The sequence below is a fragment of the Streptomyces sp. NPDC006512 genome (genome assembly GCF_040611935.1).
Taxonomy (GTDB): Bacteria; Actinomycetota; Actinomycetes; order Streptomycetales; family Streptomycetaceae; genus Streptomyces.
Map to the genome: position 1 here is coordinate 1 of NZ_JBEXPG010000014.1, position 109,428 is coordinate 109,428.

Consider the following 109,428-nt stretch of genomic DNA (forward strand, 5'->3'; position numbering starts at 1 on the left):
CGCGGACAACGCTTCCCACTCCAGATCCGACAGTTCATGACGACGCACCATGCGGCACATGATCCCCCATCAGAACCCTTTGAAGACAGTGCCTAGACCGCGGCGCCCCCAGGGCCTCAGACGGGTTCCGTACCCTCACCCGGCGGCGGAGCGGTGCGGATCGTCTCCAGCGCGGTCAGCAGGCGCAGGTAGGCGAGCCTTTCCGCCGCCATCGCCCGCACCAGGGGCAGGTCGTGCGGATCACCGGGCGGTAGCGCCCGGGCGGCGGCGAGGCGGAGCTCCCTCGCCCGGTACGCCTCGCTCCGGGCGTCGACGCAGGCCGCGTCGAGGAGCTCGTGGTCGAGGACCTCGGCGAAGGCGCGCTCCGTCAGTGCCGCGAGCCGGTCGAGGTCGGCGGCGCACTGCTCGGAGGCCGGTCCCGCACAGGACGCCTCCAGGGCCCGCGACAGCGACCCGAGGGCCGCCCCGAGCCGCGGGTACCCCCAGGCGGGCTCGGTGTCGTCCCGGCATCCGGTGGCGAGGGCCAGCAGCACGGCGGCGCAGGCCACGGCGCGGACCGCACCCGTCGCCCGTCCCGGTCCCGCGCCCCCGCGCGCGGTGGAGCAAGCGGTCATGGGAGCCCCGAACGCCGGTGGTCAGGGGACGGCCTCGTCCCGACCGCCATCCTCGCCCGCACCGGTCAGCGCTGCCACCCGGAGCCCGCGCGGCCGGCCTGCGCGTACGTCGAGGGCTGGACCGCCCGGTGCCACGGCGCGGAGGGCGGACCGCTGCCGACCGGGACGGAGCCCGCGGGGGGAGCCGTCGTGACGTGCAGTCCGGCGTCCAGCCCGAGGGCCGCGGCGACGGCCGTGCCGTCCGGCTCCGCGACGGCCGCCGGCGCGCCCGTGTAGAGCATCTGGGACTCGTACCAGGACGGCGTCGCGCCGGGGCCCGACACACCGATCGTGCCCGCGCCCGCGCGGCCCGCGAGCAGGCCGCCCGCGACGCCGACGGCGCCGTAGCCGCCCTCGCCGCCCGCCTCGGTCACCGGGGAGAACACCGGTGCGGGCCCGCCCGCCGTGGCCAGGCTCGTACCGACGGTGCCCGTACCGGGGCGGCGGAAGTAGAGGCGGACGCCGTCGCCCGAGGGGCTCGCCGAGAGCGGACCGGTGGTCGCCGGCAGCCCGGTCGGGAACGGGCCGTCGAGCGGGGCGTCCGGAGCCGGCCGGACCCAGGCCAGCACGGTCCGGGCCGTGGCCGCGTACACGTGGCGGCGTCCCGCCGCGTCGGTCGCGGTGACCGGCTGGCCCTGGAGCGCGGCGCCGCCCAGGGACTGCCACGCGCCGAAGGCGCCGTCGGGGGTCTCCTGTGCGCGGGCGCGCAGGGTGCGCGCGGAGTCGCGTACGTACACCGTCATCCGGCCCGCGCGGTCCACGTCGACGGCCGGCGCACTGATCGCCGAAGTGCCGGATATGTCCCCCGTGTCCGGGGTGCCCAGGGACTGCCACGGGCCGAACGCCCCGTCCGGCGCCGCCTGGACCGCGTACACGACGTCGCGCGCGTACTCCTGGGGCGCGGCGCCCAGGGTGGTGCGGGTACCGAACACCGCGAGCCTGCCGTCGGGCAGCCGGACCGCCGTCGCGCCGGTGTCGATCCCGGCGCCGGCGAGGAACCCGGGACCCTCCCAGGGGGCCTTGGGGCCGCTGCGCGACCAGTACGCCATCCGGCCGTCCAGGACGGCGAACGCCCACAGCCGGCCGGACGCGCCCTCGGTCATCCAGGACGTGCCGTCGCCCCGGCTGTAGCGGATGGTCTGGTTCCATCCGGCGCCGGTGGGCCGGGTCGCGGTCTTGCGGTCGCCGCAGCCGGCGGGACTGCCGCACCAGTCCTGGTGGTCCGTCCAGGCGTAGGTCTTGAGGTAGCCGAGCTTCTCCTCGGCCGCCTGCGGGTCGAGCGTCGGAGGCAGGCCGCTGTTGGGATAGCTCACGTAGTTCTGCACCGAGAAGTGCGGCCGGTCCGCGGACTTCGCGTAGCGCTCGGCCGCGGCCTGCACGAAGCGGGCCCCGTACATGTGGTCCTGGTGGTCGAGGAAGGCGCCGCCGCCCTGGGAGCGGCCGGGCGTCGGGTCCTGCGTCCGTATCGTCGTGGGCCGGTACCGCGCGAAGACGCCGACGATGGCCTCGACGGCCTGCTCCTTGGTGTAGGAGAAGGGGCCCTTGACCGGGGTCCCGGAGGTCAGCTGGGAGCCCAGGGCGGAGACCTTGCCGTCCCACAGTCCGCGGAGGCTGTCCGGATTGTCGTCGGAGATGCTGCGGGCCTCGCGCAGCTGCATCCAGACCAGGCTGACCTCGGGCCGGGCGACGAGGACGTCCACCTCGGCGCTGCCCCCACCGACGGTGGGTATGGACTCCCGCTGCCAGGCGGCGGCGCGGTCTCCGGTGGCCATCTGCGCGTAGGCGGCCCGTATGCCGTTCTGCCGGGCCTCCGCGTAGGCGGCGTGGTCGGCGGGGCCGGCCGGATCCTCCAGGTGCGGGCTGTGGGCCTCGTTCCTGCCGTCGGACTCGCCGGAGGTCAGGTAGACGGTGGCGACCTTGACGCCGGTGGACAGGGAGCGGCTCAGGTCGGGGTTCATGAAGAAGAGGTCGTCGTCGGGATGCGCGACGACCTGGAGGACCGTGCCCTCGGTCACACTCGGGCGGAACGGTGCCTCGGGAGCGGTCGCGTCCTGGGCGTTCCCGTATCCGTGGGCCCAGGTCGTCACCCCGGCGGCGCCGACGGTGAGCACGGCGAACAGGGCCGCGAGACGGGTGCGGCTGGCCAGGGACATCTAGAACGCCTTGAGGATCGGTCCGGTGCGGAACTCTGCCGAGGAGAGGGTGGGTCGGCGCCCCGATGACTCCACGACTTCCGGAGACGACCGGGCCAGATTATGCCTCGCGCGTTTGCGACTGACACACCCTCAAGAGGCATATGACGGGAAACCGAGTCGAATGCCGCTTATCGCCGACTTAGGCGATTTGCACTTATGTGTCATGGGGTGTCGTCGCCTGTCGGGCGACCGGAGACCCCCGCAAAGTGATCCGCCTCACACGTTGTCACGCTGGCCGCCCGCACGGTGCCTTGAGGCCGGACCCACGGACGACGCCGGCCACCCGCGGCTCGGACACCTCCCGGCAACCCGGCGCGTCACGGCCGCGCACGGAGTCGCGCCCTGGCCGCCGTCAGTACCCGCGCGCTGACGGCGGCCGTTCCCGTGGCGGGGCCGGCGCTACGGCAGGTAGGCCTGCTTCGTGGCGCAGGTCCAGATCACGGGCTTCAGCTTGCCCTTCGCGTTGACGGCGGCTCCGCCGACCCGGCCGTCGTCGGACACCGACCCGGCCGCGCTCGCCTGGTTCGCGGCGAGCCGCGGCAGCGCGAGCACCGGCCCCGTGCCCGGCCAGAGCTGGGCCTGGTCCGGCACGAGCTGCTCGTCGGGGTGGAACTTCGCGGTGCCGACCGACACGTTGGTCGTCGGGCTGATCGCCTCGAAGGTTCCGTACGGGTGTGTGTTCAGCACGCCGGGGGAGCTGCCGGAGCCGGTGTACGGGGGAGTCCAGGTCCACGGGGTGAACTGGTAGCCGGGCCCGTACCAGTCGTAGCCGACGACGCGGCCGCTCTCGTCGAGGTCCTGGACGTAGCTGTCCTGGGTGCTGGGGGCGAGGGACCGGGCCGGCCCGCCGTCGCCCGGCCAGATCACGGGGTAGGTCCGCTCGATGTGCTGGCCGGTCTCGGGGACCTCGTGGTCCTGCTTGGCCACGCCGAGGACGTCGCCCTTGTTGTTGACGGCGGTGACCAGTTCGAGGCTGGTGCCCGGCCCGGCGTCCGCGGGCAGGGGCAGCTCGCGCACCTTCTGGCCGTCCTTCCAGACGAGGCCCGCGCCCGCCTGGTTGCGCGAGACGACGTACCCGGCGTCGTTGACGTCGGCCTCGCCGTACGCGTAGTCGCTGCCCGGCAGCGGCGTGACCGCGGGGGCGCCCGCCCGGTAGGTGAACACGTAGCCGCCGGCGCCGAGCACGCGGCCGACCATCAGGCCGCCCTTGTTCACGGCGATGAGCTCGCCCTGAAGGTCGGCCGCGGGCAGCGGGACCTTGTGGAGCGTGGTGCCGGTCCAGTACACGGGCCGCGCGCCGGAAACGCCGACGGACAGCTTGCCCGTACCGAAGGCGAGGACCCCCTCGGTCTGCCGGTTGCCCGGGTTGTAGCCGCCGGACGTGCCCAGCGAGCCCAGCACCTGGAGCTTGGGCGTGCAGGTGGTGGCGGCCGATGCCGGACCGGCGGCGGTGACGATGCCGGCCAGGACGATGGCGGCAGCGGCGGCGCAAGCGCCTCGTCTCATGGGTGTGCGGTTCATGGTTCGAATCCCCCCTGGATTGTCATATGCCCGGTGACTGCGGCGTGTTGATGTTATCCGCCGGTATTCCCGTTCGCCCGTGGTGGGTACGCCGGATTTTCCGGTAGCCGCCCTCCGTCCGCCCCGGGCGGGCGGCTGAGTACAGTGATCAGCTGCCGTCGGCCCGGCGGCCCGTCCTTTCTCCAGGGGGAACCCGTGCCAGCGCCGCTTCCGCACCACCGAGCGCACCGATCCGTCGTCCGGGCGAGGCGGCGGACCGCCACCGCGGTGTGCGCCGCACTCCTGCCCGCGGCCGTACTCGTCCTGCACCTCGGGCTCGGCCCCGCGGCCCAGGCGTACGGTCCCGTCGGCGCGGGGTCGCCGGGGGCGAGCGGCCCGACGGCGGCCGGCCGGGTGACGGTGACGGAGGGGCAGGTCCGCGAGGCCGCACCCGGGGGCGCGATCCTCTACCCGAGCGTGACCAGCTGCCTCACCGTCACCGTGCGGCTGCGGGACGGCGGTCTCGTCGGCGCTCACGCCAGCCTGTTCCAAGTGCCGGGCGAACTGCGGTCCGACGAGATCCTGGCCGCGCTCGGGGACCGCGTCGGCGGGCGCCCCGTGAGCGCGGTCCAGGTCCGCGGGGCCGTCGGCGCCTGGCATCCGGGCTACTTCGTGAAGGCGATCGAGGGGTACGGGGAGGGGGAAGAGGTACCGGTCGCCGCCGGCCAGGACTTCGAAGGCCTGGCCCGGGCGGTATCGCGGGGCCTCGGCCTGCCCCGCGGGCTCGTCACCGTCGAGGACGTGCCCGACGGGGACCAACTCGTCGGCTGACGGCGCTTGTCCATGACCGCCCCGGCACGGTGTGGCCCCCGCACCCCTCCACCCTGCGGACAGCCACAGGGTGGAGGTGCGGTCCTACGGGGCCGGCCGGTCCTACCGGTCCTGGGCGAGTTCGTAAAGCTCGCGGAAGCGGCCCCCCTCCAGGGCCACGAGCTGCTCGAAGGGGCCCTGTTCCACGATCCGGCCGCCGTCGAGGACGACGATGCGGTCGGCCAGGCGGCAGTTCTCCATCCGGTGCGTGACGATCACCGTGATGCGGCCCTCCCGCATGTCCCGCAGGCCGGAGAAGACCATGTGCTCACCGCGGGGGTCCATCGCGCTCGTCGGCTCGTCCATGACCAGCAGGCCGGGCTTGCGGTGGAAGGCGCGCCCGCAGGCCAGGCGTTGCCACTGACCGCCGGACGGCTCGTGACCGCCCCAGAACGAGCGTGCCAGGAGGGTGTCCAGGCCGTCGGGGAACTCCTCGACGGCCGTCCGCATGCCGACCGCGTCCAGCGCCTCCCACACGGCCTCCTCGCCGCGCGGGTCCGGCTGGCCGAGGGTGATGTTCTCCCGTGCGGAGAACGGCCAGTACCCGTACGACTGGGTGACCAGGCCGACGTGCCGCCAGGCGGTGCGCTGGTCGGCGTCGGAGGTCGGGACGCCGTCCCAGGAGACGGTGCCGGACGTCGGGGCGGTCAGTGAGGTCAGCAGCCGGATCAGCGTGGACTTCCCGGCGCCGTTCTCCCCGACGACGGCGACGACCTCACCCCGGGCCAGGGTCAGGGAGACCGGACCGAGGGCGGGCGCGTCCTTGCCGGGGTAGGTGTAGGCCGCTTCCTCCAGCCGGATCTTCTCCGGCGCGTTCTCCATCACCTGAGGGCCGCGCGGGCCGGAGTTCTCGGCGGCCTCCTTGACGAAGGTGGCGTAGTCGCCGAGGTACAGGGCGTGCTGGAACATGGCGGCTCCGTACACGACGAGCTGTGACAGCGCCGCCGTGGAGGTCCGCATGGCGACGATCGCCGTGCCGGCGGCGGCGAGGGCCATGTACCCGCCGACGACGAGAGCCGCGAGCGCCCCGTACGTCGCGACGACGAAGACGCCCGAAGCGGTGGCGGCGATCAGGTACACGGTCAGGTAGCGGGGCGCCGAGGACACCATCTTGGCGTCGATGCGCTCGCAGACGGCCGCGTACCAGTGGTGGGCGTAGGGGCGCATGCTGTTGCCGCGCAGCTCGTCGGCGAGCTTCGGGGTCGTCAGGTGCCAGCGCATCATGTGCTTGATGTTGCGCGAGGCGATCGTCTCGTTGTGGAGGCGGTAGTCGAGGCGGGCCGCGTACACCGAGCCGAGGCCGCGGGGTACCACCGACAGGAGGAGCAGCGGCAGCAGGACGGGGTGGACCACGGCCAGGACCGAGGCGACCGCCACCATGTCGATCATTCCGCCGGTGAACCCCAGGGCGTCCTGGAGGAGCATGGCGGAGCGGGCGGAGCCGGTCTCGGCGGCCTCCGAGCGCTCGGTGAAGTCGGGGGCGTCGTAGGCGGCGAGTTCCACGTCCATGTGGGCGTCGACCATCGCGAGGTCGGCGAGGGTGGCCATGCCGGGATTGAGCCGCCGGGCGGCGCTGCCGGCGGCGATGGAGGCCAGTGCGCCGAGGGCGGTCATCGCGGCGGCGACGACCAGGGGCCAGGCGGCCGCGGACACGCGTTCCTGTACGCCGTCGCTGGCCAGCAGGGGGACCATCGCCCGGGAGACCGCCGCGAGCGCGGACGCCGTGCAGATCCCGCCGAGGAGCTGGGCGGCGACGAGTACGTGGAACGCGGTGCGGTTGACGGCGAGGGCCAGCCGGGCGGTCTGCTTGAGGGCGGCGGGAACACGGCGGGCCATCTGTCCCAGCGACAGCGCCTGCATGGTGTCGTTGTGCCGGCCCCACGTGTACCTGAACTCCGGCGGGGCGGGTGGTGCGACGGCGGATCCCTGTTTCGCGCTCTGCTGCTCGGACACGCTGCGTCTCCTTCAACTGGGTTGTGGCGGAGCCCGGTTCGTCGCTTCCGCGCACGGCGAGGACGCCCCTGCCGGTGGTGGGCGGCGGGGCGGGTGCGGGGTCGCTGGAACTGGAGGGAGTGAGTACAGCGCAGGCCCGCGGCCGGAGCAGCGGGATCTGGCCGACCTCGCGGCGGCCGGCCCCCTGGCGTGGCCGCTGATCGTGTCGGGGGGCCGCCGGGTCTCCGGGCGGGCCGCCGGGAGAGGTTGGCCGGAACCGGCCGGTACGGGGGTCGGGCCGCCGGAAACCGCTTGCGCGCACCGCCGGGGCCGATGCCGGACCGGGGGTCACCTGCTCCGGCGGCCGGGACCCGGCCGGGCCGCGGTCCGTCGCCGCGCATGGGACGCGCGGCCGGGGGCAAACGGGCCCCACGGACGGTTCGTTGCTGAAGAGGAGGTGGCGGCGGTGCGCGCTGACAGGGTGCTGGAGTCCTTTCCCGCCAGTGATCCGTACGGCAGTTGGCCGGCGGAGGAGTACGCGGCCCGGTGCCGTGCGCGGGGCGTGCGGGTCAGTGTCGTGATGGACCTGAAGCGCGACGCCTTCCTCGTCGTGGCCCCCGACACGGACGCGGCGGAGGCGGCGGCCGCGTAGCGGCAGGGCCCCGCCCGGGTCACCCCGGCCAGTGCACGCGCCCGAGGTGGATCAGGCGCAGCTGGCCGCGGGCCGTGGCGGTGACGGCCGACCAGTCCTCGCCGCGCAGCGAGGCGGCCAGGCAGGCCGAAGCCGTCATGAACATGTGGTCCACCAGGAGCCGGGACAGCATCGTCACCTCGTCGGCGCCCCACCCCGCGCTGACCGGATCGGCCACGAGCGCGGCGCCGATCTCCCCGGCGAACGCGTCGAGTTGCCCGGCGATCGCCTCGCGCACCGCCGGGACGCCGCCGTGCCGCTCGCGGACGAGGAAGCGTACGTGCGCCGGCCGGCCGCGGACCAGCTCGGTGATGAGGCGCACCGCGGCGTCACCGCGCCGCTCGGCGTCACCGGTGGCGGCGAGGATGCCGCGTACGGTCTCGTGCAGGCTGGCCAGGGCCTCCTCGACGAGCGCGGTCCCCAGCTCGTCCATCCCGTCGAAGTGCCGGTAGAAGGCGGTGGGGGTCACCCCGGCGGCCCTGGCCACCTCCCGGAGCCCGAGGCTGCCGAGACTGCGCTCCTCCAGCTGCGACAGGGCCGCGTCGAGGAGCGCGCGTCGGGTGCGACGGCGCTGGGCTTCGCGGACACCGGTGTTCGGACTCATGCCGGCAGTCAACCGCGTCACAGTTGCCGGCCGCCAGCATGAGTACAACTAGACCGGGTAGTCAGTGAACAACTGTTACCTATAAGTAGGAGGAACTCTCGTGCTCTTCCTCGTAGCCGCGCTTCTCGTCCTGGGCGTCGTCCTCGGCGCCGTGGCCCACGTGCCGGTGCCGGTGAGCGTGGTCGCCGGTACCGCGATCGCCGTCTGGCTCGCGCTCTTCGCCGCGCGCGAACGGCTGTCGGGCCGGCGCGCCGGGCGCTCCGGCCACCACGGCGGAGGCCTGCGGTGAACGCCCGGACCACCGCCGTGAAGACCCCGGCGCGCACCCGTGACGCCGACGCGATGGCCGTCACCGCGTTCGTCCTCGGCCTGGCCGGGCTCCTCGTGATGAACCTGGTCCTCGGCCCGGCCGCCGTCGTGCTGGGCTCCCTCGCCCTGTGGCGGCACACGTCCAGGCCGGGCCGCGCCCGTCTCGGCATCGCCCTGGGCGTGGCCGACCTCGTGGTCCTCGCCTGCCTCGTCACCGCCGACGACACGTGGTCGTGGAGCCTGGCCTGACCCACACCGTGACCCGCCCGCCGGACCCGCCCCGCGCGGCCCGGCGGCGCGGCGGACTGGAGGCCTGGGAGCCCGGCGGGCGTGGGGGCTACAGGCGGGCCGTGCGGCGTACCTCGCCCCAGTCCACGAACTTGAAGTCGGTGTCGGTCCGGGCCTGCCCGTCGGGCCCCGCCGTCGCCGGGGTGTTGGCGCCGTCCTGGACGACGAGCAGTCCGTTCGGGAAGCGCCTGCCGAGGGGGGCGCCGGTGACGGCGGCGCCGTCGCACTCCTGCGATCCGTCGGGCGCACCGGGCCCGCTGCCCGCCGCGATCCGGAAGCCGCGGACGTACGCGTTGCCGGGGCCGCGCCGGAACACGGAGAAGGTGTCGTCGCCCTGACCGGAGGCGAGCAGGTAGCCCTCGTCACGGGGGTCGTCGGGGTCGCGCCAGATGGTCAGGCCCTCGACGTCGGCACTGATGTGACGGCCGCCGAAGCCCGGGTCCGCGCCCGCCGCGCACTCCTCGGTCCCCGGGTCCCAGGTGCCGGGGACCCCGTACGAGCGGACCTTCTCGATCAGCCGGGCCGGGGAGCGCAGGTCGGCGTCGAGCTTCCAGATGCCGACGTCCTCCTGGCCGGCGTACAGGTCACCGGTGTCGGGGTCGACGACCATGCCCTCGACCTGGGGGAGTTCGCCGGGCTCTGCGCACGGGGTCCAGCGCGTGCCGTTCGGGAGGCCGAAGGAGGAGGGCAGCGAGGCGGTGCGGACCGTGCGGTAGCCGACCTTGCCCTGTGCGTTCGGCGTGAGTTCGGCGAGCGCCAGGTCGGTGGCGTGGCGCCGGCTCGTGACCGCGAAGGAACGGCCGCTGCGGCGGTCGGTGTAGGTGGCCAGGCCGTAGACGGTCCGCTGGTCCGCGACCTCGTCCTGATCGGCCGAGAACACGAGCGGGGCCGCCGTCTCGTCGGTCACGTCGACCAGGGGGGCCGTGCGCCGCGCGGGGTCGATCCGGTAGACGCGCAGCTGGTCGCGGCCGCGGTCGGAGACGACGGCGACGTCGTGGCGTCCTTCGGGGAAACGTAGCCCGGTGACGAGGTCGACGTTGTTGAAGCGGCCGGCGTCGTCGCCCTCCCTCGGCGGGGGCGGTGCCGGGATCGACTGGACCTGACGTCCGTCGAGGTCGTAGACCCGCAGGCCCCCCTCCTTGGCGGTGGCGACCACGAGACTGCGGTCGGGGTCCTGCGCGTTGCGCCAGATCACCGGGTCGTCGGCGTTGGCGTTGCCGCCCGCCTCGTCGTCGAAGAGGGAGGGCGTCTCGACGGACGCGGTCACGGCGGGCAGCGGGGGAGGGCCGGCGGGGCCGGTGTGCGCGTGCACCGGTGTGGTGATCACTGCCAGGACGGCGAGCGTCGCCACGGCGACGAGGGGCGGCCTCCTGCGCGGGGTCGCGGTCATTCTGCCTCCAGCTCACGGGTTCGGGGTGGCCGCGGCGTCGCGGGCGCGGGGGCGGCGACGCCGTGTACGTCCGGCCGCCCGTCACCCTGGCCTGCCCGCGGGTGGCCGTCATGGAACCCTGATGACATGCGCATGACTTCGCTGTGACCTTCCGGTGCTGCCGGTTCCCACGATCCCCTCGGCGAAGCCGCCCCGCTCGGCGGCCCCGCCCGCCCGGCCGCCCTTTTCGCGGGCCGCGCCGTGGGTAGCCGACCGGTGACAGCGAACGCACGGCCAGGAGGCGGAATGATCACTCAGGAGCAGTTGACGGTGCTGGCCCGGTCCGGGGCGTACACGCAGCGGGGCCTGCACATCGGGGCGGTGGAGTACGTGCTGGTGGACGACACCACGGGGAGGCCGGAATGGGCACGGGTCGTCGACCGGGCCTCGGGGCTGGCCGGGGTGTTCGTCCCGCTGCGCCAGGCGGAACTGATCGGCGAACGCCTGGTGGTGCCGTACCCCGTGGCCCTGATCGAGGAGGCTCCCTGCGCCGCGCTGGACTGCGGGAGCGTGCTGTCCGTCGCGGAGGAGCAGCGGCTGTTCGGGCACTACGGCATCAGGGACCCCCGCGACGAGGTCAACGCCGAGCAGGGCGCGGGCTGGAGCGGCATGGACCGGGCACAGGCCATCCGTGAGGGTACGGCGGGCAGGGAGGGCGGCGTCTCGCGTCTGAGGCGGGCGCAGCCGGGCCGGTAGCGCGCCCCGGCGGCCGGCGTGCGCCCGGCCCGGCTTACGCCCCCGCCACGGCGAGCCGGTGCTCGTGCACGCGCAGCTGGAGCGCGGCGAGGTCCAGCAGGGGAGTGACGACGCCCAGCGCCCGGGCGCGGCGGGTGAGGTCGGTCAGGACGTGGTCGGCCTCGGTGGGCGCCCCGGCGACGAGGTCGCGGTAGAGGGACGGTGTGAGCGGGGAGCCGGAGGCCGTGACGGTGGCCTTGGTGAAGGCCAGTTCCGCTTCCGGCAGCGGGTGGCCGGCGGCCGCCGCGACCGCCGCCGCTTCGGCGAGGATGGCCGGCCCCAGCGCCGCCCCGCCCTCGACGGCGGTCACGTCGCCGACCGTGCCCCGCATCAGGCAGGTCAGCGAGACGAGGGTCGAGATGAAGACCCACTTGTGCCACATGGCGGCGACGATGTCCTCGGTGGCGGGCGAATCGATGCCCGCCCCGGCCAGGACCGTGCGGACGGCGTCCACGCGGGGTGAGGGCCGCGCGTCGGTCTCGCCGGTCAGGATCACCGAGGGCGGGGCCATGCGCACGATGTCCCCGTGCTCGTTCAGGGTGGTGACCACCTTCGCGACCCCGCCGAGCACTGATCCGGCGCCGAAGCGCGACACGAGGGTGTCGAGGTGGGCCATTCCGTTGAGCAGCGGCAGGACGGCGGTGTCCGGACCGACGGCGGCCTCGACGTCGGCCAGCGTCGCGTGCAGGGCGGTCGACTTCACCGACAGCAGGACCAGGTCGTACGGGCCGCCCGGCGCCTCCGCCGTCACCAGCCGCGGCGCCAGCCGGATGCTTTCGCCCTGGCCGTCGACCCGCAGGCCGCGGGCCCGCAGGGCTTCCGCGCGTGCGGGCCGGACCAGGAACGAGACGTCCGAGCCCGCCTGGGCGAGACGGGCGCCGAAGTAGCCGCCGACGGCGCCGGCGCCGACCGTGAGGATCCGCATGGAGGAGTGCCTTTCGTGGGACGGGGAGCGGGTGGGGCGAGCGGGGTCTGAGCACGGGTGCGGGTCAGGTCACGGCGCGGGAACCGTCGGCGGTACGCGCCGGCCGGCCGGGTTCGGGCCGCACCGGGTCGGACGCCGCTGCCGGGGAGCCGGCCGGGCGCGGCCGGTATCGGGAGACCGCGACGCCGGCCAGGCAGAGCGCCCCGCCGAACAGCGTCAGCCAGCCGGGTACCTCGCCCAGGAAGGCCCAGCTCAGCAGGACGACGATCGCGGGGACGGCGTAGGTCGTCGCGCCCAGCCTGCCCGCGGGGGTGCGGGCCAGGGCGTAGGTCCAGGCGATGAACGCGAGGGCGGTCGGCACCACGCCCAGGTAGACCATGTTCAGCGTCGCGGAGAGGGGCGCCCCGGGCAGTTCCCTGACGAGCTGCCCGGCGAAGGGCAGGCAGGCCACCGTCCCCGTCATGCAGCTGTAGGCGGTGATCTGGAGGGGCGTGCCGAAGGACAGCGCGGGCTTCTGCGCGACGACGCCGGTCGCGTAGGCCACGGCCGCGAGCAGGCACAGGACCACTCCGAGCACCGAGGTCGACGCGCCGCTGCCGCCCGAGGACATGGACAGGCCCACGACGACCGCTCCGACGAAGGAGACGGCCATGCCCGACAGCAGGCGCGGCGGCAGCGCCTCCCCGAGGAGGCGGGCCGCGAGCAGCGCCATCAGGATCGGCCCGGTGTTCACGAGCAGGGCCGCCGTACCCGCGTCGACGAGCCGTTCGCCCCAGTTCAGGGCGACCGTGTAGCCGCAGAACCACACCACCCCGGAGACCAGGATCCCCCGCCAGGCGCCGCGGGGCGGCAGGCCCTGGCGGCGGACCAGCAGCAGGGCGCCGAGCACCAGGGAACCGGCCAGCAGCCGGCCGAGGGCCAGGGCGCCGGGGGAGTAGGCGGCGCCCGCGCTGCGGATGGAGACGAAGGCGGAAGCCCAGGCGAACACCGTGAAGGTGACGGCCCCGGCCGTGAGGACGCCGGGGGATGCCTGACTGGGGCGGAAGGACGTCATGGCCCCACCCTACGTCAGAACGCTTCGGTGAGCACCGAAATAAATCGCCCCGCGACGCCGTGAGGGTGGCGCACGGTCAACGCCACATGTCAGGGGTGATCCCCAGCAGGTCCCGGAAGGCGCGATCCCCGGCCGCGGTCACCTCCAGAGCCCGCCCGCCGTCCGCCGGTCGCACCAGCCATTCCCGCTCCAGTGCCCGCGCGCGCAGCCGCGCCCCGACGACCCCGCCCAGGTGGCGGCGGCGCTCCGTCCAGTCCAGGCAGGCGCTCGCCTGCCGCCTGCGCCCTTCGTGCGCGAGGCTGACGCCCGCCTCGGCGCACCACTGGCGGCCGGCCTCCGTCAGCTCGAAGGCGCCCTCCGTGCGGAGCAGCCCGCGCCGCTCCATCGCGTCCGTCACCGCCATCCCCAGGCGCCCCGCCACGTGGTCGTAACAGGTGCGGGCGAGGGCCAGCGGGTCCGGCGCCGCCACCACGGGCACGGAGTACGCCGGGTCCCGGTCCGGAACCGCGTAGGAGGCGAGCTCGTCGAGGAGGCGGGCGGTCTCGGCGTCGGCGATCCGCACGTAGCTGTGCCGGCCCTGGCGTTCGGTCACGCAGAGCCCCGCCTCCGTCAGCCGGGCCAGGTGCCCGCTGATGGTCGACGGCGCGACGGAGGTGATCCGCGCCAGCTCGCCCGCCGTCCAGGCCCGCCCCTCCAGCAGCGTCATGCAGATCGCGGCCCGCGTCTCGTCGGCCAGGGCCGCGGCGAAGGCCGCCAGGAGCGCGGCCGGGGCGGCGCCGACCCCCGGCGCTCCGGCCCCGGCTGTTCCGGTGTGGGACTCGTTCATGCCCCCAGCATGCCGCATCACTTCGGTCAATGACGAAAGATTCGCTTCCGCGGTACGTGTCACCGCGAGCGCATCATCGGGCCGCCACGGGCAACAAGGCTGCCATGACGACGGAAAGCGGCACGGCCGCGAGACGCTCACGGCTCCTGTGGCTCGTACCGGCCCAGGCCGCCGCGATGGTGGCGCTGGGCCTCTTCGTGACCCGGGCACCGGCCGGCCACCGGCTGCTGTCACCGGAGGACGGGGTCACGGACGGCTTCGCCGAGCGCCGGACGCCGTGGGCGGACTCCGTATCGGAGTGGCTGTCCGTCGTCGCCTCCACGGAAGTCATCGTCGGCGTGACGCTGATCTGCGTCCTCGCCCTGCTCGTGCTGCCCGGTACCCCGCGGTGGGCCGACGCGGTCTTCCTGGGCGCGTCCGTCGCCGTGCAGTCGGCCGTCTTCCTCGTCGTGACGATGTGCGTGGAACGTCCGCGCCCCGACGTGCCCCGCCTGGACGGCGCGCCGCCCACCTCCAGCTTCCCCTCCGGTCACGTCGGCGCCTCCGTCGCCCTGTACGGCGCGCTGGCCACGCTCGTCTGGACCCGCCTCCGCGGTCCGTGGCGGTACGTCGCGGCAGCGGCCCTGGTCCTCGTCGTGCCGGCGGTCGGGCTGTCCCGGATGTACCGGGGCATGCACCATCCCTCCGACGTCGCGGGCGGTCTGGTCAACGGCGTCGCCACGCTGCTCGTCGTGGGCTCGGTGTTCCTGTCCGGCCGCACCACCCGGGACGCCGACGGCGGCCCGGACGCGCTCCTCCCCGCCGCTCCCGGCTCCGCCGCACCCACCGTCCCGGCACCCGCCTCCGCCCCCGCCGCCCGGGACGCGGGCCGTACCGGCCGGCGGGCCGTCGTGGTACGCCACCCGCACGGCTGCGACGACGACCTGGCCGAGCGGGTGCGCCTCAGCCTCGACCGCCACGGCTACACTGACCAACGCTGGACCCCCACCTCGGTCGAAGAGCCCTGCGGGGCCCTGCCGGAGGAGTGCGCGGAACCCGGCGTGGGGCTGGTCGTCGCCTGCGGCGGGGACGGCACGGTACGCGCCTGCGCCGACGTGGCGGCCGGCACCGGCACACCGCTGGCGCTCGTGCCCTGCGGGACCGGCAACCTCCTCGCCCGCAACCTGGACCTCCCCCACGATCCACTGGCCGCCCTCGAAGAGGCCCTCGCCGGCGGCGACTTCCCGATCGACGTGGGACGGGTGTGGGGCGACGGCCTCCCGGCCACCCGCTTCACGGTGATGACCGGCGCCGGCTTCGACGCCGCCACGGTCCGCGACGCCTCGCCCTCGCTCAAGGCCCGACTGGGATGGCCGGCGTACGTCCTGTCGGCCGCCCGCCACCTGGGAGATCCCGGCATGCGCCTGTCCGTGCGGCTGGACGGGGGCCGGATCCGCCGTCGCCGGGCCCGGATGGTCGTCGTCGGCAACGTGGGCGCGCTCCAGGGCGGACTCGAACTCCTGCCCAGGGCAAGGCCGGACAGCGGACGGCTGGAGGTCGTGCTCTTCGACCCCCGGGGCGCGACGGGCTGGCTCGCCGCCGCCGCACACCTGGCGTCCCGGATCGTCCGTACGGCCCCCCGCGTGCCGGAGGCGTCCGTCCAGCCGCCGTCCGGCGGCCGGACGGTGGCCGGGGGGTCCCTGGAGTACTTCAGCGCCCGGCGGATCGAGATCCGCTTCGCCGGCGCGCAGCCCCGGGAGGTCGACGGGGACACGCTGACGGAAGGCTCCCGCCTGTTCGCCGAGGTGGAACCGGGCGCCCTGCGGATCCGGCTCCCCCGAGCACCGGGAACCCCTCCGGACGCCCCCGGGGAACACCACGTCCCCGGAGAACACCACGCCCCCGGGGAACATCACGGCCGACGGGACCCGGATGCCCGCCCCGCCGCCCGTCCGTCCCGTACCGCACACCACTGAACCCGCGCCGGCACGCCGCGCCGGGACCACACACAGTCAGGAAGCCGATGGGAACCGCGACCCGGGTACCACAGAGACGCGACGTAGTGGGCGAGGAACTGTCCGCGGACGAGGCCTGGGCCGCCCTGCGCCGGTACGGGGGCTGGAGCCTGGCCCGCGACTCGTTCGTGCGCTTCCGCTACGCGGACGGCTTCAGCCACTCCCGCGCCCTCGCGCTCCAGACCGTCCTGTCCATCGTGCCCCTGGCCATCGCCGCCATAGGCCTGTCCGGCGTCCTGCACACCGAGGACCTGGGCCGCGTCGCCGAGCTCACGATCGGACGGATCACCAGCGGCCCCAGCCGGCAGGTGGTCGACGAGGCCCTGAGCGAGAGCCGCCGCCACGCCGGCGACGGCGGCCAGGCCGCCCTCTGGCTCGGCCTGCTGTTCTCCGTCGCCAACGTCACCACGAGCCTGTGCCAGGTCGAGCGCGGCGCCAACCGCATCTACGGCAACGAACGCGACCGGCCCTTCCTGTACAAGTACTCCCGCGGCCTCGTGATGGCGGCCCTCGCGGGTCTTCCCCTCGGGCTGAGCTTCGTCCTCACCGTCCTCGGCGCCGACCTCACCCACGCCTTCGCCGAGGTCTACCACCTCGGGCCGGGCGCCGTCCGCGCCTGGGACATCCTGCGCTGGCCGGTCGGGATCCTGCTGGCCGTGCTGGCCACCAGCGCGATCTTCCGCCTCTCACCGCGCCGCGACCAGCCGGGCTACACCTGGCTCGCCTTCGGCGCCGTCGTCTACCTGGTGCTGTGGATCACCGCGACCTGGGCGCTCAGCCTGTACGTCGGCGCCAGCAGCACCTTCACCAGCGTGTACGGGCCCCTCAGCGCCCTCGTTTCCCTGCTGCTGTGGTCCTACCTGACCTCGCTGGCCCTGTTCCTCGGCCTGTCCTTCGCCGCCCAGCTGGAAGCCGTACGGGCCGGTGTGCGTGATCCGGTCGCACGGGACCCGGGCGTCTGAACCCCGACGCCCGCACCCCGCCGTCCACCGCCCACCGCCCGCGGCCCACCCCGCCACCCGACCCGCCGTCCCCCGCCCGACGCCCCGAACGAAAGACGCGTACCCATGGCACAGCATCCGCCCCGCCCCCGACTCCGCGCGGCCCGCGAGTTCCTGGCCAGACACTCCGGGCCCGACGCGGCGTTCGGGAGGCGGCTCGTGCTGACGGTCACGGCGACCGTCTGCGTGACCGTGCCGTTCGTCCTGGCCCTCGTGCTCGTCGAATCCCGCTGGCCCCCGCTGTACCGCCTCGACCGGGACACGGCCGAACGGCTCCACCGCGCGGCCCTGGAGGACCCGGCGCGGGTGCGGGTCCTGGACTTCCTCACGGGCGTGCTGTGGGACCCGGTGACCATGCGGCTCCTGGTGGCGCTCCTCGTCGTGTGGCTCCTGCGGCGCCGTGCCTGGCGGCTGGCGGCCTGGGCCGCCGTCACCGAGACGGCCGGCGCCCTCATCGGGTTCCTCACGAAGAACGCGGTGGAACGGGCGCGTCCCCACCTGCCCGACCCCGTCGCCGACGCGCCCGGATTCTCCTTCCCCTCCGGTCACGCGATGACGGCCATGGTCTCCTGCGCCGTCCTGCTCCTGGTCCTGCTCCCGCTGGTGCCGCCCGCCTGGCGGCCGCTGCCCTGGGCGCTGGCGGTCATCAGCGTGCTGGGCGTCGGCTACACCCGGGTCGCGCTCGGTGTGCACTGGGTCAGTGACGTCGTGGGCGGCTGGCTCCTCGGGATCGTCGTGGTCACCGCGACGACGCTCGTCTTCGAGGCCTGGCGGGCCGACACCGGACGCCGCCGGACCGGCGTCGCCGAAGGACTGGAGCCCGAGATCTCCGGGGAGGAACCCGAGCCGGCCGTCGGGGTGTCCCGCCGGCCGGGCTCCCCGGACGGGCCGTCACGCCCCTGATGAGCCGCCGGCGTGCGGACCGAAGTGGTTCGCCCCGGCGTGCCGGGCCTGCCCGGACGGGGGACGGAAACAGGCGGTGATCGTCTTGCCGCCGTGGAAGGAGTGCGCGTCCCAGGCGTCGGCGAGGGCGTCGATGATGGCCAGCCCCCGCCCGGAGGTCGCCTCGCGCGAGGGGTCGCGCGGGGCGGGCAGGGACGGGTCGCTGTCGGCGACGCTGACGTGCAGGCACTGCCCGTCCCAGGTCAGCACCAGCTGGGCCGTGCTGTGGGCGTGGACGTGCGCGTTGGTGACGAGCTCCGACACCGTCAGCAGGACGGAGTGGGCCGTGTCGGGGGCTTCCGCGGTCCACCGCAGGGAGTCCAGGTGTTCCCCGGTCCACCGGCGGGCCTCGCGCACCCCCCGGTACACCGGGAAGGACCTGGCCCACCCCTTCGCACGCATGGACACCGCGCTCACCTCGCTTCCGCTCGTGTGTGACGCCGGACCGGACGGGTCGGGACGCGGCTCAGAACCGGTCCGCCCGATGGCGGGCACGGTGTCCGCCCCTGCGGTGGACGAGCAGCAGGGCCAGCATCATGGGCGCGATCAGCAGGACCATCGCCGTCATGGGAGTACTCCTCTCCTCGTGGACCGTCACTCCTGCGCGTGTGGCCGCTGAGGGGCGTCCGAAACCCGGGCCCGTGCCACCCGTCTCCCAGGCCCTCGAATACGTGATCCATGTGCTGAATGCGCGCGGAATCAGCCCATCCGGATGTCGGGGTGCCGAGGGGCCCGAGGGGGTTTTCGGGATGCCCGCCGAGGTGGGAAGGCCGCGAGGCGCCGGGGGTGGAACGGGGGAGCGCCCGGCTTCGGCCACACGCCCCCACACGCCTCCCGCCGTGACGTTCCCTCCCGGCGGTAGCTGGGCAGCCGCTTGGTGCTGATCGACCGTCACGTGAGCGAGGGGAATCCCGATGACCAAGGTTCTGGTGCTGCACAGCGTGTGCCTGGTGAGGTCCGCCCTGGCGGCGCTGCTGAGATCCGAAGGAAACTTCGAGGTCACCTCCGCCGGCTGGCGGGCCGCCGCGCGCCAGGCGGAGTTCTTACGACCCGACGTGGTGGTCGTGGACCTCGACTGTCCGGGGGCGTCGGCCGCCCTCCTCGCGGACGCCGGCGCCGCACGCCGGCTGCCCCACCCCAACGCCCCTCTGCTCGTGCTCGCCCGCGCCGACACGCCCGGCTCGCTGCGCCGGGCCTTCCAGACCCGGGCGCTCGGCTACGTCGACAAGGACGGCTCGCCCGCCCGGCTGGTCCGGGCCATCGGCAAGGTCGCGGCGGGAGAACGCTGCATCGACGCCACCCTCGCCTCGGCCTTCATGGAGGCCGACCCCATGCCCCTCAGCCCGCGCGAACTGAGCGTTCTGGCCCGGGCCGCCGAGGGCGACTCGATCGCGGAGATCGCCCGCGCCCTGCACCTCGCCAGCGGGACCGTACGCAACTACATGGCCGCCGTGACGCGCAAGACCGGCGCCCGCAACCGGATCGACGCCATCCGGATATCCCGGAGTGCCGGCTGGGTCTGAGCCGCCGGCCCGAGTACCCCCCCCGCACCCCCGACGGCAGACGGGCGATCAGCCCGGCCGTGCGCGCCTCACCCGCGCGCGTCCCACGAACCCACCAGATCCCGGTACAGGGGCGACCTGGCCGGGAGCTCCGCATGCGTGCCGCACACCGCCCGGGTCCCGTCGAGTACGAGTACCCGGTCGGCCCGGGCCGCGGACGAGATGCGGTGGGCGACCACCACGAGCGTGCCGGGGCGTTCGGCGAGCGCCCGCTCGGCGCGCGCCTCGGTCAGGGGGTCGAGGTGACAGGTGGCCTCGTCGAGCAGCAGCAGGGGGGCGGGGGAGAGGTAGGCGGCGGCGAGCGCGAGGTGCTGCCGCTCCCCCTGGGACAGCCGCCCGGGGTCGACGACCGCGTCCGGTCCGCCGAGCCGGGCCACGAGACCGTCCACGCCGAGGGCGGCCGTGGCCCGCTCCACCTCCTCCCCGGACACCGGGCCGGGGCACAGGTGGGTCAGGTTCTCGCGGACCGTCCCCGTGAAGACGTACGCCTGCTGGGGCAGCAGCGTCCGCCGGACGTCGGGGCCGTGCCCCGCACCGGCCCGCGCGGGGGCGCCCGCGACCCGCACCGTCCCCCGGCCGGGCGGCAGCAGACCGGCGATCAGGGCGGTGAGCGTGGACTTTCCGATGCCGCTCGGCCCCACCACGGCCAGGTGTTCCCCCGGCCCGACCACCAGGTCGAGGCCGTCGATCACCGGGTGTGCGCGGGGGCCGTAGGCGAAGCGGACCCGACGGAGCTCGACGGCGGGCGCGTCGGGTACGGGGCGGGCGGCGGGGGCGCCGGGCACGGGGACCGGGGTCACCCGCGCCCGTTCCGGCACGAGCCGTTCCGGCGCCGTCCGTTCCGTCCCGGCCACGGTCCCCGGTTCCGGGTCGCAGAACCGGTCCAGTACCACCAGCAGCCGGGTACCCGCCGCGCCCAGTGCCGTCATCAGCGCGTCCAGGGCGGGGAGCAGCGACTGCACGAGGTAGGTCAGGGCCCCGGCCACCGCCCCCGCGCTCACCCCGCGCCCGAGCAGCCAGGGCGTGCCGGCCAGCAGTACGACGACCGGCAGCCGGCCCGCGACCCCCAGGGCCAGCGTGCGCAGCGCGGTCCACCGCGCGAGGCGACGGGTCAGCCGCTCCTGTGCGGCGACGAGCAGTTCCACCGGGGCCCCGGCGCTCGCCCCGCCACCGCACGCGACGACGTCGCGCAGCCCCGAGGCCAGTGCGCCGGCGCGCGCCGACAGCGCCTCGTCGGCGTCGAGCGCCGCACGCTGAACGACCGCCATCGGGTGCAGCGTGGCCAGGAACCCGGCCGTACCCAGGAGCAGCGCGGGCAGCACCAGGACCAGCAGGAGGGGATCCAGCGCGGCCAGTCCGGCCAGCGCCCCCAACGCGGTGAAGACGAACGACCGGGCGATCAGGACCAGTCCGGCGAAGGAGTCCCGGGCCATCTCGGTCTGCTGCGTGAGCCGGGAGACCGCACCCGAGTCGCCCTCCCGCCCGGGCGCCGCGACGGCCCGCGCGATGGCCTGGCGCACGGAGCGCCGCACCAGACCGTCCCGCAGCGGCTCGACCAGGTCCGCGAGCCCGCCGAACACCCCGCGCAGGGCGAGCGCACCGAGCAGGGCTCCCGCTCCGGCCACGGCCAGCCAGCCGAGACCGGTGCCGGTACGGCCGGCGAGGAAACCGTCGTCGAGGGCGCGCGCCACCGCGTACCCGCCGAGGAAGGTGTGCGCGGACTCCAGCAGGGACCAGAGCGCGAGCCGGCGCAGCGCACGCGCCCGGCCGCGCAGGAACCGGCGGCCCTCGCGGGACACCCGGCGCCAGGTGCCGTACTCGCTCACCGGGCCGCCTCCCGGCCCGCCCGGCGGGAGTCCGGCTCCGGGGCCGGTTCCGTGCCCTCGCCGAACACCGCCCGGTAGGCGGGGTCACGCCACAGCTCGGCGTGCGTACCGGTCGCCCGGACCCGCCCCGCGTCGAGCCACACGACGAGATCGGCGCGGGCGGCGGAGGAGATGCGGTGGGCGACGACGAGACGGGTGCCCGGCCGGACGTCACGGGCCAGCGCCCGTTCCACCTCGCGGGCGGTGACCGTGTCCAGGCTCGACGTCGCGTCGTCCAGTACGAGCAGCCGCCCCGCACGGCAGAACGCCCGCGCCAGCCCCAGCCGTTGCAGTTCCCCGCCCGACATCGGCGCGTCCGCGAGCGGAGTTCCGTAGCCGTCGGGCAGGCGGCGGACGAAGGCGTCGGCTCCGGCCGCCCGCGCCGCGGCGCGCACGGTCTCCCGGTCCGGCGGCGGGACGTCGCCGAAGGCGATGGCGGCCGCGACGTCCTCCCCGAAGAGGGCGGGCCGTTCGAAGGCGTGGCCGACCTCGCGGCGCAGCTCCCGGGCGGACAGTTCGTCCAGCGGCACGCCGTCGAGCAGTACCCGCCCCTCGTCGCAGGCGGTGAGCCGCCCCGCCACGGCGGCCAGTGTCGTCTTGCCGGAGCCCGAGCGGCCCACGACGGCGGTGGTCGTCCCGCCGGGGACCGTCAGGTCGACGTCGCACAGCACCACGGTGCCCGCGCGGACGACCCGCACCCCGCGCAGCTCCAGCGTCCCCGGCCCGTGTGCGGGCAACAGGCGGGTCCCCTGGGTGAGTTCGGGCAGCTCGAAGAGGGCGGCCGTGCGGCGGGCGGCGGCCCGGCCGCGCACCACGGCCGCCAGCCGCCCGGTCACGGCGCCGACCCCGGCCGCGAGGCCCGCGTAGCGGACTGCGGCGAGGAGCCCGCCCACGCCGAGGGCCCCGTCCGCGAGGCGGACGCCGCCCACGCCGAGGACGACGTACAGCAGCAGGGGCATGAGGGCGCTGGTCCGCGCCACGGTCGTGCCGTAGATCCGCCAGGTCCGCCGCCCCTCGGCGCCCAGCTCCGGCAACCGGTCAAGTACGCGGGCCTGTTCGCGGTCGGCGGTGCCGGCGGCGGCGATGGTGCGGGCGCCCGCGAGGGCCTCGACGAGGCGGCCGGCCATGGCCAGCTGCACCTCCTGGTAGCGGCCGACGCTCGCCCCCGAGGCGCGGGCGAAGGTCCTGAGCAGCAGGGCGAGCAGCGGCAGTCCGGCGAGGAAGGCCAGCGCGGTCCACACGTCGACCAGGAACAGTGCAACGAGCCCGCCGAGCGGGGGGAGCACGGACACGGCCGCGCTCACGACGGCCGCGGGTACGGCGCCGGCGGTGGTGGCGTGCGCGGTCAGCCGGGCGGAGAGTTCACCGGGGGAGTGGCGGGCGGCGTGGTGCGGCGCGGTGCGCAGCAGCCGGGCGAGACCCAGACGCCGAAGCCAGGCGGTGGAGCGGGCGTCGACGCCGCCGGTGAGCCGGGCCGTCGCCGCGTCGAACAGGACCTCGGCGGCGATCACCGCCGCGCACCACGCGGTCCACCGGGCACCGGCGGGGTCCTGCCGCAGCAGCAGGTCGAGGGTGTGGCCGAGGACGGCCGGTTCGGCCAGGGCCGCGCAGGCGGCGGCCACCGAACAGGCCGATACGGCGGCGAGGCGGCCCGCGCCGTGCCGCGCGGCCGCCCGCAGGGCCCGGTCGGCGGCCCGGGCGGCCGCCGCCTCGCCGGTGGGATCGGGCGACGTCATGGGCGGCGGCTCCAGGGGTGTGGTGCGGGCCCGGGCGGCGAACCGCCCGGGCCCGAGGGGACCTGGTCAGTTACAGGTCGTGATGCTCAGGCTGCTGTCGCCGCAGAGGAGCAGGCTGGCGCGGCTGCCGCCGCCACCGCCGTGCGCGGCCTCCGTGGTCTCTTCCTTCGGGGTGTCCATCGACTGCAGGTCGAGAAGCGTCATGTCAGATTCCTCTTCACTGTGGTGTTCCGATGGGTCTCGGCCCCCGCGAGGGGGACCGGCTCTGGGGCCGCGGTGGACCGCGGCGGGGGGAGGAACGGCAGCTGCGCGCGCCCGCCGGGCGCGGCGCTGCCGAGGGCGAGGAGCGCGCCGGCCGTGCCCGTGGACAGGTCCATGGACAGGCGCATCATCTGCTCGCCGGGGAAGGCCAGATGGCCTCGGTACGGGACCGCGTGCCGGGCCAGGGCGTCCACCTGCCGGGCGATGTCCTCCGGGCCGGTGCCCGGCCCGGGCGTCGTGGTCCGGGCCAGGTGGAGGATCATGCCGGCGGCGCCGCGGAACAGGCCGGGCTGCGCGTAGAACGTCGCCTGGGCGGCTCGGACGATCTCCGGCCGGGCCCGTTCGAAGCGTTCGTCGCGGGCGTGCTCCAGCCAGTCGTCCAGCACCATTCCGATGCCCACGCTGCCGCCTCCGAGGTAGGGCATCGTGCGCCACCCCTCGTCGACCTGGAGGGTGCCGAAGGCACTGGTCACGCAGCGGTCCAGATCGCGGTGCAGCGCCCGGCCGGCCCGGACCAGCGACTCCCGGTCGCCGGTGCGTTCGTAGAGCCGCAGGTGGAGCAGCGCGGGTCCGCTGTGGCCGTGCAGCAGCCCGGCCCGTTTCGGCGCGACCGCGGTCTCGGAGAGGAGGTCGGCGCAGCGCAGGGCCGCCGCGTGCAGCGCGCTCTCGCCGGTGGCCGAACCCAGGGAGTCCAGGGCCAGCCCGATGCCGGCGAGACCGCCGTGCAGGTCGGGGCCGGCGGACTGCCAGGACTGGCCGAGCAGTTGCTCGGCGAGGGCGAGCGCGCGGTCGCGGTGGCCTAGCCGTTCCAGGGTCCAGGCGAGACCGGCGAGGCCGTCGTAGAAACCGAGCGCGGTGCCGGAGGCCGGGTCCTTCGTACGGGCCAGCAGCCATTCCTCGGCCTCGGGCCAGGGATCGGCGCCGGTCTCGGCGAGCGCGTAGAGGACGCCTGCGGCGCCGTACCCGAAGCCGGTTCCGCCGCCGGCGGTGGCGAACTGGGCGGTGTCCCCGGGGAAGAGCCGGTCCTCCCGGTCGAAGGTGGCGCTGGCCCGCAGGGCCGCCGTCATGGAGTCGCGGGCGGCTTCCCAGTCGCCCGGCTCCACCGGCAGGTAGGGCCCGCAGGGCACGGCCGCGCGTCCACCGGAACCGGACCCCGGTCCGGACCCCGGTCCGGCGGCGAGGATCTCCCGTACCGCCTCGTCGAGGAACTCGACGGGTACGGGGAACTGCGCGGCGGCGATCTCCGCCAGGTGCGCCGCCTTGGCCCGGTCCAGCACGAGCAGGCTGGTCAGAGGCAGGAACAGGGCCAGCCGCAGACAGGCCAGCGCGTACCGGTCGACGGCGAAACCCCGCAGGCCGGGCGGAGCGACGAACGCCGGGTTGGCGACGGTCTGGCGCAGCCCCTCGTCGACGTGCGCGGCGGCCTCGAAGTCCAGCAGTGCGACCGACGGTTCACCGGTCACCTCGTCCTCCGCGACCATGATGTTGAACAGGTGCAGGTCGTTGAAGACGATGCCGCGGGCGTGCACCGCCTCCACGGCCTCCGTCACCCGCCGGTGGATCTCCAGCGCCCACCGCGTGTACGCGGCCAGCTCCGCGGGATCGGGGTCCGCCTCGATCAACGGGTGCCGCCGGGCGAAGTAGGTGTTGAGGGGCTTGCCCTCCAAGTGCTGCATCACCAGGAATTGGTGGTCCCCGACGGTGAACGTCCCGTGGACCGACGGCACGCAGTCCAGCCCGGCCAGCTGCTCCAGGGCCCGGCGCTCGCGGTGGAGCCGGGTCACGGCGTCCGCCCCGTCGGCCGCGAGCCCCGCGAAGGGGCGCGCCTCCTTCAGGACGACCGGCTCGCCGGTGCGGACGTCACGGCCGGCGTAGACACCACCCCCGTTGGAGAAGTGCAGGGCCCGCTCGACCGTGTAGGGCAGGCCTTCGAGGGTGACGGCGGCCCGCCGCGCCAGATGGGGCGCGAGGAACGCGGGCGGCTCCACCCACTCGGGCGGCTGGAACACCGGCCCCCGCGGGTCCGGTACCAGCCGGCCGTCCGGGGCCTCGATCGCCGGAACCAGCTCGCCGCGGTCGTCGTAGCAGTGCCGCAGGGTGAAACTGCCGTACCGCAGGTGCACGGGCCCGTCGTTCCAGCGCAGGTCGCTGAGGATGTACGGGCCCGGCTCGCCGGCCAGCAACGCGTCGAGCTCCTCGGCGATCTGACGGCACCGCTCCTCGTCGGCCGGGTAGACGGTGAGGAACTTGCCGCTCGCCGCGCGGTCGGCGTACTTCGCGTTGCGCAGGTGCAACAGGTACCGGCTGGGCACGAACTTGAAGGCGATCCGGTGCTCCACGCAGTAGCGGTGGACCCGTTCGAGCACGGACCCCGCGTTGTCCAGGCAGGCCGAGACGTGGATCTTCCAGCCCTGGGAGGGCAGGTGGGCGTCCAGGGGCCGCAGCGCCAGCCAGTCCCCGCTGCGGTGCGTCTGCCACCCCGCCGGTACGGGGGCGAGCGCGGCCGGGTAGTTCTCCTCGGCCCGCCGGTACGGCGCGTCGTAGAACCAGCGGTCTGCGTCGCAGAAGGCGGCGTACCCCTTGTTCACTCCTGCTCCCTCGGTCGGTGACGTCCTCACGCTGTCACGCGGACCGGGGGCCGCGACAGTCACGACTGTCACCGACGGGGTGTGCAGTACGCACGGGTCACCACGCGCCGGACCCCGGGACGGCGTGCGTCGTCCCGGGGTCCGGCAGGGGGGCTCAGATGCCGATGTTGGCCAGGTTCACACCGAGGCTGCGCAGGGCCGCCGACAGGGAGGGGTGCTTCGCCTCGAAACCCTCCGCGGCCCGGTTCACGTACTCCGCCAGGCCCGGATCGGCGGCCGCGTCGTCCGCCTCCAGCCGGTCCAGCAGCGCCTCCAGGTGTGCGCATTCCGCCGGGGGGAGGCCGGGGCCCGTCGTCCGGAGTTCCGTGCGCAGGGCCTCCAGATGTGCCTTCGTCGTGTGGTCCGACATCGCGTCTCCTCCGTCGCTCGCCGCCCGGGCCCCGGGGGAGTCCCCGGGAGGCGGATACCGCTCACCTGCCCCGCTCCCGCTCCGGCACGCGCCGTCCCGGATCAGGAGCCGAGTGCGTCGGCGGCGTCCTGCTGCCAGTAGGTGACGGTGAGGGAGCTGTCGTAGTAGACGCCCTCCGCGGGCAGGGACGGGGTGGCGGACGCGCCGCCGCTGCTCTGGGGCGTCCGCCCCTGGAAGGCGATCGTGAGGCGCTTTCCGGTCGTTCCGCCCTCGCCGCTGCCGTCGGCCGCCGACACCATCGCCGCGGCGTAGCCCGACTGGCCGGGTGCGAGGGACACCACCGCCTGCGGCTGGGTGTCCTTCCGGGCGGCCGGTGCCCACTGCATCTCGTCGAAGCGGAGGACCGGGTAGTAGGTCAGGTCGCAGAGCTTCGAGCCGGTGTTCTTCACCGTGATCAGCACGTGGTTGAGCGGTCGGGGGACCGGCTGGACGGTGACTTCGGTGTTGGAGCCGTTGCACAGGACGCGGTCGCCGCCGGCGGCCGGGTCCGACGGGCCCTTCGCGTTGCCCCCGTCGGCGCTGCCGGTCTTCGTGCCGCCGGTCTTCGTGCCCCCGGTGGGCTTCGTGCCGCCGGTCGGCGCCGCGCCCGTGGCCGGGGTGCCCTGGGCGTCGTTCGTCCCGCCCGTCGTCGTGGGCGTGGCGGCGACCGGGCCCGAAGTGGCCGCGGCCCCCGCGTCCTTGATGCCCGTGCCGTTCTGGCAGGCCGTCAGGGCGAGGGCGCTGAGGGCGACGGCGGCAGCGCTCGCGAGGCGTCGGGCCGTACGGGGACGGGAGGTACGGGCGAGGCTCGTGGCGGGGGCGGTGCGGAAGGCGGTCATGACTGATTCCGTTTCATCTGACGGGGCCGCGGCGGCCGGTCGGGACCGGTCGCCGGAAGCGGTGTGCTTGGATGACCACAGCCTGTGCGGTGATCCGTCCCAGCCGCGACACCCGAGGGGTGATCAGGGACGCTGGGACGCTGCGACAGGCTCTGAGCTGCTGAAACGACCTGTTCCTGGGATGCGGGACGGGACACGGGGTGGGAGGAACAGTGTCGGAAGACACTGCCGAAGCCGGGTTCGCCCGGCTGCTGCGGGAGTTGAAGGACCGGTCCGGACTCAGTTGCGGAACGCTCGCCAAGCGGCTCCACATGAGCACGTCGACGCTGCACCGCTATTGCACCGGCGACGTCGTCCCGGCGGACTACGCCCCGGTCGAACGGCTCGCCCGCCTGTGCAAGGCCTCGCCCGAGGAACTCGTCGAACTGCACCGGCACTGGGTCGTGGCGGACACGAGCCGTCGGCGCAAGGGCGGCGAGCCGGGCGTCAGGACGGCGGCGGACACCGCCGATCCGACGCGTCCGTCGCCGGAGGAGACCGGGCCGAGTGCGGCGCGGGGGGCCGCGGTGCGGGAGCCCGCGGTGCGGGAGTCTGCGGCGCCGGAGTCTGCTGTGCAGGAGCCCGCGGTGCAGGAGTCTGCGGCGCCGGAGTCCGCGGCGCCGGAGTCCGTGTCACTTGAGACAGTGGCACCCCCGGAGGACTCGCCTCCGGAGCCCCTTCCAGCCGCCCCGACGGCCTCGACCGCCCCGGCCGACCGGACTTCCGCCGACCCCGCCCCGACGAGGCGGCGCCGCAACCGCAAGGCGGTCCTCGCCGGGCTGGCCGTGGCCGTGGCCGTCGTCGCCGGAGCGGTCGCGCTCACCGCGAGCCTGCCGGCACGGGACGCCGGACTCCGGGACGGGCCGGCCGCCGCGGCGTCCCTCCCCCGGGGCGAAGCGGGGCGTACGGACGGCAAGGCCGCCTCCGCGGCACCGTCCGGAGCCTCGCCTTCCGCCTCCGCGCCCTCGGCCCCCGGGACCGGCAGCGCCACCGGAGCCGCCGCGTCGGCTTCCGCTTCCGGCGGCGCGGCCGCGAGCCCGGCCCCGGCCCCGGCCCCGTCCGGCCGCGGTGACGACGCCGCCTCCGGTACGCCCGTGAAGGTGACGGTCCAGCCGCACACGTGGGAGTCGCCCTGCGGTCAGCACTACCTGATCGACAAGGCCCCGGCCCAGGTGGCCCCGCCGCCCCTGGAACGGGACGCGCCCGCGTGGGTGGCCGCGGCCGGAGCCGTGCCCGCGGGCGAGCAGTACGTCACGCTGACCCTCCAGGGCTCCGGCAAGGACACCGTGGTCGTGGACAGCCTGACCGTCCGTGCGGCGGGCAAGCGCGCGCCCCTGGCCTGGAACGACTACGCCATGGGCTATCCGGGCGTCGGCTGCGGCGCCGGCGTCCCGACCCGCTCCTTCACCGTGGCCCTCGACGCCGCCCGCCCGGCCGTCGTGCCCGAGGCGGGACAGCCGAACTTCCCGTACAAGGTGAGCGAGTCCGAACCGGAGGTCTTCTACGTCAAGGCCGACGCCTCCGCGTACGACGTGAGCTGGTACCTGGAGCTCGCCTGGTCCAGCGGCGCCCGCCACGGCACCGTCACGATCGACAACAACGGCAAGCCGTTCCGCACCAGCGGTCACAACGGCCGGCCCGGCTACGAGTTCCCCCTCGGCGGCGACGGCTGGGTCACGGCGGGCTCGACCTCCTGACCCGCGCCCCGCCCGAGCGGGCCCGCCCCGCACGCGCCGGGGGGCCGAACCGCCCCCGCCGCCGTGCGCGCCCCGTACGGCGGCAGCCCCTCGGCCGTTCGGCGCACGGCGAGATGTCGGCGCACCGGGACGGGGCTACGTTCGGCCGGTATGACAGACGTACCGAACGATCGCGGATCCGGCCCCACCCGGCGCGCCCTGCTCGTCGCCGGCGCGGGTGCGGCGCTCGCGGCGGGCTGTGCTCCCGGGGGCCCGTCCGCCGCGCCCGCGCCGGCCCTCACCGGGTCCGCCTCCGCCTCCGCCCGCGCGGCCGCGGCCGACCCCACGCCCGGCGCGATGACGCTGTTCAAGGACCCGGCCTACAACTTCAACGGCCTCCTCGCGCTGGGCGGCGCGGGCGCCGGCAGCAGCGAGGTCGGCGAGGTCCTCACCGCCGTGAACGCGATCAACCAGGCCGGGCTCTCCGCGCAGACGTACGTCGAAACCTTCCGCAAGCTCGGTGACCAGCTCCTGAAAGCACCCCCGGGCGCTCCGGCGGACGCCCAGACCAAGCGGTTCCGGGCGCTGCGCGCCGCCCAGTACTACGGCCAGGCGCTGTTCTTCGTCCTCGGCTCCGACGACCCGGGCAGCGAGGAGAAGCTGTACACGTCCGGACGCGACGCCTGGGACGTCTTCTGCGACCTGTGCGAGCCCGCCGCGGTCAAGGCCACCGTCCCGTACGGCACGACACCGTTGCCGGTGTGGTTCTTCCGCCCCGACGAGTCGAACACCCCCCGCCCCACCGTGATCCTGACCAACGGCAGCGACGGGCAGAACGTCGACATGTGGACCTACGGCGTCCCCGCCGCACTCGAACGCGGCTGGAACGCGCTCGTCTACGACGGACCGGGCCAGGGGCAGCTGCTCTTCGTGGACCGGGTGGTGTTCACCCCCACGTGGGAGAAGGTCGTCGGCCCCCTCGTCGACTGGCTGTCCGCCCGCCCCGACGTGGACGCCGGCAAGATCGCCCTGACCGGCCTGAGCATGGCGGGAGACCTCGCGCCCCGTGCCGCGGCGTTCGAGCACCGGATCGCCGCACTGGTCGCGATGCCGGGCTGCGTCGAGCCATGGCTCGGATTCCCGAAGGAGATCCGGCAGATCCTCACCCCCGACAAGGCGGAGACGAACGCCATCTGGAACAAGGAGGTCGTCCCCGAACTGCCCGAAGACGCCGCCGCCGTCATGAAGAAACGCTTCGAGCCCTTCTCCGCCGAGGCGATGCTCGACGCCCGTAAGGGCAGGCTCTTCACCGACTTCTACACCCCCGCCACCCGGATCCAGGCTCTGACGATCACCTCCGTCGTCGACCGCATCAAGGCGCCCACCCTGGTCCTCGACTACGACGACGAGCAGTTCTACCCCGGACAGCCGCGACAGCTGTACGACGAGCTCCGCTCGCCCAAGGACTACGTGAAGCTGACCGCCGCACAGGGCGCACAGCTCCACTGCTCCCCGATGGCCCCGCAGCTGCACTGCGAGGTCGTCTTCGACTGGCTCCAGGACACCATGTCGGCCGGCTGACCCCGCGCGGGGAAGAGCCGCGGCGAAAGCAGGTGAGAACCGGGCCGGCGGGTGCGTGGCGGCGCGCGGTCGACTCCGGTCCGGTGATGAGTTCTTAGCATCAGAGGCCAAGTATTCGTTTCACCGCCGTAGGGGCGACTACAAAGAACCGGACCGAACCAGGCCCGGAGACGCGGATGACGAGAGCCGTCGTCGGCCGGGGTTATGTCGAAGGCGGTGCATGTGTCGTGCGCGAGTGCAGCAGGATTGAACCGGCTGCGGTTGATATTCCTCCGGGGAGTCCGGGTTCTGGTCTCCGCCCTGTGAAGGATGCCGTCGTGCTGAAACCGGTGTCGTTCTCCGTAGAGGACGCCTCGGTGGAGGAGTACCGGCTCCTCATTGCCACCATCCGGTCCAGGGCGGTGGAGGCGTCGTGGGTTCCGGGAAATCCGGACTCCGCCGAGGAAAGGCCCTGTTACCTCCCGGTGAACGTACAGCTGCGGGGCTTGTCCATCGAGCTGTACGTCGAGTTCCTCGCGCAGAACCGGGGAGTTCGCATCGTCGGGTTCCGCAACACCTTCGAGAACGGACAGGCCCCGCCGGAAGCGCACTTCCGCTACGTGCGGGACGCTGCCGCGCCACCGGGAATTCCCCGGACGAAAGCCCTCCCGTTCGGCGGCGCGTCCCACGCCCTGGAAGCGGCGGCCGACGCCAGGCGGACGGGCCTTCCCCTGGGGCGCCGCCCCATGGTCAACGCGGTCATCTGGCTGCACCGGAACAGCGATCCGAAGTGCACCGCACGCGGGATCCTCGTGCTTTCGGAGATGCTCTGCGCCGCTGCCCGTTCCCCCCTGCTGGCGGACGGCGTGTCACGCATCTGGATGACCGGCGGACCGCTCTCGACCGCGACGTGGGCAGCCGCTTGACCGGCGGACCGGGAAACTCTTCGACGAAGCACCAATCCCGTCCCGTTGGCGCCTCGAAGAGGCAGCGAGACCTTCTCCAGGGGATCAATTCACCGCCGTACGATCTGGGATTCCCGCGCCGGGAATCCACGGAACAGGAGCGAATGTGATAGTCAAGCGCGCTGGTCGCCGATTCGTGGTGCTCGCCACCGTGCCCGCCGCGGTCTTCCTGACGCTGGGCCTTTCCGGTCCAGCCGTAGCCGACGGCGGGAAGGGGTACCAGATCGACCTGGCGCAGCTGAACGGCTCCGGTTCCCGAGGTACCGTCATGCTGAGTCTCAAGGGAAATCTGCTGACGGTGCAGATCGAATCCGAGGGAATGGTGCCGGGACAGCCGTCGGCCCAGCATCTGCACGGCTCGACCAAGGGGCACGACTTCCACTGCCCGGACGCCAGTGACGACACCAACCGCGACGGCATCCTCAGCAACACCGAGGCCACGGTCGACTACGGCGACATCAACATCTCGCTCACCACGTCCGGGGACACCAAGGCGACCAGTGGTCTCGCCGTGGAGCGCATGCCCGTCGCCGACAAGAAGGGCAAGGTCTCCTACGAGCGGACCATCACCGTCGGCCAGGACGTGGTCGACCACATCAAGGACCTGCACGTCGTGCAGCACGGCATCGACCGCAACGACAACGACAAGTACGACTTCGAGGGGGCCGGCAAGAGCGAGCTCGACCCGAAACTGCCCCAGGAGGCCACGGCTCCGACCAACTGCGGAGAGGTCAAGGGCGCGGCGGTCGGGTCGATTCCCGTCGGCGCCATCGAGACCGGCGGCGGCGCCCCGCAGCCCGCGGTGGTGCCGGCGGCGACGATGGCCGGTGCGGCGGTGGCCGCGTACGCGGCGGTGGCGGGTGCGATGGCCGTCGGGCGGCGGCGGGCCGCCGTGATTCCGGGCCGTACGCAGAGCACGGGGGGCGCCGAGTGAAGTCCCGTCAGCCCGCCGGACCGGCGGCGTCCGCGGCGTCGCCCCGGCGCCGGTCCGCCGGCCCCCTTGCCGCGGTCGCCCTGGTCACGTTGCTCCTGGCGGGATGCGGCGGCCAGGACACGGCGGCGCCCCCCGCCCCTCAGGGGCAGGCCGCGCGCAGCGCGGCACCGGCCGACGGCGGAGCCGGGAGCACCCACGGCGGGGAGGCGTCCACCGGCGGGCACGACGCGGGAGCCGAGGGCGGGGCGCAGGGCGGTACGGGCGCGGCCGGTGCCGCACCGGCCCTCGCCCGGTCGGAACCCCAGAAGATCGCGATCCCCTCCCTCGGCCTCTCCAGTTCCCTGGAGACGCTGCGGCTTAACGGGGACGGCACCATGCAGACCCCGAAGGACCCCGCTCTCGCGGGCTGGTACGAGCCGGGGCCGACCCCCGGTTCCAAGGGGCCCGCAGTGATCGCCGGGCACGTCACGTGGAACGGCGCGTCGGCCGTGTTCGAGAAGCTGAAGACGATGAAGGCCGGGGACACCATCAAGGTGACGCGGCAGGACAAGAAGACGGTCACCTTCACGGTGGACCGGGTCGCCGAGTACCCGAAGGCCAAGTTCCCCACGCTGGAGGTCTACAAGAACGTCGACCACGCGGGCCTCCGCCTGGTCACGTGCGGCGGTGACTTCGACCCGAAGAAGCACTACTACGACAGCAACGTGGTCGTGTTCGCCCGGATGACGGGGACCGCGTAGCCGGGACGCCGGCGACGGGAAGGCCCGTCCGTCAGCCGCGGCACCCCGCCGCGGCTGACGGTACGGGCGGCGGCGGACGAGGTGCGCCGGGACCGGAAAACAAGATCGCGGAAGTGGGAACCGGGGGCTTCCCGAGCACGTCATGGACCGTGTTCGGGCGGTGCTGACATCGGAGAGCAGGGCTCCGGGAGGGTCCGGGGGCCGACCGCGCGGGCGTGCGAAGGGTGTGGCCGGAACGCTGTTAGGGTGACGTGTGCCCGTCAAGGCGGGCCCTTCGCTCATCGCATTCCTGCTCATCAACACTTTCAACGGGGGTTGAACGTGAAGCTTCGTCATGTCCGCGCGGTTGCCGTCTTCGGGATCGCCGTCATCGCCCTCACCGGAGCCCGCGGCTCCCACGGCGGCAGCTGCGGCGGCGGCCACAGCTCCTCCGGATCCAGCTCCAGCGGCTCCAGCGGTGGCACCACCGGCGGCAGCCACGACAGCGACGGCACCAGTGGCAGCACCTCGGGCGGCGCCTCCGTCCCCGGCGGCTCCAGCAGCAACAAGGCCGAGCGCGACATCAAGATCGACTCCTGCAAGCTGGACGCCTCGGGCAAGAACCTGGGCGCCAGGCTGACGGTCACCAACACCGGATCGCTGGACTACACCTACAACATCACCGTGAAGTTCCGCGGGGACACCGCCTCGACCGCGACCCCCGCCCAGGCCAACGTCACCGCGCTGACGGTCAAGGCGGGCGCGTCCCGCCAGACCGAGGCCACCACGCCCTACACGGGCAAGGGCGACGGCAGCGAGTACAAGGAGTGCGTGGTCGTCAGCGCGTCGAAGAGCGCCCTCTGACGCCACCGCGACGACGCCGACGGGCCCGGACGGGCCAGGCCTCCGGTCCCCGCCCGAACCCGGGCGGCCGGAGGCCTTCGGCGCCCGCCTCCCCCGCCCCGGGCGCCCGTGCCGCCTCGTGCGCCGCCCCACGTCACGGCCCGCCGGGCACCGGATCGGGGGACGGCGCCGAAGCCCTGGCGATGCCGGTCCCAGTGGTGTTTCCTGGAAGACGTGTAACCGGCCGGACACCACCAGGAAGAGCGCAACTCTCAGACGTGCAAGGCGAGTTGACCGGGTGCCCGACGTGCCGGGGCTGTCAGCGCGACGGAATCCGGGCCGATGGGGGAGAGCCATGACCGACGCGCACGACGTCCCGGACATCCTGTCGCGGGAGTTCGCCGAGAACCCCTACCCGACGTACCGCGCCCTGCGCGAAACCGCACCCCTCGTCTGGCACGAGGCGACGCAGAGCTACCTCGTCTCCCGCTACGAGGACGTGGCGCGGGTCTTCAAGGACAAGGAATCCCGCTTCACCACCGACAACTACGCCTGGCAGACCGAGCCCGTACACGGGAAGACGCTGCTCCAGATGAGCGGCCGCGAGCACGCCACCCGCCGCGCCCTGGTCGCCCCGGCCTTCCGCGGGAACGAGCTCCGGGACAAGGTCGTCCCGGTCATCGAGCGCAACGCCCGCGAGCTCATCGACGCGTTCCGCGGGACCGGGTCCGTCGACCTGGTGAGCGGCTTCGCCTCCCACTTCCCCATCACGGTCATCGCCGACATGTTCGGACTGGACCGGTCCGGCCAGGAACGGATCAGCGGCTGGTACCGGGCCTTCGTGGCGTTCACCGCGAACCTCGCGGGCGACCCCGCCTGCGCGGCGGCCGGCGAACGCGCCCGGGCCGAGTTCGCCGCGTACATGCTGCCGGTCATCAGGGACCGCCGCGACCACCTCGGCGACGACCTGCTGTCCGCGCTCTGCACCGCCGAGGTCGACGGGGTGAGCATGAGCGACGAGGACATCAAGGCGTTCTGCAGCCTCCTGCTGACCGCGGGCGCCGAGACCACGGACAAGGCCATCGCCGGCCTCTTCTCGAACCTCCTGGCCGACCCCGCGCAGCTCGCGGCCGTGCGGCAGGACCGCGGACTCGTCGACCGGGCCTTCGCGGAAACGCTGCGCTACAGCCCACCGGTCCACATGATCATGCGGCAGGCGGCCACCGACGTCCCGATGAGCGGCGGCACCCTGCCCGCCGGGGCCACCGTCACCTGCCTGATCGGAGCGGCCAACCGCGATCCGGAGCGGTACGGGACCCCGGACCGGTTCGACATCTTCCGCGACGACCTGACGGCGGCCACCGCCTTCTCCGCGGCCGCCGACCACCTGGCGTTCGCACTCGGACGGCACTTCTGCGTCGGCGCCCTGCTGGCCAAGGCCGAAGTGGAGATCGCCACCAACCAGCTCCTCGACGCGATGCCGGACCTCCGCCCGGCCGACGGGTACGACCCGGCCGAACAGGGCACCTTCACCCGCGGGCCGAAGTCCCTCCTCGTGGAGTTCACGCCGGCGGGCGGCTGAGCCCCCTACTGTGGCCGTATGGAACAGCGCGTCAGCCTCATCACCCTGGGCGTCACGGACGTGACCCGGGCCAGGTCCTTCTACGAGGCACTGGGCTGGCAGGGACAGGAGGTGCAGGAGACGGTCTTCTTCCAGGCCGGAGGTCTGGGCCTCGTCCTGTGGGGACGCGACAAGCTCGCGCGGGACTGCGGGCTGCCCGACGGCGCCGCCACCGGCTTCGGCGGGATCGCCCTGTCGCACAACGTGCGCTCCGAGGCCGGGGTCGACGACCTGCTCACGGCCGCGGAGCGGGCCGGCGCGACCATCACCAAACCCGCCCTCCCCAACGACCTGGGCCTGTACTCGGGAGCCTTCACCGACCCGGACGGCCACGCCTGGGAGATCGCCTACAACCCCGGGTTCCCCCTCGCTCAGGACGGCTCGCTGACGATCCCGGACCTGAACGGCCTCTGACGCCGACCCCGGCCGCTACAGCGCGTCATCGGCGGCCCTGTCCAGGAACGCCTGGAGCGCGTCCAGCTGCCGCCGTACGGCCTCGGAGAACGCGGCGCCGGTCTTCTCCCGGTCGACGCCTTCGGGCCCCTCGACGTACCGGGCGGCCGCCAGCTCACCGACGCGGGCGGACCGGGTCCCGATCTCGTCCAGGTCGCGCCTGTCGTCCCGGGCCGTCACGAGGCGCACCGTCGTGAGCGCCCGCGCGAGGTCCGTGTTGGCCGGAGCGTACCGGTCCTCGAACTGCCGCCGCCTCTCCGCCGCGTTCCGGGCGGGGTCGAGGCTCACGCTCAGCAGCTGGGTGGCCTGCTGCACGTACTTGTTCGTGCTCGCCGCGAGCTCGACGTAGGCGGCCCGCCGGATGTCGGCCCGCCGCGCGTCGGCCTCCTCACGGTGCGTGTCCTTGGCCTCGAAGTACGCGAGGGTGCTCCCCGTGAGACCGGCGAGGGCGCCGATCAGCGCTCCCGCGAGCGCGGCGGAGGTGGTTCCCCGCGCCCGCCCGCTCGGCCGCCCGCCGCCCCCGTCGCCCGCCGTGTCCTGCTTCTGCGTCATGGACTACCCGTACCGCGCCCCGGCCGGTCCGGCACCCGCAACCACCTGGAGGCACGAACGCGGCGGGGCGACGCGGGGGTCCGCTCAGTCCTTGCTGGCCGCGCTCCAGCTCATTCCCCAGCCGTACTCGACGTCCGCGGCCTGCTGCTTGAACATGCCGGGCGGCAGCAGGATGTACTTCGCCTCCCGCCGGACGATCAGTTCCCCGTTCACGTTCTCGATCAGGGCGATCGCGGCGACCTGCGAGGGAACGGTGCACTCGTCCAGGCGCATCTCGATCGGCGGACCGACCGGCGGGTACAGGGTGGCGACCCCGTGCAGGCCCGCGAAGCTGTTCGCCCCGGAGTAGATGACCACGAACACCAGGAGGCGCTTGATCTCGGCCGCGTGATCAAGATTGATCATGAGGTTCTCGCCGGACTCGCTCGCGCCGGTCCGGTCGTCCTGGTCCAGCCGGACGTACGGCGGCTGGTCGAACGAGCCGAACTGGTTGTTGATGGGGTGGACGATCCCCGTCGTGCCGTTCTGCAGCTCCCACAGGCAGGAGAGGTCCAGGTCGACGTCCTCCAGCCGGACGGCGTCCTTGCCCTTCCTCATCCACCCGCGCGGCGGCGGGGGAGCGCTCCAGGTGAGGTTGACCCGCATGCCCCCTGACGTGGCGCCCTGCTTGGTCAGCGACACCGTGGGCGCCGCCTTCGTCAACGTGATCTTCGACAGCTGCACCGGCTGGGTACGCGCGGGCGCCGGCGACTGCGGCGGGACCACCGGCCGCGGCTGTGCCACGGGCGGCCGCGTCACGGGAGGCTGTACCCCTGGCGGCTGTACCACTGACGGCTGCGTCAGGAGCGGCAGCGTCACCGGCGGGGGCGGGGCGGGATCGTCGACGGTGATCCCGAAGTCGGTGGCGAGCCCGGCCAGGCCCGAGGCGTAGCCCTGGCCCACCGCCCGGAACTTCCACGCCCCGCCGCGCCGGTACAGCTCCCCGAGGACGAACGCCGTCTCCGTCGTCGCGCCCGTGGCGTCGAAACGTGCCGTCTCGACGCCGCTCTCCGCGTCCAGTACGCGCACGAACAGGCCGGACACCTGGCCGAACGTGCCGTCGGTCGACGCCGCGACCACCACGGTCCCGATCTCCTGCTCCACATCGGACAGTGCCACGCCGATGGTTTCCAGCGCGCCCGCGCCGTCCTGGCGACGGCCTTCGTGACGCACCGCTCCGCTGTGGTGCACGGGCTGGTTGTAGAACACGAAGTCATCGTCCGACCGCACCTTGCCGGCCGCCGTCAGCAACAGGGCCGACACGTCCACGTCAGGGGTTCCGGTACCTCCTCGCCACCCCAGCTCCACCCGGACCCTGGCGCTCGGCACCGGTACGTTGGCACCCTTCTGCAAGGACATGTGGGTCCCCCCTTCAGCGACTTCGCCCACTACCGCAGCGTACGAGGTTTTGCCGCGCTCCCCTCCCCGAAGGGGGATATTGCCGCCCGGCACGTGAGCGCCCCGCCGTGGCCGCCGGCCCGTCACCCGCCGCGAACTCATATGATCATGACACTCGTTGCCCGGCGCGAAAGGTACCCATCAGACCCATGGACGGCAAAGCGATCGAGCACGCGGAGCGAGTGGCGGCGAGGGTGACGGCCGAGGCCGGGGGTGAGGCCTGGCCGGAGCACCACTGGACCGTGGCGCGCTTCTTGGCCGGTTCCCGGTCCGCGCAGGAGGAGGAGCGGTGGCGCGGTCAGCTGGCCGACTGGCGGGAGCGGCTCGTGGCCTGCCTCTCGGCGGACGCCTACGCCGAGGTCGCCGAACTGCAGGACCAACTCCTCGGCTGGATACGGGCGGAGCTGCGGCGCGACGATGACGCCCTGGGCACGCTGCTGGGCCTGTACCCCCGGCCCAAGCCGCAGCGCGAGCCGCGTTCCGTCTTCCCGATGCCGGCCTCGGACGTCTACGGGGACGGCCCCGAGTTCTACTTCGGCGACGTCTTCACGTTCGTCACCGACTACCTGGCGATCGCGGTCCGCCGCCCGCTGGACGGTACGTCCGCCACCTGGTGCCCGCGCTGGTGGGAGCACCCCGAAGCGGGCTCCCGGCTGTCCGCGCTCTGGCTGGCCTGGGAACACCTGCGGCACGATGCCGCGCTCGGCATGACCACGTGGTGGATCCAGCACGCCGATCCGCACCTGAAGGTCCTGATGGACCCCCGACAGGGCCCGTTCGCCGGGTGCTCGCCCTCGAAGGGGCATGCGCGGACCCCCTTCGCGCCGCTTCCGGTGGACCCGTGCGAAGAGGCCTGACGACCGCCTCCTACGCGTTGAGGTGCCAGACGGCCGCGTTGAGCGCGGTCGCGAAGGCCACCCACAGCAGGTAGGGCAGCAGCAGGAACGCCGCCGCGCGGTCCAGCCGGTGGAAGCGGCCCACGGTGACGGCGAGCGTCACCAGCAGCAGGACGATGTCCAGGAGCGCGAGCCCGTACTGGCGTGCGCCGAAGAACAAGGGCGTCCACGCCAGGTTGAGGAGCAGCTGTACGGACCACCAGGCGAGCGCGCCCTTCACGCGGGGGCGGTCCGGACGGCGCCAGACCAGCCAGGCCGCGACCGCGATGGTGGCGTACAGGACGGTCCAGACGGGACCGAAGAGCCCGCCGGGCGGGGCCCAGGCCGGCCGCTCCAGCGAGAGGTACACCTCGCCCGCGTCGGCGGAGGCGAGCGCGCCCAGCGCCGCGACGCCGTAGCTCACGGCGAGGAAGGCGGCGAGGGCCGCCCAGCTCCGGGCACCGCCCGGTCGTACGGGTGTCGCGGATGCTGCCACGGCTGACTCCCTGGGCCTCGACGTCTTCCGGCGGGCGCGGCTGCCCGTCGCCGCACCGGCCTCACCCGTCCTTCTGTCCCGCTGCGGCCGCCGGATGCACCGGTACGGAAGGAGAAGCGGGCCGTATACGGGCCCCGGCCGCCGTCCGGTACCGGCGTGGACGCGCGTGAGGTGGCTGCGGTGGACGGGGCGGTAGGGCGGCGGGACGATGAGAACCCCAGCCATTCCGCCCCGTCCCCCGGGAGCGCGAACGAGGCGATTGCGAGGTGTGGCGATGAGGTTGCGACGCGTCGCCGCCGCGGCGGTTGTACCGATCCCCCTGCTGTGCGTGTGGATCGCCCCGCCGGCCGCCGCGGCCAGCACGCACACCATCACCCTGACCGGAACGCTGTTCGTCGCGAACGCGGGCGGCATCGGTACCAGCGCGTCCAGCAAGACCTTCAACATGAACCGGGAGGCCGCCCTGAGCCACGACCGGCCGGAAGCCACGCTGGACATGTCCGCGTGCGTGGGCGGCGAATCCCGGGGCCACCTGAGCGTCCACCTCCAGCTCAGGCCCGATGAAATGGTCGTGGTCTCGCCCACCCTCAGGCTCTTCGAAGGGTCGAGCTGCAACTCCGACGACCTCGACGCCGAGGACCAGGGCATCCAGAAGGGCTTCCGGCCCCGCGAGAGCATGACGGTGTCGCTGTCCGCGGCGAACGACGAGGCCTTCTCCGGCGACCTCACCACGACCAACTTCACCCTCAAGCACTCCGGTGGCGCCGGAACCGGGATCGGCCGCCCGGCCGAGCCGTCGGCGGTGGTCGCCACCCGGGTCGGGAACCCGCCCACGAGCGTCGAGTTGCAGTGGGGGAACCCCGCGACGGACGAGACCCACCTGGAAGTCCGCAACACCACCTTGAACCAGTCCCAGGCCGTCGGCGCGGACGCCACGAGCTTCACGTGGCAGAACCTGCCGCTGGGCAAACAGTGCTTCCAGATACGGGCGTTCAACGCCAACGGCGCATCGGAGTGGACCCCGGTGAACCCGAGGAGCGAGTGCGCCTGACCCGGGGTGAACGCGGCCACGCCCGGCAGCACCGGCCGGGCTCAGGCGCCAATTTGCTTCGACTTCGGCAGGAGGCGGAACTAAGGTCGCACCCCATGAGTACCTTGCAGACGATCCACGACGTGCCCGTCTTCCTGTACCCCGCGGAGGGGCAGGTCATCACCGGGGAAGCCGACGCCCTGGACCTCATCGGGAACGCCTCCTACCAGGGCGCCCAGTGGGTGGTCGTCCCCGCGGACCGGTTCGACGACGACTTCTTCCGGCTGAGCACCCGCGTCGCGGGCGACATCGTCCAGAAGTTCGTCCAGTACCGCATGGGCCTGGTGGTGGTCGGCGACATCTCCCGCCACGTGAGCGAGAGTTCGTCGCTGCGCGACTTCGTCCGCGAGTGCAACCGCGGCCGGCAGACCTGGTTCCTCACCGATGTCGAAGACCTGCGCGAGCGGCTGGCGGCCTGACGGGAGCCGCCCGCGCAGGTCTGCGGGGACGAGCTCAGTAGACGTGCCCCGCATGCGCGAGCGCTTGCTTCAGCAGTACCCCGTGCCCGCCCGGCATTTCGTTCTGCACGGCCTGGGAAGCCGCCTCCTGCGGACTGAACCAGACCAGGTCGAGCGCGTCCTGCCGGGGCCGGCAGTCGCCCGTCACCGGCACGACGTAGGCGAGGGACACCGCGTGCTGGCGCGGGTCGTGGTACGAGGTGACGCCCGCGGTGGGGAAGTACTCGGCCACCGTGAACGGCTGTAGGGAAGCGGGCACGCGGGGCAGGGCCACCGCGCCGAGGTCCTTCTCCAGGTGGCGCAGCAGCGCGTCACGGACCCGCTCGTGGTGCAGGACGCGGCCGGACACCAGGGTCCGGCTGACCGTACCGTCCGGGCCGATGCGCAGCAGCAGCCCGATGCTGGTGACTTCGCCGCTGTCGTCCACGCGTACGGGCACGGCCGTCACGTACAGGATCGGCATCCGGGCCCTGGCCATTTCCAGCTCGTCAGAGCTCAGCCAGCCGGGCGTGGTCTCGGTCATGTCAGACATTGCTTGATCATACTTCCCGGGTGCCGGGAAAACAGGATCCGCGGGCGACTTCGGACGCGGGCTTGCGCGAGCCGGGTCCGTCAGAGACTGCCGAGCAGGGCGTCGAGCGGGGCGGGAGTGCCGTCGGGGCCCAAAGCTTCGACCAGGACGCGCCCGTAGCGGATCTTGCGGCCCTTCTTCGTGCCGAGGAAGCGCCGCAACCGTTGCTGCGCGGTGCGGTCCCGCTGTGCGGGCTGCCGCAGGAAGGTCTGGAAGGGGCGCAGGTCGCCCTCCGCGCCGATGAGCTCCTCCACGCGCCCCACACCCAGCGCGCGGATGAGCTCGTCCTCCAGATCCGCCGCGCAGACGAAGAACTCCTGGCGCGCCACTCCGGCCCGCTCCCAGCCGCGGGCGTAGAAGGGACGCTCCGCCTCGTCGCACAGTCCCGTGAGACGGAGGTCCAGACCTGCCGGGCCGAGGACCCGGGTGAAGCGCCCTACGTTCATCGCTCCGCCCATCGGCATGACGCAGACCCCTTCGGCCGCCAGGTCCCGGCCCCGGGCCCCGGCCAGCGCGTCGACCGCCGCGGCGTCGCTCAGCCCTTCGAGCAGGACGACCGTGTGGACCGTCAGCCGCCCGGCGAGCTCGTGCGCCCGGTCGCCGGGGCCGCCGGCCGCCCAGGCGGTGACGGCTTCGCGGAAGGATTGCATGTCAGACATGGGAGGAGTCTGCGCCCGTTCCGGCCGCCACGGTAGGGAATTTCGGCCGGGGAGCCGGTCAAGTCCCGTCCCGGCCCGGCCTTCGGGGCGTCAGGCCGGCGGTTCCTCGACCGCGCTGGTGCCGCTGCCCGGCTGGGACTCCCACGTCCACGTCTCCTCCAGGCGGAGGCGGCCGTCGGGGAGTTCCGTCACGAGGGAGACGCAGTGCCCGGAGGCGGTCGTACCGTCGAGACGGAGCTGGACGTAGCGGAAGTCGACGGTGTCCTGCGCCCGGGTCCCGACCAGGTGGCCCCGGACCACGTCCCCGCCGGAGTAGTCGGCCCAGACGAGGCCGTCCCGTTCGTGGTACTCGAACCGGGTCTGCCGGCCGACCTGGCCGGGTGCCTGGTCGGCCACGGGTACGAAGACGAGGCCGTCGAGCGAGCGCGCCATGGGTGGACTCCTGGGGGGAAGGCGGAACGGGCCCGGCGCCCGGCCGCGTGGACCGTCCGGTCCACCCTAGGCCGTCTCTCCCGGAGGCTTACCCGGCGGAGAACGGGTAGCCGCACCTACGGGGCGACCGCACGGCGGCATCCGAACGGGAGGAACGATGAGGGCACTCACCTGGCACGGGAAGCGCGACGTCCGCGTCGACACGGTGCCCGATCCGGGCATCGAGGACGCCGAAGACGTCATCGTCAGGGTCACCACGACGGGACTGTGCGGCTCCGACCTCCACCTCTACGAAGTCCTCGGCGCCTTCCTGGACCCCGGCGACGTCCTCGGCCACGAGCCCATGGGCATCGTCGAGGAAGTCGGCCCGGCCGTCACCGGGTTGAAACCGGGGGACCGCGTCGTCGTGCCCTTCAACGTCTCCTGCGGCACCTGCTTCATGTGTGCTCGGGGCCTGCACTCGCAGTGCGAGACGACGCAGGTCCGGGAACACGGCACGGGCGCTTCGCTCTTCGGTTACACGAAGCTCTACGGGCAGGTACCGGGCGGACAGGCCCAGTACCTGCGCGTGCCCTTCGGCAACACCCTGCCGGTCAAGGTCCCCCACGGACCGCCCGACGACCGGTTCGTCTACCTGTCGGACGTACTCCCCACCGCCTGGCAGGCGGTCCGCTACGCGGCCGTGCCGCCCGGCGGCAGCCTGGCGGTCCTGGGCCTGGGGCCCATCGGGGAGATGAGCACCCGCATCGCCACCCTGCAAGGGGCCGGCACCGTGATCGGCGTCGACCTCGTCCCGGAGCGCCTGGAACGCGCCCGCGCACGCGGTGTGCACACCATCGACCTGGAAGGGGCGGGGCCGCACCTGCTCGACGCCGTACGGGCGCTGACCGGCGGACGCGGGCCCGACGCCGTCATCGACGCCGTCGGGATGGAGGCCCACGGCAGCTCCGTGGCCGCGGCCGCCCAGCACATGACGGCGCTGCTTCCCGACAGGCTCGCGGCCGCGGTGATGAAGCGCGCGGGCGTGGACCGGCTCGCCGCGCTGACGACGGCCGTCGACCTCGTGCGCCGCGGAGGCACCGTCTCCGTCGCGGGCGTCTACGGAGGCGCCGCCGACCCCCTGCCGCTGCTGACGATGTTCGACAAACAGATACAGCTGCGCATGGGACAGGCCAACGTCCGCCGGTGGACCGACGACATCCTCCCCCTCCTGACGGACGACGACCCCCTGGGCACCGAGGACTTCGCCACCCACCGGCTTCCGCTGGAGGACGCTCCGGACGCCTACGAGATGTTCCAGAAGAAGCGGGACGGCGCCGTCAAGATCCTCTTCAACCCGTGAAGGGATGACCGACGGCCGTCCGGGTAGGCGCGCGGCACCGTCACCGAACCGCTAAGGAGCCGTCGTGGACACCAGCCCCGAACCGGAACTCCCGGCCCCCGTACCGGAGAGCGACCACCCCGTCACCCCCGACCTGCCCCCGGCGGGCCCACAGGCCCCCGACCTCCCGCCCGCGGGTGCGCCGGAGAAGAAGCAGGAGAAGGAACCGGAGAAGCAATCGGAGGACGAGCCGGAGAAGGAACCGGAGAAGGAGCCGGACAAGGACGGCGCCGCACGGGACCCCGACGCCGACCGTGCCGCTCCGGTCGAGCCCGCTCCCGTCGAGCCCCCGGACTGACCGGCTCGGGAGCCGGGCAGGGTCCGCGGCCGTGCGGCGGTCCGCCGCGTGTGATCCGCTGGTAAGTGGGGAGGCGCCCAGAAACCGGGAACGGCCCGGCACGGGGTGCGAAAGGACGCGAAGGGAGAGGAAACCGTCATGAGTGAATCCGACGCGCGCGGCGACGACGTCTATCAGCCCCAGCCCGAGGACGAGCCCTCGGAGGGCCAGCCGGACATGGACAACAGCGTGGGGGAGCCCGACGCCGACGAGATACTCGACCAGGGCTACTCCCCGCCCGAGCGCCCCTACGCGAGCGGCCGCTACACGACCGGCGAGGAACACAGGGCGGGGGAGAGCCTGGACGAGCGCCTCGCCCGCGAGGTCCCCGACCTGGAGCCGGAGCCGGGCGACGGCATCGGAGACCTGGCCGGTGGCGAAGGCGAGCCGGTCGATCCGCAGGCCGGCGGCCCCCGGGCCGGGCGGCTCGCCCCCGCCACCGGATTCCCCCACGCGAACAACGTGCTGGCCCGTGACGTGGGGATCGACGCCGGTGCGGCCTCCGCCGAGGAAGCGGCGATGCACGTCATCGAGGAAGAGCAGCTGTGACGGCGTACGAGGACCCGTAGCCGGTCGGTACGCGTACCGGCTCCGTGTTTTCCGAGGAGAGGACCGCCGATGCCCTTCACCCCGCGCAATCCCGAGACGCTCAAGCAACTGATCGCCCGGGAGGTGGAGGGACTGCGGGCGGCCGCGAGCTGCCACGCGGGAGTGCGGATCGCCCCGGAGGTCCCGTACGGGACCCCCGACGGCGGGGCGTGCCCGTGCGGCGGCGGTGAGGGGCCGGGGCACTCCTGCGGGGACGCGGGCAACGGACACGACCCGTGGGCGTGCGTGTGCGCGACGCTGCCCGCCATTCCGGCGTCCGCCGCACTCCTCGTACCGGTGCCCGACGGTTCGGGCCGGACGGTCGACTTCACCATCCGGGCCGGAAACCACGTCCGGGCCGCCGAGTGGCTCGAAGCCCCCGACGGCCACACGGGCCGCAGGCTCCTCGAAGTCCAGCCTGGAGCGGCGGCCGGCGGGCTGATCGACGCCCTCTCCGACGTGCTCAGCGGAGGCCGGGCGCTGCACTCGTACGCGATGGACTACACCGAGCAGCGGACGGACGGGCTGCACCGCACGCAGCTCCTGTACGACGCGGCGTCCTGCGGGGGCAACGTGCTGGCCACGTGGCGGCCCGCCCGCAACCCCACCGAGCTGCTCTCGCTCGACGCCCAGTACATCGCGTCGATGGGGTGGGGGACGTGGGACCTGCTGTCCGGCCGGGTCACCTGGTCCGAGGGCCTGGCCTCCATCTTCCGGCGCGAGGCCGGCCAGACCCTGTCCCTGGCCGACCTGTGCGACGCCGTGCTCCTGGAGGACGTGTGGCGCTTCGGAAAGCTGCTGACCGGCCTGCTCGACGGTGAAGAACCACCGGGTGCGGAGATCCGCTTCAGCGTTTCCGGCGAGGTCCTCACCCTGCACCTCGTGGGGCACCCCGTGATCGCCACGGACGGCCTGCCGTGGGCCGTGCAGCTCATCGCCCGCGACCTGAGCGCGCAGGTCCGCAGCCGCCAGAGACTGGCGGCCACCCGGCTCCGCACGGAACGGCTCGCGGAGGAGGCGGCCGCAGAGCGTCGCGTCGCCTCGGTGCTCCGCGAGGCGCTCCTGCCCACGCACTCCACGGAGCTCGCCGAGGCCGGGTTCTCCGTCGCCACGGCGTACCTGCCCGCCGAATCCGAAGCCGTGGGAGGCGACTGGTACAAGTGCCGACGGCTGCCCGACGGACGGATCCTGCTGGCCATCGGCGACGCCTCGGGCCATGGCCTGGGCGCGGTGGCCCGCATGGCCCAGCAGCGGCACGCCCTCGCCGGACTCGCGCACGCCCCCGGTACCGACGCGGGGCAGTTGACCACCTGGCTCAACGAACTGCTGTGCGCCGACTCCGCCGCGGAAACGGCGACGGGGATCATCGGGCACATCGACGGGCAGCGCACGCTGCGATGGGCCTGCGCGGGCCATCCGGCGCCGTTGTTGCTGCGCGACGGCCGGGCGTCGGCCCTCGGCACCGGCCACCGGGGGCCGCTCTTCGGACTGGTGCCGGGGCACGCCTACGAGACGGCGGAGGTGCGCCTCCTCCCCGGGGACCTGCTCCTCCTCTACACCGACGGCATGGTCGAGCGCCGGGGAGAGGACATCACCTGCGGGATCGACGCCCTGGCGGACGTCCTCGGCACCTGTACCGGGCTCGGTGCGCAGGAAGCCCTCGACCACATCATGGGCAGCTACGCGGTCACGGAGCACGAGGACGACACCTGCCTGGTGGTCGTACGCATCGGCTGACGGCGACGGGGACGCCGGCCGTTGCCCGCGGGGCGGGAGGGGCGGTTCGTCCGCCGGAACCTGGGCAGGCGGAGGGTGAGGCACCGCGGGCAGCGGGCGGTGCGCATCCAGCGGCCGGGCTCCCGACGCGGGGCCCCGTGAAAGGAGCTCTTCATGGCGGACAAGGCCAAGGGCAAGATGGAACAGGCCAAGGGCAAAACGAAGGAAGCCGCCGGAAAGATCACCGGCAATGAGCGCCTGGAAGCCGAAGGCAAGATGGACGAGGTGAAGGGCAAGGCGAGGGAAACCATGGGGAAGGCCAAGGAGCGCGCCCGCGGCACCAAGGACTCCCTTGACGACCGCTGACGGCGGTGCGACAGCGCATCCTGCCCCCTCGTGGCGGCTTCCGGCCCCCGGCGCTCCGGCGTCGGGGGCCGAGTCGTGCGCCGCCTAGCGGCCGGCACACCCGTCAGCCGTCACCCGTCAGCCGTCAGCCGTCAGCCGTCAGCCGTCACCCGTCAGCCGTCAGCCGTCGGCCGCCCGGGCCGCGGTGTCCGGCCGTCGTCGGGGTGAGGCGTCGAGGAGGGCCCAGAGGCGCCGCCCGTCGTCCGCGAGGTCGTCGCCGCAGCTGTCAAGCGTTGCCAATGCCCCCAGCTCGTCGAAGAGTTCGCCCTCGCGCGAGGTGCCGGGCCGGTGGCTGAGCGCGATGACGAGGATCTTCTCGTCCTGATCGCCGAGGTGCAGGCTCACCCGCTTCCCGCCGTCCTTGACCACCGCCTCGACCAGGAGCAGTACGGCCCGCTCCAGGTCGTGTTCCGCCAGTCCGGGGTAGCCCCAGCCGCGGATCGTCGCCAGCGCCCGGGCGGCAGCCCTCTTCGGGGTCCAGGGATCCGCGCGGAACGCCAGGGCGACCGTCTGCCGGTTCCTGATCCGCATGCGCGCCCGGGGCGATGCCGGCGGAGCCGACTTCGGCGGGAACGACGGCGGCATCGTCGGCTCGGTGGCCTCCGGAGCGGTCAACTCGTCCTCCCGGGAAGCGCGGCCAAGCGGTCTGTCCACCATCCTGGCAGGCCGCCGCGGCCGGCCGGGGGAGAACGGTCAGGGTGCTGCCCCTCTTGCCGCAGGAACGCAGCAACGCCCGGGCGGGCGCGGCCCCTTGCGTGACACCCTCGGACGCGGTGGCGGGCCGGTCCACCGCCGGACGCCACCGGCCGGGTCACACGGTGGCCGTCTCACCGGCCCGGACGCGGGCCAGCACCAGTTGGGCCAACTCCGCCGGGGTCAGCGCGCCGTCCAGGAACACGGTGTCGCCGGGCAGCGTGCCGGTCGCGGCCCTGCACGGCTCGATCCTGTTCTTCACCCACTGCCGGACCCGTTCCTCACGCTCGGGATCATCGGGGAAGAAGACCCGTCCCTCGATGCGCTGCTCCAGCTCGTCCCGGGAGACGTCGAGGAAGAAGTGGTGGAGGCCGATGCCCGCGGCCTCCAACGCGCCGAAGATCTCGGCGACGTACTCGGGCTTGACCAAGGTCATGGGGATCAGCACCGGCCGGCGGTACTCCTCGACCAGCCCCACCGCCAGCGCGGCGACCTGCCGCCGCCACAGCCGGAGGTCCTGGAAGTCCCCGGTCGGCACCTCCACCATGTTCCGCAGCAGGAAGCCGACCGTCTCCGGGTCGTAGACCAGCGCCTCCGGCCAGCGCGTACGCAACTCGTCCACCAACGTCGTCTTCCCGCTGCCGAACGCACCGTTCACCCAGACGATCAACGCGATCCCCCCGCCCCGTTGCCGGGCCCGCGCATCGGGCCCCGCAGTTCGGCTCAGGATGCCGCGCGGCGCGGACGGCGCCAAACCCGACGGCCGTCAGTACGAGTGGTCGACCGTGACGTCGGCCGACAGCCGCAGCGCCTCCTCGGCCGGCGCTCCGCGCAGCCCCAGCAGGGTCAGCGTCAGCGCGTCGACCACGGCGAGGTGGGCCAGCCGGCTGGCGACGGTCTCCAGCCCGAACACCAGGTCCTGCCCGCCCGCGACCAGGGTGCAGTCACTGGACTCGCTCAGCGGCGAGCGGGCATAGCTCGTGAGGGCGATCACCCCGGCCCCGGACCGCCGTGCGCACCGGGCGGTGTCCACCGTGCTGCGCGTCGCGCCCGTATGGCTGATGGCCACGCAGACGCCGGAGGCCGTCAGCTGCGACGCGGCCAGCTGCGCGGTCAGCGGGTCGGCCGGCGCGTCGACCGTGCAGCCCAGGGCGCGCAGCCGGTAGGCGGTGTCCAGCGCGACGGCGCCGGACAGTCCCGCGCCGACGACCAGGACCCGGGTGGCCGCGTCGACCAGTCCGGCCGCCGTCCGCAGCCGCTCCGGGGTCACCGTGGCCGCCAGCCCGTCCAGCGCCTCCCGGGCGGCACGGACCGTGTCGGCCAGGGCGCGGGCGGCCGGGTCCCGGTCCCGGGAGGGTTCCGGAGCGGGTGCCTGCCGGGCGGCGGCGATCTTCAGCTCCTGGTACCCGCGGAACCCCAGCCGCTGGCAGGCCCGTACGACCGAGGAAGGCGCGGTGCCGGCCAGTGCCGCGACGTCGCTGACGCTGAGGTGGACCAGCTCCGCGCCCTTGTCCAGGACGACCTGTGCCACACGGGCCTCGGTGTCGCGCAGCTCGGACAGGTGGGCCCGGACGTGCGCGGCGAGGCCGCCCGTCAGTGCGGAACGAATTTCCATGGGGATAGGCTACTGGGGAAATCCATTCCGCATATATTCCGCAGCCATGCCGGCCCGGCGTGGGACCACCGTGAGGAGCGCACGTGCCCGGGAACCTCCCGTCCATGACGGGTTCGGCCGTCGTACCCGCCGTCGTCCTCGCCTCGGCGGTGCTGCACGCCGTCTGGAACGGCCTCACCCACGGCCTCCGCGACAAACTGGCCGGCTTCACCCTGATCAGCCTGGCCTCCGCCGGATGCGGCGCCGTCCTCGTCTGCTTCGCCCCCCTGCCCGATCCGGCGGCCTGGCCTCACATAGCCGTCTCCGCCGCGCTCCAGGTCGCGTACCAGCTGCTGCTCCTGCGCGCCTACCAGCTCGGCGACTTCGGCCAGATGTACCCCACCGCCCGGGGCACCTCACCCGTCGTGGTGGCCCTGGTCTCGACGACCCTCCTCGGCCACTCCCTGCCCGCCGGCCAGGCCCTCGGCATCGCGGTGGTCTCCTGCGGCCTGGCCGGTCTCGCCCTCGCCGACGGCATCCCGGGCCGCGCCCAGCTCCCCGCCCTCGCCGCCGCGGTCGGCACCGGCGTGATGATCGCCTCCTACACCCTCGTCGACGGCAGCGGCGTCCGCGTCTCCGGCAGCGTCTTCGGCTACATCGCGTGGCTCTTCCTCTGCCAGGGGCTCGTCGTGCCCCTCATCGCCTGGGCCCGCCGGGGGCCCGCCCTGCTCACGGCGCTGCGCCCGTTGTGCGGCCGGGGCCTGGCCGGCGGACTGCTCTCCCTGCTGGCGTACGGGCTCGTCGTGTGGGCGCAGTCCCGCGGCGACCTCTCCACCATCGCCGCCCTGCGCGAGACCAGCATCGTCTTCGGCGCGCTGATCGGCGCGGTCGTCTTCCGCGAACGCCTCGGCCACCGCCGCATCACCGCCAGCTTCACCGTCCTGGCGGGCATCGCGGTACTCCAGCTCGCCGGGTAGTGCCGTGACCGGGGAGTGTCGTCAGCCGACCGCTTCGACGTACGACGCGAGGTTGGCCAGGGAGGAGGCGATCCCGGCCTCGTGAACGGCCTGGTCGATGCCGGGCGGCACGCCCGTGGCGGTGACGGTCACCTCGGTGCCGTCGCCGACGGCAGTGAGGGTCCAGGTCATCGTCATGGTGCCCGCGTACGCCGGGTCGTCGGCCTCGAACACCGCCCGCTGCACCACGCGCTCCGACGGCGCCAGTTCGGCGAACCCGACGTCGACGACGTCCGTCGCGCCCGAGGTCTTGCCCGGACTGCCGGTGGCGTCGAGGTGGGTGAGCGTCATCCGGAACCCGCCGCCGGGCCGGGGGTCCCACCGGTCGATGTGCCCGCGCATGCCGTCCGGCGGCAGCCAGGTCTCGACGGACTGCCGGTCGAGGAGGGCGCCGTAGACGGTCGCCGGCGGCGCCGCGATCACCCGGCGGGCGCGGTCGGTCCTGCTCATGGCCCGATCCTAGGGAGTGCCCAGGGATGGTGACGGCAGGAAACGCGTCGCGCCCGCGTACACGCGGCCGGTGCCGTCGAGCGGTTCCTCCCGGACGCCCTCGCCGGTTCCGGGTGCGTTGATCATCATCGGTTCACCGTTCCTCATCCCCGTGAAGACGCCGACGTGCGATACGGCACCGCCGGTGGTGGACCGGAAGGCGACGACGTCACCGGGACGGAGGTCCTGCGTGCCGGTGATCCTTTCCCCTTCGGCCGAACCCGCCGGTGCGCGTCCGCCGCCCGCGTCGAACTGCGGCTGGGCGTCGCGGGGAACGACGAGTCCGAGCATGGAATAGACCTGGCTGACCAGGCCGGAGCAGTCGTAGCCGAATCCCGAAGCGCCCGCCCAGACGTAGGGGAGGCCGAGGAACGTGCGGGCGGCGGCGACCACGTCCTCGCCGGTCGGGTCCGCCGGTACGGGTGCGAGGTCGGCGGCCCGGAAGAAGAGCCGGGAGCCGTCGCCGGAGCGGGCCTCGACCACGCCCGGAACCGGGCCGGCCTGAACGGGGAAGGACGTGTTGTACGAGTATTCGGCCGACCGCCCGGAAGCGGCTGCGGAGGCCGCGTCGGCGGCGGTGGAGTACCCCCAGGCGGTGGGGCGGCTGATGCGAGCTTCGCGCGTACCGCCGGGCGGCTGCCGGTGGTCGGACGTCAGCTGCCGGTCGGGGATCCAGCCCGGGTACGCGCCCCGCCCCGCCCGGTCCTTGGGGGTGGGCTGACCGTGCACCCAGACGTAGTCCCAGAGCAGGCCGTCCCGCTCCACCGTCTTCTCGACGGTCACCTCGGTCCCGTGCAGGGCCTGGGTCTCGCCGGGGATGCGGCGCTGCTCGTCCAGCGTCATGTCCTCCAGCCAGGCGCGCATGTCGACCGGATTGGCGGTTGCCGGGGCGTCCACGCGCCGGACGCGTGCGGGGTCCGTCCAGACCTCGGCCACCGACACGTCCACGTAGCAGGTGGGTGCCCCGGCGCACGGACGAGGGGCGGCGCCGGCGGCCGCGGCGGCCGGTGCGCCGGGTGGAGGGGCGACGGCGGTGAGGGCGGCTGCCGCCGCGCACGTCAGGGCGATCTTCGCGAGGAACATGAGCAGATTGTGACCCGCATTGATCACGTACCGGGTGATTTCGGGCCGTGGGTGTGCCCCACCCGGACGGCATGAATCCCATTCCATGCAGGACTACGCCGACTGCGCGAACCGCCCGCAGGGGCCCGGTGTGACCGCGACGGGCGGGACCACGGCGTGCTGGACGTGGAGCGCGGCGCACCGCGTGCGGAGCGTGACGGGTCGTGTCAGCGTGGGGGACGAGGAGATCCGTCCCCCGCGTCAAAGGAGCCGCCGTCATGGACGGTACGCAGGACAAGCGCCAGAAGCAGGGCAAGAGCCGCGAGGAACAGGGGCATCACCGTCCCGGCGACCCCGCGCACGCCCAGCCGGGCAAGCAGTCCCGGGAGCAGGGCGACAAGAAGGAGCGGGAGGACACCTCGCGCCGCCGTGAGGACGACCTGCTGCGCGAAGAGGACCTGCACGACGAGACGTTCTGACCTCCGCCGCGTCGGGCACCCCGACCCGTGGCCGGCGGCGGGCGTCCGGCCACGGAAACGGGGCAGGCGCCCGGTAGCGCGGCCGCGGGAAGGGCGGTGATCGTCATGGCGCGTCCGGTGTGGGCCGGGGTGCTGTCGTTCGGCCTGGTCAGCCTGCCGGTGGGCCTCTACACGGCGACCGACAGCCACACGATCCACTTCCACCAGCTCCAGCGCGGCACCTCCGACCGGATCCGCAACCGGCGAGTGAACGAGCGCACCGGGAAGGAGGTCGAGCTCGACGACATCGTGAAGGGGTACGAGACCGGCGACGAGTACGTCCTCGTCGAACCGGAGGAACTCGACGACATCGCCCCCGGCCGGTCGCGGACCCTGGAGGTCACCGGGTTCGTCGACCTCGACGAGGTCGATCCGATCTTCTTCGACAAGACGTACTACATCGGCCCGAAGGGCAAGGAATACGGCAAGGTGTACGCCCTGCTGGAGAAGGCGCTGGCCAAGGCGAACCGAGCGGGCGTCGCGACGTTCGTGATGCGGGGCCGCGCGTACCTGGTCGCGCTGAAGGCCGAGAACGGCATCCTGACCCTGCACACCCTGCACTGGGCCGACGAGATCCGGAACCCCCGCGAGGAACTCTCCGACCTCCCCGGGAAGACGCGGGTCAGCGCACGCGAGATGAAGATGGCCGAGCAGCTGATCAGCGCCCTGTCCATGGACTGGGACCCCGACAGCTTCCGGGACACCTTCCAGGAGAAGGTCGCCGCGCTCATCGAGGCGAAGAAGACCGGCGACAGCGTGGAGAAGGCCGAACCTCCGGCCGGGGCCACCGGCGCCGTAGAACTGATGGACGCCCTCCGTGCCAGCGTCGAGCGGGCCCGCGGCCCCAAGGCCGGCAGCCCCAAGGAGGGCAGTGGCAAGGCCGGGGGCGACAAGGCCGCGACCGCCGCGGGGAAGCGGAGCGCGAAGCCCACGGGGGCGAAGAAGCGCGTCACCGCCAGGAGCGGGCCGCTGAAGTCCCTGACCAAGGCCGAGCTGTACAAGAGGGCTTCCGCCGCGCAGCTGCCGGGCCGCTCCACGATGACGCACGACCAGCTCGCCGAAGCCCTGACCGCCGGAGCGCGCGGGGCGGGCGGGCAACGGGCGGCCTGACAGCCCGGCTGCCCCTGCCCGCTGCCGGATGCTTGCTGTGGGCCGTGGGCCAGCGCCTACTGGGTCGAACTCGGCGTCACCGACGGCGTGATCCGGTCCGTCCGTCCGGTGTCCGGCATGCCTCGCCCGCCGCGCGGGTTCGGCGGCGCGCACCCCGCTGACGGCGGGCGATACCCTCAGGCCGTCGTGTTCGCCTACGGGACGGGGCTGGTGACGGCGTGACGGGGGTGACGGGGGCGGAGTTCCTCAGGGAGCCACGGGCCCGCGGGACCGAGGGGTCCCCCCGCTTCGCGGGGAGCGCAACGCGCCCGTCGGGCGTTGAACCGTCGCAGGGAGCGATCCCGTTGGACACGCCGCACCACCGGAGCGATGAGGAGGACCCGATGAGCACGGCCGACGAGGGACGGCAGTGGCCGGACGAGGCCAGCGTCGAGAGCACGAGGACGACGCTGCTGCAGCTCCTCGCACGGGCAGGGGTCCCGTCCGGTGACGCGCGGGAACTGACCGGGCTCCTGGAGGCAGGGGCACTCGCACTCGCGTACGGGGAGCTGGGCGCCGGCACCCGGAGCGCGCCGGGGGACAAGGGCGAGGAGTACGGGTCGGGCTGGCTCGACGGCGCCGCGGCCGTCCTGGAGGAGCTCGGCGCCGTCGCCGAGCGGACCCTGCTCCGGGTCGTGGGGGAGGACGGGCCGCCGGGCCCGGCCGGGGAACGGCCGCGGGCCGGGCGCATGGAGGTGGAGCGGGCGCGCGTCGCGGTCACGCCCCTGTACCTGTCGTTCACCGAGGTCTCCGACCTGGATCCGGAAGTGACCGACGAGGTGCTCGTCGCCGTGCTCGGCACGATGAGCCCCCGGCAGCGCGCCGGGTACGCCGGGCTGGTGACGGAGTTCGCCGCGGTCCACCGGGGCCGCCTGGAGAGGCTGTACGCGGCGTTCGGAGCGGGCAGCGCCATCACGGTGCACGGCCGCTATTCGCTCGTCCACTCCGTTACCAGCGTCGCCGTACTGGAACGGCTCGTCGCGGCCCCGGAGGCGCTGCGGGAGGAGTGGAACGCCGCCGAGCTGCCGCCCGCGTGGTTGGACGGGCTGACGACCGCCTGGAACGCCCCGGCCTGAGCGGCCCTCGCGACGCGCCCCGGGAGCCCGGGCCGGGGGACCGGTGGGCGGGACCGGTGGCGGGCGCCGCCTCCGCGGCGGCGCGGCCGGCACGCGGAACCGCCCACGGCGTCAGCGGCTCACCGCTGTTTCCCGCTCCACGTGCGTCAGCTTTTCCGGGTTGCGCACCGAGTAGATGCCGGTGATGAACCCGTCTTCGACCCGCATGGCCACGACCAGGTCGATCTCCCCGTCGATCCGCACGACCAGCGCCGGATGGCCGTTGATCTGGGCCGGCTCCAGCGTCGCCACCGGGCCCCACGCCGCAGCGCCGGCGGCCAGCAGGCGGGCCACCTTCTCCGCTCCCACGGTGGGCCGCGGCATCGCCTGCTTGATGCCTCCGCCGTCGCTCAGGGCGACGACGTCCGGCGCGAGGAGGTCGAGCAGGCCTTGTAGGTCCCCCGTCTCGACCGCCCGTTGGAAGGCCCCGAGCGCGGCCCTGGTCTCGTCCGTGGAAACGGGTCCGCGCGGTCGGCGCGCGGCGACGTGTGCCCGCGCCCGGTGGGCGATCTGGCGGACCGCCGCCGGGCTCTTCTCGACCGCCTCCGCGATCTCCTCGTACCCGAGGTCGAACACCTCGCGCAGCACGAACACCGCCCGCTCGGTCGGGGCGAGCGTCTCCAGGACCAGCATCATCGCCATCGAGATGCTCTCGGCCAGTTCGACGTCCTCGGCCACGTCCGGCGCGGTGAGCAGCGGCTCGGGCAGCCAGGGGCCCACGTACGACTCCTTGCGCCGGCCGAGCGTGCGCAGCCTGCCGAGCGCCTGCCGGGTGGCGATGCGGACCAGGTAGGCGCGCTGCTCGCGGACCGTGCTCAGATCGACGCCCGCCCAGCGCAACCAGGTCTCCTGAAGGACGTCCTCCGCGTCCACCGCCGATCCGAGGATCTCGTAGGCGACGGTGAAGAGGAGGTTGCGGTGGCTGACGAACGCCTCGGTGGCGGGGTCGGGCCGGCGGTCGTCCTGGCTCATGCGGTGTCTCCTGTTTCTTCGCTCTGAAATGGATCGCACACAAGACACCGCGGTACGCCGTTCTGTGACACTGCGCCATGTGTGACGTGCGACACCTCGAAGGGCTGTCACAGGACGCGGTCCGCCGGCATCTCATGTCCGACCAGTCACACGAAGCACCAGTCACACGAAGCAGGAGGCGGACATGAAGGTCGTGGTGGTGGGCGCCGGTTACGCGGGCATGCTGGCGGCGAACCGGATCGCCAAGAAGGTGAAGGGCGCCGAGATCACGGTGATCAACCCGCGCCCCGATTTCGTGGAACGCGTACGGCTGCACCAGCAGATCGTCGGGAGCGCCGCCGTGGCGACACCCCTCACGTCGATGCTGCGCGCCGGGATCGGTTCGAAGGTCGCCGCCGTCGACAGGATCGGAGACGGCCACGTCACCCTGGACGACGGCACGAGCGTCGACTTCGACTACGCGTTCCTCGCCGTCGGCAGCACGGTGCGGCCGATGCCGGGCACCGTCCCGGTGGGCACCTGGGAGGGGGCCGAATCGGCCCGCGAGGGCCTGGCCGCCCTCCCCGCGGGCAGTACGGTCACGGTGATCGGGGGCGGCGCGACCGGCGTGGAGACGGCGGCGGAGGTGGCCGACGCGAGGCCGGACCTCCGGGTGCGGATCGTCGGGTCGTCGGTCGCCCGGGACTTCTCCGGCCGGGCGCACCACCGCGTCCGGTCCGGACTGGAGCGGCTGAAGGTCGACATCGTGGACGACGGCGTCACGGAGGTCACCGACGGCGTCGTGCACCTGCGGTCGGGAGCGGCGTTCGCCTCCGACCTGACGCTGTGGGCGATCGTGTCGGGCGTTCCCGACCTCGCGGCCCGCAGCGGTCTGAAGGTCGACGCGGAGGGCCGTGCGCTCGTGGACCCGTACCTGCGCAGCGTCGACGACGAGCGGATCTTCGTCGTGGGCGACTGCGCGGCGGTACCCGGAGCCCGCTTCGCCTGCGCGCTCGCCACACCGCAGGCCGCTCACGCGGCCAACACCCTCGCCCGGCTGATCGAGGGCCGCAGGCCCGAGCCGTACGCGCCGCGTTACGTCGCACGGGCCGTCACGCTCGGACGCAAGGACGCGGTGGGCCAGTTCACGCGCCCCGACGACTCCCTCCGGCGTACCTGGATCACCGGGCGCACCGCGGTCGTGGTCAAGGAGATGGCGTCGCGCGGCGGAAAGTACGGCGCCCGCACGGGAACCGGCGCCTGAACCGTGCGGGTGGTGCGTGCGCACCGGGTCGGGGGAGGCCCGGGCGGGGCCGTCCACCGGGCACCGGCCCGCGTTCCTACTCGGACGGAGGTGAGTACCAGCGCCCTGCCGGGCGGTCGGGCCGGCCACCACACTGGGGGTCATGCGCAGAGAACAGCGGAAACACGCTCCCCAGCTGGTGGCGACCCTGGTCCTGGCCGCTCTGGCGATGGCGGGATGGGCCGCCTGGCTGGGCTGGGACCAGCACCGTGACGTCCAGCCCGACGGTTCGACGACGGGCCCCTACGAGGCGTGGCAGGTGATCGGGCTCGGGCTGACCCTGCTGGTGCCGGTGTACTGGGCGGCATCCCGGGGGCACGTCGCGGCCGCGGTGCTCGGCACCACGACCGGGCTGACGGTGGCCGCCTTCTACGACTGGTCGGACGATTCGAGCGGGCTCTTCGTGATCGGCGTGGGCATGGTCATGATCGGGAGCCTGGCGGTGACCGGCGTCGTCTCGCTCCTCATCGCCGCCGCGCAACGCAAGACGGGATCCGACCGCCCCGAGCACCGGGGCGGGTGAGGCCGTGGCCCCTCCCCTCCAGGACGGCCCGTTCGACACGGTCTCCCGTCGCCACGACCGCGAGCCCCTACGCCGCAAGCCGAGGGCGTCACAGCCCCGGTCGAAGACCCGGCCGGCCCGCTCGGCGGCTGCGGCCGCGCCGGACGCGAACCCGGGTACGGGAGCTGGACGCGGCGTTGGAGCCGGTGGAGGGCCATGAGGCCGCCGCGTTCCTGGCCGGTGTCGCCTCCGTCGACCTCGTCTGGCCGGAACACCGGCACCTGCCCCCGGACGTCGCCCTGCGCGCGGCGGCCCGTGCGGTCGCCCTGCTCGGTCCGGAGGCGACCTGGTGGACCAACCACGATGCCCGGGCCGGGTCCGTGTACGGCCTGACCCCGCTCTTCGACAGCCTCGTCGCCGGTACGGACGGCACGTACTTCGCGATCGCCCTCCAGATCGCGGATGACTGAGCGGGCCCGGAGAAAAGACCTGGCAGGCCGGACCGGGGGCCGATAGGCTCCGCGACGATGACGAACCACACCTCTCACAGATCGGGGGTCCCGTCCGCGCAAGGTGAGTGCTGATGCTCACCGACACCGCGAAGGGACTCTCCCTCCATTCCTTCTGGCCGCGCGTGCGCGAGTTCGCCGTGCCGCCGTCCATGGTCGAGACCGCGACCGCCCGCCGTCATGCCGGCGACTGGGCCGGGGCATGTGCCGCCGCGGGCTTCGACGTCGATCTCAGTCCACGGTCCGTGGCGCGCACCCACGGGCACGAACGCGCGGCCCAGATCCGCGCCGACCTCCGCCATCTCGCCCCCGACCTGCTGCGCTGGCACATGCCCAGGGTCGCGCCCGACGGGCTGCTGCGGCCGGGGCTGACCCTGACCCTGGCCCGGTACGGCGACGTGCACCTCGTCGCCCGCACCCCACCCGCGTGGGCCGACGCCGGACAGCGCGTCAGCCTCGCGCTCTGGGACGGAACCCGCTCCGAGGCCACCGCCCGCCGGCACCCGCATCCCCACCCCGACCGGCGGTTCCGCCTCGACCTGCACCGGCACCTGTGGGACGCGCGCCGGACGGACGAGCTGCGGTCACGGTCCGGCGCCGACCGCCCCTGCGCCGACGGCCCGCCCCCGGCGCACGCCGTCGACCGCTGGGCGGCCGAGGCGCGGCTGCTCCTCCGGGCCGAGGGGATGCCCGCCGGTCCGGTGTCCGTCCGTCTCGGCGGCCGGAACAGGCTGCTCCTCCAACCGGCCCCGGACGGGGAGGGATACCGGGAAGCGCCGCGCACCGCCGGGCCCGGAGACCCCCCGCCGCCGGTCCTGCCGTACGCCGCCACCTGGCGGCTGCCCGACCTGATGCTGCTGCGCGCCGGAGCGCTCCCCGCGCACCGCCTGCACCCGCTGGTGGCGTCGGCCCTGGTACCGGACCTTCCGGCGCGCGACCCGCTCCGGAGCCCGGAACCGTACGGGGGGCCGCACCTCGTCGAATGCCGCGGAGCCCTGCACCGGATCGCCCTGGTGGACGGAGTACTGGCCCCGCTGGACCACGACCCGGACGAACTGCGCCGCGAGGAACTGCTGGTCGCCCTGACCGGCACGCCACTGCCCTGCCTGCGGGCCATCGACGTCGCGCACCGGCGCCCCGACTGCCTGACGGGCGTGCGCGAACGCCTCGACCACGGGGACGTCGCCGGTGCGCTGGCCGTCGTCGAGGGCCTGCTCGGCCCCGACGCAGTCCTGCGCGACGGCGTACTACGGGACGAACTGGAGGCGGCCGCGCGGCGGCGGCTCACCCACGGGCTGTACCGGGCCGGCCTCGCGGAACCGGGCGCCGGTCAAGCCCGCCCGGCGCCCGGGCGCCCCCGTGACCACCGTCGGCGTCTGCGCCACGGCACCCACCGCTGACCGGCCGCTTCCCCTCCTGCTTCCACCCGCCACGAACCCCTGAGGTGACCACACATGCCCGTACGCACCCCACCCACCGCCGGCCCCCGGCTCGACGTCGCCGACGCCCTGCTGGACCTGCTCCGCGACACCACCACCGAACCCCGCCCCGACATCCAGCTGGAGGCCCTGACCCTCGCCGTCGCCGCCGACCTGCCCGTCCTCCTGTGGGGCGAGCCGGGCATCGGCAAGACCGCGGCCCTGACCCAGCTCGCCGAGGAACTCGAACTGCCGCTGACGACCGTCATCGCCAGCGTCCACGAGCCGTCCGACTTCTCCGGGCTGCCCGTCGTCGGGGACGACCCCGCCGAACAGGGCGTCCCGATGGCCCCGCCGGACTGGGCCGTGCGCCTCGTACGGGCCGGCCGGGGCCTGCTCTTCCTCGACGAACTGTCCACCGCACCCCCGGCCGTGCAGGCGGCCCTGCTGCGCCTCGTACTGGAGCGGCGCATCGGTTCCCTGCAACTGCCGCCCGGCGTGCGGATCGTGGCCGCCGCCAACCCGCGGTCCTCGGCGGCCGACGGGTGGGAGCTGAGCCCGCCCCTCGCGAACCGCTTCGTCCACCTCCAGTGGATCCACGACCACGAGGTCGTCGTACGCGGCCTCGGCGGGACCTGGCCCCGGGCCACCCTGCCCCGGCTCGACCCGGGGGAACTGACGCGGTCCGTGCGGCACGCCCGGCGCGCGGTGTGCGGGCTCCTGGAGGCCCGGCCCGCGCTCGTACACCGGCTGCCGAGCGGCGAATCCCGGCGGGGCGGCGCATGGCCCTCGCCGCGCAGCTGGGAGATGACCCTGCGTCTGATCGCCTTCGCCACGGCGTCCGGCTCCTCCCGGGAGGTACTGTCCCTGCTGGTCAGAGGCACCGTGGGGGACGGGCCCGGGCTGGAACTGCTCGCGAGCATGGACCGGATGGACCTTCCGGACCCCGAGTCGCTCCTCGCCGATCCGGCCGGGGCCGTCCTTCCCGAGCGCGGGGACCTGCGCCAGGCCGTGCTCGACGCGGTGGTGGCGGCGGTCCGCAACCGCCCGGACGAGGCTCGCTGGGACGCGGCGTGGGCGCTGCTGGTCCGGGCGCTGGAGACCGGCGCGCCGGACCTGGTGGTCGTGCCGGCGACGACGCTCGCCGCGCTGCGGCAGGAGGAATGGGAGGTACCGGCGGCGATCGAACGCCTCGCGGGGGCGGTGGCCCTGTCCCGGCGGGCGGACCGGGCGGCGGCCAGGGTCACCGCGCGGACCGGCCGGTGACGGGCCGGCCGATGACGGACGTCCCGATGACGGGCAGCACGGCGCCGGACCGGCCGACCACGGACCGGCCGACCACGGACCGGCCGAGGACGGACCTCCCGACCACGGACCTCCCGATCACGGGCGGAGCGCCGCGGGGACTCGACCGCGACAAGCTCTTCGCCGCCCGGCTGCACGCCGTACGGGTCCGGCCCTACCTGGCGACCGCCCTGTTCGCCCTCCACGCCGTGGAGTCGCGCAGGGTTCCGACGATGGCCGTCGACCGGCACTGGCGCTGCTACGTCTCGCCCGCCTTCGTGGACCGGACCCCGGTCGAGGAACTCGCCGGGGTATGGGTGCACGAGGTGTCGCACCTGCTCCGCGACCACCACGGGCGCAGCGACCGGTACGCCAGGGAACACGGGCTGACCGGCCCGGCGGAACGGCTGCGGATGAACATCGCCGCGGACTGCGAGATCAACGACGACGTCTTCGGCGACGGGCTGGCCACACCCGAAGGCGTCGTCCAGCCCCGGCTCCTGGCCCTGTCGCCGGGGGAGCTGATGGAGGACTACCTGCGCCAGTTCCGGCTCGGACCCCGTACGGAGGACATCGCCTGGCTGGACTGCGGCAGCGGCGCCGACGGGCTGGAACGGGACTGGGACCTGGGCCCGGACGGCGCGCACGGCCTCAGCGAACAGGAGCGGGACGCGGTCCGGTTCCGGGTGGCGCAGGGCATCGTAGGGCAGCCGGGAGACACCCCGAAGGGGTGGCGGCGGTGGGCGGAGGAGGCCTTCCAGCCGACGCAGCCGTGGCGGGACCTGCTGGGAGCGGCGCTCCGCTCGGCGATCTCCGGCTCCGGTTCGGGCGACGACTACAGCTACGGCAGGCCCTCACGGCGTTCCGCCGGGGTGCCCGGCGCCGTCCTGCCCAGCCTGCGACGCAGGCCGCCCCGGGTGTGCGTGGTCGTCGACACCTCGGGCTCGGTCAGCGACACCGAACTGGGCAGCGCCCTCCGCGAGGTCGCGGAGATCTCCCGGGCGGTGGGCGGCCGCCGCGACCTGGTCTCCGTACTGTCCTGCGACGCGTCCGCGCAGTCGGTCCACACGCTGTGCCGCACCGAGGGGATCGAGCTGGTCGGCGGCGGGGGCACGGACCTGCGCGAGGGCTTCGCCGGTGCCCTGCGGGCCCGGCCCCGGCCGGACGTCGTGGTGGTCCTGACGGACGGCCAGACGCCCTGGCCCTCCCAGCGGCCGCCGTGCCGCACCGTGGTGGGACTGTTCGCCCGGCAGCGCGGCAACGGTTCCCTCGACGAGCAGAACCCCGACTACGTCCCGGACACACCCCCGGAATGGGCCCGCGTGGTCCAGATCGGCTAGTGCCGTGACGACAGGGCCTACGCCCGGGCCACCACCAGGTTGCCGTCCGGGGTGCGGCGGGCGAGGAGGCCGGTGCGGAAGTGGCCGTCGGTGGTGAAGGAGCGCGCGTCGTGGTCGGGCGCCCGGTAGTAGCCGCGCACGGTGTGCGGGCCGCGGGCGAGGAGTTCGCCGGGTTCCCCGTCGGGCACGTCCTTGCCGTCGGCGTCCACGATGCGGATCTCGTCGGCGGGGGAGAGCGGGCGGCCCTGCGTCGTGAGCACGGTCTCGGCCGGGTCGGTGAGCCGGGTGAGGGTGAGCAGTCCCTCGGGCATGTCGAGGACCTGCTGGAGGCGGCAGTCCCAGGCCGCGCCCGCCCGTTCGACGGTCTCCCGGTGCGGGGGCGCCCCGCCGATCTGCACGAGGCGCAGACTGCTCAGGTCGGCCCGGACCGAGGGCAGTGCGTCGAGCCAGTGCCGGGCGACGGCGGGTACCACCGACGTGACGGTGACCCGCTCCCGTCCGATGGCCGTCAGGCACGCGGCGGGGTCCGGGCTGTCGGACAGGACGACGGTGCCGCCGACGGACAGGGTTCCGACGATGCCGGGGCAGCCGAAGGCGAAGTTGGACTCGGCGGGCAGCGCGGCGAGGTACACGTCGTCCTCGGTGAGCGACACCAGCTCGGCGGCGGCCCGCACCTGGTGGGCGTAGTCGTCGTGGGTGCGCGGAACGAGCGCGGACGGGCCGGCCGTACCGCCGGAGAGAAGGAAGAACGCGACCTGGTCGGCGCTCTGCGCGAGCGCCGGCTCGGGCGGGGCGTCGATGGACCCGAGCGAGCTGTACTGACAGCCCGACGGGTCGGTCGTCAGGCCGCCGTACGGGGACGAGGTGCCCGGCGCGTCGAGGGTGAACACCCGTCGCAGGAAAGGCCCTTGGGCGGCGATGTCCGCGGTGGTCGCGGCGGTGTCGAAGTCCGGGTGCGCGGCGGGTCCGACGTATCCGACGGCCTGGGTGATCCGCACGAGGTCGGCCAGCCGTGACGCGGGGTACGGAACCGGGCAGAACACGGGGACCGTGCCGGCGCGCATGAGGGCGAACACGGTGATGACGAACTCGGGGACGTTCGGCAGCTGGACGACGACCCGCTGTCCGGGCCGGAGGCCGCGCAGCCGGAACCCGGCGGCCATGCGGTCCACGCGGCGGTTCAGGTGCGCGTACGTGAGGCGGGTGCCGTCGTGCACGAGGGCGGTACGCGGACCGTACTGCAGGGCCCAGCCGCGCATGAGGTTGTCCAGCGTGTTGCCGCGCCAGTGCCCGGCCGACCAGTAGCGGTCGACGAATTCCTCGGGCCAGGGCGTGCAGCCCTTGAGCATGGATGCCATTCGCTTCCTCCGCGGTGCCGGGGAGCGCCCCCGCCTTCTTGATCTTGGTCAACCCAATCGGCCGGCAGCCCCACGGGCAAGGCGCTGTCCGCACCATGGCCGCCGGAGCCCATCGGCGGAAGCACCAACGGGCGCCGCTGACCAGGCAGAACGATGGGGCGGCCACCTCCGCGAGAAAACAGTAGCCATGGATATGGTAGCCATGTACGCTATTTTTCATGAGCAAGGTTTCACCGAGTCCCACGCCCGGCTTCCTGGTGTGGCGGCTCGCCAACAAGTGGCGCGTCGCGGTCGATCGCGCGGTGGCTCCGCTGGGCCTCACCCACGCGCAGTACTCGCTGGTCGCGTCACTGCACGGCATGCAGCGCACCGGCGAGCGGCCCAGCCAGCGCCGGCTCGCCGACCACACCGGCCTCGAAGCGCTGTACGTGTCGAAGCTGGCGCGGGCCCTGGAGTCGGCCGGGCTGATCGAGCGCACCCGCGATCCCCGCGACCCGCGCGCCGTACAGCTCGCCCTCACCGCGCAGGGCCGGACCGTCACGCGGCAGGCCATCGCGGTGGTCCAGGAACTGCTCCAGCAGTTGCTGGAGCCGCTCGGCGGCCCCGACGCCCCGCGGACCCACGCGTTCACCGAGGAACTGACGACCCTGCTCGACGCACCCCTCGCTCCATCCGCACCGACCGACGAGACCACCCGGGGGACGACACCATGACCAGCACCGCAGCCACCACCGCAGCCACCACCGCAGCCACCACCTCACCCGTCGCCGACGCCCGCGCCCTCGGCCTGGCCCACTACGCCGCCCGCGGGGTCCTGGAACACGTCCTGGCCCGGCACGGCCGCACCTTCCCGCAGCAGGTCGTCCTGCGCGCCGCCGTCACCGCCTACGCCCCGCGGACACCGGACGAACTCGTCACCGAGGTCCAGGGGTCCCTCAAGGCGGACCCGGCCGACATCCGCACCGTCCTCGACGACCTGCTGGCCGAACAGCTGCTGGCCGCGGACGGCGCGCACCTGCGCCCCACCGAAGCGGCCCGCGAACTGCTCACGGCCGTCGCCGCGGAGACCGCCCCCCTCACCGCCCGCATCTGGAGCGGCATGCCCGCCGAGGACCTGGCCGCCGCCGGCCGTGTCCTCGCCCTGGTCACCGAACGCGCCAACGCGGAACTCGCCGCACTGACCGCCTGACACCCGACCGCCTCGACTTCTCGGAGCCCGCGGGACACACCGCCGACAAGAAACCGTCACACTGCGGCGGAATGGGGCCCGGCCGCCGCCCGTTCCCCCTGACATGACTGTCGGAGTAGCTCTTCACACGACCGGCCCGGAGAACCAGATCGACGCCACCGTGCGGCTCGCCAGGGAGGCCGCGGCCGCCGGGCTGCGGTCCGCCTGGTTCGGGCAGACCTTCGGGGCCGACTCCCCGCAACTCGCCGCGATCGTGGGGCGCGAGGTGCCGGACCTCCAGGTCGGCACGTCCGCCGTCCCCGTCTTCGGGCGCCACCCCCTGATCGTCTCCAGCCAGGCGCAGACCGCCCAGGCCGCGACGCACGGCCGCTACCACCTCGGACTCGCCCTCGGAACCAAGCTGTTGACCGAAGGCGGCTTCGGCATCCCCTTCGAACGTCCCGTCGCCCGCCTGCGGGAATTCCTCACCGCCCTGCGGCAGCTCACCGACACCGGCACCGCCGACTTCCACGGCGAGCTCCTCACCGCCACCACCCCGATCCCCGCACGCGTGCCCGGAGCCGAGGCCGGCGTCCCGCTGCTCGTCGCCGCCATGGGCCCGCAGGCCCTGCGCGTCAGCGGCGAACTCGCCGACGGCGTACTGCCGTACCTCGCCGGCCCCCGAGCCCTGGCCGGGCACATCGTCCCGGCCGTCACGGCGGCGGCCGAGGCCGCGGGACGCCCCGCACCCCGGATCGTCGCGCTGGTCCACGGCGTGGTCACCGACGACGTGGACTCCGTACGCGAGAAGGCCACCGAGCAGCTCGCCTTCTACGAGCAGATCCCCTCCTACGCCCGGGCCGTGGAACTCTCCGGCGGCCGGCGCGCGTCCGACGTGGCCGTCATCGGGGACGAGAAGACGGTCGCCGCCGAAGTACGGCGCTACCGGGACGCCGGGGCGACGGAAGTGGTGTTCTCGGGAACCGACCTGGCCGGAGAGGCCGACCGGCTCCGCACCTGGGCGCTCCTCGGAGAACTCGCGAACTGACCTGTCCCGGGACCCGGTTCCGTACCATCGCCGCCATGGTGCCTTCCGAGGAGAACAGCCCGTCCGCCGCCCCCTGGCGCGTCGGCAAGCCGAAGCACGTGCGCCGGACCGGAGTCCCCCCGTACGAGCGGCACGGCGCCGCTGACGGCCGCCCGCTCGCCGAACGGGACGGCCTGAGCATCCACGGACGGGTGGGAAAGATCAGCTGCGTCGACGCCTCGGGCAGCACCCGCTGGACCCGGCCCTGCACGGGCCGCCCCAACGCCGCCCACATCAGCGGCGGCCGGGTCCTGCTCACCACGGACTCCCTCGAGTACACCCCCTGGGGCAACCTCGGCCCGGCCCTGCTGCTGGACCTGTCGGACGGCACCCCGGTCGCCGAACTCCGCGGCGAGCGCGGCGCGGCCCTCCGGGGCGGCCGCTTCCTCCTCGGCCTGGAGGGCTACGACTGCTTCGACACCTGGGAGTACGACCGCGACGGAAACCTCGTCGACTCCTGGCGCACCTACGGCCACTACGTCGTCGGCACCGGGGTCCGGGTCGTCGAATGCGACCGCCGCGTCCCGACCGGCAGCCGGGTGGTCCGGCTGCTCCCCGGCGGCGTCATCGAGCGCGGTCCGCGGCTGACCGACCCGACGGTCCCGCGCCCCCTAGTCCTGGAGGACGGCACCATCCTGGTCCTCGACGCCGGCGTGCTGCGCGCGGTGGACCGCGGCCTGGCCCCCACGGTCCTCGCGGAACTCCTCCCGGTCACCACCGACCGGGCGTCCGCCCGCATCAGCGCCCTCACACGCGACGCCGGGCGGATCAAGGCGGTCATCGCCGAGCCACAGCCGGACCACCACCCGACCCGGTACACCGTCCACACCTGGACCATGACGCTCCACCCGCCCGGGACCTGGCGGTGACCCGCGCGATTGCGGGTAGGCGCAGGAGGTGCGGCGCGCGAGCGCGCCCGGTTCGACCGTCGACCGATGACGGAATTCGACCGCCGACCGATGACGGAAAGTGACTCCTGATGGCCAGTTCTCTGCAAACGGTGCGTCCGCCGCCGGCCCGGCCGGATCCGGGGAGTGACTTCGCCCGGCTCTCCAAGAAGGTCCAGGCAGCCGGACTGATGGGCCGCCGCCCCGGCTACTACGCACTCCGCACGGCCACCGTGTCGGCCCTCTACGCCGCCGGCTGGACGGCGTTCGTACTGATCGGCGACAGCTGGTGGACGTTGCTCGCCGCCGGCCTCCTCGCCTTCGTCTTCGGACAGGTCGCGCTCCTCGCGCACGACATCGCACACCGGCAGGTCTTCCGCCTGCGCAAGGCCAGCGAACGGTCGGGCCGGCTCGCCGGGAACCTCGGCATCGGCATGGGGTACGGCTGGTGGCAGGACAAGCACACCCGGCACCACGCCAACCCCAACCACGAGGACCTCGACCCCGACCTCGACCCTGACATCCTCGTCTGGACGCGCGACCAGGCCCGCGCCGCGAAAGGCCTGCCCCGGTTCCTGGGCCGCCACCAGGCGTTCCTGTTCTTCCCCCTGCTCACGCTGGAAGGCTTTAACCTGCACGTGTCCGGGATCCGGTCGCTGGCGGACGAGTCCCTGAAGCACCGGGCCTGGGAGGGCACCCTCCTCTTCGCGCACATCGCGGCCTACCTCGGCGCCCTGTTCCTCGTGCTGCCGCCCGGCAAGGCGATCGTCTTCCTGATCGTCCACCAGTGCCTCTTCGGCATCTACCTCGGCTCCGTCTTCGCCCCGAACCACAAGGGCATGCCGACCCTGCGGGGCACGGACCGGCCCGACTTCCTACGCCGTCAGGTGCTGACCTCGCGCGACGTACGCGGCGGCCCGCTCACCGACATCGTCCTCGGCGGCCTGAACTACCAGATCGAGCACCACCTCTTCCCGAGCATGCCCAGCCCGCACCTGCGCAGGGCCCAGGCCCTCGTCCGCGGCCACTGCCAGGAGCTCGGGATCAGCTACCTGGAGACCAGCCTGATCGACTCCTACCGCCAGACCCTCGCCAGCCTCCACGACGCCGGTTCCCCGATCAGGGAGGCCCGCACCACCTGACCCACCGGCATCATGGGGGGATGATCACCATTCATCTGAAGTACGAGATCGACGTCGACAAGCTCGCGGACTTCGAGGAGTACGGGCGCCGCTGGGTCCGGCTGGTCAACCGGTTCGGTGGCACCCACCACGGCTACTTCCTGCCCAGCGAGGGCGACAGCGACATCGCGTACGCCCTGTTCTCCTTCCCCGGCTTCGCCGCCTACGAGCAGTACCGCACGGACAGCATGTCCGATCCGGAATGCCAGGCGGCCTTCGACCTCGCACGCGAAACCCGCTGCATCAAGCGGTACGAGCGCCGCTTCCTGCGCCCGCTCGACACCTCCGGCGACTGACCCGGCTGCCCCTTCCTGCGGCTCGCGGCCCGGGCCGGCCGTGCATTGGAGTGGCCCGCGGCCCCGCCGATGGCGTGGCTCCCGGCCGGCCCGCGGCCGCTGCCTAGGGTCGGCGGGACCGGACCGGCACGACGTGCGCACGGCCGGCCGTTCCGGAACAGGTGGGTGAATCGTGGAACGCATCACGGCCGAGTCACACGCTCACGAGCCCCCGCCACCCGCCGGACGGCCCCGACGGCGGCTGCCCCGGCGCCTCGCCGCGCTCACCGGACTGCTGCTCCTGTGCGCGCTGCCCGCGCGTCCCGTGGACGCCGCCCAGCTCCACGACGTGAGCCCGCGGACCGGGCCGCCGCTGTACGTCTCCGACTACGGCAACGACCGCGTGGTCACCCTGCCCACCGACGACGACGGCGACCAGAGCACCCTCGCCCTCGACGGCCTGGTCCGTCCGACGGGCCTTGCCTGGGACCGGGCGGGACGCCTCTACGTCTCCGACACCGGCAACAACCGTGTGGTGCGGTCGTCCCCGGACGGGAGCGGACAGTCCACCGTCCCGACCGACGGCCTCTCGCGCCCCCTCGGACTCGCGGTCGACACCGCCGGCACCCTCTACATCGCCGACAGCTTCAACGACCGCGTCGTGAAGGTGCCGGCCGACGGCAGCGGCCAGACGACCGTTCCCACCACCGGGCTGCTGCACCCCTGGGGCCTGGCCCTGGAATCCGACGGCGACCTCTACGTCTCCGACTTCGTCAACGACCGCGTCGTGAAGGTGCCCGCCGACGGCAGCGGTCAGACCACCGTCCCGACCGCCGGCCTCTCCCAGCCCACCGGACTGGCCCTCAGCGCGACCGGCGACCTCTACGTCTCCGACAGCGGCAACAACCGCGTCGTGAAGATCGCCGCCGGCACGGGCGCGCAGACGACCGTCCCCACCACCGGGCTGAGCAGCCCGCTCGGCCTGGCCCTCGACCACCGGGGCGACCTCTACGTGGCCGATGCCTTCAACAACCGCGTCGTCCGCGTCCGCCCCGCCGGCGGGGCGCAGACCACCGTGAACTCCACCGGTCTCAACACCCCCACCGGCCTGGCCTTCCCGCCGTCCACCGGCCGCCCGGCGGACCTGGGCCCGTAGACCGGCCGGGCCCCGTCGCGGACTTGACCGATCATCAGGAGGGCTGCCGTGGAACCCGCCGAGGAACCGTCCGCGTCCGGCAGCCTCGGCTGGAACCGTGCGACAGCCATGCTGGCGCTCCTGTCCTTCGCCATGCTGGTCGTCTCGCTCGACCAGTACATCGTCGTCGTGGCGCTCCCCGACATCGCACGTGACCTCGGCTATTCCGCGCAGACCCTCCAGTCGGTGATCAGCGCCTACGCCGTGGCCTCGGCCGGCTTCCTGCTGTTCGGCGGGCGGGCGGCCGACCTGCTCGGACGGCGCCGCGTCCTGGTCACCGGCCTCGCCCTCTACGCCGGGGCGGCGCTCGCGGGCGGACTCGCGACCAGCGCCGGCATGCTCCTCGCCGCCCGCGCGTTCCAGGGTCTCGGCGGAGCCTTCGTCTTCCCCACCACCCTGGCGCTCATCAACACCGCCTTCGCCGAGGGCCGCGCCCGCAACCGCGCGCTGGGGATCTGGGGAGGGGCGGGCGCGGCCGGCCTCGTCATCGGTGTGCTGCTCGGCGGTCTGCTGACGCAGGCGTTCGGCTGGCAGGCGGTCTTCCTCGTCAACGTAGCCCTGGCCGGCCCCGCGCTGCTGCTCGCCTTCGTGGTGATCCCCCGGGACGGCGCACGCGAGGAGGGTCGCGACTTCGACCTGCCCGGGGCGCTCAGCGTCACCTCCGGAGTCACCCTCGTCGTGCTCGCCCTCGTACAGGGCCCCGGATGGGGCTGGCTCTCGCCCGCGGTCCTGGTGAGCGCGGCGGCGGGCGTCCTGCTGATCGGAGCCTTCGTCGTCATCGAGCGGCGCAGCGAGGACCCGCTCATGCCACCCGGGCTGTTCTCCAACCCCAACCTGGTCACCGGTGTCGTCATCGCGTTCATGTTCATGGCGACCTTCGGCTCCGTGCTCTACTTCCTGTCCCTCTACTTCCAGGAGGTCCTGGGGTACGACGCCTTGCAGACCGGCGTCGGCTTCCTCGTCCCCACGGCCGTGGTGGTGGCGGGCTCGGCCGTCGCCGGCCATCTCGTGACGCGGTTCGGTCTCCGGCGCACGCTGTCCGCGGCCCTTGCCGTCGGTGCGCTCGGTGCGGTCGCGCTGGGCCTCACGATCTCGCCCGACGGCTCGTACGCCGAACTCGTCCCCGGCCTGGTCGCGCTCGGCATCGGCGACGGGGTGGTGTTCACGGCGATGTTCATCGCCGCCGCCACCGGGGTCGCCGACCGCGACCAGGGCATCGCCTCCGGCATCGCCGCCACCGGCTCGGGCGCGGGGGCGGCGGTCGGTCTCGCCGTCCTCGTCCTGGTGGCGACCGCCGGCCTGGAGGGCCTCTCCGGTGAGGAGCTACGGACCGCCACCGCCGAGGGCATCAGCACCACGCTCTTCGTCGTGGCGGGCGGCATCGCGCTGACCTTCCTCGTCGCCGTCAGCCGCTGCCCGACACCACCCCCGCCCGTGCCCGGCGTCGTGCCGTACCAGACCCGCCGCTGCTGAGCCCCGCTCGTCCGCCGGATCGGGAACGGCGGCCCGCGGTGCTGCGTCCTTCCGGGCAATCGGAGATGTGCCGGACCGGGTCCCGGGGCGCCGGCGGAAGGGCGGGGCCGTGCGGGGAGGACGAGGTGGGGGAGCGGGGTGGGTGGCCTTCGTGGTGGCGGTGCCGCTGGGCGTGGCCGCGATCGTCATGGCGATGGTGTTCACCGGTACCGGTGTCACCGGGACGAGCCCGCTGCACGAGGCGGTGGAGACGTACCTCGACACGGTGGGACGCGGCGCGCCCGCGCCCGCCACCGGGCCGGGAAGCGGCTGTCCGGACGGGGACGGGGATCCGGCGGCCGTCCTGCACGGTCTCGCGGAGACCTTCGAACACCGCATCGTGTCCTCCACCGAGACCGACGGCACGGCCGCCGTCAACATCGACCTCACCCCGCCGCACGGAGACCGGATCGCGGTCGTCCTGGACCTGCGCCGGACGGGGGACCGTTGGGACGTCTGCGCGGCCTCGACGGGCCGCGTGGCGATCGACCCGTTCTGAGGATCACACCCAGGTGTAGTCCGCGTCGGTGACGGCACCCAGGGACGCGTCGGTGACCGTGGCGCGGGGGTGGGGGAGGGCGGCGAGAGCCGGGCCGATGGGCGGGAAGATCGGCAGCTCGGCGAGTTCGCGGCGCAGGGCGGCGACGAGGTCTTCGCCGTCCTCGACGTTGCCGCCGGGCGGGGTGTAGTGGGTGGCGTGGGCGCGGTCGCGGCGGACGAGGGCGACGTCGTCTCCGCAGAACACGAGCGCCCCGGTCCGGATCTTGATCCGTGAGAACGGGGCGGGTTGGACGGTGTGGTCGGTCATGGCCGCCAGTATCTCCCGGGCCCCTACGCGGCCAAGGGCCCGGACTCCAGGAGTCCGGGCCCTTGGCCAACGGGGGACCGCCGAGCAGCGGACCCTCCGCTACCAGCGGTACCAGCGGCCGCTACCGCCCTTCGGACGGGCGACGAAACCGACCAGCCACAGCACCAGGACGGCGATCGCCACCCACCAGAGGATCTTCAGGGCGAAACCCGCGCCGAAGAGGAGCAGGACCAGCAGCAGAACGAGAAGCAGGGGAACCATAGTTATCAACCTCCGCAACACCGTGTGCCCGACCGAGCCCGGCGCATGCGCAAGATCTTTATGTGTTTCTTATTCGAATACCGGGGCAAGTGACCTCCCCGAGCCGGGACCGCGGGCGGTCACGGACGCATGAACCCGGACGTCCGAAGCATGTGCGTTCCATGGAATGCGTCGTGTACGAAGAACGGTCGGGCAGGTCGGAGGCGGTCGAGTGCGGACTCGACGACGAGGCCTGCCGGCTGGTGTTGAAACGACTGCGCGGGCTGGGCGACGGCGCCTTCGGCTGGGTGCGTCTGGTCGATCCGACCGAAGCCGAACTCCTCCAGCTCGCCGATGAGTTGGGCCTGCATCCGCTGGCCGTCGAGGACGCGGTCCACGCGCGCCAGCGGCCGAAGCGCGAGCGCTTCGGGGACGTCCTGGCCGTCGCGCTGAAGACCCTCTGGTACGTCGAGGAGGAAGCGGCGGTGGAGACCGGCGAGATGATGCTCTTCGTCGGACCCCGTTACGTCCTCACCGTCCACCACGGCACGGTGGACCCTGCGGCCGAGGCGGCCCGCCGGCTGGACGCCGACCCGTCCGTGCTGCGCCACGGCCCCCTCGCGGTCCTGCACGCCGTCCTGGACTCCGCCGTCGACGCCTACGGCGAGGCCGCCGAGAAGGTGCGCGCCGAGCTCGACCGGCTGGAGGACCGGGTCTTCTCGTCCTCCCGCGTCGACCACACCGAGGAGATCTACTCGCTGAAGCGCGAGGTGCGCGAGTTCCGGGACGCCGTACAGCCCCTGGTGCCGGTCCTCCCGGGCCTGGTGGGCGGGCTGGGCGAGGACGAGCGCTCCGCGACGGTCCTGCCCTACTTCCGCGACGTGGCCGACCACCTGCACCGCACCGACATCGAGGTGCGCACCCTCGACGAGCTGCTGAACTCGGTCCTCGATGCCCAGCAGGCCAGGGTGGGCACCTGGCAGAACGACGACATGAGGCGCATCTCGGCCTGGGCCGCGATCTTCGCCGTCCCGACCATGGTCGCCGGCGTCTACGGAATGAACTTCGAGCACATGCCGGAGCTCGGCTGGAGCTACGGCTACCCGCTCGCCGTCGCACTCATGGTGATCGCGTCGGGCCTCCTCCACCGGGCCTTCCGCCGCAACGGCTGGCTGTAGCGAGCCGGACCGGGAATCCGGCTTTGCCGGGTACCGCGCTGACATGAGTGCCGCCGGCGTGGAAAGCCGCTCGGTATGACACTCGCACCGAACGAAGGCCGCGGCACCGGCCACGAACGTGCCGACCACGAACGCACCGGCACCGACCGGACCGGCACCGGCCCGGCCGCCAGCCCGGGACCGGACGCGCGGATCGAGGAGCGGGCCCCGGACGAGCCCACGGAGCTGCCCGCCCGCTCCTGGCGGGCGGTACTGCGCGGCACGGTCACGGAGTTCCGGAACGACGAGCTCGCCGACCGCGCCGCCTCCCTGACCTACTACGGGGTGCTGGCGATGTTCCCCGCCCTCCTGGTGCTCGTGTCCCTGCTGGGCCTGGCCGGCGAGTCGACGACCGAGCGGGTACTGGACAACCTGCGGCGGCTCGTTCCCGGCTCCGCCCGGGACGTGATCAGCGACGCGGTCGAGCAGTTGCAGGGCAGCAGCGGCATCGGGTCGCTCATGGCGGTCGTCGGTCTCGTCGTGGCGCTGTGGTCCGCCTCCGGCTACGTCGCCGCGTTCATCCGCTCGGCGAACGCCGTCTACGACGTGCCCGAGGGCCGCCCGGTGTGGAAGGTGCTGCCGCTCCGCCTGGCGCTCACGGTGACCCTGATGGTCCTCGCCTGCGCCGGCGCGCTGATCGTCGTCTTCACCGGCGGCCTGGCCCGGCAGGTGGGCACCGCCCTGGGGATCGGCGACAGCGCGCTGACCGTGTGGTCGATCGCGAAATGGCCCGTCCTGGTGCTCCTCGTCATGGTCATGATCGCGCTGCTGTACTGGGCCGCACCGAACGCCAAGGGCCGCGGGTTCACGTGGGTCACGCCCGGAAGCCTCCTGGCCCTGCTGATCTGGATGATCGCCTCGGCAGGCTTCGCCTTCTACGTCGCGAACTTCGCCTCCTACAACAAGACGTACGGCACGGTCGCGGGTGTGATCGTCTTCCTGGTGTGGCTGTGGATCACCAACCTCGCGATCCTCCTCGGGCTGGAGTTCGACGCCGAACTGGCCCGCCAGCGGGCGATCGCCGGAGGGCTGCCCGAGGACGAGGAGCCCTACGTCCGGCCCCGCGACACCCGGGCCTGGAGCGACCAGGACCGTCGCCGCATGGAGCAGTGACCGTCGCTCCGCGTCGGAGTCCGACGGAAGGGACGGCCCGGAACCTCGTGGTCGCGGGGCGGGTGCCGGGCGGATTGATGGGTAGTCGCGCGGTGACGACAGCGTGCGAACACAGGACGAAGGGCAGGGTGACCACGCCATGAGCACGGTAGAGCGGCAGACCCACGGCACCGACGAATCGGTGAGCGTGCTGGTCTCGCGCGCCTCCCAGCAGATCTCCGAGCTCGTCCGCGAGGAGATGCAGCTGGCCCGCGCGGAGATGACCCAGAAGGGCAAACGCTTCGGCAAGGGCGGCGGCATGTTCGGCGCGGCGGGCCTCGTCGGCGTCCTGGCGGCCCAGGCCCTGGTCGCGAGCGGCATCGCGGCCCTCGCACTGGTCCTGCCCGTGTGGGCCGCGGCCCTCATCGTCACGGCGCTGCTCGCGATCGTCGCCGCGATCACGGCCAAGGCCGGGAAGAAGCAGATCGCCGAGGCCGGTAGCCCCGCCCCCCAGCAGACCATCGACAGCGTCAAGGCCGACCTGGCCGAGATCAAGGAGAAGGCACACCGATGAACGACGACGCCCGCACCAACATCGGCACCCCCACCCCCGAGACCCCCACCCCCGAAGAACTGCGGGAGCGGGTCGAGCGCACCCGTGACGAACTGGGCCGGACCGTAGAAGCACTGGCGGACAAGGCCGACGTCAAGGCGCACGCGAAGGAGAAGGCCACCGCCGTCAAGGAAGAGGCCCTGGAGAAGACCGCTCAGGCCACCGACCAGATCCGCGCCACGGCCCAGCAGGCCGCCCGGCTGGTCAAGGACAAGACGCCCGACCCCGTACTCGACCAGGCCTCCCAGGCCTCCGAGCGCTTCGCCCGGGCCACGGCACGCGCCGGCGAACTGGCTGCGGAGAACCTCCCCGAGCCGGTGCGCGACATGGCCGGCCGCGCCGCGGCATCCGCGCGCGCCAACCGCAAGCCGCTGCTCGTGGCCGGCGCGGTCCTGGTCGTCCTCCTGCTGGTGCGGCGCGGCCGCGAACGCCGATGAAGGCCTCGAAGGTCGCCTACAAGCCGGTCGGGCTCGCCCTGGGAGCCGTGAGCGGCCTGATCGCGAGCGCCGCGTTCAAACAGGCGTGGAAGGTCATCGAAGGTGACGGCGACGCCCCCAGCGCCACGGACGAGGACCGCTCCTGGCGGCAGATCCTGATCGCCGCCGCCGTCCAGGGCGCGATCTTCGCCGTCGTCAAGGCCGCCGTCGACCGCTCGGGCGCCGTGGCCACCCGGCGCGTGACGGGCACCTGGCCGGGGTGACCGCCGCGGACGGCGGCGGGCACTCCGCCGTCCGCGGCGGGAGCCGTGCCGGACAACACGGAAGATCGGCGGACCCACCGGTAAGGCCGTCGAATGGGGGTAGGCGCGAGACATGATCTCCAGCGAAATTCTTGCAGCCGAAGGTCAGGGAGCGCTCTTCCTCCTCCTGGCCGGTGTGGTCGTGGTCGTCGTGCTGATCGGCGCCTTCTGGTACGGCAGCCGACGGAGCCGGCGCCGCCGCGCCCCGGCCCGGCCGGCCGAACAGAATCCCGTGGCACGGGAGCGCGAGGACTCCTGGCGGACGCCGGACGACGACGTCGACCAAGGGCCCCGCGTGTGAGCCCCGCCTGGCCGCCACCGATCCAGGTGCGCGCAGGACACGGCCCGCCGCAGCAGCCCGCTCCGCGGGCCGCTTCCCACCCCCGGAGGTACGCGGTGCCCAGTACGATCCAGAACTCGGCCACCCTGCCCGGTGGACTGCTGGCCCTGCCCGGCGTCTACCAGCCGCAGGCGGACACCCGGCTCCTCGCCGACGCGCTCGCACGCGAGCACCTCCACCCCCGCACGGACGTCCTGGAGATCGGCACGGGCACCGGCGCCCTGGCCCTGCACGCCGCGTCCAGGGGAGCCCGGGTCACCGCGGTGGACGTCTCCTGGCCCGCGGTGGCCACGGCCCGCATCAACGCCTGGCGGCGCCGGCTGCCCCTGCGCGTCCTGCACGGCGATTTCGCGGCACGCACCGCGGGCCACCGCTTCGACCTCGTCGTCACCAACCCGCCGTACGTCCCCGCCCCCGGCGAACGGCTCCCGTCACGCGGCCCGGAGCGGGCCTGGGACGCGGGCCCCGACGGGCGCGGGGTCATCGACCGGATCTGCGCGGACGCCCCCGCCCTGCTGTGCCCGGGAGGCGTCCTCCTCATGGTGCACTCGGGAATGTGCGGGGCCGACCAGACCGTGGACCGGCTGACGGCGGCCGGCCTGGCCGCGGAGGTGACGGCCACGGCGACTGTGCCGTGGGGTCCCGTCCTGCGTTCACGACGGTCCTGGCTGGAGGAGCAGGGTCTGGCGGCCGAAGCCGAGGACCGGGAAGAGCTGGTGGTCATCCGTGCCCAGTACCTCTGACAGCACGCCGCCCCGGGCCCCCGCCGCCGCGGCGGCGCGGGCCCGCCGGGTGGCCGTCGACCCACAGGGCCCGGTCCTGGTCGAGGGCCCGGTCGAAATCGTCCTGGAAGACGGGACCGTCGCCCGGTCCGACCGCTTCATGGTCGCGGTGTGCACCTGCCGCCGCAGCCGGACCTACCCCTGGTGCGACACCAGCCACCGCCGCCGCGAACGAGCCGCCCCACCGCAGGACGTGAACCCGTGATGACCCCTCCCAGCCAGAGCACGACGGCGACCGCGGCCGGACCCCTCCTCGTCGAAGGGCGGGGCGAGCTGTCCGGAGCCGTGACGCGGGCCCTCAGGTCCGGCGGCCCCCCGGCACACGCCCCCACGGCCGTACGGGAAGCAGACCCCTGGGGGGAGGACCTCCAGCTCGCCCTGTACCTGCTGTACGAACTGCACTACCGCGGCTTCGACGGCGTGGCCGACGAACGGGAATGGGACCCGGACCTGCTGCGGCTGCGCCGAGCGCTGGAAGACCGCGTCCTGGACGCCCTGCGCACCGAACTGTCCGACGCCCCCCGGTCGGTCGACGACGCCTTCGCCCCGCTGCTCGTCGAGCCCGTCGACCTCTCCGGCAGCCTCAGCCACCACCTCGAAACCGCCGGCGAACTCTGGCAGCTGCGCGAGTACGCGGCCCTGCGTTCCCTCTACCACCTCAAGGAGGCCGACCCGCACGCCTGGGTCATCCCCCGGCTCACGGGCCGGGCCAAGGCCGCCATGGTCGCCATCGAGTACGACGAGTTCGGCGCCGGCCGCGCCGACCGCGTCCACGCCCGGCTCTTCGCGGACCTCATGACCGACCTCGAACTGGACCCGACGTACGGCCGCTACCTCGACCGGGCCCCGGCGCCGCTGCTCGCGACCGTGAACCTGATGTCCCTCTTCGGCCTGCACCGGGCGCTGCGCGGAGCACTCGTCGGCCACTTCGCCTGCGTCGAGGTCACCTCGTCGCCCGGCTCCCGCCGCCTCGCCAAGGCCATGCGGCGCTGCGGCGCGGGACCCGCCGCCGAACACTTCTACGCGGAACACGTCGAAGCCGACTCCGTCCACGAACAGGTCGTACGCCACGAGGTCATCGGCGGTCTCCTCGCCGACGAACCGGACCTCGAAGGGGACGTCGCGTTCGGCTGCGCGGCGACCGTACTGCTCGAAGACCGCCTCGCGGCCCACATCCGCGAAGCCTGGGACCAGGGCCGCAGCGCCCTGCGCCCGCTCTAGGCCGTCCCCTCCGGGGTGTCGTCCTGCCCCTGGGTGCCGGGAGCCCGGTACCGGACCCGCCCGGCCCGGTCCAGGGCGTCGAGGGTTTCGTCGACGGTCAGGAGCACGGTCGTCTCGAAGGAGCCGAGTGCGCCGCCCCCGGTGATCGCCAGTGCGACCGCGGCCATGGACACGTTGTCGGGGGCTTCCCACAGGCTGTAGCCGTCGTGGGTGCCGAAGGCGTACCAGAAGCCGTGGAGCTTCCCGCCGACGGACTCGATGTAGGTCCGCGCGGCCCGCGCGCGGTCCTCGGGGTGACCGATCAGCCTCGCCCAGGTCTCCGGGGTGTAGCTGAACTTCGACAGGTAGAGCGGCATCGTGTCTCTCCTTCGCCCGGCCGGGCGGCTGCCCGTGGCGGCACCGTTCCACCGTCGCCGGGGCGGCGCACGTGCGCACTTCGGGGGGCGGCCGCACCATGGCCGTGTACCGTGCCCCGCCCGCCGCGAAGGAGATGGACGACGGTGAATCCGGAAACCCCGCCCCCCGCGGCATCCTCCGTCCCCGTCAGCGAGGAGGGCCGCCGGCTCCTCCTCGTCCGGCACGCCAAGGCCGTGCCCAAGGGGCTGACGGCGGACTTCGACCGGCCCCTGAGCGACCGCGGCCGCAGGGACGCCCCCGCGGCGGGGCGGTGGCTCGCCGCGTCCGGCTTCACGGCCGATCTGGCGCTGTGCTCGCCGGCCCGGCGGACCCGGCAGACGTGGGAGCTGATCCTTCCCGCCCTGACGGACCCGCCCCCGACCGTGTACGACGACCGGCTCTACGACGCGACTCCGAGCGGGCTGGCGGACGTGCTGTCGGCCCGCGGCGGGCGACTCGGCAGCATCCTCCTCGTCGGTCACAACTCCGGCATCCACGAGCTGGCCTCGGCCCTGTGCGGCGACGGCCCGGCGGAACTCCTGGAGCGGCTCCGGGCGGGCCTCCCCACCTCGGGGGTCGTCGCCGTGGACCTTCCGGGAGGGTGGGACGGCCTGACCCCGCACCACGGCAGGCTGACGGCGTTCTGGTCCCCGGCCGACGCCTGAGGAGCCCGGCGGCCGCAGGCGTGCGCGACCGGGGGGCGGGTAGGCGCCGGACACCCCGACCGGTGGGACCACGGCGTCGCGCCCCCCGCCCGACCGGGGGCAGGAACGGTCTTCCAGGCAGGAGGGCACCACCATGTCCGCACAGTTTCCGTCCGCACCGCTACCGGAACCCGACCCGCGGCTCCGCGCCGCCGGACCCGGCCCGAGCACGGGAGTGCCGCCCGGCGAGACGCCGCCGGGTGAATCGAGCACCGGTTCCGGAGCCGGCCCGTACCGGCCGCTCACCCGCGGCTGGGGCAAGGGGCCCCTCGTGCTCATCTGCCTGCTCGCCCTGGCAGTCGCCCTCTTCTTCCTGGCCTATGCCGTCATGCTGAACATCTGAGCGGGACCTCTGAGCGGGACCTCTGAGCGGAATCCGTTCGGCTGCGGTACCAGGCCCTGCCGGGGCCGCTCAGGGCATCTCGTCCGGGTCGCAGCTGGCCCGGCGCAGCCCGATCGTCCGCAAGGCCCGCATCAGGGCTTCGGAGTCCCCCTCGCGCACCACGTGGACGGCTCCCTCGACGGCCAGTCCGGCCACCTCCCGGGGCACGCCCGCCCCGGGAGTCCGCAGCACCACCCCGCCCGGCGGGTCCAGGGCGCGCACCCCGTGGAACACGCGCAGGAGGTCCGGATCGGCCTCGATGCTGTCGACCCCGGCGGGCAGGGACAGGACGGTGATGTCGGGCAGGAGGACGCGGGCGTGCGCGAGGGCGACGGCGGCGTCATGGGCGTGCGACACGACCCTGAAGTGCGGATTGCGCTGGATGCCCGCACGCAGCAGCTCCAGCTGCCCGCCGTCGGGCACGCCCACCAGCAAAACCGTCATCACCCGCCCCATCCTGCTTTCCGCCGGGCCGCACGGCGACCCGGGGGCCGCTCAGCCCTCCACCCCGGAGCCGTGGCCGCGCCCCGGATGACGGCCCGGGCCGAGGGGAGAGCCGGCCAGCGGGGTGGGGGACAGGTCGGCGTCCCCTTCACCGCTCTCCAGCAGGGTGTCGGCGGCGCCCACGATCAGCGGGTCGGGCACACCGACCGCCGCGGGGTCCTTCCGGTCGTAGTCGATGCGCCCCAAGAGGCTCCGGATCGCCTCCAGCCGCCCCCGCCGCTTGTCGTTGTTCTTGACCACGGTCCACGGCGCGTGCGCGGTGTCGGTCGCCCGGAACATCTCGACCTTGGCGGTGGTGTACGCGTCCCACAGGTCCAGCGAGGCCAGGTCCGTCGGGGACAGCTTCCACTGCCGCACCGGATCGACCTGCCGGATCGCGAAGCGGGTGCGCTGCTCGGCGCGCGACACGGAGAACCAGAACTTCACCAGCAAGATGCCGTCGGCGACCAGCATGTCCTCGAAGGCGGGGCACTGCCGCAGGAACAGGTCGCACGCGGCCGGCGGGCAGAAACCCATGACCCGCTCGACGCCCGCCCGGTTGTACCAGGAGCGGTCGAAGAAGACGATCTCGCCTGCGGTCGGCAGATGGGCGACGTAGCGCTGGAAGTACCACTGCCCCGCCTCCCGCTCGGTCGGCTTGTCCAGGGCGACGATCCGGGCGCCGCGAGGGTTCAGCCGCTCGGTGAACCGCTGGATCGTGCCGCCCTTGCCGGCGGCGTCCCGGCCCTCGCAGACCACGACCAGCCGCGCCCCCGTCTCCCTCACCCAGCGCTGGAGCTTCAACAGTTCGATCTGCAGGATCCGCTTGGTCCGCTCGTACTCCCGCCTGCTCATCTTCCGCTCGTACGGATAGTTCTCCTGCCACGTCCGGATGGGGGCCCCGGCCGCGTCCAGCAGTACCGGCTGCTCCGGACGGTGGTCGTCCACGCGCAGCCCCGCCAGCAGGTCCTCGGCCTCGGGGCGCTTCGACTCTCGTTCGTTCACACCGGACCCCTACCCGCTCTACGCCATCCGATGAATCACGCCGCTTCCGGCGGTACCACCGCGGCCGTCCCGACCCGCCGACGGGCGCCGACAAGCAAATCTGTGCTGGCCGCAGTAGACATTCGCGGCTCGTGCGGCTACGGTTTTTCCGGTATCTGAGCGCGAGCGGGTCCCGCGGACACGAACGGCCGAGCCGCCCCGTACGCCTCAGCACACACCGTGCGCAGATCGAGTCGAAGTTCTTCGGGGCCCTGGTGCCAGGACGGCGCCAGGGCCCCTCCACGCGTTCCATGAGAGAGGTGCAGATGACGGCACACGACTCCTACGACCGTCTCGACGACGACGACTACCCCGCCTACACGATGGGCCGGGCAGCCGAGATGCTCGGCACCACCCAGGGCTTCCTGCGCGCCATCGGCGAAGCGCGCCTCATCACCCCACTGCGCTCGGCGGGCGGCCACCGCCGCTACTCCCGCTACCAGCTGCGCATCGCCGCCCGCGCCCGCGAGCTCGTCGACCAGGGCACCCCCGTCGAGGCCGCCTGCCGCATCATCATCCTCGAGGACCAGCTCGAAGAGGCCCAGCGCATCAACGCCGAATACCGTCGCGCGGCCGAAGCGGAGAACCCGACGGCCCCGGTCTGACACGGCCGGGATCCGCGGCGCTCCGCCCACGGCCGCGGCGCGGGCGGCTCCCCTGCCCGGTGCGGGGAGCCGTGGCGCCGACCCGGCGGAAGGGCCGGTGCGGCCGGGTGCGTGGCACCGGCCGGCCGTGCGCTACCTCAGGTGTGCAGGAGGCTGTTGCGGCCGTCGTGGCCGTCCGCTTCCTCCTCGTCGAGCCAGTGGCCCCCGTCGGCGAGGTAGCGGAACCCGTGGCGCTCGTTCACCGGCAGGGTGAGCGTGACCGCGCGGCTCCCGTCCGGGCGTACGGCCATCGGATGGGCGCCGGGCCGCCAGTCGTTGAAGTCGCCGACCACGCTGATCTCACCGGCCGGATGACCGGCGGGCAGGACGAACGTGATCTCGGTGCGCTTCTTGCGTCGGGTGCGCTCCAGCATGGGACGTCAGCTCCTCAGCTACGGGGGCAATGGCCTCGCCATTCCTGCCCGCCGCGACCGGAATGCCAGCGGGTCACTACGCCACCCGCGACGGATATCACCCGCACGGACGTAGCCACCGGGGTGCGGGACGCACCGGGCGAATCTCGTTGGTGGCGCCGGGTGCCTCCCGGTTAGCATCCGACGATGATCACGCCGGCGGACGAACCCTTCCACGACGCGGTGCGTCGAGCCGACGTCGGCTGGTTGTCCGGCCACGTCGACGCACAGTTCTGCCCGCCGGGCGTCTTCGGACTCCTCATCCGCCACGGAGATCCCCGCCTGCGGCACTTGGGGCTGCTCCTCCTGACCGAGCGCGTCACATCGGCGGGGGGAGACGCACGGGAGGCGGCCGAGCTCGCGGGACTGCTGCCCGAACGCCTGGAGGGGCCGCCGGAGACGCTGCTCGTCCTGGCGGAGCTCTACGAACGGCTCGGCCCCTACCTCCGGGGCCCGCGCCGACCGCCGTGGCGTACGGCCGAGCCGCCGGTACGGGTACGGATCGCCTGGCTCCGCGCCGAACTCCACAACGATCCGACGGTGATCCGGAAGGAACCCCGGGGCGAACTGCTGTACCACGCCGTGCGCGAGACGACCGCGGCCCGCACGCACCTGCCCGGGCAGCTCGTCCGTGAACTGGTGCACAGCGGTGACCCGGTCCTGCACGCCGCGGCGCTGCGGCTGGCCAGGGAGGGACTGCACGCCGGTCTGCTGGCGCCCGCACGGGTCCGCGACCACCTGATCGCCCTGCTCGGATCAGACGGCGAGGACGTCGTCGCCGCCGCACTGGCCGAACTCGCCGAGCCGTGGGCGGCGTTGGATCCCCTGCCGCCCGGACGCCTGACCCCCTTCCTCACGGCCGGCTCGGTGGTCACCCGCCCCGGGGCGGCGGACGCCGCCCTCACGGCCGCGGCCCGTCACGGGCACGGCAGCCCGCTGTGGCAGGTCATCGAAGACCCGGACCTGCCGCCGGCTCTGCGCCGACGCGCGATGGAACTGCTCGGTGACCTGGCACACCGGGGCGACATCGACGCGCTGACGGCCGTCGCCGCACGAGACCCGCTGCTGTTCGGCGGGCCGGCGGTGACGTGCCTGCGCGGCCTCCACCGGCGCGGCCACTTCCCCGACGCCCCCCACGTCCCGTCCCTCATCGGCCTGGCGCTGGCCGACCACACGATCGCGGCCGACGAGGTCGCGACGATCCTGTTCACCTGCCGCCGGGCGACGTTGCGCGTACTGGTGGACGCGGACGCCGACGATCCGGACTGGCCGCGGCGGCTCACACTGCTGGTCGCCCTGGCCCGACAGGGGGCGGGGGAGCTTCCGATCGGGGAGGCCGTCACCCGGATCCTCCCCTCGGCCCCCGCACCGGGGCCGTTCCTGCACGCGATCCGTGCGCTGCGCCACACGGACGCCGAAGACGCCGTGATCGCCCACCTGCCCTCGTCACCCGCCGCGGCCCTGGACGCACTGGAGGCCATCGGCGGCAACCGCACGGTGACGGCGCTGCGGGAGGGGCTCGGTCTCGCCGCGGAGGGGAGCGCGGGCGGGATCGCCCCGCACCTGGGCGCGGTGCGGCACCGCGCCCTCGAAGTGCTGTGGCACCTGACGCACGATCCCGCCGAGCGGCGTGCCCTCCTCAGCCGCCTCGACCCCGCGGACCTGCCCGCGCGCATCGCGGTGGACCTCGGCGGTCCGGACGAGGGAGAACTGGCCTTCCTGAGCTCCCACCTGGACCCGGACGAGCCCGTGGCGGCCCTGTGCAGACTGGCCGCCCACGCCGGTACCGGCACCCTGCCGGCCATCGTGGACCTGCTCATGCGCGTCGTCAGCGAACTGGCGGCGTCCCGGGAGCCCGGCGCGGTCGCCCCGCCACCCGGAGGCGGACAGCCCGCCGGGGCGCCCGTGGTACCCCAGGAGATCCTGGACGCCGTGCACGGCCTGGGCCGCCGGCTCCACGAGCGGGGACGCATCAGGCCGTCCTGCCTGCTCGACGCGGCGACCGCACACGAGGCCGGACACGCACTCGCCGCGACCATGGCACTGGACCTGCTGGACCGGCCCGGCCTGTCGAGCGCCGAGCAGGCGATCCTGCTCGAACTCCTGCTGCGGGCGCCCTACGAGCGCACCCGCGCGCGGGTGCACCACCTGCTGCGGCACCGCGACCGGCACGTGCGGGGGCACGTGATCGCATTGCTGGCCCGGGAAGCGACGGGGGACGACGCGCAGGCGTTGTCGGCGACCCTGATCGCGCTGACCGCCGCCCAGGACGTCCAGACCGTCCGCCAGGCACTCCTCGCCCTCGGACACGCCAGGGCCCGCTGGGCCGCCGGCGCCATCGCCGCACGTCTCGGCCACCCGAACATGAACGTCAAGAAGACCGCGGCCCGCGTGCTGGTCCGCGCGGGCACGCCCGCGGCGGTACCGGAACTGCTCCGATGGCTCGGACACCACGACAACCCGGGCCTGCGCGACACCCTGATCGAGGCGCTGCGCGCCGTCCTCGGCGACGCCTACCCGGCGACGGTGCTCGCCGCGGCCGAACGGAGCGAAGCCGGCCGCGCCCGCGAACTGCTGCTGGAAGGCCTCGACCGCACCCTGTCGGCGCGTTCGGTCCTCGCACTGGACGACCAGGCATCGCGGGTCGTACCGAGCCTGCTCGCCCTCGTCGCGACCGGCCGGGTCACGCTCGCCTCCGGGCGGCCCGAGGACCTGTCGGCGGCCATGGCCAAGCACGGGACCGGCATTCCCGCCGCGCCGCGGTCAGCGGTCGACGACGTGGCGCACCCCGACATCACGTCCCTCAGGACGGACGGCTGGAACCCGGCCGTCGCGCTCCGCATCGCAGACCGGCGCGAGCTGCCGCACCCCACCTGGCTGCACGGGTTGCGGCCGCTGCTGGCGGACTGGCTCCGCCTGGCCGCCTCCGCGCCGACGTTCCGGGACCGCGTACTGCGTCTCACCTTCCGGCTCTGCCCCGCACCGTGGAGGACCGGGGAAGTGACGGAATTCGCCCGGTACACCGGCGTCCTGCTCGACGGGCTCGCCGAGGCCTCCTCGGCGGAGGAACGGCGCGACCTGGTCGCGGTACTCGAAGCGGTCGCGCCGACCCTGTCCGCGACCGAGAAGCCGGCCCTCGCCGACGCGGTACGGGCGCTGCCCCCCGCACCCGCCGGAAGCCGGTCCACCCTGCCGCTGCTCCGCGCCCTCGACGCGGTGCCGGTCCGCGCCGACCTGGAGCGGGCACTGGCTTCGGCCGGGCTCGAGGCCAACCCCCGGCAGGCCGAAACGGCCGTGCTGCGGGACGCGTTCGCCGTCCCGGAGCCCGCTGCCGCCACCGTGCCGGTCACGGCCGCGGCATGGCGGGCCGCGCTGGACACCGCGGCGCGCACACCGGACTCCCTGGAGGAATTCCGCCGACTCGGCCTTCAGGACGACGGCGTCCCGGGTTCCCGGGACCGCCTGACCGCACTGATCGACCTCTACCCCTCCACCGGCTCCGGCGTCCGGGCCGCCCTCATCGACTGGATGACGGACCTCCAGCCCCTCGACGCACCACCCTGGACCCTCACCGAGACCGCCCGCACGCCCGCGCCACGACCGCGGACCGTGCACATCGACGACCTCGACCAGCCCCGCTCGACCGCACTGCGGGAACGACTGCTCGCCATGCTGCGGGAACCCGCCCCGGACCGGCGGCGCACCGCGGCCCTGGCGCTCTCGGCATGGCCCGAGCCCGCAGCCGGGCTTCCCGTCCTCCGCGCGTTCCTCCGGGGCGGCGTCGACATGCCCGTCTCCGCCGACCTGGCCCGCTCCCTGAGCGTCGCCGGCGAGAGGGAACTGCGCGCGGACGGCGTCCTGCACGACAGAGCGGCTCTCGCGGCGAGCCTGCTCGCCCCGTCCGAGCTGGAACCGTTCCTCCCGCTGCTGCTGGAATGGTGGCAGCACGACCCGCCGGCCGGCAGCTCGGCAGCCGGGCGGGCGTTGCTCCGGATGCCCGCCGACGTACTGGCGCGGCACCTCGGCGACCACCTCGACGCGGGCGCCTGGGGGTTCCTCGACCTGCTGCGCGGGCGCCCCCTGCTGCGCACCCCCGCGCTGACGCGGACCTGCCGGCGGCTGCGCGCCGAAGGGCGCGACGACCTCGCGGACGGGCTGCTGCTCGTCGAGGGTCCGCTGCGCCACCCGGACTCCGCACGGCAGGACGCCGCCGCACTGGCCGCGCTCCGCGGCCCCGCCCCCGCGTCGGCCGGCGCGGGGTCACGGCCGCCCACCCGGCAGGAGCTGTTGGACCTGGCCCGCACCGGCGACCCGGTGCGGATCCGCCGTGCGCTGACACGGCTGGCCGAGGGGCACCGTGGCCCGGACGCGGACCAGGACCCCGGACTGCGGGACCTGATCGGTGAGTTGCTGCACCACCCCAGGCCCAAGGTCCGCCTCCACGCCCACCGGACGTCGCGGGCCATGCTGGACCGGCAGACCTACCTGCACCACACGTCGATCCTGCTGCACGATCCCCAGCCCGACCTGGTGCGCACGGCGGTCCGGACCCTCTGCCACGCGACCTGGGCACCCGCGATCCCCGTCGTGACCGCGCTGCTGGAGCACCCCCATCCCGTCGTCCGCAAGACCGCGGCCGAGGGGCTCGTCACCGTGGGAGCGCCGGCGGTCCCCGCACTCAGACGTGCCGCCGACCACGTCCGCCCCGACAAACGGGCCCTCTACACCGACGTCCTCGCACAGATCACGACCGCCGAACCCCAGTAGCACCCCCGCGCCCCGGGATTCCGGCCGCCACCCGCGGAAGGAAGCGTCCATTCGGGTTCCGGTCCCGTGCGTCGGCCCCGGCCGGCCGACCGGAGACGGCCTGACGAGGACACTGGCTCCCGGACGAGGAAGGCGAGGTGGCCCGGGTGACGGACCCTACGAGGGGCGGGCCGGACGGCGGGAGCGCCGAGGCCGGTGGCTACCGGCAGGAACTGAAGCGGACGCTGGGCTCCTTCCAGGTGTTCGCGATCTCCTTCGCCTTCATCTCGGTGGCGGTCGGGATCTTCGCGACCTTCGACGAGGTGCTGCTGACCGCGGGCCCGGTCGGGATCTGGCTCTGGCTCGTCGCGGCGGCCGGACAGATCCTCGTGGCGCTGGTGGTCGCGCAGTTCGCCGCCCGCATCCCGCTGAGCGGCTCCTCGTACCAATGGGCCTCCCGGCTCGGCAGCCCCAAGGTCGGCTGGTGGTTCGGCTGGCTGACCTTCTGCTACCTGGCCGTCGCCGTGGTCGCCATGGACAACGCCCTGGCGAGCCAGGCGTTCATGCCGCTCGCCGGCATGGGCGCGGACGAGGGCACCGCACGCGTGATCACCCTGGTGGTGCTGGTCGTCCAGGCCCTGATCGCCATCGCCTCGACCCGGCTGGTCAGCTGGATCAACTCGGCGGCCGTCGGACTCGAAGTCGTGCTCGTCGTGGTCGTGGCGATCGCCCTCGTCGTCGCCGTCGTGGTCACGGGCGACGGTTCGGCCGCCAACCTCACCTCCCGGGGAACCACCGAAGGCTCCCGCGACTACTTCGCCGTCGGCGGCGGCCTGATGCTTGCGATGATCATGGGACTGGCCACGCTCGTCGGCTTCGACTCCGCCGCCAACCTCGCCGAGGAGGCGAAGGACCCCCACCGCAGCGTCCCGCGCGCCATCGTCGGATCGGTCGTGGCGGCCGGCGTCCTCGGGATGCTGTTCCTGATCACCCTCACCGTCGCGATCGAGGACATCCCCCGGATCACCCACGAGGCCTCGCCCGTGGCCGCGATCATGCACGACCGTCTCGGCACGGTCGCCGAGCACGTGCTGCTGGTCGCCATCACCTTCGCGTTCTTCGGCGCCGGCATCGTCGTGATGGTCTCCTGCTCCCGGCTCGTCTACGCCATGTCCCGGGACTCCCGCTTCCCCGCCCACCAGGTGATGCGCCGGGTCAGCCCCCGCACGCACACCCCCGTCCCGGCGACCCTGCTGATCCTCGCGCTCGGTGCCGTACTGATGGTCGCGCTGCCCGGCTCCGCCCTGCTGGAACTGATCACCGCGTCGACCATCCTCCCCGCACTCATCTACGGGGCCACGATCGTCCTCTACCTCACCGTCCGCGGACGACTCGGCCGCCAGAAGGGCGCGTTCGACCTCGGACGCTTCGAGTTGCCGGTGGCGCTCTGCGCCCTGGCCTGGACGCTCGTCGCCCTGTTCGTACTCGTGGCACCGGACGAGGCGTTGACCTCCGTCGTCATCGTGGCCGGACTGCTCGTCCTCGGCGCCCTGTTCTTCCTCGGTATGCTGACCTTCGACCGGCAGGCGCTGGAGTCCGAACCCGGCGGCGACCGGAACACCACCACCCGCTGACGCGGACCCGGAGCCGCTCAGGTGACCGGTTCGCCGATGCCCAGCAGGTTGCCCTCGCTGTCACGGAACCACGCGCCGCGTTCGCCCCGGGCGCCCTTGCCGGGGTAGTTCCCGTCGATCTCGGCGATCGAGTCCCTCGTCGTGAACCCGGGCAGGTCGACGTCCTCGAACACCACGCCCCGCTCCTTGAGCTCGCGGACCATGGTGGTGATGTCGTCGACCTCGAAGGCCATCTGCGTGAACGTGCCGGGTGACGCACCCGTCGAGCGGAACAGTGCGAACTCGGCACCCCCGCACCGGTACAGCAGGCCCCCGGGCCGCTCGTCGACGGGCTCCAGACCCAACCGCTCGGCGTAGAAACGCCGCGCCCGTTCGAGGTCCTGGGCGGGAAGCCTGGTCGCGACCCGCGCCGCCCGGGCCAGCAGGCCACCGTTCACGTTCATCCGCCCACTGTGCCGCGCGGACCGGCCGACAGGCCGGACGCGGGCGCGCGTCGCGGCGGGGACCGCACCGAAAGGAGCACGCCCGTCAGCGGAATAGGGTGACCCCATGTCTGTCATATTGAGCTCCAGAAGAACGGCTGCCGCACTGCGCACGTCGGCCCGGGTGTCCGCCGAGTTGCTGGTGGTCCTGGTGATGACGGCGGTGGCCCTCTGGGTTCTGGGCCGCATGTGGTCGGTCGTCTGGCCGGTCGTCGTCGCCCTGCTCCTCACCACCCTGACCTGGCCTCTGGCCGCGTTCCTGCGCCGCAAGGGGTGGCCGGCCGCGCTCGCCGCCTCCGTGGTCACCGTGCTCTTCGTCCTCGTGACGGCGGGCGTCGTGGCGCTCATCGCCGTGCCCGTCGCATCCCAGTCGGGCGAACTGGTCGACGGAGTGGGCGAAGGCGTCCAACGGCTTCGCGCGTGGGCGGCCGGGCCGCCGCTGAACATCGGCGACGACCAGATTGCCGGCGCCTTCGACGCGGCGACGGCCCGCCTGCAGAGCAGCCTCGGCAGCACGGTCTCCACCGTCGCCACGGGGGTGGGCACCATCTTCAACGGCCTGCTGACCGCGGTCCTGGCGCTCTTCCTGATGTTCTTCTTCCTCAAGGACGGCCCACGGTTCCTGCCGTGGCTCGCCCGCCAGCTTCCCGGGCGCCTCGCCACGGACGTCCCGGTCGTCGCCGCGCGCGGCTGGAAGACCCTGGCCTCGTTCGTCCGCTCCCAGGCGTTCGTCGGGCTGCTCGACGCCGTGTTCATCGGTCTCGGCCTGTGGATCGTCGGCGTTCCCCTGGTGCTGCCCCTGGCGGTGCTGACCTTCGTGTCCGCGTTCGTGCCGATCGTGGGGGCCCTCTTCGCCGGTCTCGTGGCGGTCCTCATCGCGTTGGTGTCGAACGGCCTCACGGACGCGCTGATCGTGCTGGCGATCATCGTCCTCGTGCAGCAACTCGAAGGCAACGTGTTCCAGCCCATGATCCAGAGCCGCGGACTCGGGCTCCACGCGGCGGTGGTCCTGCTGGCGGTGACGCTGGGCGGCAGCCTCGCCGGCGTCGTGGGCAGCCTGCTGGCGGTACCGGCGGCCGCGCTCATCGCCGTCGTCTGGAACTACCTGCGCGATCAACTCGGCGAAACACCACACGAGTCGACGGCCGACGAACCGCTGCCCGGTTCCCCCGCCCCGTCCTAGCCGGGCCGCACGACCCCCTCGGGCCCGGGGGCCGCAGCGGACGCCGTCAACGGCCGACGGACGCGGCCACGGGCTCCGGCCGGCCCTCGGTGACGGCGCACCGGAGGCTGTCCGCGGTCACCGGTGCTCCGTCCACGATGTTCCGGTCGTAGGTGACGGCCTTGACCGTGACGGGCTGCGCGCCGACGGACACGTCGAAGAAACTCCCGTGGCCGGGTACCGGCTGCGGGCGGGATCCGGGGAGAGCGGCCGCGAGGGTCGCCGCATCGTCCTCCCGTCCGACGGCGTACCGGATGACCGGGGGCCCGGCCGGGCGGACGGCCGGTGCCGACGCCGAGGTGTCGGTGACCGCGAACCCGTTCGCGCGCAACGCCGCGGCGACGGCGGCGTCGTCCACGCGGACGGCGATCGCCGCGGGGTTGGTCAGGGCCGGTGTCTCCGCGACGGGCTGGATGCGGGTGTCGCCCGTGATCGGACGGTCCGCGCCCAGAGCGTCCCACAGCGCCGCGGAGCGGGCCTCGTCCCATACGAGGGTGGACCCCACGCCGGGGACGCGGTGGTCGAACAGCCGGATCGGGACGGTCGCGAACTCGGTCCGCTCCGCCCGCAGCCGCCCGAGCGCCCAGCCGATCCGGACCAGGTCGTCCAGCCCCGTCCGTTCGTCGGTGCGGACGGACTTCAGCAGGGTGCGGACGGTCCGTGCCGTGCTCACCGGACCCGAAAGCGCGCCGTCGGCGGTCAGGCGCTCCAGCAGGTCGTTCACCATGCGCTGCTGGCGCCGGACCCGGCCGAGGTCCCCGGGCCGCAGATCGACGTGCCGGGCCCGGACGTAACGCAGCGTCGTGTTCCCGTCGGTGTGGTGCCGGCCGGGGCCGATGTCGAGCCCCGAGTTCTCGTCCTTGACCGGTCGGTCCGTGCACACGGTCGCGCCACCGAGGTTGTTGATCGTCTGCTCGAAGCCGACGAAACCGGTCTCCAGGTAGTGGTCGATGTGCAGACCGGTCGCCTTCTCGACCGTGGCCACCGCGAGCGGGCCGCCGCCGATCTTGTACGCGCCGTTGATCTTTCCCTTGCGGGCGGGGACGGTGCCGTCCGCGTACGCGACGTAGGAGTCGCGGGGAATGGAGACCACGCTCGCCCGCCTTTCGTCGGCGGAGAGGTGCACGAGCATCATCACGTCGGTGCAGTTGCACCCCTCGCCGCCCACATGCAGGCGGCGTTTCTCCGCGGCGGAGATGCCGGTGCGGCTGTCGACGCCGACCACGAGGATGTTCGTACCGCGACTGCCTCCGCCCGCGGGGCCGTGCCCGGCCGAAACGGCCTGCGAGCCCAGGTACGAGCCGGGGATAAGGGTGGCCAGCAGCGTGAGGGCAACGGTGAGTCGACGCAACGCACATCCTCAAATCCGGACGAATCATCTCCAATCGGAACTGTAGTGACCCATGTGCGCGGGGCCGGGCTGTACGCGCCGAGCCCGGCCCCCGCCTGCATCTGTCGGGTGCTCAGGTCTGGCACTGCTTCGTGACCGCGGGAGACCAGCCGCTCCAGGCGGCGCCGTCGGCTCGCGCGTGCACCCGGATCTCGACCTTCACGGGACCGCACACCCGGGTCGTGCTCCCCACTTCCACGGGTCCGACGGACTCGCCGGCCCGGACGTAGGTGCGACCGCTCCCCACCTTCTCCCAGTGGCCGCCGTCGACGACGCGGAAGAAGGCCTCGTAGGAGACGTTCAGCCCCTTGGTGCCGGTATTGCGCGCTTTGATGTGCGCCGTGATCTCTCGCGTGGGGAACCTGCCGGCAGACCCCCGCTGGGCGCTGATGCAGCCGTTGACGGCCACGCGGCCGGTCGACACGCTTCCGCCGCAGGCGACTGCCGCGGCATGAGCGTTCGCCGGGATCGTCATGACGGCCAGCGCGGCCGCGCCCAGGATCGTGCCGATATGCCTCAGGTGCACTGTTCCATCCTCGTTTCGTTCCGAATCCGCTGGACAGACCATGGCGCGCCTCGGGATGCGCTGGGTCAGGTCGCCTCCGTTTTCGCCCGAACGGATGCGGGCGGCCTCTCTCGCGGGGGTACGAGCAGTGACGTTCGGTGAGATTCGGGCGGCTCCGGGGTGAGCCGCCCCATAGGACCCACGTCACATACGACCTGGGGTAGTAGGCCCTGGAGGCCCCTGGCGCACCGCGAGGACGGGCTCCGACCTGCATGGATACGTTACGGCTCGGCGGCGGGCCGGGGGGCCTCGGCTGCGAGGGCGGGTAGTAAGCGGGCTCGTTGCCAGGGGGGTGGGGGGTCGGTAGAACTGGATGTGTCGCCGGGCGGCCCGGGTGTTTCACTCACCTGCCGCTGACGAACCCCTCTCCACCGCGTGAAGGGATCACGCATGCCTTCGGCATGCCGCGACCGCCCTTGTCCCCTGTGGAAGGTTTCCTTGTGCCGAACGCTGTCATCCGCCGCATCGCCGCTTCGAAGAAGACCCTCGCGGGTGCCGTCGTCGCCCTCGGCGTCGCCGGTTCGATGCTCGCCACGGTTCCCGCCCAGGCGGCTCCGACGAGCGCCAAGGCGATCGCCCAGCAGATGATCAAGGACCCGGCGCAGTTCGCGGCGTTCAACAACATCGTGTCCCGTGAGAGCGGCTGGAACCACACCGCCACGAACTCCTCCTCGGGCGCCTACGGCCTGGTCCAGGCCCTGCCGGCCTCGAAGATGTCCTCGGCCGGTTCCGACTGGAAGACCAACCCGGCCACCCAGATCAAGTGGGGCCTGGACTACATGAACTCCCGCTACGGCAGCCCCGTCGGCGCCTGGAACTTCTGGCAGACCCACCACTGGTACTAAGCCACCAGCGGACCCGAGAACACATCGCGAGACGCCCGGCCGGGACACCCCCGCCGGGCGTCTTCGCGTACTCGGGCGTTGGGTTCCGAACGGTGCGGGCGTCTTGACGCGGCCGTAGCGCTGCGCCTTGAATCAAGTAGTGAACAAAGGGGCCCGGACGGCCCGCTTCCGCGTTCATTCCCTGGCAGTGGATTGTCATGGGCATGTCTTCGCATGTCTCCCCACCCCTTCCCCGCTCCCTTCCCCCCACCCCCGAAGCGATGTGATCACCGTGCACCCCACCTGGCATCGACGCGCTCTCTTATGCGCCCTCGCCCTGGTCTGCTGGGGCGGTCTGGCCGCCCCGGCCACCGGCGCCGCCGAGCCCGCCCCCGCACCCCGGGCCGCCGCGGCGGCCGTGACCTTCTCCGACGACTTCGACGGACCGGCCGGAGCTGCCGTCGACCCCGGGAAATGGCAGATCGAGACCGGCGACAACGTCAACAACCACGAGCGGCAGTACTACACGGCGGGCAACCGCAACGCCGCCCTCGACGGGCAGGGCCACCTGGTCATCACCGCCCGCCGGGAAAACCCGGCCGGCTACACCTGCTGGTACGGCCGCTGCGAATACACCTCGGCCCGCCTGAACACGGCGGGACGCTTCACCCAGACGTACGGACACGTCGAGGCGAGGCTCAAGGTGCCGCGCGGCCAGGGCATGTGGCCCGCCTTCTGGATGCTCGGCAACGACATCGGCCAGGTCGGCTGGCCGGACTCCGGTGAGATCGACGTGATGGAGAACGTCGGCTTCGAACCGTCGACCGTGCACGGCACCCTCCACGGACCCGGCTACTCCGGCGCGGGAGGCATCGGGGCGGCGTACTCCCTCCCCGGCGGCCAGGCCTTCGCCGACGCGTTCCACACCTTCGCCGTCGACTGGGGCCCCGACTCGGTCACCTGGTCCGTCGACGGGGTCGTCTACCAGCGACGGACCCCCGCCGACCTGGGCGGGCGCAGCTGGGCCTTCAACAAGCCGTTCTTCCTGATCCTCAACCTCGCGGTCGGCGGATACTGGCCGGGCGACCCCGACGGGACCACGGCCTTCCCCCAGCAACTGGTGGTCGACCACGTCCGCGTCACCTCGTACGACGGCGGCCCCGGCGCCCGGACCGGCCAGATCAGCGGACTCGCCGGCAAGTGCGTCGACGTGAACGGCGCGAACCCCGCCAACGGCACCCCGGTCCAGCTCTACGACTGCAACGGCACCGCCGCCCAGCGGTGGACCTTCGGCTCCGACGGGACCGTACGGGCCCTCGGCAAGTGCCTCGACGTCGCGAGCGGCGGCACCGCCGACGGATCGCCGGTCCAGCTCTACGACTGCAACGGCACCGGCGCCCAGCGCTGGGCGGTGTCCGGGGCCCGGGACGTCGTGAACCCGCAGGCGGACAAGTGTCTCGACGTCACCGGAGGCGGCTCCGCCAACGGGACCCGGCTGCAGCTGTGGACCTGCACCGGGGCCGCCGGGCAGAAGTGGACGGTCCCGGCCGGCTGACCGGGGTCAGAACTTCGGGTCAGGGGACTGGGCCGCGCACAGTTCCGCGGCCTCCTCCGCCGTCTCCACGGACGGCGGGGAACCGTCGAGCGGCTTCCGTGCGGTCTCCTTCATGCAGGCCACGGAGATGATGCCGACCAGGGCCGCGCCCATCGCGTAGTAGGCGGGCATCAGGTTCGAGCCGCTCCAGCTGATCAGCGCGGTGATCACCAGCGGGGTCGTCCCGCCGAAGACCGATGCCGACAGGTTGTAGCCGACGGACAGCGAGCCGTAGCGGACGTGCGTCGGGAAGAGCGCCGGCAGGGCGGCGGACATCGTGCCCAGCAGGCAGACGAGGGAGACGCCCAGCATGAGCATGCCGATGCTGACCGCCGGGATGGAGCCCTGGCGGATCAGCAGGAACGCGGGGAGGGAGAACACGAAGAAGCCCGCCATGCCGGACATCAGCAGCGGCTTGCGGCCGAAGCGGTCGGACAGCTTGCCGACCTGGCTGATGACGAGCATCAGGAGGAGCATCACGGCGAGCAGGACGAGAAGGCCGTGCGTTTCGCTGTATCCGAGCTCGTCCGACAGGTAGGTCGGCATGTACGACAGCAGCATGTAGTCGGTGATGTTGTACGCGCCGACCAGGCAGACGCAGAGGATCAGCGTCGGCCAGTACCCGCGGAAGATCTTCGCGAGGTCGCCCTTGGCGGTCGTCTCCACGCCGTCGGCGACCTCGCTGGCGCGGGCGCTGCCGCCCTCCAGCTTCTGGAAGGCCGGGGTCTCGTCGAGGCGCAGCCGCAGGTAGAGGCCCACCAGCCCGAGGGGTCCGGCGACGAGGAACGGGACGCGCCACCCCCACGTCTCCATCTGGGCGTCGTCGAGCACGGCGTACAGCGCGGTGACGAGCCCGGCCGCGCCGACGTATCCGGCCAGCGTGCCGAATTCGAGGAAGCTGCCGAAGTACCCACGGCGCTTGTCGGGCGCGTACTCGGCGATGAAGGTGGAGGCGCCGCCGTACTCCCCGCCCGTCGAGAAGCCCTGGAGCATGCGGAAGAGGATCAGCAGGGCCGGGGCCCACAGGCCGATCGTGCCGTGCGAGGGGATGAGGCCGATGGCGAACGTGCCGACCGCCATCAAGATCATGGTGAGGGCCAGGACCTTCTTGCGGCCGATGCGGTCGCCCATGGGGCCGAAGAACATGCCGCCGAGGGGACGTACCAGGAAGGCGACGGCGAAGGTCGCGAACGAGGACAGCAGCTGCGTGGTGTCGTTCCCCGTCGGGAAGAAGACGTGCCCGAGGGTGACGGCCAGGTAGGAGTAGATGCCGAAGTCGAACCACTCCATGGCGTTGCCGAGCGAGGCCGCCTTCACCGCACGCTTGACCGCCCGGTCGTCCGTGACGGTGATGTCCGTCCTGCGGAGTCTGGGGTTTCGGCGCTGCTTGATGGCGCGGAAGAGCCCGGGATGGCGCTTCACCGCTTCCGGATCGGCCGCCTGCGGGGGATGGGGGGCCGCCATGGCCGGTCCTTTCCTCGGGGGGTGTTCCAGCCCTCCCGCCTGCGCGATCATGGCGTTCGCAAACGGGCCGGACGCCCCGATGAGGCGCGGATCACACTCTGCGGCGCGTGCGCGCGGCCGGGCGGCCGGCCGCGGCGCCGGGCTGCCCGTGGGTTGACGCCGCGCGGCCCGGGCAGGGGAACCGTGTCGTGCGGCCGCACGTTCACCTGCCGGTCCCGTTCGGTGCGACGACCGCCGGGCCGGGCCCAGTAGTCTGCTGTATCCGCCGGGCGGGCCCATCCCGGACCGGCCGCAACGTCGAGGAGGAGGCCAGGTGAGAGCAGCGCGGGCGCTGGCGACGTTCGACGAGGTCGAGCTCGGTGACCACGTCTGCTGGCTCGTGCACCCGGCCAGGACGTCCGCGGGGGACGCGCGGGCCTACGTGGCCGACGGAGCCCTGTACGGGGACAAGATCGTCGTCGTCGGTTCCACCGGCGCCGCCTCCGGGCTCACGCGCGACGCCGTTCCCTCCGCCTCGGTGATCCTCGACTTCCCGAGTCCCGCGCAGCCCGATTTCCTGCTCGCCGCCGTGCGCCGCGAGGCCCGTACCGCGGCCCGCGAGGGCTACCGGTCGGTACGCGTCCTCGCCGAACGGATGCCCGCGACGGAGCCCGGAGCCGCCGAGGAACTCGTGGCCCAGGAGCTGCAGCTCGACGAGTTCGCCTCGGAGACCGGCGCCATCGTGGTCTGCGCCTTCCAGCCGGCGCAGTGGCGGGCGCCTACGCTGGAACACGTGGCATGCGTGCACCCCCACGAAATGGGCAGACGTGCTGAACGCCCGGCCTTCCGGATGTTCAGCACGGGCGCTGACAGCTGGAGCGTGGACGGAGTGATCGACTCGGAGTGCGCGGCGGCGTTCAACGGCGCCGTACGCGCGGCAGTGCGGCGGGCACCCAAGGTGACGCTGCGCTTCGACACCCTCGAGATGATCGACGCCGCCGGAATGCACGCCCTCGTCGACGCGGCCCGCCACGTCCCGGACCGCAGGATCGTCGTGGAGGGCGCCAACGAGACCGTACGCCTGTGCTGGGACCTCGCGGGCTACGCGGGCGCCGACATGCCGGTGGTGATGGGCGCATGACCGCCACCGTGCCCTCGAAGCCGTCCGGCCCGGACGAGGCCGCCTTCCGCCACGAGCTGTACCCCTACAGCGGGGACGCACAGTTCCTCTCCGGCACGCTGGGCTTCGTCCACGAAGCCCTCGACGACGGCGAAGCGGTGGTCATCGCCGTGCCCGCGGACAAGACCTCCCTCCTGCGCAGCGAGCTCGCCGACGAGCCCGCGGTCACCTTCGTCGACACGACGGCGGCGGGCGCCAACCCCGGCCGGCACATCGCCGCCTGGGCGGCCTGGATGAAGGAGCGGGGCGAAGGAGAGCGGCCGGTACGGGGCATCGGCGAAACGGACTGGCGTCACGTACGCAGCGCCGCGCACCTCTCCGAACTGCGCCATCACGAATGGCTCCTGAACCGGGCCTTCGCGCAGAGCCCCACGTGGTCGATGCTGTGCCCGTACGACGCCGCCGACGGGGACGAGGACGCCCTGCGGGCCCTGTCCCGCTGCCACCCGCTGATCCGCCGGGACGGCCGGTACCTGCCCAACGACGTGTACCTCGCCGTCGACGACTACCCCTTCGACGTCCTCGCCGATCCGTGCGATCCCTACCAGGAGCTGAGTTACACGCACGGTGACCTGTCCGCCATCCGCTCGAAGGTGTCCCAGTGCGCGGCCGACGCGGGCGTCCCGGAGGACCGGCTGCCCAAACTGGCCGTCGCCGTCACGGAGATCGCGACGAACAGCATCCGCCACGGTGGGGGCCGCGGCACCCTGCGCACCTGGGCCCAGCAGTCGACGTTCCTGTGCGAGTTCCGGGACGCGGGCCACATCACCGACCCGATGACGGGCCGGACCCGCCCCACCCCCGGGCAGGTCGGCGGCCGCGGCCTCTGGCTCGCCCACCAGCTGTGCGACCTGGTCGAAATCCGCTCCACCCGCGAACAGGGCACCACCATCCGCCTCCACATGGACACCCGGCCCTAGGCCGCCGGTCCAGGCCGGTCTAGGGCAGCCCGTGCAGCGTGGTCCGGCCGTCGGGGTCCGGCTGCTCGGGGACGGCACCGGCCGTGGTGAGGCCGAGGTACAGCGCGGCGAGTCCCGTGCTGAGGGCGCGGCGGCTGTCGGAAGTCATCGAGTCGAGGGCGTGGGAGAGCGTCTGCTCGCGGGTCTCGCGTATCCGCGCGAGGTGCGTCTCGCCGGCCGGGGTCAGCCGGAGGGTGAGTTCGCGGCCGCTGTGCGGGCAGGGGTGGCGTTTGAGGAAGCCGGTGGCCTCCAGGCGGTCGCACAGCCGGGTGACGGAAGGGGCGGCCGCGCCCAGGAGTTGCGACAGGGTGCGCATGCGGATGCCGGGCTGGCGGTCGACCAGGTACATCAGGCGTAGCTGCGACGCGGAGGCGGGGGCCGCGGCGCTGGCCTGACGCGCGTTCTCCCATATGACGTCCAGGAATTCGACGATGTCGCCGACGGACCGTGCCGCGTCGTGGCCGGTGCTGTGGGGCCGGGGGGCCGGTGCCGGCATCTGGTTTCCCTCCGCGCGAGCGGGTCACCCGGCGGCGCCGGTCAGACGTTGGTGTCCGGCCTGCTGGAGCGCACCGGTATGGGTTCATCCGAAGCGGCGGACCGTCTCTCCGCCGCGGACGAGCCGGACTTGCCCGCCGCGTCCGCCGCGGTGAGGTGCTCCAGCGTACCGGTGACCTCCAGGATCCGGTCCAGTCGTACGGGCCGGTCATCGAGGTGCAGGCGTACGCCGGCCGCGCCGGTGCGCCGTCGGATCATCAGCAGCGTGGACAGGCCGGACGAGTCGACGGCGGCGAGTTCCGCACAGTGCAGGTGCAGGTCGCGCAGGCGGGTCCGCTCGGCCAACACCCGGGTCACGGCGTCCAGGAGGACGTCCGCGCAGTGGTGGTCGAGGTCGCCGCGCAACTCCAGGCGCACGGTGTCGCCCGTGTCGATCTGGGTCAGGAGCAGGGAGCCGGAGGGTGTGCTGGTCATTCGGCGGCCCCGGCGGCGGTGAGAAGGGTACTGGTCAGGCGTGCGGCGCCCGCCCGCAGGATCGCGGCGGCGCGGGGGAAGTCCTTCAGTTCGGAACCGAGCAACTCCAGTGCCGGGAGCAGGCTCCGGGCGGGGACCCCGCGCGCGGTGAGGACGCCGGCGGTCCACTGGAGGAACTCGCAGAAGAGGTCTCCGTCGTCCGTGTAGAGGGCCGTGGAGAGGAACTCCAGGATGTGGGCCAGGTCTTCGGCCGTGTGCTCCCGCTGGAGTTCGCTGTAGTCGCGCATCGCGGGGAAGGCGGCCTCCAGCCCGGTGAAGACCATCCGAACGAGTTGCGGACGGCTGCGGGTGACGAGGGTGTACTCCTGGTCGGTCAGGTGAGGGAGGTCGTCGATGGCCTGGTGGTCTGGCTGGGGGCGCGTCAACGGGCCGCGGGCCAGGGCGTCGGCGGCACTGCGGGCGTCGGGGGCCCAGGCGTCGGCGCCCAGGAGTCGGGCGTAGCGTCCGTCGGCGCCGAAGGCGGCTCCGCCGACGAGCACGGGGGTACCGGCGGCCTGGCAGGCGGTGATCGTCGCGTGCGCGGTGGGCAGCCGGGTGGCGATCGAGCTGGAGAGCGCGACGACGTCCGGGCCCGTCCGGTGGATGTGCGTGACCAGGTGGGGCGTGGGGACCTGGGCGCCGAGGTAGTCGACGCGCCAGCCCCGCAGCCGCAGTACCTCGGCCAGGAGACGGGCCGGAAAGGCGTGCCATTCGCCGTCCACGCAGGCCACCGAGATCCGGCCCCGGGTGCGCGGCCCGCGCGCCGACGGGTGCTGCGCGACCACGGCGACGACCCGGTCGTTGATCGCCGTGGCGGCGTGCTCCTGGGCGACGCTGATGCGGTTGGCCGCCCACTCCGTCCCGACCCGGCCCTGGACCGGGGCGATCACGTCGAGCAGCATGCTCTCCGCGTGCAGTCCGTCGTCCAGCGCCTGCCGCACGGCCGCGGTCGCGGCGTGTTCGTCGCCGTGGAGGGCGGCCTCCCACAGCCGGTCCGTCAGGTGTTCGAGTGTCGGGGCGTTCGCCAGATCCGTGGTCATGCGGTGAACCTGCCCCGCGTGTGGCCGTTCACCGCGCTGAGGTGGTTCGTACGGGGGGCGGAGATGACGACGACGGCCATGTCGTCGTGGCGACCGGTCCCCACCCACTGCGAAGCCAGCATCTGCACCCGTTCCACGACGGCTTCGGCCGGCAGGCCCGCGCATTCCGCCAGCGCCCGGCGCAAGCGGTCCTCGCCGAACATGGAACCGCCGAGCGGCCCGCCGCGCGCCTCGGTGATCCCGTCCGTGTAGAGGACGCAGGTCTCGCCCGGCGCCAGCGTCACGAGCGCCGTTTCGGCGGTGACGGCGGGCAGCGCGCCGACCAGCGTTCCCCGGGTGGGGGCCTCCTCGACGCGGCCGTCGCAGCGCAGGATCAGCGGGGCGGGATGGCCGGCGCTGGTCAGCCGCAGCCGGACCGCGTTCTCCTCGCGCATCGCGGAGGCGAGCACCATGGTGGCGAACCGTGCGTTGTGGGTGTTCAGGAGCGAGGTGTTCAGCAGACTCAGCACCCGCTGGTGGTCGTCCGCCATCGGCAGCAGGGCGTGCAGCGTGTTGCGGATCTTCCCCGTCATCACGGCGGCTTCCAGCCCCTTGCCGCACACGTCACCGAGCACGACGAGGGAAGCCTCCCCCTCCACCGCCGCCGGATGGACGTCGTAGAAGTCGCCGCCGATCCGCTCGTGGTCCTGCGAGGGCCGGTAGCCGCCCGCGTACTCCACGCCGGAGACCTGGTGGAGCGCCGGAGGCAGCAGCTCCCGCATCAGGGTCTCGGTGATCGAGGCCTGCTCCGCGTACAGCCGGGCGGCGGACATCGCGGCGCCGGCGCGGGCCGCGAACAGCCGGGCGAAGACCTCCTCGCCCTCCGTGAACGCCTCGCTCCCGGTCCGGCGCAGCAGGACGAGGGCGCCGGCGGGTACGCCGTGTCCGGGCAGGGGAGTGATGACGATCGAGCCGACGTCCCCGAAGCCCTCCGGGATCAGCCACGCGGGAGCGGTGTCGGGGTCGATCCAGCGGGAGGGAACGGGCGGGAACCCCTGGAGCGCTTCCCCCAGCCCCGGCACCTGCTCGGGGTCGGCGCTCACGCCGGACACCGTCGGGGTTCCCCCGCGGAGGCAGGCCACCACGGGCAGCTCGCGCCCGCGGGAAGGGGCGATCACCAGCGCGGCGTCGGCGAGGTGCTCGGCGGCCATCTGCGCCGTGACGTCCATGCACCGGTCCAGATTGAGGGAGGAGAGCAGGAGGTTGGAGGCCCGGGTCAGGAAGGCGGTGCGTTCCCGCTCCATCCGCAGGGCTTCACGGGCCAGGCGGTGGTCGGTGTCGTCGACGAGCCACCACACCACCGTCCCGTCGTCACGTACCGTGGGGTGCGCCTCGTACGCACGGTCGCCCACCGGGCCCTGCGCCATCGAAGCCCGGTCGGCGCCGGGCCGCTGTGCGGGGACCCGCGACAGGCACTGCCCGTGCGCCGAGGAGAGCCAGGAGGGCACCGAACCCGCCATCGGCGAGCCGGGGCGGGCGTCGGGGAAGACCAGTCCGGCCGCCTCGTTGAGAAGTACCAGCACGGACTGTGCGTCCGCCACGAGGACGGGGTAGGGAGCATCACGCCACGGAACGTCTACCGGGGTGGGAAGGGAAGTTGCCCGGGTGGAATTCACCAAACGCCGAAGGCCCGCTGTGCGAACCCCTCACCTCATCGCCTAGAAAGGATCCTTGCCTTCCGGCAACCATCCTCCATCCGTCCCGCCCCCGCAAACCGAGTCCCCCTCACCGGGGCGTCCCGCACCGCATGCACACGGGAACGACACATCTCCTCCTTCGGATCCCCTTTCGCCAGAGGATTCGGAACGCCACGATCGAGGGTGCTGTGCCGCAACGTGGTCCGTGGTGTAGGAGGATGTCGGCGTGATCGGAGACGAACCGGTGGTCACCACGACCACGCTCGAAGGCATAACTGTCGTCCACCTGCGCGGGGACGTGGACGAGGACAGCGCACCCGCCCTCGCCCGGACCCTCGCCGAGGCCGCGGCCAGTGGTTCTCCGCGTACGGTCGTGGACCTCGCGCGGACACGCTTCGCGGACTCCTACGCCCTTCACGCCCTGCTCGACGCCCGGAAGATCCACGAGGCGGCGGGATCGGCGTTCGTCCTCGCCGGCCCGCTGCAGGCGTCGGTCCGCAGGCTGTTCGACGTCACCGGCACCGGATCCGCGTTCCGCATGACGGACAGCCTGGAGACCGCGATGACATGCTGACCACGACGTTCACCGTGCGGACGGGCGTGCGGCCGCATGCCCCGCACGACTCCGGGCAGGCGATGACGGTATGAACCCGCCCACGGCTGACGACACATGGGGATCCACGCGGGGGAGCGAGGGCCACCCCACGGCCGGCGCCACGCCGGCCACGGCCTCCGCGGCCCGCGACAGGGTCGCCGACCTGCTGCTGCGCGCGGGCATCGGGCTCGACGGCGTGACGGCCGCGGACGCGCTCCTGATCACCTCGGAGCTCGTCACCAACGCGATCCGCCACGGCGGCGGCATCACCGCCTTCCACGGCGACATCACGGACGACGTCCTGCACTTGTCCGTGAGCGACACCAACCCCCGGCACCCCGTCGCCCGTACGGGGACACCGGACCACCCGGGCGGCTACGGATGGCCCCTCATCCGGCAACTCGCCGAACACGTCGAGATCCACAGCCACCCCGACGGCAAGACCATCACCACCGCCCTGCGCCTCCTGTGACGACGGGGCGCCGCCCCTCGGGACGGGAGCGCGTATCGGTGGGATGACCGATGTGCCGGGAGACGGGCCCTGGCCATGATCTTCGGGAGATGTACGCGGGCGGCCGTAGGGGCCCCCGCATCCCGAAAGGACCTTCTGTGGACACGTATGCGGATCTGGTATTCCTCGGCGGGCGGGTGGTCACCGTCGACGCGCAGTTCTCCGTGGCCTCGGCCCTGGCGGTGACCGACGGGCTCATCAGTGCCGTCGGCGGACGGGACGACGTCGCGCCGCTCGTCGGACCCCGCACCCGCGTCATCGACCTGCGGGGGGCGACACTGCTTCCCGGAATCAACGATTCCCATCTGCACGGATGTGCCTTCGGCATGGCGACGCCCCCGCTCTCCCTCGAACTCGCCCACCCCGCCGTGTCCTCCCTCGCGGACGTGGCCGAGGCCGTACGGGAGGCCGTCGGGCGGGTTCCGGACGGGCAGTGGATCACGGGACACGGCTGGGACACCGGCTACCTCGCCGAGTGCGCCGCCGACCCGTCCCGGCTGCCCTCGCGGCGCGACATCGACGCGGTGAGCCCGGACCACCCCGTCGTCCTGTACTCCTTCTCCGGCCACGCCACCTGGGTCAACTCCAAGGCCCTGGAGCTCATCGGGGTCGACCGGCACACCGTCGCGCCGCCCGGCGGGGCCGTCGTCGTGGACGAGGAGGGAGAGCCGACCGGGCTGCTCCACGAGGGAGCCCAGGCCCTCGTCCAGAACGCCCTGCCCGCGCTCAGCCGCCAGGAGCGGACGGACGCGATCAGGTCGACCCTCGCCACCCTCGCCCGGCTCGGCGTGACCAGCTACACCGAGCCCGGTCTCGGCCCCGGCGGCGACGGCATCATGCGGGGAGCGCTCGGCGCGGAGACCCTCGACGTCTACCGCCGACTGCTCGCCGACGGCGAACTGACCGCCCGTGTCGGCGTCCTGCTCCTGCCCACCGGAATGGCGAGCACCGCCGAGGAGTTCACCCGCTCCCTCACCGCACTCGGCGAGCCCGGCGACGCCGATCCCCGCCGCCTCGCGATCCACGGCGTCAAGATCTTCGCCGACGGCATCGTCCCCAACAAGACGGCCTGGATGCACGAGCCGTACGTCGGCGGCGGCTGCGGCTCCCTGTCCGTCGGCGGTGAGACCGACACCGACCGGACCGCCGAGATCGACGCCATGATCCGGCAGGCCCACACCCGCGGCCATCAGCTGGGAGTCCACGTCACCGGAGACCGGGCCATCGACACCGTCGCGGACGCCTTCGCCACGGCCATCGCCGAACACCCGCGGTCCGACCCCCGCCACTACGTCATCCACGGCGACTTCCTCACCGCGCACAGCATGAAAGTGCTGGCCGCGCACGGCCTCGGCGTCAACATGAACCCCACCATCAAGTGGACCGTCGCCGACATGGAGGAGGAGTTCGTCGGCCCCGAACGGGCCGCCTACGCATGGCCCTACCGCGACGCCATCGACGCCGGCGTACGGGTCGCGAGCGGATCGGACGCCCCCGTCACGTACCCGGACTGGCGCCAGGGCGTCGCCACCATGGTGCTGCGCGAATCGAAGGCCGGAGGCCGGGTCAGCGGTCCCGAGCAGCGCATCGGTCTGGCCGAGGCGATCCGTACCTACACGATCGAGGCGGCCTGGCAGGACTTCGCCGACGACTGGAAGGGCTCCCTGGAGCCCGGCAAGGTCGCCGACCTCTGCGTGCTCGACGGGGACCTGCTCGCCGCCGACCCCCACGACATCCCGCGGATGCCCGTCGTCCTCACCGTCGTGGACGGGCAGGTCGTACACGACACCCTGCGCGATTGACGTATTCCAGACACATGATCATCATGGGGGCATGGCAGCGGAGCGGAGCACGGCGGACATCCTGGACGCGGCCGTACACGTCCGCGAGGCCGCCAGGAGCGCCACCAGCGGCGAGACCGGCGTCGACACGGTCCTGGCGGCGCTGTCCGAGGTGATGGAGTACGACCACGCCTCCCTGACCCGGTGGGACCCGCTGCGCCGCCGCCACACCACGCTGGCCGGGAGCTATCCGCAGGAGGCGACGGCCTACATCGAGACCCGCCTCCACGACGACCCCGTGTTCTCCGTACTCCGGAGCCCGGCCCGGGGCGGTCTCTGGATGAAGGACGTCCCCCGGCAGCTCCTGGCGGCGTCCCCGGGCTTCCAGGAGGTGCTGCGCCCCCTCGGCATCGAGGACGGCGTCGCCCAGTGCCTGTTCACCGCCGACGGCGGGTACGTGGGCATGCTGAACGTCAGCACCCGGCGGTCACGGCGCACACCCGATCCGGCGCGCGCCGTGGTCACCCTCCTCACCGAGGCCCTCGCCGCGACCGTCGCCCCCCGGGCGGTACCGCCGGCCGAGCGGGCCGCCGCCGAACCAGCCGTGGAAGCGCGGCGGCCCGGCGGGCTCTCGCCGCGCGAGCTCCAGGTGCTGTCCGAACTGACGACCGGCCGCACCAACCGGGAGATCGCCGGGCGGCTGTACATCACACCGCGCACCGTGGGGACCCACATCGAGCACATCCTCGCCAAGCTGGACGTTCCCAACCGCGCGGCGGCCGCAGCCCGGGCCGCCGCGTGGGGAATCGAACCGTCCCGCTGACGCGCGGCGGGATCAGACGGGGGTGTCCGGCAGGGTGGTGAAGCCGGGCGCGCAGGCGGTGGGCAGGTTCGACGGGGTGAAGGGGGCGTTTCTGTTGGTGGCGCAGGTGGCCTGGTGCAAGGTGCCGTCGCTGGCCAGCAGCGTGATGAACAGGTGGCCGGGGCTCTCCTCCGTGACCGCGACGGAGGTGTCGTAGACGCAGCGGGGGGCGCCGGGGACGAGTGCGAGGTTGATCCAGACGCCGGGGTTGCGGCTGTCGTTGAGGAACGCGTGCCCCTGCTCGTCCGTGGCGGAGCGGAACACCGTCTCGAAGAGCCCGGAAGCAACGAAGTCGACCACCGTGGAGCTGACGTCGCGGGAGGTGGTGCACTTGGTGCCCGTCGCCAGTTCGCTCGCCCCCGGCTCCGTGACCGGTGCGGGCCGCGCCGGGGCCGGCTTCGGCGCCTGTTTGACCGGCTGCTTCTTGGTGGGCTGCTTCTTGACCGGCTGCTTCTTGGCGGGTTGCTTCTTGGCGGGTTGCTTCTTCGCCGCCTGCTTGGCCGGGGCCTTGGGGTCGGGGCCCTGGTGTGCTGCCGCGGCGGGCGCCAGGAGCGTTCCGGCGAGTACCGCGCCGGAAACGGCCGCCACGCAGCGTGCCGCCCAAGTGAGGGTTGTCATGTGTGTGCTCCGTCGTCACCGAGGACCGGCCCGCGCTGGGCCGGCCCGTGCGTGCAGGGATGACGGACCCTCCCCGGTCCGGCGCGAGCACCGGCGCGTCGAATCGGTGCACACGAGGTGCTGAACGGGTCGGGTCCGCGGCTGTCTCGCAACCGTGGACGAACATCGCACGCATTTTCTGGCGGAGACCGGATGCCGGTCCGTCGGGTCACCCGTGCGGGGTGAGGCCGGGAACCGAATGGCGGCACGAGGAGACGGACACGGCCGCGAGCGGGGCGGCGAGCCACCGACACGTTTCCGGCGGGCGCCCCAGGGCAGGCGCCGGGGTAAAGCGAGGAAGGCGGTGGACCATGGGCCGGAAGGACCCGAACCCGCGCCCGGTGCTGCTCCCCGACGAGGGAGCCATGGTTGACGAACACGGCCGCCCGCCGGGAGCGCCGTCGCGGACCGGCCCGGGCGCCGGCCCGCCCGCCGACCCGGACCGCGTGGACCGCGCCCGCGCCGAGGGGGGACACGACGCAGCTGCGGGGGAGGATGCCGACCGCACCCCCGAGTCCGACCGCCCCCGCAAGGCCGGACGTGACGACGAACAGTGACGTCGACGACGGGTGACCCCGCTCTTCCTCGTCGCCGCACCTCTGGGGACACCCGGGCGGACGTCCCGCCCGCGTCGCGATGAGTCCGGGCTCCGCCGCCGGTCTACCCTGCAGACCCAGCGTCCCGGAGGAGCGGCAGATGACCGACACGACGACCCTCGACCTCGGACCGCAAGCCCGGATCGTGGCCCGCCTCGCGGAGGGCGTCCCGGACGCCCGGCTCGCCGACCCGACTCCCTGCCCCGCGTACGAGGTCAGAGACCTGCTGGGCCACCTCACCCACCTGGCGGTCGCGTTCCGCGACGCCGCCGGCAAGGACCTGGGCCCCACGACGGACACGGCCCCCGACTCGGCCGCTCCCCACCCCCTGCCCGCGGGCTGGCGCGAGGAGCTGCCCCGGGTCCTCGGTGAGCTGGCCGAAGCCTGGAACGATCCGGCCGCCTGGACCGGCATGACCCGCGCGGGCGGCATCGACCTGCCCGGCGACATCGCGGCCGCGGTGGCCGTCGACGAACTGGTCCTGCACGGATGGGACCTGGCGCGGGCAACCGGCCAGGAGTACGCGCCCGACCGGGCCGCGCTGGAAGCCTCGTACGCGTTCCTGCTGGAGGCCGCCGAGGACGAGGACCGGGGCGGGGGCATCTTCGGTCCCGTCGTGCCCGTACCGGACGACGCTCCGCTGCTGGACCGGGCGGTCGGGCTGAGCGGGCGCGATCCGGGCTGGACACCGCCGACGCCCGCCTGACCCGACGCCCGCCTGACCCTGGCTCGGGGAACGGCGCGGGACGGCGGGCCAGGGGGCGTCGGGCCAGGCGGGCGTCGGGTCGGTTGCCTCAGTTGCCGATGTCGTCGCTGAAACGGTCGGAGCAGTCCTGCTGCTCCTGCTGCGTCCGGGCGTCGTTCAGGCAGGACCGCAGGTTCCTGCCCTCGTCGGAGTTGAGGACGGACGCCCCGACGGCGATCAGGATTCCCGCGAGGACCACGGTGACGGCGCCGAGGGTGAGGCCGGTGATGGCCTTACCGCGACCACCGGCGCCGCTCCGGGTTCTGCGGAGGGCCGCCACGCCGAGACCGATGGCGACCAGGGCCAGCGGGATGCCCACGAACCACAGCCACAGCAGCAGCAGGGACGCGATACCGGTGACCAACGCGGCCACGGCCAGGCCGTTGCGTTGCTTCCCGGGGGCGTGCGTGGGGGCGTGCGCGGGGGCGGGGTGGGCGCCGGCGTCAGTGCCGGTGCTGTCCGGGGAGCGGTACACGTCGGACACGGGGTGGTCCCTTCACGGATCGGCTGATGGGCAACTCGGTTGCGGAGCAGTGGTGTTCCGCCCGTCTGCCACGCAGCGGCCACCGCAAACCCGGCAAGGCCCGTACACGGCAGCCGAACTCGCGAAATTCATTTCACGTATTGCTTGACGGGTGTGTGTCGAGCGGCGATGCTCTAGGGGCAGCAGCCGCACAGGCAGCGGCGTCCGGGGGGAGCCTCCGGTGACAAAGTCGAGTACCTCGGGGAGTTGCAATGAACGCCGTCACCACGCAGCCCGTCACCACGCAGTCCGTGACCGGTGCGGTCGAGACCGTGGCGGAGATCACCGCGGAGGCCACCACCGTGGAGTACGCCGAGCGGCTTCCGCGCGTCGCCGAGCCCCGCGAGGTCGCCCCCGCCGACGCCCGGGCCCTCTCCAAGACCTTCTTCGAGCGGCTCCGCACCCTGGACGAGGGCACCCCCGAGCGCCAGTACGTCCGCAACACGCTGATCGAGATGAACCTGTCCCTGGTCCACTTCGCGGTGCGGCGCTTCCGTAACCGCACCGACGGCACGGACATCGACGACATCATCCAGGTCGGCACCATCGGCCTGATCAAGGCCATCGACCGCTTCGACCCGGCCCTCGGCAACGAGTTCGTGACCCTGGCCCTCCCCTACATCACCGGGGAGATCAAGCGGCACTTCCGCGACACCACCTGGGCCGTCCGCGTCCCGCGACGCCTACAGGAACTCCGCATCGAACTGGCGCGGGGCAAGGAGGACCTCAGCACCGTCCTCGACCGCGCGCCGACGGTCCGTGAGCTCGCCGAGCACATGGGACTCAGTGACGAAGAGGTGATCGAGGGGCTGGTCGCCGCCAACGGCCACTCCAGCCAGTCCCTCGACAGCGACCAGGACGAATCCTCCGACACCGCTCCGCGCCCCCTGGCCGACGTGCTCGGGAGCGAGGACCCGGCCATGGAACTCTTCGAGGACATCCACAGCCTCGCCCCGCTGCTGGAGAAGCTCGAAGGGCGCGAGAAGCTGATCCTGCAGATGCGCTTCGGGCAGGAGATGACTCAGGCGCAGATCGGTGCCCGTCTGGGGATCTCCCAGATGCAGATCTCCCGGCTCCTCACCCGAACCCTCACCCGTCTCCGCGAGGGCATGCTCGCCGACTGACCCCGGCTGACCCCGGCCCCGCCGACCTCCCCGTGTTCCCGAGAGCCGCCGCGCAAGCGCATGGACCGGCCGGGACCGGTCAGGAGGGTGGAGGACGACGACGTGCACACAGTGGATGGAGGTACGACGATGAACTGGCGCGACGAAGCCGCCTGTCGATGGGAAGACCCCGACCTGTTCTTCCCGGTGGGCTCCAGCGGCCCGGCCCTGTTGCAGGTCGAGGAGGCCAAGGCGGTCTGCCACCGCTGCCCCGTCATGGCGGAGTGCCTTCGGTGGGCGCTCGAAGGGGGCCAGGACCTCGGCGTCTGCGGAGGCATGAGCGAAGAGGAACGACGGACCGTCAGGCGGCGCGAGGCCCGGGCCCGCGCCCGGGACACGCGCTGACCCGCGCCTCGCGCGGCTCTTCAGGACCGGTGATCGGAGTCCCGGTCCGACGGGTCGGTCAGTGAGACGGACGCGGTGATGCTCTTGCCGACGGTCTCCCGCTGGATGC

At 73.3% G+C, this 109,428-nt stretch carries 117 protein-coding genes (1 of these 117 only partly in view); 71 read left to right on the plus strand and 46 right to left on the minus strand.

Annotated features, from left to right (window positions below; translation table 11 throughout):
- Positions 1–116 precede the first annotated feature (116 nt).
- The 3 genes from ABZZ17_RS12490 to ABZZ17_RS12500 all read right to left on the minus strand — a co-directional run bounded on the left by ABZZ17_RS12490 (position 117) and on the right by ABZZ17_RS12500 (position 4,354).
- A complete protein-coding gene (locus ABZZ17_RS12490) occupies positions 117–614 on the minus strand; it encodes a hypothetical protein (protein ID WP_356874935.1) in 498 nt (165 codons plus the stop codon).
- Between the two features lie 65 nt (positions 615–679).
- A complete protein-coding gene (locus ABZZ17_RS12495; RefSeq protein ID WP_356874937.1) occupies positions 680–2,806 on the minus strand; it encodes a PIG-L family deacetylase in 2,127 nt (708 codons plus the stop codon).
- Between the two features lie 441 nt (positions 2,807–3,247).
- A complete protein-coding gene (locus ABZZ17_RS12500; protein WP_356874939.1) occupies positions 3,248–4,354 on the minus strand; it encodes a hypothetical protein in 1,107 nt (368 codons plus the stop codon).
- A gap of 282 nt (positions 4,355–4,636) precedes the next feature.
- Here ABZZ17_RS12500 and ABZZ17_RS12505 point away from each other — a divergent pair, with 282 nt between their 5' ends.
- Complete coding sequence (locus ABZZ17_RS12505; RefSeq protein ID WP_356874941.1) at positions 4,637–5,179, plus strand: hypothetical protein; 543 nt, start codon at positions 4,637–4,639, stop codon at positions 5,177–5,179.
- A 102-nt stretch (positions 5,180–5,281) separates the two neighbouring features.
- Here ABZZ17_RS12505 and ABZZ17_RS12510 read toward each other — a convergent pair whose 3' ends face one another.
- On the minus strand, positions 5,282–7,171 hold the full coding sequence (locus ABZZ17_RS12510; protein WP_356874943.1) for an ATP-binding cassette domain-containing protein: 1,890 nt from the start codon (positions 7,169–7,171) through the stop codon (positions 5,282–5,284).
- Positions 7,172–7,616: 445 nt separating this feature from the next.
- Between ABZZ17_RS12510 and ABZZ17_RS12515 the strand changes: the two genes are divergently transcribed.
- Complete coding sequence (locus tag ABZZ17_RS12515) at positions 7,617–7,802, plus strand: hypothetical protein (protein WP_356874945.1); 186 nt, start codon at positions 7,617–7,619, stop codon at positions 7,800–7,802.
- A 19-nt stretch (positions 7,803–7,821) separates the two neighbouring features.
- Here the strand turns inward: ABZZ17_RS12515 and ABZZ17_RS12520 are convergent, their stop codons facing one another.
- On the minus strand, positions 7,822–8,445 hold the full coding sequence (locus tag ABZZ17_RS12520; protein WP_356874947.1) for a TetR family transcriptional regulator: 624 nt from the start codon (positions 8,443–8,445) through the stop codon (positions 7,822–7,824).
- 100 nt (positions 8,446–8,545) lie between these two features.
- Here ABZZ17_RS12520 and ABZZ17_RS12525 point away from each other — a divergent pair, with 100 nt between their 5' ends.
- On the plus strand, positions 8,546–8,734 hold the full coding sequence (locus tag ABZZ17_RS12525; protein WP_356874949.1) for a hypothetical protein: 189 nt from the start codon (positions 8,546–8,548) through the stop codon (positions 8,732–8,734).
- Positions 8,735–8,787: 53 nt separating this feature from the next.
- Positions 8,788–9,003, plus strand: a complete 216-nt coding sequence (locus ABZZ17_RS12530; protein WP_356875203.1) for a DUF4190 domain-containing protein — start codon at positions 8,788–8,790, stop codon at positions 9,001–9,003.
- Between the two features lie 88 nt (positions 9,004–9,091).
- On the opposite strand, the gene ABZZ17_RS12535 is transcribed toward ABZZ17_RS12530, so the two are convergent.
- Positions 9,092–10,432: a phytase gene (locus ABZZ17_RS12535; RefSeq protein ID WP_356874951.1), complete on the minus strand. Its 1,341-nt coding sequence runs from the start codon at positions 10,430–10,432 to the stop codon at positions 9,092–9,094.
- Positions 10,433–10,717: 285 nt separating this feature from the next.
- Here ABZZ17_RS12535 and ABZZ17_RS12540 point away from each other — a divergent pair, with 285 nt between their 5' ends.
- Positions 10,718–11,167: a hypothetical protein gene (locus tag ABZZ17_RS12540; RefSeq protein ID WP_356874953.1), complete on the plus strand. Its 450-nt coding sequence runs from the start codon at positions 10,718–10,720 to the stop codon at positions 11,165–11,167.
- 34 nt (positions 11,168–11,201) lie between these two features.
- Here the strand turns inward: ABZZ17_RS12540 and ABZZ17_RS12545 are convergent, their stop codons facing one another.
- From ABZZ17_RS12545 to ABZZ17_RS12555, 3 genes are all read right to left on the minus strand, one after another.
- Positions 11,202–12,131, minus strand: a complete 930-nt coding sequence (locus ABZZ17_RS12545) for a ketopantoate reductase family protein (RefSeq protein WP_356874955.1) — start codon at positions 12,129–12,131, stop codon at positions 11,202–11,204.
- 64 nt (positions 12,132–12,195) lie between these two features.
- A complete protein-coding gene (locus ABZZ17_RS12550; RefSeq protein ID WP_356874957.1) occupies positions 12,196–13,185 on the minus strand; it encodes a DMT family transporter in 990 nt (329 codons plus the stop codon).
- A gap of 76 nt (positions 13,186–13,261) precedes the next feature.
- On the minus strand, positions 13,262–14,011 hold the full coding sequence (locus ABZZ17_RS12555) for a helix-turn-helix domain-containing protein (RefSeq protein ID WP_356874959.1): 750 nt from the start codon (positions 14,009–14,011) through the stop codon (positions 13,262–13,264).
- Positions 14,012–14,115: 104 nt separating this feature from the next.
- Between ABZZ17_RS12555 and ABZZ17_RS12560 the strand changes: the two genes are divergently transcribed.
- The 3 genes from ABZZ17_RS12560 (at position 14,116) to ABZZ17_RS12570 (ending at position 17,909) form a co-directional block, all read left to right on the plus strand.
- Complete coding sequence (locus ABZZ17_RS12560) at positions 14,116–15,966, plus strand: phosphatase PAP2 family protein (protein WP_356874961.1); 1,851 nt, start codon at positions 14,116–14,118, stop codon at positions 15,964–15,966.
- Between the two features lie 47 nt (positions 15,967–16,013).
- Positions 16,014–16,967 (plus strand): YihY/virulence factor BrkB family protein, encoded by a 954-nt coding sequence (locus tag ABZZ17_RS12565; RefSeq protein WP_356874963.1) that lies wholly within the window; start codon positions 16,014–16,016, stop codon positions 16,965–16,967.
- A gap of 105 nt (positions 16,968–17,072) precedes the next feature.
- Positions 17,073–17,909 carry a phosphatase PAP2 family protein gene (locus ABZZ17_RS12570; RefSeq protein ID WP_356874965.1) on the plus strand — a complete coding sequence of 279 codons (837 nt, stop codon included), beginning with the start codon at positions 17,073–17,075 and terminating at the stop codon, positions 17,907–17,909.
- Here the strand turns inward: ABZZ17_RS12570 and ABZZ17_RS12575 are convergent.
- Positions 17,898–18,350 (minus strand): ATP-binding protein, encoded by a 453-nt coding sequence (locus ABZZ17_RS12575; protein ID WP_356875205.1) that lies wholly within the window; start codon positions 18,348–18,350, stop codon positions 17,898–17,900. The genes ABZZ17_RS12570 and ABZZ17_RS12575 overlap by 12 nt on opposite strands.
- A 512-nt stretch (positions 18,351–18,862) precedes the next feature.
- Here ABZZ17_RS12575 and ABZZ17_RS12580 point away from each other — a divergent pair.
- Positions 18,863–19,471 carry a response regulator transcription factor gene (locus ABZZ17_RS12580; protein WP_356874967.1) on the plus strand — a complete coding sequence of 203 codons (609 nt, stop codon included), beginning with the start codon at positions 18,863–18,865 and terminating at the stop codon, positions 19,469–19,471.
- A gap of 68 nt (positions 19,472–19,539) precedes the next feature.
- Here the strand turns inward: ABZZ17_RS12580 and ABZZ17_RS12585 are convergent, their stop codons facing one another.
- The 6 genes from ABZZ17_RS12585 to ABZZ17_RS12610 form a co-directional block, all read right to left on the minus strand.
- On the minus strand, positions 19,540–21,336 hold the full coding sequence (locus ABZZ17_RS12585; protein WP_356874969.1) for an ABC transporter ATP-binding protein: 1,797 nt from the start codon (positions 21,334–21,336) through the stop codon (positions 19,540–19,542).
- The gene (locus ABZZ17_RS12590) at positions 21,333–23,111 is read right to left on the minus strand and encodes an ABC transporter ATP-binding protein (RefSeq protein WP_356874971.1); all 1,779 of its coding nucleotides are present in this window, start codon (positions 23,109–23,111) and stop codon (positions 21,333–21,335) included. Before ABZZ17_RS12590 ends, ABZZ17_RS12585 begins: the two co-directional genes overlap by 4 nt.
- Before the next feature lie 66 nt (positions 23,112–23,177).
- Complete coding sequence (locus tag ABZZ17_RS12595) at positions 23,178–23,315, minus strand: SapB/AmfS family lanthipeptide (protein ID WP_030389872.1); 138 nt, start codon at positions 23,313–23,315, stop codon at positions 23,178–23,180.
- Positions 23,312–25,960: a class III lanthionine synthetase LanKC gene (gene lanKC, locus ABZZ17_RS12600; protein WP_356874973.1), complete on the minus strand. Its 2,649-nt coding sequence runs from the start codon at positions 25,958–25,960 to the stop codon at positions 23,312–23,314. The genes ABZZ17_RS12595 and lanKC overlap by 4 nt, the downstream gene beginning before the upstream one ends.
- A gap of 154 nt (positions 25,961–26,114) precedes the next feature.
- Entirely contained in the window at positions 26,115–26,369 is a 255-nt protein-coding gene (locus tag ABZZ17_RS12605) for a DUF4404 family protein (protein WP_356874975.1), read from the minus strand.
- 101 nt (positions 26,370–26,470) lie between these two features.
- Complete coding sequence (locus ABZZ17_RS12610; protein ID WP_356874977.1) at positions 26,471–27,247, minus strand: DUF4232 domain-containing protein; 777 nt, start codon at positions 27,245–27,247, stop codon at positions 26,471–26,473.
- Positions 27,248–27,459: 212 nt separating this feature from the next.
- On the opposite strand from ABZZ17_RS12610, the gene ABZZ17_RS12615 reads away from it, so the two are divergent.
- From ABZZ17_RS12615 to ABZZ17_RS12650, 8 genes are all read left to right on the plus strand, one after another.
- On the plus strand, positions 27,460–28,983 hold the full coding sequence (locus ABZZ17_RS12615; protein WP_356874979.1) for a helix-turn-helix domain-containing protein: 1,524 nt from the start codon (positions 27,460–27,462) through the stop codon (positions 28,981–28,983).
- A gap of 150 nt (positions 28,984–29,133) precedes the next feature.
- Positions 29,134–30,543: an alpha/beta hydrolase gene (locus ABZZ17_RS12620; RefSeq protein ID WP_356874981.1), complete on the plus strand. Its 1,410-nt coding sequence runs from the start codon at positions 29,134–29,136 to the stop codon at positions 30,541–30,543.
- A gap of 176 nt (positions 30,544–30,719) precedes the next feature.
- Complete coding sequence (locus ABZZ17_RS12625) at positions 30,720–31,448, plus strand: ribosome-inactivating family protein (RefSeq protein WP_356874983.1); 729 nt, start codon at positions 30,720–30,722, stop codon at positions 31,446–31,448.
- A gap of 148 nt (positions 31,449–31,596) precedes the next feature.
- Complete coding sequence (locus tag ABZZ17_RS12630; protein ID WP_356875207.1) at positions 31,597–32,421, plus strand: hypothetical protein; 825 nt, start codon at positions 31,597–31,599, stop codon at positions 32,419–32,421.
- The gene (locus ABZZ17_RS12635; RefSeq protein WP_356874985.1) at positions 32,418–33,161 is read left to right on the plus strand and encodes a class F sortase; all 744 of its coding nucleotides are present in this window, start codon (positions 32,418–32,420) and stop codon (positions 33,159–33,161) included. The genes ABZZ17_RS12630 and ABZZ17_RS12635 overlap by 4 nt, the downstream gene beginning before the upstream one ends.
- 321 nt (positions 33,162–33,482) lie before the next feature.
- Positions 33,483–34,004: a hypothetical protein gene (locus ABZZ17_RS12640; protein ID WP_356874987.1), complete on the plus strand. Its 522-nt coding sequence runs from the start codon at positions 33,483–33,485 to the stop codon at positions 34,002–34,004.
- Positions 34,005–34,338: 334 nt separating this feature from the next.
- Complete coding sequence (locus ABZZ17_RS12645) at positions 34,339–35,565, plus strand: cytochrome P450 (protein ID WP_356874989.1); 1,227 nt, start codon at positions 34,339–34,341, stop codon at positions 35,563–35,565.
- 18 nt (positions 35,566–35,583) lie between these two features.
- Complete coding sequence (locus ABZZ17_RS12650) at positions 35,584–36,018, plus strand: VOC family protein (RefSeq protein WP_356874991.1); 435 nt, start codon at positions 35,584–35,586, stop codon at positions 36,016–36,018.
- Positions 36,019–36,033: 15 nt separating this feature from the next.
- Here ABZZ17_RS12650 and ABZZ17_RS12655 read toward each other — a convergent pair whose 3' ends face one another.
- Both ABZZ17_RS12655 and ABZZ17_RS12660 read right to left on the minus strand, forming a co-directional pair.
- Entirely contained in the window at positions 36,034–36,609 is a 576-nt protein-coding gene (locus ABZZ17_RS12655) for a hypothetical protein (RefSeq protein ID WP_356874993.1), read from the minus strand.
- 84 nt (positions 36,610–36,693) lie between these two features.
- The gene (locus ABZZ17_RS12660) at positions 36,694–38,007 is read right to left on the minus strand and encodes a TerD family protein (protein WP_356874995.1); all 1,314 of its coding nucleotides are present in this window, start codon (positions 38,005–38,007) and stop codon (positions 36,694–36,696) included.
- A gap of 188 nt (positions 38,008–38,195) precedes the next feature.
- On the opposite strand from ABZZ17_RS12660, the gene ABZZ17_RS12665 reads away from it, so the two are divergent.
- On the plus strand, positions 38,196–38,903 hold the full coding sequence (locus tag ABZZ17_RS12665) for a DUF4913 domain-containing protein (RefSeq protein WP_356874997.1): 708 nt from the start codon (positions 38,196–38,198) through the stop codon (positions 38,901–38,903).
- Between the two features lie 10 nt (positions 38,904–38,913).
- Here the strand turns inward: ABZZ17_RS12665 and ABZZ17_RS12670 are convergent, their stop codons facing one another.
- Positions 38,914–39,417, minus strand: coding sequence for a TspO/MBR family protein (locus ABZZ17_RS12670; RefSeq protein ID WP_356874999.1), 504 nt, complete (start codon positions 39,415–39,417; stop codon positions 38,914–38,916).
- A gap of 274 nt (positions 39,418–39,691) precedes the next feature.
- Between ABZZ17_RS12670 and ABZZ17_RS12675 the strand changes: the two genes are divergently transcribed.
- A complete protein-coding gene (locus ABZZ17_RS12675) occupies positions 39,692–40,468 on the plus strand; it encodes a fibronectin type III domain-containing protein (RefSeq protein WP_356875001.1) in 777 nt (258 codons plus the stop codon).
- 95 nt (positions 40,469–40,563) lie between these two features.
- Positions 40,564–40,926 carry a DUF4180 domain-containing protein gene (locus ABZZ17_RS12680; RefSeq protein WP_356875003.1) on the plus strand — a complete coding sequence of 121 codons (363 nt, stop codon included), beginning with the start codon at positions 40,564–40,566 and terminating at the stop codon, positions 40,924–40,926.
- Between the two features lie 34 nt (positions 40,927–40,960).
- On the opposite strand, the gene ABZZ17_RS12685 is transcribed toward ABZZ17_RS12680, so the two are convergent.
- The 3 genes from ABZZ17_RS12685 to ABZZ17_RS12695 all read right to left on the minus strand — a co-directional run bounded on the left by ABZZ17_RS12685 (position 40,961) and on the right by ABZZ17_RS12695 (position 42,627).
- Positions 40,961–41,488, minus strand: a complete 528-nt coding sequence (locus ABZZ17_RS12685) for an NUDIX hydrolase family protein (protein WP_356875209.1) — start codon at positions 41,486–41,488, stop codon at positions 40,961–40,963.
- A gap of 89 nt (positions 41,489–41,577) precedes the next feature.
- Positions 41,578–42,195 (minus strand): TOPRIM nucleotidyl transferase/hydrolase domain-containing protein, encoded by a 618-nt coding sequence (locus ABZZ17_RS12690; protein ID WP_356875005.1) that lies wholly within the window; start codon positions 42,193–42,195, stop codon positions 41,578–41,580.
- Between the two features lie 90 nt (positions 42,196–42,285).
- Positions 42,286–42,627 (minus strand): hypothetical protein, encoded by a 342-nt coding sequence (locus ABZZ17_RS12695; RefSeq protein WP_356875007.1) that lies wholly within the window; start codon positions 42,625–42,627, stop codon positions 42,286–42,288.
- A 157-nt stretch (positions 42,628–42,784) separates the two neighbouring features.
- Here ABZZ17_RS12695 and ABZZ17_RS12700 point away from each other — a divergent pair, with 157 nt between their 5' ends.
- From ABZZ17_RS12700 to ABZZ17_RS12720, 5 genes are all read left to right on the plus strand, one after another.
- A complete protein-coding gene (locus ABZZ17_RS12700; protein ID WP_356875009.1) occupies positions 42,785–43,969 on the plus strand; it encodes a zinc-dependent alcohol dehydrogenase in 1,185 nt (394 codons plus the stop codon).
- A 64-nt stretch (positions 43,970–44,033) separates the two neighbouring features.
- A complete protein-coding gene (locus ABZZ17_RS12705; RefSeq protein WP_356875011.1) occupies positions 44,034–44,306 on the plus strand; it encodes a hypothetical protein in 273 nt (90 codons plus the stop codon).
- A 138-nt stretch (positions 44,307–44,444) separates the two neighbouring features.
- Positions 44,445–44,894 carry a DUF5709 domain-containing protein gene (locus ABZZ17_RS12710; protein ID WP_356875013.1) on the plus strand — a complete coding sequence of 150 codons (450 nt, stop codon included), beginning with the start codon at positions 44,445–44,447 and terminating at the stop codon, positions 44,892–44,894.
- A gap of 69 nt (positions 44,895–44,963) precedes the next feature.
- Entirely contained in the window at positions 44,964–46,670 is a 1,707-nt protein-coding gene (locus tag ABZZ17_RS12715) for a PP2C family protein-serine/threonine phosphatase (protein ID WP_356875015.1), read from the plus strand.
- 153 nt (positions 46,671–46,823) lie between these two features.
- Entirely contained in the window at positions 46,824–47,015 is a 192-nt protein-coding gene (locus ABZZ17_RS12720; protein WP_356875017.1) for a CsbD family protein, read from the plus strand.
- Between the two features lie 159 nt (positions 47,016–47,174).
- Here the strand turns inward: ABZZ17_RS12720 and ABZZ17_RS12725 are convergent, their stop codons facing one another.
- The 3 genes from ABZZ17_RS12725 to ABZZ17_RS12735 all read right to left on the minus strand — a co-directional run bounded on the left by ABZZ17_RS12725 (position 47,175) and on the right by ABZZ17_RS12735 (position 49,362).
- The gene (locus ABZZ17_RS12725) at positions 47,175–47,669 is read right to left on the minus strand and encodes a hypothetical protein (protein WP_356875019.1); all 495 of its coding nucleotides are present in this window, start codon (positions 47,667–47,669) and stop codon (positions 47,175–47,177) included.
- Positions 47,670–47,865: 196 nt separating this feature from the next.
- On the minus strand, positions 47,866–48,417 hold the full coding sequence (locus ABZZ17_RS12730) for an AAA family ATPase (protein WP_356875021.1): 552 nt from the start codon (positions 48,415–48,417) through the stop codon (positions 47,866–47,868).
- Between the two features lie 96 nt (positions 48,418–48,513).
- The gene (locus tag ABZZ17_RS12735) at positions 48,514–49,362 is read right to left on the minus strand and encodes a MurR/RpiR family transcriptional regulator (protein ID WP_356875023.1); all 849 of its coding nucleotides are present in this window, start codon (positions 49,360–49,362) and stop codon (positions 48,514–48,516) included.
- A gap of 104 nt (positions 49,363–49,466) precedes the next feature.
- On the opposite strand from ABZZ17_RS12735, the gene ABZZ17_RS12740 reads away from it, so the two are divergent.
- The gene (locus ABZZ17_RS12740) at positions 49,467–50,318 is read left to right on the plus strand and encodes a DMT family transporter (RefSeq protein ID WP_356875211.1); all 852 of its coding nucleotides are present in this window, start codon (positions 49,467–49,469) and stop codon (positions 50,316–50,318) included.
- Between the two features lie 21 nt (positions 50,319–50,339).
- On the opposite strand, the gene ABZZ17_RS12745 is transcribed toward ABZZ17_RS12740, so the two are convergent.
- Positions 50,340–50,807, minus strand: a complete 468-nt coding sequence (locus tag ABZZ17_RS12745) for an SRPBCC family protein (RefSeq protein WP_356875025.1) — start codon at positions 50,805–50,807, stop codon at positions 50,340–50,342.
- A gap of 9 nt (positions 50,808–50,816) precedes the next feature.
- Positions 50,817–51,929 carry a C40 family peptidase gene (locus ABZZ17_RS12750; RefSeq protein WP_356875027.1) on the minus strand — a complete coding sequence of 371 codons (1,113 nt, stop codon included), beginning with the start codon at positions 51,927–51,929 and terminating at the stop codon, positions 50,817–50,819.
- A gap of 257 nt (positions 51,930–52,186) precedes the next feature.
- Here ABZZ17_RS12750 and ABZZ17_RS12755 point away from each other — a divergent pair, with 257 nt between their 5' ends.
- From ABZZ17_RS12755 to ABZZ17_RS12765, 3 genes are all read left to right on the plus strand, one after another.
- A complete protein-coding gene (locus ABZZ17_RS12755) occupies positions 52,187–52,387 on the plus strand; it encodes a hypothetical protein (protein ID WP_356875029.1) in 201 nt (66 codons plus the stop codon).
- A 105-nt stretch (positions 52,388–52,492) separates the two neighbouring features.
- Positions 52,493–53,536 (plus strand): Ku protein, encoded by a 1,044-nt coding sequence (locus tag ABZZ17_RS12760; RefSeq protein WP_356875031.1) that lies wholly within the window; start codon positions 52,493–52,495, stop codon positions 53,534–53,536.
- Between the two features lie 383 nt (positions 53,537–53,919).
- Positions 53,920–54,651: a hypothetical protein gene (locus ABZZ17_RS12765; protein ID WP_356875034.1), complete on the plus strand. Its 732-nt coding sequence runs from the start codon at positions 53,920–53,922 to the stop codon at positions 54,649–54,651.
- A 111-nt stretch (positions 54,652–54,762) separates the two neighbouring features.
- On the opposite strand, the gene ABZZ17_RS12770 is transcribed toward ABZZ17_RS12765, so the two are convergent.
- Positions 54,763–55,662 (minus strand): RNA polymerase sigma-70 factor, encoded by a 900-nt coding sequence (locus ABZZ17_RS12770; protein WP_356875036.1) that lies wholly within the window; start codon positions 55,660–55,662, stop codon positions 54,763–54,765.
- 184 nt (positions 55,663–55,846) lie between these two features.
- Here ABZZ17_RS12770 and ABZZ17_RS12775 point away from each other — a divergent pair, with 184 nt between their 5' ends.
- From ABZZ17_RS12775 to ABZZ17_RS12800, 6 genes are all read left to right on the plus strand, one after another.
- Positions 55,847–56,905 carry an FAD-dependent oxidoreductase gene (locus ABZZ17_RS12775; protein WP_356875038.1) on the plus strand — a complete coding sequence of 353 codons (1,059 nt, stop codon included), beginning with the start codon at positions 55,847–55,849 and terminating at the stop codon, positions 56,903–56,905.
- Positions 56,906–57,047: 142 nt separating this feature from the next.
- Positions 57,048–57,467: a hypothetical protein gene (locus ABZZ17_RS12780; protein ID WP_356875040.1), complete on the plus strand. Its 420-nt coding sequence runs from the start codon at positions 57,048–57,050 to the stop codon at positions 57,465–57,467.
- A gap of 185 nt (positions 57,468–57,652) precedes the next feature.
- Positions 57,653–57,916: a hypothetical protein gene (locus ABZZ17_RS12785; protein ID WP_356875042.1), complete on the plus strand. Its 264-nt coding sequence runs from the start codon at positions 57,653–57,655 to the stop codon at positions 57,914–57,916.
- 113 nt (positions 57,917–58,029) lie between these two features.
- A complete protein-coding gene (locus ABZZ17_RS12790; RefSeq protein WP_356875044.1) occupies positions 58,030–59,355 on the plus strand; it encodes a hypothetical protein in 1,326 nt (441 codons plus the stop codon).
- Between the two features lie 54 nt (positions 59,356–59,409).
- Complete coding sequence (locus ABZZ17_RS12795) at positions 59,410–60,639, plus strand: MoxR family ATPase (RefSeq protein WP_356875046.1); 1,230 nt, start codon at positions 59,410–59,412, stop codon at positions 60,637–60,639.
- Positions 60,640–60,665: 26 nt separating this feature from the next.
- The gene (locus ABZZ17_RS12800; protein ID WP_356875048.1) at positions 60,666–61,997 is read left to right on the plus strand and encodes a VWA-like domain-containing protein; all 1,332 of its coding nucleotides are present in this window, start codon (positions 60,666–60,668) and stop codon (positions 61,995–61,997) included.
- Between the two features lie 17 nt (positions 61,998–62,014).
- On the opposite strand, the gene ABZZ17_RS12805 is transcribed toward ABZZ17_RS12800, so the two are convergent.
- On the minus strand, positions 62,015–63,355 hold the full coding sequence (locus ABZZ17_RS12805; RefSeq protein ID WP_356875050.1) for an AMP-binding protein: 1,341 nt from the start codon (positions 63,353–63,355) through the stop codon (positions 62,015–62,017).
- Between the two features lie 218 nt (positions 63,356–63,573).
- On the opposite strand from ABZZ17_RS12805, the gene ABZZ17_RS12810 reads away from it, so the two are divergent.
- From ABZZ17_RS12810 to ABZZ17_RS12850, 9 genes are all read left to right on the plus strand, one after another.
- Positions 63,574–64,068, plus strand: a complete 495-nt coding sequence (locus tag ABZZ17_RS12810) for a MarR family transcriptional regulator (protein WP_356875052.1) — start codon at positions 63,574–63,576, stop codon at positions 64,066–64,068.
- Positions 64,065–64,544, plus strand: coding sequence for a MarR family transcriptional regulator (locus tag ABZZ17_RS12815; protein ID WP_356875054.1), 480 nt, complete (start codon positions 64,065–64,067; stop codon positions 64,542–64,544). Before ABZZ17_RS12810 ends, ABZZ17_RS12815 begins: the two co-directional genes overlap by 4 nt.
- A 103-nt stretch (positions 64,545–64,647) precedes the next feature.
- The gene (locus ABZZ17_RS12820; protein WP_356875056.1) at positions 64,648–65,571 is read left to right on the plus strand and encodes an LLM class F420-dependent oxidoreductase; all 924 of its coding nucleotides are present in this window, start codon (positions 64,648–64,650) and stop codon (positions 65,569–65,571) included.
- 35 nt (positions 65,572–65,606) lie between these two features.
- Positions 65,607–66,479 (plus strand): hypothetical protein, encoded by an 873-nt coding sequence (locus tag ABZZ17_RS12825; RefSeq protein ID WP_356875058.1) that lies wholly within the window; start codon positions 65,607–65,609, stop codon positions 66,477–66,479.
- A gap of 110 nt (positions 66,480–66,589) precedes the next feature.
- Positions 66,590–67,639, plus strand: coding sequence for an acyl-CoA desaturase (locus ABZZ17_RS12830; protein WP_356875060.1), 1,050 nt, complete (start codon positions 66,590–66,592; stop codon positions 67,637–67,639).
- 20 nt (positions 67,640–67,659) lie between these two features.
- Entirely contained in the window at positions 67,660–67,974 is a 315-nt protein-coding gene (locus ABZZ17_RS12835) for an NIPSNAP family protein (protein ID WP_356875062.1), read from the plus strand.
- Between the two features lie 289 nt (positions 67,975–68,263).
- The gene (locus tag ABZZ17_RS12840) at positions 68,264–69,109 is read left to right on the plus strand and encodes a hypothetical protein (protein WP_356875213.1); all 846 of its coding nucleotides are present in this window, start codon (positions 68,264–68,266) and stop codon (positions 69,107–69,109) included.
- 48 nt (positions 69,110–69,157) lie between these two features.
- The gene (locus ABZZ17_RS12845) at positions 69,158–70,621 is read left to right on the plus strand and encodes an MFS transporter (RefSeq protein WP_356875064.1); all 1,464 of its coding nucleotides are present in this window, start codon (positions 69,158–69,160) and stop codon (positions 70,619–70,621) included.
- A 142-nt stretch (positions 70,622–70,763) separates the two neighbouring features.
- Positions 70,764–71,159 carry a hypothetical protein gene (locus tag ABZZ17_RS12850; RefSeq protein WP_356875066.1) on the plus strand — a complete coding sequence of 132 codons (396 nt, stop codon included), beginning with the start codon at positions 70,764–70,766 and terminating at the stop codon, positions 71,157–71,159.
- Positions 71,160–71,162: 3 nt separating this feature from the next.
- Here the strand turns inward: ABZZ17_RS12850 and ABZZ17_RS12855 are convergent, their stop codons facing one another.
- Both ABZZ17_RS12855 and ABZZ17_RS12860 read right to left on the minus strand, forming a co-directional pair.
- Positions 71,163–71,468, minus strand: coding sequence for an NUDIX domain-containing protein (locus ABZZ17_RS12855; protein ID WP_356875068.1), 306 nt, complete (start codon positions 71,466–71,468; stop codon positions 71,163–71,165).
- A gap of 99 nt (positions 71,469–71,567) precedes the next feature.
- On the minus strand, positions 71,568–71,729 hold the full coding sequence (locus ABZZ17_RS12860; protein WP_283453945.1) for a hydrophobic protein: 162 nt from the start codon (positions 71,727–71,729) through the stop codon (positions 71,568–71,570).
- 173 nt (positions 71,730–71,902) lie between these two features.
- Between ABZZ17_RS12860 and ABZZ17_RS12865 the strand changes: the two genes are divergently transcribed.
- The 9 genes from ABZZ17_RS12865 (at position 71,903) to ABZZ17_RS12905 (ending at position 77,712) form a co-directional block, all read left to right on the plus strand.
- The gene (locus ABZZ17_RS12865; protein ID WP_356875070.1) at positions 71,903–72,886 is read left to right on the plus strand and encodes a magnesium and cobalt transport protein CorA; all 984 of its coding nucleotides are present in this window, start codon (positions 71,903–71,905) and stop codon (positions 72,884–72,886) included.
- A gap of 75 nt (positions 72,887–72,961) precedes the next feature.
- Positions 72,962–74,038, plus strand: coding sequence for a YihY/virulence factor BrkB family protein (locus ABZZ17_RS12870; RefSeq protein WP_356875072.1), 1,077 nt, complete (start codon positions 72,962–72,964; stop codon positions 74,036–74,038).
- Positions 74,039–74,177: 139 nt separating this feature from the next.
- A complete protein-coding gene (locus ABZZ17_RS12875; RefSeq protein WP_356875074.1) occupies positions 74,178–74,591 on the plus strand; it encodes a phage holin family protein in 414 nt (137 codons plus the stop codon).
- Positions 74,588–75,067: a DUF3618 domain-containing protein gene (locus ABZZ17_RS12880; RefSeq protein ID WP_356875076.1), complete on the plus strand. Its 480-nt coding sequence runs from the start codon at positions 74,588–74,590 to the stop codon at positions 75,065–75,067. The genes ABZZ17_RS12875 and ABZZ17_RS12880 overlap by 4 nt, the downstream gene beginning before the upstream one ends.
- A complete protein-coding gene (locus ABZZ17_RS12885; protein ID WP_356875078.1) occupies positions 75,064–75,330 on the plus strand; it encodes a DUF4235 domain-containing protein in 267 nt (88 codons plus the stop codon). Before ABZZ17_RS12880 ends, ABZZ17_RS12885 begins: the two co-directional genes overlap by 4 nt.
- 112 nt (positions 75,331–75,442) lie before the next feature.
- The gene (locus ABZZ17_RS12890; RefSeq protein WP_356875080.1) at positions 75,443–75,670 is read left to right on the plus strand and encodes a DUF6479 family protein; all 228 of its coding nucleotides are present in this window, start codon (positions 75,443–75,445) and stop codon (positions 75,668–75,670) included.
- 95 nt (positions 75,671–75,765) lie between these two features.
- Positions 75,766–76,452 carry a HemK2/MTQ2 family protein methyltransferase gene (locus tag ABZZ17_RS12895; RefSeq protein WP_356875082.1) on the plus strand — a complete coding sequence of 229 codons (687 nt, stop codon included), beginning with the start codon at positions 75,766–75,768 and terminating at the stop codon, positions 76,450–76,452.
- Entirely contained in the window at positions 76,436–76,696 is a 261-nt protein-coding gene (locus ABZZ17_RS12900) for a CDGSH iron-sulfur domain-containing protein (protein ID WP_356875084.1), read from the plus strand. Before ABZZ17_RS12895 ends, ABZZ17_RS12900 begins: the two co-directional genes overlap by 17 nt.
- Positions 76,696–77,712, plus strand: coding sequence for an iron-containing redox enzyme family protein (locus ABZZ17_RS12905; protein ID WP_356875086.1), 1,017 nt, complete (start codon positions 76,696–76,698; stop codon positions 77,710–77,712). The genes ABZZ17_RS12900 and ABZZ17_RS12905 overlap by 1 nt, the downstream gene beginning before the upstream one ends.
- Here ABZZ17_RS12905 and ABZZ17_RS12910 read toward each other — a convergent pair.
- Positions 77,709–78,068 (minus strand): GYD domain-containing protein, encoded by a 360-nt coding sequence (locus ABZZ17_RS12910; RefSeq protein ID WP_356875088.1) that lies wholly within the window; start codon positions 78,066–78,068, stop codon positions 77,709–77,711. The two genes, ABZZ17_RS12905 and ABZZ17_RS12910, sit on opposite strands and share 4 nt — an antisense overlap.
- A gap of 144 nt (positions 78,069–78,212) precedes the next feature.
- Between ABZZ17_RS12910 and ABZZ17_RS12915 the strand changes: the two genes are divergently transcribed.
- Both ABZZ17_RS12915 and ABZZ17_RS12920 read left to right on the plus strand, forming a co-directional pair.
- Positions 78,213–78,773, plus strand: a complete 561-nt coding sequence (locus ABZZ17_RS12915; RefSeq protein ID WP_356875090.1) for a histidine phosphatase family protein — start codon at positions 78,213–78,215, stop codon at positions 78,771–78,773.
- A gap of 133 nt (positions 78,774–78,906) precedes the next feature.
- Positions 78,907–79,155 (plus strand): DUF6480 family protein, encoded by a 249-nt coding sequence (locus tag ABZZ17_RS12920; protein ID WP_356875092.1) that lies wholly within the window; start codon positions 78,907–78,909, stop codon positions 79,153–79,155.
- A gap of 69 nt (positions 79,156–79,224) precedes the next feature.
- Here the strand turns inward: ABZZ17_RS12920 and ABZZ17_RS12925 are convergent, their stop codons facing one another.
- Together ABZZ17_RS12925 and ppk2 are read right to left on the minus strand one after the other, a co-directional pair.
- A complete protein-coding gene (locus ABZZ17_RS12925) occupies positions 79,225–79,638 on the minus strand; it encodes a hypothetical protein (RefSeq protein ID WP_356875094.1) in 414 nt (137 codons plus the stop codon).
- Positions 79,639–79,689: 51 nt separating this feature from the next.
- Positions 79,690–80,682 carry a polyphosphate kinase 2 gene (gene ppk2 / locus ABZZ17_RS12930; RefSeq protein ID WP_356875096.1) on the minus strand — a complete coding sequence of 331 codons (993 nt, stop codon included), beginning with the start codon at positions 80,680–80,682 and terminating at the stop codon, positions 79,690–79,692.
- A 305-nt stretch (positions 80,683–80,987) separates the two neighbouring features.
- On the opposite strand from ppk2, the gene ABZZ17_RS12935 reads away from it, so the two are divergent.
- The gene (locus ABZZ17_RS12935) at positions 80,988–81,326 is read left to right on the plus strand and encodes a MerR family transcriptional regulator (protein ID WP_356875098.1); all 339 of its coding nucleotides are present in this window, start codon (positions 80,988–80,990) and stop codon (positions 81,324–81,326) included.
- Positions 81,327–81,463: 137 nt separating this feature from the next.
- Here ABZZ17_RS12935 and ABZZ17_RS12940 read toward each other — a convergent pair whose 3' ends face one another.
- Complete coding sequence (locus ABZZ17_RS12940) at positions 81,464–81,739, minus strand: isoamylase early set domain-containing protein (RefSeq protein ID WP_356875100.1); 276 nt, start codon at positions 81,737–81,739, stop codon at positions 81,464–81,466.
- A gap of 186 nt (positions 81,740–81,925) precedes the next feature.
- Here ABZZ17_RS12940 and ABZZ17_RS12945 point away from each other — a divergent pair, with 186 nt between their 5' ends.
- Both ABZZ17_RS12945 and ABZZ17_RS12950 read left to right on the plus strand, forming a co-directional pair.
- Entirely contained in the window at positions 81,926–86,545 is a 4,620-nt protein-coding gene (locus tag ABZZ17_RS12945; protein WP_356875102.1) for a HEAT repeat domain-containing protein, read from the plus strand.
- Positions 86,546–86,691: 146 nt separating this feature from the next.
- Positions 86,692–88,158 (plus strand): amino acid permease, encoded by a 1,467-nt coding sequence (locus ABZZ17_RS12950; protein WP_356875104.1) that lies wholly within the window; start codon positions 86,692–86,694, stop codon positions 88,156–88,158.
- Between the two features lie 17 nt (positions 88,159–88,175).
- On the opposite strand, the gene ABZZ17_RS12955 is transcribed toward ABZZ17_RS12950, so the two are convergent.
- Complete coding sequence (locus tag ABZZ17_RS12955) at positions 88,176–88,601, minus strand: VOC family protein (protein ID WP_356875106.1); 426 nt, start codon at positions 88,599–88,601, stop codon at positions 88,176–88,178.
- Between the two features lie 106 nt (positions 88,602–88,707).
- Between ABZZ17_RS12955 and ABZZ17_RS12960 the strand changes: the two genes are divergently transcribed.
- Positions 88,708–89,823 carry an AI-2E family transporter gene (locus ABZZ17_RS12960; RefSeq protein ID WP_356875108.1) on the plus strand — a complete coding sequence of 372 codons (1,116 nt, stop codon included), beginning with the start codon at positions 88,708–88,710 and terminating at the stop codon, positions 89,821–89,823.
- 46 nt (positions 89,824–89,869) lie between these two features.
- Here ABZZ17_RS12960 and ABZZ17_RS12965 read toward each other — a convergent pair whose 3' ends face one another.
- Positions 89,870–91,213: an LCP family protein gene (locus tag ABZZ17_RS12965; RefSeq protein ID WP_356875110.1), complete on the minus strand. Its 1,344-nt coding sequence runs from the start codon at positions 91,211–91,213 to the stop codon at positions 89,870–89,872.
- Between the two features lie 112 nt (positions 91,214–91,325).
- A complete protein-coding gene (locus ABZZ17_RS12970; protein ID WP_356875112.1) occupies positions 91,326–91,778 on the minus strand; it encodes a hypothetical protein in 453 nt (150 codons plus the stop codon).
- 440 nt (positions 91,779–92,218) lie between these two features.
- Between ABZZ17_RS12970 and ABZZ17_RS12975 the strand changes: the two genes are divergently transcribed.
- The gene (locus tag ABZZ17_RS12975) at positions 92,219–92,662 is read left to right on the plus strand and encodes a transglycosylase SLT domain-containing protein (RefSeq protein WP_356875114.1); all 444 of its coding nucleotides are present in this window, start codon (positions 92,219–92,221) and stop codon (positions 92,660–92,662) included.
- Positions 92,663–92,996: 334 nt separating this feature from the next.
- Complete coding sequence (locus ABZZ17_RS12980; RefSeq protein WP_356875215.1) at positions 92,997–94,196, plus strand: family 16 glycosylhydrolase; 1,200 nt, start codon at positions 92,997–92,999, stop codon at positions 94,194–94,196.
- Between the two features lie 6 nt (positions 94,197–94,202).
- Here ABZZ17_RS12980 and proP read toward each other — a convergent pair whose 3' ends face one another.
- On the minus strand, positions 94,203–95,699 hold the full coding sequence (gene proP / locus ABZZ17_RS12985) for a glycine betaine/L-proline transporter ProP (protein WP_356875116.1): 1,497 nt from the start codon (positions 95,697–95,699) through the stop codon (positions 94,203–94,205).
- Between the two features lie 313 nt (positions 95,700–96,012).
- On the opposite strand from proP, the gene ABZZ17_RS12990 reads away from it, so the two are divergent.
- Both ABZZ17_RS12990 and ABZZ17_RS12995 read left to right on the plus strand, forming a co-directional pair.
- Positions 96,013–96,819 (plus strand): MEDS domain-containing protein, encoded by an 807-nt coding sequence (locus ABZZ17_RS12990; RefSeq protein WP_356875118.1) that lies wholly within the window; start codon positions 96,013–96,015, stop codon positions 96,817–96,819.
- Positions 96,816–97,778 (plus strand): sensor histidine kinase, encoded by a 963-nt coding sequence (locus tag ABZZ17_RS12995; RefSeq protein WP_356875120.1) that lies wholly within the window; start codon positions 96,816–96,818, stop codon positions 97,776–97,778. Before ABZZ17_RS12990 ends, ABZZ17_RS12995 begins: the two co-directional genes overlap by 4 nt.
- A gap of 19 nt (positions 97,779–97,797) precedes the next feature.
- On the opposite strand, the gene ABZZ17_RS13000 is transcribed toward ABZZ17_RS12995, so the two are convergent.
- From ABZZ17_RS13000 to ABZZ17_RS13015, 4 genes are read right to left on the minus strand one after another with little or no spacing between them, the layout of a single operon-like run.
- Positions 97,798–98,313: a MarR family transcriptional regulator gene (locus tag ABZZ17_RS13000; RefSeq protein ID WP_356875122.1), complete on the minus strand. Its 516-nt coding sequence runs from the start codon at positions 98,311–98,313 to the stop codon at positions 97,798–97,800.
- A 41-nt stretch (positions 98,314–98,354) separates the two neighbouring features.
- Positions 98,355–98,786, minus strand: a complete 432-nt coding sequence (locus tag ABZZ17_RS13005) for an STAS domain-containing protein (RefSeq protein ID WP_356875124.1) — start codon at positions 98,784–98,786, stop codon at positions 98,355–98,357.
- Entirely contained in the window at positions 98,783–99,865 is a 1,083-nt protein-coding gene (locus ABZZ17_RS13010) for a cobalamin-dependent protein (protein ID WP_356875126.1), read from the minus strand. The genes ABZZ17_RS13005 and ABZZ17_RS13010 overlap by 4 nt, the downstream gene beginning before the upstream one ends.
- Positions 99,862–101,445, minus strand: coding sequence for a PP2C family protein-serine/threonine phosphatase (locus tag ABZZ17_RS13015; RefSeq protein ID WP_356875128.1), 1,584 nt, complete (start codon positions 101,443–101,445; stop codon positions 99,862–99,864). The genes ABZZ17_RS13010 and ABZZ17_RS13015 overlap by 4 nt, the downstream gene beginning before the upstream one ends.
- Positions 101,446–101,767: 322 nt before the next feature.
- Between ABZZ17_RS13015 and ABZZ17_RS13020 the strand changes: the two genes are divergently transcribed.
- From ABZZ17_RS13020 to ABZZ17_RS13035, 4 genes are all read left to right on the plus strand, one after another.
- Positions 101,768–102,115, plus strand: a complete 348-nt coding sequence (locus ABZZ17_RS13020; RefSeq protein ID WP_356875130.1) for an STAS domain-containing protein — start codon at positions 101,768–101,770, stop codon at positions 102,113–102,115.
- A gap of 70 nt (positions 102,116–102,185) precedes the next feature.
- Complete coding sequence (locus ABZZ17_RS13025; protein ID WP_356875132.1) at positions 102,186–102,608, plus strand: ATP-binding protein; 423 nt, start codon at positions 102,186–102,188, stop codon at positions 102,606–102,608.
- 137 nt (positions 102,609–102,745) lie between these two features.
- On the plus strand, positions 102,746–104,449 hold the full coding sequence (locus ABZZ17_RS13030) for an amidohydrolase (protein WP_356875134.1): 1,704 nt from the start codon (positions 102,746–102,748) through the stop codon (positions 104,447–104,449).
- A 31-nt stretch (positions 104,450–104,480) separates the two neighbouring features.
- Positions 104,481–105,251: a LuxR C-terminal-related transcriptional regulator gene (locus ABZZ17_RS13035; protein WP_356875136.1), complete on the plus strand. Its 771-nt coding sequence runs from the start codon at positions 104,481–104,483 to the stop codon at positions 105,249–105,251.
- Positions 105,252–105,263: 12 nt separating this feature from the next.
- Here the strand turns inward: ABZZ17_RS13035 and ABZZ17_RS13040 are convergent, their stop codons facing one another.
- A complete protein-coding gene (locus tag ABZZ17_RS13040; RefSeq protein WP_356875138.1) occupies positions 105,264–105,908 on the minus strand; it encodes a hypothetical protein in 645 nt (214 codons plus the stop codon).
- Between the two features lie 350 nt (positions 105,909–106,258).
- On the opposite strand from ABZZ17_RS13040, the gene ABZZ17_RS13045 reads away from it, so the two are divergent.
- Positions 106,259–106,504, plus strand: coding sequence for a hypothetical protein (locus ABZZ17_RS13045; protein WP_356875140.1), 246 nt, complete (start codon positions 106,259–106,261; stop codon positions 106,502–106,504).
- A 139-nt stretch (positions 106,505–106,643) separates the two neighbouring features.
- Entirely contained in the window at positions 106,644–107,249 is a 606-nt protein-coding gene (locus tag ABZZ17_RS13050) for a TIGR03086 family metal-binding protein (RefSeq protein ID WP_356875142.1), read from the plus strand.
- An 88-nt stretch (positions 107,250–107,337) separates the two neighbouring features.
- On the opposite strand, the gene ABZZ17_RS13055 is transcribed toward ABZZ17_RS13050, so the two are convergent.
- Positions 107,338–107,772 carry a DUF4190 domain-containing protein gene (locus ABZZ17_RS13055; RefSeq protein ID WP_356875144.1) on the minus strand — a complete coding sequence of 145 codons (435 nt, stop codon included), beginning with the start codon at positions 107,770–107,772 and terminating at the stop codon, positions 107,338–107,340.
- A gap of 251 nt (positions 107,773–108,023) precedes the next feature.
- On the opposite strand from ABZZ17_RS13055, the gene ABZZ17_RS13060 reads away from it, so the two are divergent.
- Positions 108,024–108,935, plus strand: coding sequence for a SigB/SigF/SigG family RNA polymerase sigma factor (locus tag ABZZ17_RS13060; protein ID WP_356875146.1), 912 nt, complete (start codon positions 108,024–108,026; stop codon positions 108,933–108,935).
- Positions 108,936–109,064: 129 nt separating this feature from the next.
- Positions 109,065–109,319 (plus strand): WhiB family transcriptional regulator, encoded by a 255-nt coding sequence (locus ABZZ17_RS13065; protein ID WP_356875148.1) that lies wholly within the window; start codon positions 109,065–109,067, stop codon positions 109,317–109,319.
- 20 nt (positions 109,320–109,339) lie between these two features.
- Here ABZZ17_RS13065 and ABZZ17_RS13070 read toward each other — a convergent pair whose 3' ends face one another.
- Positions 109,340–109,428: the 3' end of an ATP-binding protein gene (locus tag ABZZ17_RS13070; protein ID WP_356875150.1), read on the minus strand. Its footprint extends 382 nt past the window's final position; only the last 89 of its 471 coding nucleotides appear in the window; its start codon lies off the right edge, out of view; it ends in the stop codon at positions 109,340–109,342.

Coding starts and splice junctions, on each gene's coding strand:
- ABZZ17_RS12490 (WP_356874935.1), bottom strand. CDS start 614: ATGACCGCTTGCTCCACCGCGCGCGGGGGCGCGGGACCGGGACGGGCG.
- ABZZ17_RS12495 (WP_356874937.1), bottom strand. CDS start 2,806: ATGTCCCTGGCCAGCCGCACCCGTCTCGCGGCCCTGTTCGCCGTGCTC.
- ABZZ17_RS12500 (WP_356874939.1), bottom strand. CDS start 4,354: ATGAGACGAGGCGCTTGCGCCGCCGCTGCCGCCATCGTCCTGGCCGGC.
- ABZZ17_RS12520 (WP_356874947.1), bottom strand. CDS start 8,445: ATGAGTCCGAACACCGGTGTCCGCGAAGCCCAGCGCCGTCGCACCCGA.
- ABZZ17_RS12530 (WP_356875203.1), top strand. CDS start 8,788: ATGGCCGTCACCGCGTTCGTCCTCGGCCTGGCCGGGCTCCTCGTGATG.
- ABZZ17_RS12535 (WP_356874951.1), bottom strand. CDS start 10,432: ATGACCGCGACCCCGCGCAGGAGGCCGCCCCTCGTCGCCGTGGCGACG.
- ABZZ17_RS12540 (WP_356874953.1), top strand. CDS start 10,718: ATGATCACTCAGGAGCAGTTGACGGTGCTGGCCCGGTCCGGGGCGTAC.
- ABZZ17_RS12545 (WP_356874955.1), bottom strand. CDS start 12,131: ATGCGGATCCTCACGGTCGGCGCCGGCGCCGTCGGCGGCTACTTCGGC.
- ABZZ17_RS12550 (WP_356874957.1), bottom strand. CDS start 13,185: ATGACGTCCTTCCGCCCCAGTCAGGCATCCCCCGGCGTCCTCACGGCC.
- ABZZ17_RS12555 (WP_356874959.1), bottom strand. CDS start 14,011: ATGAACGAGTCCCACACCGGAACAGCCGGGGCCGGAGCGCCGGGGGTC.
- ABZZ17_RS12560 (WP_356874961.1), top strand. CDS start 14,116: ATGACGACGGAAAGCGGCACGGCCGCGAGACGCTCACGGCTCCTGTGG.
- ABZZ17_RS12565 (WP_356874963.1), top strand. CDS start 16,014: ATGGGAACCGCGACCCGGGTACCACAGAGACGCGACGTAGTGGGCGAG.
- ABZZ17_RS12570 (WP_356874965.1), top strand. CDS start 17,073: ATGGCACAGCATCCGCCCCGCCCCCGACTCCGCGCGGCCCGCGAGTTC.
- ABZZ17_RS12575 (WP_356875205.1), bottom strand. CDS start 18,350: ATGCGTGCGAAGGGGTGGGCCAGGTCCTTCCCGGTGTACCGGGGGGTG.
- ABZZ17_RS12580 (WP_356874967.1), top strand. CDS start 18,863: ATGACCAAGGTTCTGGTGCTGCACAGCGTGTGCCTGGTGAGGTCCGCC.
- ABZZ17_RS12590 (WP_356874971.1), bottom strand. CDS start 23,111: ATGACGTCGCCCGATCCCACCGGCGAGGCGGCGGCCGCCCGGGCCGCC.
- ABZZ17_RS12595 (WP_030389872.1), bottom strand. CDS start 23,315: ATGACGCTTCTCGACCTGCAGTCGATGGACACCCCGAAGGAAGAGACC.
- ABZZ17_RS12605 (WP_356874975.1), bottom strand. CDS start 26,369: ATGTCGGACCACACGACGAAGGCACATCTGGAGGCCCTGCGCACGGAA.
- ABZZ17_RS12610 (WP_356874977.1), bottom strand. CDS start 27,247: ATGACCGCCTTCCGCACCGCCCCCGCCACGAGCCTCGCCCGTACCTCC.
- ABZZ17_RS12620 (WP_356874981.1), top strand. CDS start 29,134: ATGACAGACGTACCGAACGATCGCGGATCCGGCCCCACCCGGCGCGCC.
- ABZZ17_RS12625 (WP_356874983.1), top strand. CDS start 30,720: ATGACGAGAGCCGTCGTCGGCCGGGGTTATGTCGAAGGCGGTGCATGT.
- ABZZ17_RS12645 (WP_356874989.1), top strand. CDS start 34,339: ATGACCGACGCGCACGACGTCCCGGACATCCTGTCGCGGGAGTTCGCC.
- ABZZ17_RS12650 (WP_356874991.1), top strand. CDS start 35,584: ATGGAACAGCGCGTCAGCCTCATCACCCTGGGCGTCACGGACGTGACC.
- ABZZ17_RS12655 (WP_356874993.1), bottom strand. CDS start 36,609: ATGACGCAGAAGCAGGACACGGCGGGCGACGGGGGCGGCGGGCGGCCG.
- ABZZ17_RS12660 (WP_356874995.1), bottom strand. CDS start 38,007: ATGTCCTTGCAGAAGGGTGCCAACGTACCGGTGCCGAGCGCCAGGGTC.
- ABZZ17_RS12665 (WP_356874997.1), top strand. CDS start 38,196: ATGGACGGCAAAGCGATCGAGCACGCGGAGCGAGTGGCGGCGAGGGTG.
- ABZZ17_RS12675 (WP_356875001.1), top strand. CDS start 39,692: ATGAGGTTGCGACGCGTCGCCGCCGCGGCGGTTGTACCGATCCCCCTG.
- ABZZ17_RS12680 (WP_356875003.1), top strand. CDS start 40,564: ATGAGTACCTTGCAGACGATCCACGACGTGCCCGTCTTCCTGTACCCC.
- ABZZ17_RS12685 (WP_356875209.1), bottom strand. CDS start 41,488: ATGACCGAGACCACGCCCGGCTGGCTGAGCTCTGACGAGCTGGAAATG.
- ABZZ17_RS12690 (WP_356875005.1), bottom strand. CDS start 42,195: ATGTCTGACATGCAATCCTTCCGCGAAGCCGTCACCGCCTGGGCGGCC.
- ABZZ17_RS12695 (WP_356875007.1), bottom strand. CDS start 42,627: ATGGCGCGCTCGCTCGACGGCCTCGTCTTCGTACCCGTGGCCGACCAG.
- ABZZ17_RS12700 (WP_356875009.1), top strand. CDS start 42,785: ATGAGGGCACTCACCTGGCACGGGAAGCGCGACGTCCGCGTCGACACG.
- ABZZ17_RS12710 (WP_356875013.1), top strand. CDS start 44,445: ATGAGTGAATCCGACGCGCGCGGCGACGACGTCTATCAGCCCCAGCCC.
- ABZZ17_RS12715 (WP_356875015.1), top strand. CDS start 44,964: ATGCCCTTCACCCCGCGCAATCCCGAGACGCTCAAGCAACTGATCGCC.
- ABZZ17_RS12720 (WP_356875017.1), top strand. CDS start 46,824: ATGGCGGACAAGGCCAAGGGCAAGATGGAACAGGCCAAGGGCAAAACG.
- ABZZ17_RS12735 (WP_356875023.1), bottom strand. CDS start 49,362: ATGGAAATTCGTTCCGCACTGACGGGCGGCCTCGCCGCGCACGTCCGG.
- ABZZ17_RS12740 (WP_356875211.1), top strand. CDS start 49,467: ATGACGGGTTCGGCCGTCGTACCCGCCGTCGTCCTCGCCTCGGCGGTG.
- ABZZ17_RS12745 (WP_356875025.1), bottom strand. CDS start 50,807: ATGAGCAGGACCGACCGCGCCCGCCGGGTGATCGCGGCGCCGCCGGCG.
- ABZZ17_RS12750 (WP_356875027.1), bottom strand. CDS start 51,929: ATGTTCCTCGCGAAGATCGCCCTGACGTGCGCGGCGGCAGCCGCCCTC.
- ABZZ17_RS12755 (WP_356875029.1), top strand. CDS start 52,187: ATGGACGGTACGCAGGACAAGCGCCAGAAGCAGGGCAAGAGCCGCGAG.
- ABZZ17_RS12760 (WP_356875031.1), top strand. CDS start 52,493: ATGGCGCGTCCGGTGTGGGCCGGGGTGCTGTCGTTCGGCCTGGTCAGC.
- ABZZ17_RS12765 (WP_356875034.1), top strand. CDS start 53,920: ATGAGCACGGCCGACGAGGGACGGCAGTGGCCGGACGAGGCCAGCGTC.
- ABZZ17_RS12770 (WP_356875036.1), bottom strand. CDS start 55,662: ATGAGCCAGGACGACCGCCGGCCCGACCCCGCCACCGAGGCGTTCGTC.
- ABZZ17_RS12775 (WP_356875038.1), top strand. CDS start 55,847: ATGAAGGTCGTGGTGGTGGGCGCCGGTTACGCGGGCATGCTGGCGGCG.
- ABZZ17_RS12780 (WP_356875040.1), top strand. CDS start 57,048: ATGCGCAGAGAACAGCGGAAACACGCTCCCCAGCTGGTGGCGACCCTG.
- ABZZ17_RS12790 (WP_356875044.1), top strand. CDS start 58,030: ATGCTCACCGACACCGCGAAGGGACTCTCCCTCCATTCCTTCTGGCCG.
- ABZZ17_RS12795 (WP_356875046.1), top strand. CDS start 59,410: ATGCCCGTACGCACCCCACCCACCGCCGGCCCCCGGCTCGACGTCGCC.
- ABZZ17_RS12800 (WP_356875048.1), top strand. CDS start 60,666: ATGACGGGCAGCACGGCGCCGGACCGGCCGACCACGGACCGGCCGACC.
- ABZZ17_RS12805 (WP_356875050.1), bottom strand. CDS start 63,355: ATGGCATCCATGCTCAAGGGCTGCACGCCCTGGCCCGAGGAATTCGTC.
- ABZZ17_RS12810 (WP_356875052.1), top strand. CDS start 63,574: ATGAGCAAGGTTTCACCGAGTCCCACGCCCGGCTTCCTGGTGTGGCGG.
- ABZZ17_RS12815 (WP_356875054.1), top strand. CDS start 64,065: ATGACCAGCACCGCAGCCACCACCGCAGCCACCACCGCAGCCACCACC.
- ABZZ17_RS12820 (WP_356875056.1), top strand. CDS start 64,648: ATGACTGTCGGAGTAGCTCTTCACACGACCGGCCCGGAGAACCAGATC.
- ABZZ17_RS12825 (WP_356875058.1), top strand. CDS start 65,607: ATGGTGCCTTCCGAGGAGAACAGCCCGTCCGCCGCCCCCTGGCGCGTC.
- ABZZ17_RS12830 (WP_356875060.1), top strand. CDS start 66,590: ATGGCCAGTTCTCTGCAAACGGTGCGTCCGCCGCCGGCCCGGCCGGAT.
- ABZZ17_RS12835 (WP_356875062.1), top strand. CDS start 67,660: ATGATCACCATTCATCTGAAGTACGAGATCGACGTCGACAAGCTCGCG.
- ABZZ17_RS12855 (WP_356875068.1), bottom strand. CDS start 71,468: ATGACCGACCACACCGTCCAACCCGCCCCGTTCTCACGGATCAAGATC.
- ABZZ17_RS12860 (WP_283453945.1), bottom strand. CDS start 71,729: ATGGTTCCCCTGCTTCTCGTTCTGCTGCTGGTCCTGCTCCTCTTCGGC.
- ABZZ17_RS12870 (WP_356875072.1), top strand. CDS start 72,962: ATGACACTCGCACCGAACGAAGGCCGCGGCACCGGCCACGAACGTGCC.
- ABZZ17_RS12875 (WP_356875074.1), top strand. CDS start 74,178: ATGAGCACGGTAGAGCGGCAGACCCACGGCACCGACGAATCGGTGAGC.
- ABZZ17_RS12880 (WP_356875076.1), top strand. CDS start 74,588: ATGAACGACGACGCCCGCACCAACATCGGCACCCCCACCCCCGAGACC.
- ABZZ17_RS12885 (WP_356875078.1), top strand. CDS start 75,064: ATGAAGGCCTCGAAGGTCGCCTACAAGCCGGTCGGGCTCGCCCTGGGA.
- ABZZ17_RS12890 (WP_356875080.1), top strand. CDS start 75,443: ATGATCTCCAGCGAAATTCTTGCAGCCGAAGGTCAGGGAGCGCTCTTC.
- ABZZ17_RS12905 (WP_356875086.1), top strand. CDS start 76,696: ATGACCCCTCCCAGCCAGAGCACGACGGCGACCGCGGCCGGACCCCTC.
- ABZZ17_RS12910 (WP_356875088.1), bottom strand. CDS start 78,068: ATGCCGCTCTACCTGTCGAAGTTCAGCTACACCCCGGAGACCTGGGCG.
- ABZZ17_RS12920 (WP_356875092.1), top strand. CDS start 78,907: ATGTCCGCACAGTTTCCGTCCGCACCGCTACCGGAACCCGACCCGCGG.
- ABZZ17_RS12925 (WP_356875094.1), bottom strand. CDS start 79,638: ATGACGGTTTTGCTGGTGGGCGTGCCCGACGGCGGGCAGCTGGAGCTG.
- ABZZ17_RS12935 (WP_356875098.1), top strand. CDS start 80,988: ATGACGGCACACGACTCCTACGACCGTCTCGACGACGACGACTACCCC.
- ABZZ17_RS12940 (WP_356875100.1), bottom strand. CDS start 81,739: ATGCTGGAGCGCACCCGACGCAAGAAGCGCACCGAGATCACGTTCGTC.
- ABZZ17_RS12945 (WP_356875102.1), top strand. CDS start 81,926: ATGATCACGCCGGCGGACGAACCCTTCCACGACGCGGTGCGTCGAGCC.
- ABZZ17_RS12955 (WP_356875106.1), bottom strand. CDS start 88,601: ATGAACGTGAACGGTGGCCTGCTGGCCCGGGCGGCGCGGGTCGCGACC.
- ABZZ17_RS12960 (WP_356875108.1), top strand. CDS start 88,708: ATGTCTGTCATATTGAGCTCCAGAAGAACGGCTGCCGCACTGCGCACG.
- ABZZ17_RS12975 (WP_356875114.1), top strand. CDS start 92,219: ATGCCGCGACCGCCCTTGTCCCCTGTGGAAGGTTTCCTTGTGCCGAAC.
- proP (WP_356875116.1), bottom strand. CDS start 95,699: ATGGCGGCCCCCCATCCCCCGCAGGCGGCCGATCCGGAAGCGGTGAAG.
- ABZZ17_RS12995 (WP_356875120.1), top strand. CDS start 96,816: ATGACCGCCACCGTGCCCTCGAAGCCGTCCGGCCCGGACGAGGCCGCC.
- ABZZ17_RS13000 (WP_356875122.1), bottom strand. CDS start 98,313: ATGCCGGCACCGGCCCCCCGGCCCCACAGCACCGGCCACGACGCGGCA.
- ABZZ17_RS13005 (WP_356875124.1), bottom strand. CDS start 98,786: ATGACCAGCACACCCTCCGGCTCCCTGCTCCTGACCCAGATCGACACG.
- ABZZ17_RS13010 (WP_356875126.1), bottom strand. CDS start 99,865: ATGACCACGGATCTGGCGAACGCCCCGACACTCGAACACCTGACGGAC.
- ABZZ17_RS13025 (WP_356875132.1), top strand. CDS start 102,186: ATGAACCCGCCCACGGCTGACGACACATGGGGATCCACGCGGGGGAGC.
- ABZZ17_RS13035 (WP_356875136.1), top strand. CDS start 104,481: ATGGCAGCGGAGCGGAGCACGGCGGACATCCTGGACGCGGCCGTACAC.
- ABZZ17_RS13040 (WP_356875138.1), bottom strand. CDS start 105,908: ATGACAACCCTCACTTGGGCGGCACGCTGCGTGGCGGCCGTTTCCGGC.
- ABZZ17_RS13045 (WP_356875140.1), top strand. CDS start 106,259: ATGGGCCGGAAGGACCCGAACCCGCGCCCGGTGCTGCTCCCCGACGAG.
- ABZZ17_RS13050 (WP_356875142.1), top strand. CDS start 106,644: ATGACCGACACGACGACCCTCGACCTCGGACCGCAAGCCCGGATCGTG.
- ABZZ17_RS13060 (WP_356875146.1), top strand. CDS start 108,024: ATGAACGCCGTCACCACGCAGCCCGTCACCACGCAGTCCGTGACCGGT.
- ABZZ17_RS13065 (WP_356875148.1), top strand. CDS start 109,065: ATGAACTGGCGCGACGAAGCCGCCTGTCGATGGGAAGACCCCGACCTG.